Raw genomic sequence first — 115,343 nt, 5'->3', positions numbered from 1 at the left:
CCTGGTCAATCAGTTCAAAGTCAAAGCCTGTTGCGGTACCCAGTTCAATAATGGCAGGGAGGTTAAACGGAAATACAAGACCATCTTTGATCTGGCTAAACGCTTTCGTTGCGCGGCTGACAATCGCCTCAACGCCGTTTTCCTTGCCCGGGCGTTCTTCCCATGGCTTCAGGCTGACGAAAGCGATACCGGAGTTCTGCCCCTGCCCGCTAAAGCTAAATCCGTTTACGGTAAAGACCGATTCAACGTTCGCTTTCTCTTTCGTCAGATAATAGTCCTGAACCTGATCGAGTACCTGCTGGGTACGCATCTGCGTCGCCCCTGCCGGCAGCTGAACCATCGTCATAAACACCCCCTGATCCTCTTCCGGCAGGAAGGAGGAAGGCAGGCGCAGGAACAGTACTGCCATGCCGCCGACGATGATGACGTAAACCAGCAGATAGCGTCCGGTCTTACGTAAAATGCCGCTCACGCTGTTGCTGTAGTGCTCCACGCTCTTATCAAAAAGCGCGTTAAACCAGCCGAAGAATCCACCTTTCTTTTCATGATGGTCGCTGGAAACCGGTTTGAGCAGCGTTGCACATAAAGCAGGCGTTAATATCAACGCCACCAGCACCGATAAGGCCATCGCGGAGACAATGGTCAGCGAGAACTGGCGATAGATAGCCCCGGTTGAACCTCCAAAAAATGCCATCGGAATAAACACCGCTGAAAGCACCATGGCAATGCCCACCAGAGCGCCCTGGATTTGCTCCATCGACTTCTGGGTCGCCTCTTTTGGCGGCAGCTTGTCCTCAACCATGACGCGTTCTACGTTCTCAACCACCACGATGGCATCATCGACGAGCAAACCTATCGCCAATACCATCCCGAACATCGTCAGGGTGTTAATGGAGAAACCAAACGCAGCCAGTACTGCAAAGGTACCCAGTAGCACCACGGGCACGGCAATAGTCGGAATAAGGGTCGCCCGCAGGTTTTGCAGGAACAAGTACATCACCAGGAACACGAGAACGATCGCTTCAAACAGCGTCTTCACCACTTCATGGATTGAGATCTTCACGAAAGGTGTGGTGTCGTACGGATAAACGACTTTCAGGCCCTGAGGGAAGAAGGGCTGCAACTGCGCCAGTTTACTCTTAATGGCGGCAGCGGTATCCAGCGCGTTTGCGCCAGTCGCCAGCTTGATCCCGAGCCCCGTTGCTGCCTGGCCATTGATTTTGGTGACCATGTTGTAGTTTTCGCCACCCAGCTCAATGCGGGCCACATCTTTCAGGTGGACCATTGAACCGTCCTGGTTCACCTTCAGCGTCACACGGCCAAACTCCTCCGGCGATTTCAGGCGCGTTTGAGCAATAATTGAGGCGTTCAGTTGCTGCCCTGGTACGGACGGCGTACCTCCCAACTGGCCCGCAGCAATCTGGTCGTTCTGCGTTTTCAGTTGGTTAATGACATCCAACGGCGTGAGCTGATATTTATTCATCGCGTTGCTGTCCAGCCAGATGCGCATTGCATACTGCGCACCGAACAGCTGCACATCACCGACGCCGGAAGTACGGCTGATCGCATCTTTTACGTTAGAAGCGACATAGTCGGAGATATCATCCTGAGTGAGGTTTTTATTATCCGACACAAATCCCGCGACCAGCAGGAAGCTGCTGCTGGATTTTTCCACGCCGATCCCCTGTTGCTGTACTTCTTGCGGTAGCAGCGGCATAGCGAGCTGGAGTTTGTTCTGAACCTGCACCTGCGCGATATCAGGATCCGTACCCGACTCGAACGTCAGGGTGATGGTGACGTTACCGGCAGAATCACTGGTGGACGACATGTACATCAGATTGTCGATTCCGTTCATGTTCTGTTCGATAACCTGCGTCACGGTATCCTGGACCGTCTGGGCATCAGCGCCAGGGTAGGTCGCTGTCACCGCAACTGCTGGCGGCGCAATGGTTGGATATTGCGCCACCGGCAGTTTTAAAATGGCCAGCCCTCCCGCAATCATCAGAATGATGGAGAGCACCCAGGCGAAAACAGGTCGTTGAATAAAGAAATTAGCCATCTCGTTATCCCTTAACTGGCTGGAGTCGCGGCGGTATCAGGAATAGCCACGACGGTGACGCCAGGGCGAACTTTTTGCAGGCCGCTGATAATGACGCGGTCGCCATTTTTCAGACCTTCCGTGATCAACCACCGATCGCCAATCGCCTGCGGTGCAACGACAGTGCGAGATTCCACCTGGTTTTTATCGTTTACCACAAGCACGGTTGCATCACCGCGAGGTGTACGGGTTACCCCCTGCTGGGGAACAAGGATGGCATCAGGCTGTGTGCCTTCGTCAATGCGTGCACGGACAAACATACCCGGTAACAGCATATGCTGAGGGTTAGGGAAGAGAGCGCGAAGGGTGATTGAGCCGGTACTTTCATCTACCGTGACATCAGAGAACTGGAGCGTTCCTTTCAGAGGATAAGGCTGGCCATTTTCCATCAGCAACTCAACGCTGCTGGTGTCTCCCTTTTGCAGGCTCGTCTGCTGCTTCAGACGCATAAAATCGCTGCTGGATTGCGTTACATCGACATAAATGGGATCGAGCTGCTGAACTGTCGCCAGTGCGGTTGACTGACCATTAGTGACTAACGCCCCTTCAGTGACGCTGGATTTGCCAATGCGCCCGTTGATTGGCGATGTGACTTTCGTATAAGCAAGATTGATCCGCGCGCTTTCAACGCCAGCTTTCGCGGCAACGACGCTTGCATCCGCCTGCTGGGCGGTTGCCACCGCCTGATCATACTCCTGCTTGCTCACATATTGCGTACCGACCAGCGGAAGGTAACGTTTTACCGTCAGATGGGCTATGTTTGCCGCAGCCTGCGCTTTTACCAGTTCACCTTTCGCATTGTCGTAGGCTGCCTGATAGGTGGCCGGATCGATCTGATAAAGTGATTCACCCGCTTTGACGTCGCTGCCTTCGGTAAAATTACGGTGCAGAATGATACCACTTACCTGGGGACGAACCTCCGCTACACGATAAGCGTCAGTTCTGCCTGGCAATTCCGTCGTTACGGCCAGTGGCGCGCTTTTGACAATATGAACACTGACCTGAGGAGCTTGCCCATGCTGCTGTGGGTTTTCTTGCCCATCGCACCCGGCGAGCAGTGCAGCACAGACAATGAAACCGGATAAGGGTAAGCGTCTGAAGTGATTCGTCATTACTGTTCCTTAAACTACCCTTGAACCGATATATGCCATAAGTCGGTGAAAGGGTGTGAGGCAAAAAAAGAAATGTAGCTGCGTATAATAATGAGGGTATTCAAGGTTTTTTAATTTATAAGTGCTGATGGAGGCAATAAAAAGCAAAATCAGATTCTGAACCAGTGTATTCGAAATCCGGCTTCTGTCAGGATAATCAACGGAATACTTATGAGTAAATACAAACTATTTATTTAATGAATTTGATTCGCTCAATTTATTCGTATGAATTATAAATTAAATGAATTGACTTTTTTTGTGCAAAACTAAAACGGGTTATGGTGAATACTTTGACTTACACGACCCTTTAATAACGTTTGATGTCGTATCAACCGTATAAGTAATGAGTAGCAGGCTATGGCGCGTAAAAAGAAAGAAGAGGCTCAAAAGACCCGGCAGCAGCTGATTGAAGCCGCTATCGGGCTATTCGCGACACGTGGCGTGGCTAATACCACGCTTACCGACATCGCCGATGCTGCTCAACTTACTCGCGGGGCGGTTTACTGGCATTTTTCGAGTAAAGCGGAAATATTTAACGCCATCTGGGAACAGCAATTGCCGCTGCGTGAAATGATTCGTGACAGGTTAATACTTTCTGAAAAAGATGACCCTTTGTTAATGCTTCGTGAACAGTTTATTGTCGCGCTGCAATATATTGCGAGCGAGCCACGTCAGTATGCTCTTTTACAAATTCTGTATCATAAGTGTGAATTTCATGACGATGTGATTTCAGAATGTGAAATACGCAAGCGGATCGGTTTAAACGATACTTATCTTCGCAGGACGTTGAGACAATGCGTTGCGCGTAGCATTATTTCTTCCCAAACTAATATTGAACTGGCGCTGATTGTTTTCCACGCATTTTTTAGCGGAGTCATTAAAAACTGGTTAATGGATAGCAACAGTTTTAATCTGTACAAACAGGCGCCGGCGCTGGTGGATAATATTCTTGCGACACTAAATATCACTCGAGTGGCGCCAGTGTTCTACGATACAGCCTCATGATTGCATACGGGATGGTGACATCTCCCCGTGCTGGCACTGTTCCATAATAGCCTGCGCGGTAATCGGTTTGCCCAGCAGATAACCCTGTAGCGTATTGCATCCCAGTTCTGTCAGAAAGGTCTGCTGCGCTGCGGTTTCGACCCCTTCTGCCACGACCTTCAGATTCAGCGTTTTTGCCAGGGCAATAATCGCCGAGACGATCGTCGCATCTTCACTCTCTCCACTTAACTCTTTTACAAAAGCACGATCGATTTTCAACTCGCAGGCAGGGAGTCGCTTAAGATAAAGAAGGCTTGAATAACCTGTACCAAAATCGTCTATCGAGGCTTTTACGCCCGCATCCGTCAGCGCTGTCAGGACACGAACGCTTTCGTCCGGATTGCTCATCGCCGTGGTTTCGGTCACCTCCAGGATCAACATGCCGGGCGGTACGCTATGGCGCGTCAGACAATCGAGAACCGTTTTAACCAGCGACGGCTGTTCGAACTGCAACGTAGAAAGATTCACCGCCATTGACCAGTCCGTGTGGCCCTGAAGGTGCCATTCTCGCAGCTGGCGGCAGGCCTCGTCGATTACCCAGTTTCCAATTGGAATAATCAGCCCGGTTTTCTCTGCAAGCGGTAGAAACAGGTCGGGGGGCAGTAATCCCTGTTTGGGATGCTGCCAGCGTAACAGCGCTTCGAATCCGATGACCGGCCCGGCAGGGGCGTGGAATTTAGGTTGATAAAGCAGACGTAACTCATTACGGTCGATGGCCTGCCACAGATCATTCATCAGCTGAAGATGCGTCTGCGCCAGCGTATTCATTGACGGCTGAAAGAAGTGATAACCGTTACGACCCATATGTTTCGTGTGGTACATCGCAGCATCAGCGTTAAACATCAGTTCACGATCGGTTTTGCCATCGTGTGGATAGAGCGCAATGCCAATGCTCAGGGTGACCATCAGTTCGTAAGGATCGAGATGGAACGGGCTATCAATGACGCGTACCAGTGAATTTGCCAGTGAGGCAGCATCATCCGGGGTAGTGGTTTCGGCCAGCAGGACGAATTCATCCCCACCGATACGCGCCAGCGTGTACTGACCTTTCAACTGCAACAGCAAACGCTGAGTCACCGCAACCAGAAGCTTGTCACCGACATCATGACCATAGGCATCGTTGACGGTTTTAAAGCCATCAAGATCCATAAACATCAGCGCGAAAGGGCTTCCTTCGCGATCGGCCTTGCTGATGGCCTGATCGAGGCGATCCTCAAGCAGAATACGATTGGGTAAGCGCGTCAGCGTATCATGCAACGCCAACTGAGCGAGTTCACGGTTAGCTTCTGCCAGTGATGAGGCCAGCAGCGAGGTACGAGCCTGAAGGCGGGCATCGAACATCGATACCAGCAGCGTAATCCCCAGAATAGCGAGCGCGACCACGCTAACCAGTATCGCCAGCCAGCTCCCGTTAATGCCATGATGGTGGACCATCGTCGACATTGGAAATTGTGCTGCTTCCATGCCGGCGTAATGCATGCCAGCGATAGCGATGCCCATGGTGATCGCCGCCCCCAGACGCATCAACGCCATTCGTGCAGCTTCCTGACGTAAACGGAACGTCAGCCAAAGAGCGGCCAGTGAAGCGGCAAGGGCTATGCCCACAGAGATAGCCATCCACGTTTTATCCCAGACAATACCCGGTGTGACCTCCAGGGCAGCCATACCGGTGTAGTGCATGGCAACTATGCCTGTACCCATCACGACGGCGCCAGGCAGCAGTCGGCGCAAATGTAGCTGCTCGCCGCTAACGAGCCACAGGGCGAACATTGACGAGCTGATGGCGATAATCATCGAAAGCACGGTCAGGGTCGCGTTGTAACTCATGCTCATGGAAAGATCCATCGCCAGCATACCGATGAAATGCATCGCCCACACGCCAATCCCCATCGAAACACCGCCACCTGCCAGCCAGACGCGTGCAGCGACGCCCTGGCTTCCGGCAACGCGCGCAGCCATATTCAGCGCGGTATAGGCGGCAAGAATGGCGACAATAAAGGAGATGACGACGAGGATTTGGTTGTATTGGCTAACCAGCATGGTCTGTTCACTCGTTGTGAGACGTTAAGCAAGAGCGGTTGGAAAGGGCACAGACATTATCATCGTCAGGAAATGACGAAAAGTGATTTAAGTCCCTGTTTTTATTGGGTGATAACAGAGGGGTACAGGATGGAAGAGGCTAGTCCAGCTCTGAGCAGTTGACCAGTTTTAGCGGGTTCACGGAATTCATATTGCGACATTTATCGGTTTCGGTGCTCATCAGTTCAATCCACTGCATCAGCAGCGCATCGAAAATGAAAACAGAGACAGCAAAAACGACCAGCCACCAGTATTTACGAATCATGTGTCATTCCGCGAAAAGAGAGCCTGTAAGGTGGTGGAAATATACACGAAAAGCGGGCGTTGAAAAGTGGGGAAGGAGAAGGTTTACAAAGCGTTGACGGTCGCTCATCCGGGCAATAAAAAAGGCGCTTCCCCATGCCGAAGAGCGCCTTTTTAAACAAGCAGTTAGTTAATCGAAATTAGTTCATGCCGTATTTTTTCAATTTCTTACGCAGGGTACCACGGTTGATGCCCATCATCAGGGCTGCGCGGGTTTGATTACCACGGGTGTATTGCATCACCATGTCCAACAGTGGCTGTTCAACTTCAGCCAGTACCAGCTCATACAGGTCATTAACATCCTGACCGTTCAGTTGAGCAAAATAGTTCTTCAGTGCCTGTTTAACCGAGTCACGCAGGGGCTTTTGAGTCACCTGATCCTGAGAGTTAACGGTAGAAACGGTCAGTACGTCAGAATTTACGCGTTGTTCGAACATAGTTCTGTCAGCTCTTTATTTCATTACGCAAGATTTTCGAAGTATGCCTCCAACGCCTCCAGCTGTTCGCTGGCATCCTCAATGGCGTTGAATGTGCGCCGAAACTGGTCATTTGGAGCGTGCTCCTGGAGATACCAGGATACGTGTTTACGCGCAATTCGGTACCCTTTTGCCTGGCCGTAGTGGTCATGCAGTTCCCGAACATGCGAACAAAGCAAGCGCTTAACCTCTGCCAGAGGCAGCGGGGCAAGCAGCTCCCCAGTGTCCAGATAATGCTGGATTTCCCGAAAGATCCAGGGTCTTCCCTGAGCGGCACGTCCTATCATCAGAGCATCAGCTCCCGTATAGTCGAGCACAGCTCTGGCTTTAAGCGGGTCAGTTATGTCGCCATTCGCGATAATCGGAATGGAAACTTTCTGCTTAACTGCCCGAATGCTGTCGTATTCAGCTTCACCGTTGAACAAACAGGCGCGAGTGCGTCCATGAATGGTCAGGGCCTGAATGCCACAGTCTTCGGCCAGTTGGGCAATCTCTACACAGTTACGGTGTTCCGGCGACCAACCCGTGCGAATCTTCAACGTAACAGGAACGTCCACTGCGCTGACAACCGCCGTCAGGATTGACTTCACCTGGTCGGGGTATTGCAGAAGGGCTGAACCTGCAAGCTTGCGATTCACCTTTTTGGCCGGGCAACCCATATTGATATCAATAATCTGGGCGCCACTTTCCACGTTAATACGCGCGGCATCTGCCATCTCTTCAGGCACGCTTCCGGCAATTTGCACGGTGCGGATACCTGGCTCATCCACGTGCACCATCCGAAGGCGGGACTTGTCGCTTTCCCAAACCTGCGGGTTAGACGACATCATCTCGGAAACGGTTAATCCTGCTCCCATCTCGTAGCACAGCGTCCTGAACGGCCGGTCGGTAATACCTGCCATTGGGGCTGCGATCAGGCGATTTCTAAGCTGGTGGTGTCCGATGCGCATGAGTTAAGAAATGACCATACTGTGACTGCAAGGCGGCGTATATTACGCATTTTTTGCACGAGATGAAAGGCCAAACTTTGAACAATCCTCTGTTGTAGATCAAGGAATCGCCAGTCATTCTTTTCGGATAAGATTATTCGCTATTTAAATCATTGTGTTATGAAGAAATGAACATTTTGTGGGCGCTTACAATTTCCCGTAACTTCTCATCATTTCTGAATAAATGAATCAATTGGCCGGGATAATCTGCTGCGATATGCAGCAGATTATGGCGCTTCTTTGCGATCTGCGTCGCATTTCAGCACAGGATATCAGCGCAAAAAATCGGCTTATTCAACAACCAGACGTCCATGAAGCGGCTGAACCGGGCGGCTGTTTTCGTGGTGCATAGTGTGAGTGAATTTTTGCAGCTGTTCAGCAGAGACGGTCAGCGGATGCTTGAGCACCAACCATGTCACCCCTTCTGAGCACGGTGGCGTGGTCAGGGAGCCGCTAAAACGCCAGTAGGTTTTATCCGCAGGCAGTAATTTATTCATATCGAGGGTTGGCTTAATTGTAACGTTCTGGTCAACCTGTCCTGGCATCACGCCCCAGAGTTTATCCAGTGCAGCGTTTGCCGCGCCCTGATCGAACATAACGGCAACGACCGTCAGTTCGCCGTCAGCGTTTTTATGGACCAGATGCATTTCCATTGCGTATTTTTTACCGTGCACCGTGTTTTCGGAAGGCGCATGGAAATGGAACTGCTGTAATGTCCAGGTCTGTTTATCAAGCGTGATGCTGTCGCGTGTATCGGCATTTTCACTCGCCTGGATAGTATGGCCGTTGTTTGTCAGTGTGACCGGGCCGTCGATATAGTGCGTTTCCAGCGGAGAGATGTGAGCTTTGACCGTATTATCAATGTTAACCGGCGACTGATACACCCCGCTTTTACACGTCTTGTACGCCTCGTCCAGTTCGCCCCAGTGTGCCGGTGCGCCTTCTCCTTGATAGCTCCAGTGTGAGGCGTAAGTTGAAGCCGAAATCACGCTCAGCGCCAGCAGCGCTGCCTTGCCTGAAATGTGTTTCATCGTATTCTTCCTGTGAATTTTATTATCCAAATCAATGATTAACATTATGATTTGTGCGGTTATTTTATCGAAGAAAGGATGAAGGGGGGAGAAAAAACCGAAGGGAAAAGGCGTGGTCAGACGACCACGCCAAAGGCTTATTTTTTACGACCGGTGATGCGACACCACTCTTCTTTCTCGACAACCGGGTCGAGCGCAAAGAGATCGGCGTAGGCTTCACAGACGCTGTCTGCCTGGCTGGCAAGGATACCGGACAGGCCCAGCAGACCGCCTTCAACCGGCAGCACGCTGATTAACGGCGCCAGCTCGCGTAACGGGCCAGCCAGGATATTCGCGACCACCACATCGGCTTTCATGGCCTCTGGCTGTGCATCGGGCAGATACAGTTCAAGGCGATCGGAAACGCCATTACGCTCGGCGTTATCACGGCTGGCCTGAATCGCCTGCGGATCGATGTCGATCCCGATGGCTTTTGCCGCGCCCAGTTTCAGCGCCGCGATAGCGAGGATCCCGGATCCGCAACCGAAGTCGATCACGGTTTTGCCTTCCAGATCCAGGCCATCCAGCCATTGCAGGCACAGGGAGGTTGTCGGGTGGGTACCGGTGCCGAACGCCAGACCCGGATCCAGCATTACGTTGACCGCATTTTCATCGGGAACGTCGCGCCAGCTTGGGCAGATCCACAGACGCTGACCAAACTGCATCGGATGGAAGTTGTCCATCCACTCGCGTTCCCAGTCTTTGTCTTCCAGCTGTTCGATTTTATGCGCGAAACCCGCGCCCAGCAGCGGATGGTTTTCCAGAATCGCCACGACCTCTTTCATGTCGGTTTCTGCATCGAACAGGCCGATAACGTCCGTATCACCCCACAGGCGCGTTTCGCCTGGTAGCGGCTCAAAGACCGGCGTGTCATGCGTGTCCTGGAACGTGATAGAGACCGAACCGGCCTCCATCAGCGCATCACTCAGTTCTTCGGCGTTCGCGCCGGTTGTGTTCAGTTTCAATTGGATCCACGGCATGGCAAAACTCTTTATTTATCAGTAGAAATCAGGGTGGCGGGTGGAACGGGACGGCCAAAACGGTTACCCACCACAAACGCCAGTAAACTTAACAGTAACGAAGGCACGATCGGGTGAAAGCCAAGATACTGAATTTTCAACGTGGCGAGAACGGCATACAGGACGCCCCCGACAATCATGCCGCTTAATGCACCCGCGGCATTCGCGCGTTCCCAGTACAGCCCCAGCACCAGCGGCCACAGGAAAACGGCTTCCAGCCCGCCAAAGGCGAGCAGGTTCAACCAGATGATCATCTCCGGTGGACGCCACGCGGCCAGCAGCAGCAACGCCCCCAGCACCAGGGTAATCACCGCCGACATGCGCTTGAGGCGTCGCTCATTTTCGACCTGTTCAGGGCGCAAATTCAGATAGAGATCTTTAATGATCGTAGCGGAACTTTGCAGCAACTGAGCGTTGATGGTCGACATAATGGCCGCCATGGGTGCGGCGAGGAAAATTCCGGCGGCAAACGGCGGAAGTACTTTCACCATCAGGGTTGGAATGACCAGATCCGGTACGGTAAGGTCAGGGATCACCGCGCGTCCCAGCGCGCCCGCCAGGTGCATACCAAACATCAGGATTGCCACCACAATTGTCCCGATAATAATCCCGCGGTGTACCGCTTTGCTGTCTTTATATGAGATGCAGCGCACGGCGGTATGCGGCAGGCCAATCACGCCAAAGCACACCAGCACCCAGAACGAGGTCATAAAGGTTGGAGAGAGGATGTCATCCGCCCCCTGCGGCGAGACCAGTTTCGGATCGATCGCTTCCAGGGTTTCAACCGCATGGCTCAGGCCCCCTGCGGCATGCACGATACCCACCAGCAGAACGAGAGTGCCAATGAGCATCACCATTCCCTGCATCGTGTCGTTCAGAACGCTGGCACGGAACCCGCCAAACGCGGTGTACAGCGCGATACTCACACCGAAAATGACCAGACCCGTCTCGTAGGGGATCCCGGCTGCCGTTTCCAGCAGACGTGCGCCGCCGATAAACTGCACCGTCATCGCACCAATAAACGCCACCAGCAGACTCAGGCTTGCCAGCCATACCAGCAAGCGACTCTGATAGCGGGCAAACAGCATATCGTTCAGCGTCACGGCATTGTAGCGACGGGCCAGAATGGCAAACTTTTTACCCAGTATGCCCAGAGAGAGCCAGATGGCAGGCAGCTGGATCATGGCCAGCAGTACCCAGCCCAGTCCGTACTTATAAGCGGCGCCCGGGCCACCGATAAACGAGCTGGCGCTGATGTAAGTAGCGGTCAGCGTCATGGCCAGCACGACGCCACCCATTGAGCGGCTCCCGAGGAAATACTCGTTCAGAAAGGTGCCGGTCGAACGTTTACGCATCGCATAAACCGACAGGCCAAACACCAGGAACAGGTAAGCGACAAGCGGCAGAATGACTTCAAGCTGCATCATCGTCCTCCAGGGAGATATCGCGATAGATGAATTTCACCATCGCCCAGCACAGCACAATAAACACCAGCGGCAGCAGCAGGCAGGCCATTTCAAACCAGTGCGGGAGGCCGGTAATGCCAATCGCTGAACCAGGTAAGTAAGCAGTTACTAACCATGCAGCGAGATAGAGAAGGGTCAGCCACAGCGCCCAGCGCGCTTCTTTATGGGCCTGAACAAAACGTTTGTCCATTTTTTGTCCCTTGTGGATGAAGAAAGCGGGGATTGTACATGATGGGGCTTTGCGATCCCCAGAAATAAAAAAGGCCGGATAATCCGGCCTTTTAGCAACACTGGTCTCTTACTTCTCGTTCAGACCGAGTTTTTTCTCCAGGTAGTGGATGTTAGTACCACCATTCTGGAAGTGCTCGTCGCTCATGATGCGCATCTGGAGATCTACGTTGGTTTTGATCCCGTCGATGATCAGCTCCTGAAGGGCGTTCTTCATGCGGGCAATGGCCACGTCACGGTTTTCGCCGTAGCAGATCAGCTTACCGATCATTGAGTCATAATACGGCGGTACGGTGTAACCGGCGTAAATATGGGACTCCCAGCGCACACCAAAGCCACCCGGCGCGTGGAAACGCGTGATTTTACCCGGGCTTGGCAGGAAGGTGTTCGGGTCTTCGGCGTTGATACGGCACTCTACCGCATGGCCTTTAACCACAACTTCTTCCTGTTTGATGGACAGCGGCTGACCGGCTGCGATACGCAGCTGTTCTTTGATCAGGTCAACGCCGGTGATCATTTCGGTCACCGGGTGTTCAACCTGAATACGGGTGTTCATCTCAATGAAGTAGAACTCGCCGTTTTCGAACAGGAACTCAAAGGTACCCGCCCCGCGATAGCCGATATCGACACACGCTTTGGCGCAACGCTCACCGATGTAGCGACGCAGTTCCGGCGTAATGCCCGGCGCTGGCGCTTCTTCGACGACTTTCTGGTGACGACGCTGCATGGAGCAGTCACGTTCAGCCAGATAGATCGCGTTGCCCTGACCGTCAGCCAGCACCTGAATTTCGATGTGGCGTGGGTTTTCCAGGTATTTTTCCATGTACACCATGTCATTGCTGAAAGCCGCTTTCGCTTCCGCTTTGGTCATGGAGATGGACTGCGCCAGTTCAGCATCGCTGCGTACAACGCGCATACCGCGACCGCCGCCGCCGCCAGACGCCTTGATGATAACCGGGTAGCCAATGCGTTTAGCATGGGCGCGGTTAGCATCCATATCGTCGGTCAGCGGGCCGTCAGAGCCCGGTACGGTTGGCACGCCGGCTTTTTTCATCGCGGTGATGGCAGACACTTTGTCACCCATCAAGCGAATGGTGTCGGCTTTCGGGCCAATGAAGATAAAGCCAGAGCGTTCAACCTGCTCAGCAAAGTTGGCGTTCTCAGAGAGGAAACCATAACCCGGGTGAATCGCGACCGCGCCAGTGATTTCGGCGGCGCTGATGATCGCCGGGATGTTCAGATAGCTTTTTACGGACGGAGCCGGACCGATACAGACCGTCTCATCCGCCAGCAATACGTGTTTTAAATCGCGATCCGCGCTTGAGTGCACGGCCACGGTCTTGATGCCCAGTTCTTTACAGGCACGAAGAATACGCAGTGCAATCTCGCCACGGTTGGCGATAACAATTTTATCCAGCATGTTCGCCTCGTTACTCGATGACGACCAGCGGCTCGTCAAATTCTACCGGCTGACCACTTTCGACCAGAATCGCTTTCACAGTACCTGATTTGTCTGCTTCGATCTGGTTCATCATTTTCATGGCTTCAACGATGCACAGGGTATCGCCTACGTTGACTTTCTGACCCACTTCGATGAACGCTTTCGCGTCCGGGCTCGGGGTGCGGTAGAAAGTACCAACCATTGGGGAACGTACGATGTGACCACTGATTTCTGCAGCTGCTGCAGGTGCGGCTTCTGCTGCTGGTGCAACGGCTGCGGAGAGCGCAGGCTGCTGCACTGGCGCAGCATAAGCTTGCTGCATTACCGGGAAGCTAGCGGCTGGGGCTGCACGGCTGATGCGTACAGACTCTTCGCCTTCAGAAATTTCCAGTTCGGAGATGCCTGATTCTTCAACCAGCTCGATCAGTTTTTTAATCTTACGAATATCCATGAGTGGGTTCCGTACTCTTGTTTAGTGTGATTGTGACAAGCGTTTTACCGCTGTCTGTAAAGCGTATGAATAGCCGTCTGCACCCAGCCCACATATCACGCCAGCGGCGATATCTGACAAGTAGGAATGGTGGCGGAACGGCTCTCGGGCGTGCACGTTACTCAGATGGATCTCGATAAACGGGATACTCACCGCGAGCAGTGCGTCGCGTATAGCAACACTGGTGTGCGTAAACGCGGCCGGATTGATCAGGATATAGTCCACAGTGTCTTTAGCCTGATGAATACGGTCGATGATTGCGTACTCCGCGTTTGACTGAAAATGGTCCAAATCCACATTCAGCGAGGCTGCTTCCGTACCCAGACGGTTAACAATTTCGCTCAATGTCAGCGTGCCGTACTTCTCTGGCTCACGGGTGCCGAGCATGTTCAGGTTCGGTCCGTTCAATACTAAAATTTGGAATTTGTCAGCCATTGTGCCGCTATCTCCTGCGATTTTCGGGTAAAAAACAACATATACCCTCAACACGCAATTGTCACCCTTTCAGAGGCCAAAAACCCCTGTCCGGAAAACCGAAGTCGCACATTATAACGATTTCGTAGCATTTGGCAGCTAAATACTGGTCTTATCAGGGAAGATTATCAACCGCTATCCGAAAAAGATTCGCGGCTGATAAATAATCTGCGGGAAAACGCACAGTTTCGTGGACTATCGTACCCACTGGCGGAACTTCTTGTAACGCCATGCTAAAAGGGCCAATGCCAGCAGGGCGTAGATGACCGGCTGAGGAGATAATATCTTCACCGACCACAGGTAATGGATGGGCGCGAGGATCGCGACAAGATAGACGAAGTTGTGCAGCAGTTGCCAGCGCCGTCCCATTTTTCGCTGCGCGTACTGCGTGGATGTCAGCGTCAGCGCCAGCAAAACCAGCCAGCTTACGATACCCAGCGTCAGATAAGGACGCGTAACCAGTTCGCTGCCAAGGAGTGCCAGGTTGTTAATGCCCAGTTCCAGCAGGGCGTAACTGGTGAGATGCAGCGTCGCCCAGGCAAAACACCATAGCCCCAAAAGCCGACGGGTACGTATTAGCAATGGCTGTTTAGCGTAGCGCGCCAGCGGTGAGACGAGCAAGGTCGCCAGCAAAAATTTCAGAGCCATCCGACCCGTAAAATGCTGAATATCTTTAGCCGGATCGGCACTGAACTGTCCCTGGCTGGCTGCCCAAAAGAGCCAGATAAAGGGGAGCAATCCGGCTAAATGCAGGAGTACCTTCAGCCAGGTTATCTGCTTTGCCGTTAAACGCACTTAGAAGTTCTCCCGTAAATTCAGCCCACGATAGAGGGATGCCACCTCATCTGCATAGCCGTTAAACAGCAGCGTTGGCTGGCGTTTAACATCCAGCGCGCCGCCGGAACCGATAAAACGTTCCGTCGCTTGCGACCAGCGTGGATGATCAACGTGCGGGTTAACGTTGGCAAAAAAACCATACTCATCTGGCGCTGCGAGGTTCCAGGTGGTGGGTGGGCGTTCACGGGTGAGCTTAATGCTGACGATCGATTTGATGCCCTTGAAACCGTATTTCCACGGTACGGTCAGGCGAATGGGCGCCCCGTTTTGCGGCGGCAGCGCTTTGCCGTAAACCCCGACGGTGAGCAGCGTAAGCGGATGCATGGCTTCGTCGAGACGTAAACCTTCAACGTAGGGATACTCCAGCCCGCCGCCGATAAACCGATCCTTCTGGCCTGGCATCTCGTCCGGGGCATAGCGCGTCTGGAAGGAAACATACTTCGCGTTGCTGGTGGGCTCAACCAGCGCCAGCAGTTTATGCAAAGGGAAACCTACCCACGGCACCACCATCGACCAGGCTTCCACACAGCGCATACGGTAAATGCGTTCTTCAAGTGGGAAGCGGGTGGTGAGGTCATGATGATCCAGCGTCAGCGGCTTTGCCACTTCGCCATCAATCTTCAGCGTCCAGGGATCGGTTTTCATGCTCCCGGCGTTGGCGGCAGGATCGGCCTTATCGAGGCCAAACTCATAGAAGTTGTTATAGCCGGTGACTTTATCTTCCGGCGTCAACGTCAGTTTATTCTGCCACTGCGCCGGTTTCGTGAAGTTAAGCGGTGCGCCAGAGGGGGCTTTCGGGCGGTCGTTGCCCTTAAACCAGTCGAGCAGATCGGCGTGGGCCGCAGGGGTGAGCGTCAGGGCAGTGGCGCTGATGCCAAGCATTTTCAGGATCTGGCGACGCTGTAGCATAAAGACAGACTCGGACGTTACGTCGGCTTCCGTCAGTTTTCGGGTTTTCATGGCATCCTCCGTCAGGCGTTTTTCTAAGCATGACGGAGGAGGAGGGTTAGCGCGAATATGTCACGAAAATTTGAAGATTAGGCGATTTTAACCAGCGCACGACCGTGGAACTGGTTGTCCATGATTTTATTGGCGTACTCTGGCGCCTGGCTCAGGGTAATCTCAGTGGCGCTCTGCTCATAGAATGAGGCTGGCAGATCCCGCGCCAGACGTTCCCAGGCCTCAGCCCGCCGCTCGGCTGGGGTCATGACCGAATCGACACCCTGAAGACGCACGTTACGCAGAATAAATGGCATCACCGTCGTCGGCAGGGCAAAACCACCCGCCAGACCACAGGCCGCCACGCAGCCACCGTAATTCATTTGCGCCAGCACCTTCGCCAGCACTTTGTCGCCGACGGTATCTACAGCGCCAGCCCAGACCTGTTTTTCCAGCGGACGGGTCTCGGCGAATTCGTCGCGGCTCAGAATACGGCTTGCGCCCAACTGACGTAGATAATCATGCGTACTTTCGCGGCCAGAGACGGCGGCGACCTGGTACCCCAGCTTGTGCAGCAGCGTGACGGCCGTGCTGCCCACGCCACCGCTGGCGCCGGTCACGACAATTTCGCCAGAGTCAGGACGGATCCCGGCCTCTTCCAGCGCCATCACGCAGAGCATGGCGGTGAAACCTGCCGTGCCGACGATCATCGCCTTACGGCCGTCCAGGCCTTTCGGCATCGGGACCAGCCAGTCACCTTTTACGCGCGCCTGCGCTGCCAGTCCTCCCCAGTGGTTTTCACCTACGCCCCAGCCGGTGAGCAGCACCTGCTGTCCGGCGTGAAAACGCGGATCTTCACTGGTATGCACGCGGCCAGCCAAGTCGATGCCTGGCACCATTGGGAAATTTCGGATGATTTTACCTTTTCCCGTAATGGCCAGTGCATCTTTATAGTTCAGGCTTGACCAGTCGATATCTACGGTCACGTCGCCCTCCGGCAGGCGACTCTCGTCAATGGCTTGCACCGAGGCAACGGTTTTGCCGTCCTGCTGTTCTAAGATCAAAGCCTGCATACAGGGTCCTCACTAGGATTGATGATGGGAAAATATGTACTGAAGACTATACTCGCTCAATGAAACGCAGTGCCGATTTAACGCAATAAATTGCCAGATACACCAGGTTTGGTAGTATGCCGCATTTGAAATGCAAGTTAGCGCTCACTTGCGACCCCTTCAACCCACGGAGTAATCTCAAGGATGCGATTAACGACGAAGTTCTCAGCTTTTATCACCTTGCTGACGGGACTGACCATATTTGTCACGCTAATCGGCTGCTCGCTGAGCTTTTATAATGCCATCCAGGATAAGCTGGTTAACCGGGTAGAATCGGTTGCATCGGTTATCGACACTCGCCTGATTACAACCTCCTTCCCGGCACTTTCGCGTGAACTGGATGAGTTAATGGTGCCTGTGGATATCGTGCAGATCGACATTAAACAGGGGAAGCAGACCGTTTTCAGCCATACCCGTCAGGGCAGCTACCGTCCTGCCGGCACGGTAGATCAGTATCGGGACATAACGGTACGCTCACTTAAACATCCGGGTATGACAATCCATCTGATGTACCAGGATCCGATGAGCAACTATTTACGCTCGCTCATGACCACCGCGCCCTTAACCATCGCCGTTGCCTTGATCGTCCTGCTGATTTTCCTCGCCGTTCGCTGGCAGCGTCGTCAACTTTCCGGACAGGAACTGCTGGAAACACGCTCGGTGCGAATACTGAATGGCGAGCGGGGTCCGCAGGTACGGGGATCGGTTTATGAATGGCCATCACGTACCAGTAGCGCCCTGGACGTGCTGCTCTCCGAAATCCAGTTTGCCAGCGATCAGCGTAGCCGTATGGACACGTTGATTCGCTCCTACGCCGCGCAGGATAACAAAACGGGCCTTAACAACCGGCTCTTCTTTGATAATCAGCTGGCTACGCTTCTTGATGATCCCGAAAAGGTGGGGACGCATGGCGTGGTAATGATGATTCGCCTGCCCGACTTCGATCTGCTCCGTGATACCTGGGGCCAGCGCGTGGCGGAAGAGAACCTCTTCACGCTGATTAACCTGCTGTCCACCTTTATTATGCGCTACCCCGGCGCGTTACTGGCACGCTACCACCGCAGCGACTTTGCCGTCTTGCTGCCGCATCGCACCTTAAAGGAGTCCGAGAGTATCGCCAGCCAGCTGTTGAAAGCCGTCGATGCGCTACCCCAGAGCAAAATGCTCGACCGCGACGACATGGTGCATATGGGCATCTGTGCCTGGCGCGGCGGTCAGTCGACGGAGCAGGTGATGGAACATGCAGAAGCGGCCACGCGCAACGCCGTATTGCAGGGGGCGAACGGCTGGGCGGTCTATGATGATACGCTACCGGAAAAAGGGCGCGGCAACGTACGCTGGCGAACCCTGATTGAACAGATGCTGAGCCGGGGTGGACCGCGCATCTATCAAAAACCGGCGGTCATAAAAAATGGTCATGTCCATCATCGTGAGCTGATGTGCCGTATTTTTGACGGGACCGAGGAGGTTATCTCCGCAGAGTATTTGCCGATGGTGCTGCAATTCGGATTGTCCGAAGAGTATGACCGCCAGCAAATCACCCGCCTCATTCCGTTTTTATCGTACTGGCCTGAAGAAAATCTGGCTTTACAGGTGACCGTCGAATCGCTGATCCGTCCGCGTTTTCAGCGTTGGTTACGTGACACGTTAATGCAATGCGAAAAATCGCAACGCAAACGCATTATTTTTGAACTTGCAGAGGCAGATGTAGGTCAACACATCAGCCGGTTGCGCTCGGTTGTGCGTTTAATCAATGCGCTTGGGGCTCGCGTGGCGGTAACACAGGCGGGTCTTACCCTGGTCAGCACCAGCTGGATCAAAGAGCTGGATGTCGAATTATTGAAGCTGCATCCGGGTCTGGTAAGGAATATCGAAAAGCGCACGGAAAACCAGCTGCTGGTACAAAGCCTGGTGGAGGCGTGCAAAGGAACGCAAACGCAAGTATTTGCCGCAGGCGTACGTTCACGCAGTGAATGGCAGATGTTGACAGAGCGCGGCGTGACGGGCGGTCAGGGGGATTTTTTTGCCGCCTCTCAGCCGCTTGACACCAATGTGAAAAAATATTTGCAAAGATACTCTGTTTGACCTGCCGTTTACTTTGTTTTCACGTAGAATATCGCGCCTGTAGCTTTGAGTAAGACGAGCATAAAAGCCAGTGAACGACCTTTTATAGGTTACAAGTGAAAGTGAGGGACGCTGCTGTTTACTCAGCCCTGAGGGATTCAGGGGATGAATTTGTAACAAAGGAAACGTGCTGCACTAATTTTCACCGTAGCAGACGATTTTTGCGCCTTGTCGCTGCTGCGTGTGGTTGGTAAAGTAAGCGGATTTTGTTTTCCGCCCCAGCTTTCAGGATTATCCCTTAGTATGTTGAAAAAATTTCGTGGCATGTTTTCCAATGACCTGTCCATTGACCTGGGTACCGCGAATACCCTTATCTATGTAAAAGGACAAGGCATCGTATTGAATGAGCCTTCCGTTGTGGCCATTCGTCAGGATCGTGCTGGCTCGCCAAAAAGCGTGGCCGCAGTAGGCCATGATGCGAAGCAGATGCTGGGCCGTACGCCGGGCAACATTGCCGCGATCCGCCCAATGAAAGATGGCGTTATTGCTGACTTCTTCGTGACCGAAAAAATGCTTCAGCACTTCATCAAGCAGGTTCACAGCAACAGCTTCATGCGCCCAAGCCCGCGCGTACTGGTGTGTGTGCCGGTTGGCGCAACCCAGGTTGAACGCCGTGCAATCCGTGAATCCGCTCAGGGTGCCGGTGCGCGTGAAGTGTTCCTGATTGAAGAACCGATGGCTGCGGCAATTGGTGCGGGTCTGCCGGTTTCTGAAGCAACCGGTTCTATGGTGGTGGATATCGGTGGCGGTACCACTGAAGTGGCCGTTATCTCCCTGAACGGCGTGGTGTACTCCTCTTCCGTGCGTATCGGCGGCGACCGTTTCGACGAAGCCATCATTAATTACGTTCGCCGTAACTACGGCTCTCTGATCGGTGAAGCGACCGCAGAGCGCATCAAGCATGAAATCGGTTCTGCCTATCCGGGTGATGAAGTTCGCGAGATCGAAGTTCGCGGTCGTAACCTGGCAGAAGGCGTGCCACGCGGATTCACCCTGAACTCCAACGAAATCCTGGAAGCGTTGCAGGAGCCGCTGACCGGCATCGTGAGCGCGGTGATGGTAGCGCTGGAACAGTGCCCGCCAGAGCTGGCCTCCGATATCTCCGAGCGCGGTATGGTTCTGACCGGTGGTGGTGCGCTGCTGCGTAACCTCGACCGCCTGTTAATGGAAGAGACAGGTATTCCTGTCGTAGTTGCAGAAGATCCACTGACTTGCGTCGCCCGTGGTGGTGGCAAGGCGCTGGAAATGATCGACATGCACGGCGGCGACTTGTTTAGCGAAGAGTAGTCGGGTGTGAGAGGGTAGCAAATGGCTACCCTTTCTCTCTGACGCGAGAATACGCATAGCCTATGAAGCCAATTTTTAGCCGTGGCCCGTCGCTACAGTTTCGCCTGATCCTGGCGGTTCTGGTGGCGCTCGGGGTCATTATTGCCGATAGCCGCCTCGGTACGTTCAGCCAGATCCGAACGTACATGGATACCGCCGTCAGTCCTTTCTACTTTATTTCAAATGGTCCCCGTGAACTGCTCGACTCCGTGTCGCAAACGCTTTCATCGCGTGACCAGCTCGAACTCGAAAACCGTGCATTACGCCAGGAACTGCTGCTGAAAAACAGCGAGCTACTGATGCTGGGGCAATATAAGCAGGAAAACGCGCGTCTGCGGGAACTGCTTGGCTCGCCGCTGCGCCAGGATGAACAGAAAATGGTCACCCAGGTGATCTCCACCGTAAACGATCCATACAGCGATCAGGTGGTGATTGATAAAGGCAGCGTGAACGGCGTATACGAAGGTCAGCCTGTCATCAGCGATAAAGGCGTTGTGGGCCAGGTCGTGGCGGTTGCCAAACTGACCAGCCGTGTGCTGCTGATTTGCGATGCCACCCATGCACTGCCGATTCAGGTGCTGCGTAACGATATTCGCGTAATTGCCGCCGGTAATGGTTGTACGGACGATCTGCAACTGGAACACCTGCCCGCCAACACGGATATCCGCGTGGGTGACGTGCTGGTGACGTCTGGTCTGGGCGGTCGTTTCCCTGAAGGCTACCCGGTTGCGGTTGTCTCTTCCGTGAAGCTCGACACTCAACGTGCCTACACCGTGATCCAGGCGCGTCCAACGGCTGGCTTGCAGCGTTTACGCTACCTGCTGCTGCTATGGGGCGCCGATCGCAACGGCGCTAACCCGATGACGCCGGAAGATGTGCATCGCGTGGCCAATGAGCGCCTGATGCAGATGATGCCGCAGGTGCTGCCTGCGCCGGATGCAATGGGGCCACCTGCGCCCGTACCGGCTCCGGCGACGGGGTTAACGCAGCCGCTACCGGATGCGCCGCCACCGCCGCAAGTCTCGGGTGGAGGGCAGTAGTGGCCAGTTATCGTAGCCAGGGGCGCTGGGTAATCTGGCTCTCATTCCTCGTTGCATTGTTGCTGCAAATTATGCCCTGGCCGGACGACATTCTTGTTTTCCGGCCAAACTGGGTATTACTCATTTTGCTCTACTGGATCCTTGCCCTGCCGCACCGCGTAAATGTCGGCACAGGTTTTGTGATGGGTGCCATACTGGATCTTATCAGTGGCTCTACGCTTGGCGTCCGCGCCTTATCCATGAGCATTATTGCGTATCTCGTTGCACTCAAATTCCAGCTCTTTCGTAACCTTGCGCTCTGGCAACAGGCGCTGGTGGTGATGTTGTTGTCGCTCGCTGCGGATATCGTTGTTTTCTGGGCAGAGTTTTTAGTGATCAACGTCTCTTTCCGACCGGAAGTGTTCTGGAGTAGTGTAGTAAACGGTGTGCTCTGGCCGTGGCTGTTCCTGCTGATGCGTAAAATTCGCCAGCAGTTTGCCGTGCAATAAAAGGTTTCTATGACGTCTTTGTATCTTGCCTCCGGTTCTCCGCGTCGCCAGGAACTGCTCGCGCAGTTGGGTGTATCCTTCGAACGCATCGTTACCGGTATCGAAGAAAAACGTGCTGAGGGCGAAAGCGCTCAGCAGTATGTCTCCCGTCTGGCGCGTGAAAAAGCGCAGGCGGGCGTTGCATGCGTGCCGCGTGACTTACCGGTGCTGGGGGCCGATACCATCGTCATTCTCAATGGTGAGGTGCTTGAGAAACCCCGCGACGCAGACCATGCTGCGCGGATGCTGCGTAACATGTCCGGACAAACCCATCAGGTGATGACGGCGGTAGCGCTGGCAGACAGCCAGTACGTTCTGGATTGCCTTGTGGTAACGGAAGTGACGTTCAGAGTCCTCACCGACGAGGAGATCGCCGGCTATGTCGCCAGCGGTGAACCTATGGATAAAGCAGGTGCATACGGTATTCAAGGGTTGGGTGGCTGTTTTGTCAGGAAGATAAATGGCAGCTATCACGCCGTAGTCGGCTTACCGCTGGTGGAAACGTATGAGTTGCTGAGCAATTTTAACTCACTGCGTGAGGGAAGGGATAATTATGACGGCTGAATTGTTGGTAAACGTAACGCCATCGGAAACCCGTGTGGCCTACATTGATGGTGGCATTCTTCAGGAAATTCATATTGAGCGTGAAGCGCGGCGCGGAATCGTAGGCAATATCTACAAAGGTCGTGTCAGTCGTGTACTGCCGGGTATGCAGGCGGCTTTTGTAGATATTGGGCTCGATAAAGCGGCGTTTTTACACGCCTCCGACATCATGCCGCATACCGAATGCGTGGCAGGCGAAGAGCAAAAACAGTTTGCCGTGCGCGACATCTCTGAGCTGGTGCGTCAGGGCCAGGATCTGATGGTGCAGGTGGTAAAAGATCCGCTGGGCACCAAAGGCGCGCGTCTGACCACCGACATCACCCTTCCTTCACGTTATCTGGTCTTTATGCCGGGGGCGTCGCACGTCGGCGTGTCACAGCGTATTGAGAGCGAAAGCGAGCGTGAACGCCTGAAAAAGGTGGTCAGCGCCTACTGCGACGAGCAGGGCGGGTTTATTATCCGTACCGCAGCGGAAGGGATCAGCGAAGAAGACCTGGCCTCGGATGCGGCCTATCTGAAGCGCGTCTGGACCAAAGTGATGGAGCGTAAAAAACGCAACCAGACCCGCTACCGGCTGTACGGTGAGCTGGCGCTCGCTCAGCGCGTATTGCGTGATTTCGCCGATGCGCAGCTCGACCGAATCCGCGTGGACTCGCGTCTGACGTACGAAGCCTTACTGGAGTTCACCGCCGAGTACATCCCGGAAATGCCGGGGCTGCTGGAGCATTACACCGGACGCCAGCCGATATTTGATCTCTATGACGTTGAAAACGAAATCCAGCGTGCGCTGGAGCGTAAGGTTGAGCTGAAATCGGGTGGCTATCTGATTATTGATCAGACCGAAGCGATGACCACCGTCGACATCAACACCGGCGCGTTTGTCGGCCATCGCAACCTCGATGACACCATCTTTAATACCAATATTGAAGCGACGCAGGCCATCGCACGCCAGCTTCGCCTGCGTAATCTGGGCGGTATTATCATCATCGACTTTATCGATATGAATAATGAAGATCACCGCCGTCGCGTGCTGCACTCCCTGGAGCAGGCGCTGAGTAAAGATCGCGTGAAAACCAGCATCAATGGCTTCTCGCAGCTCGGTCTGGTGGAAATGACCCGGAAACGGACCCGCGAAAGCGTGGAACATGTCCTGTGTAATGAGTGTCCAACCTGCCATGGACGCGGAACGGTAAAGACGGTGGAGACGGTCTGCTACGAGATCATGCGTGAGATTGTCCGTGTCCATCATGCCTACGACTCAGACCGTTTTCTGGTCTATGCTTCCCCTGCGGTGGCAGAGGCCCTGAAAGGGGAAGAGTCGCACGCGCTGGCGGAAGTGGAAATCTTTGTCGGCAAACAGGTAAAAGTGCAAATTGAGCCGCTCTATAACCAGGAGCAGTTTGACGTCGTCATGATGTAAACGCAGTTCGCTGCGAGATTTAAGGCTGACAAGGAGAGACGCGTGAGGCGATTGCCGGGGATTTTACTGCTTACAGGGGCAACGCTGGTCGTGATTGTCGCGTTGCTCGTGAGCGGGCTGCGTCTCGCCTTGCCGCATCTGGACAGCTGGCGGCCGCAGATCCTGGCAAAAATCGAATCTGCCACCGGTCTGCCGGTGGACGTGAGCCATATCGAGGCAAGCTGGCAGAACTTTGGCCCGACGCTTGATGCGCGGGATATCAGCGCCAGCCTGAAAGATGGCGGCCATCTTAAAATCAAACGCGTCACCCTGGCGCTGGATGTCTGGCAAAGCCTGCTGCATCTGCGCTGGCAGTTTCGCGATCTCACCTTCTGGCAACTTCAGCTGATGACCAACACGCCGCTGCAAAGCGGCGACAGCGATCGTGGGCTGGAAACCAGCCGTATCAGCGATCTCTTCCTGCGTCAGTTCGATCATTTCGATCTCCGCGACAGCGAAGTGAGCTTTATAACCCTTTCCGGACAGCGCGCTGAGCTGGCGATCCCACAGCTGACCTGGCTAAACGGGAAAGATCGCCACCGCGCCGAGGGGCAGGTGAATCTCTCCAGCCTGAACGGGCAGCACGGCGTTATGCAGGTGCGGATGGATCTGCGCGACGACAATGGCCTGCTGAACAACGGCAGGGTGTGGCTACAGGCGGACGATGTGGACGTGAAGCCGTGGCTGGGTGAGTGGCTACAGCAGAACATGCAGCTGGAAACCGCGCGCTTCAGCCTGGAAGGCTGGATGACCCTGACGAACGGGGCGTTCGCCAGCGGCGATATCTGGCTTAAGCAGGGGGGCGCGAGCTGGAAGGGGGAAAACCATCAGCATCAGCTTTCCGTCGATAACCTCACCGCACACGTGACGCAGGATAAAGGCGGCTGGCAGTTCGCTATTCCGGATACGCGCATCTCCATGGATAACAAACCCTGGCCGCGCGGCGCACTGACGCTGGCGTGGATGCCGGAGCAGGACGTCGGCGGGATAAACGGTAAACGCAGCGATGAGCTGCGTATCCGCGCCAGTAACCTGGATCTGACGGCGATCGAAGGGCTGCGTTCAATGGCCGCAAAACTCTCCCCGGAGCTGGGCGAAATCTGGCTGGCGACGCAGCCGAGCGGGCAGATAAACCGGCTGGCGCTGGATATTCCGCTCCAGGCCACGGAAAAAACGCGTTTTCAGGCGGCATGGAAAAATCTCGCATGGAAACAGTGGAAGCTGCTGCCGGGTGCCGAGCACTTCAGCGGTAAACTGGAAGGAAGCGTGGAAAACGGCAGGCTGACGGCAGAAATGCAGGAAGCAAAAATGCCGTACGAAACGGTCTTCCGTGCGCCACTGGAGATCGAAAAGGGAAACGCCACCCTTAACTGGCTGAAGAATGACAAAGGTTTTCAGCTCGATGGTCGCGATATTGATGTAAAAGCCAAAGCGGTACATGCCCGCGGTAATTTCCGTTATCTACAGCCTGAAGGCGATGAGCCGTGGCTGGGCATTCTGGCAGGCATCAGCACAGATGACGGTTCGCAGGCGTGGCGCTACTTCCCGGAAAACCTGATGGGGAAAGCGCTGGTAGACTATCTCAGCGGCGCCATTCAGGGCGGTCAGGCGGACAACGCCACGCTGGTCTACGGCGGCAATCCGCACCTGTTCCCGTATAAGCATAACGAAGGCCAGTTCCAGGTTCTGGTGCCGCTACGCAACGCCACCTATGCCTTCCAGCCGGACTGGCCCGCGCTGAAGAATCTGAATATCGAACTCAACTTCCTGAATGACGGCTTGTGGATGAAGACGGACAGCGTTGCGCTGGGCGGCGTAACGGCAAACAACCTGACGGCAAACATCCCGGATTACTCCAAAGAGAAACTGCTGATTGATGCGGATATTAAGGGGCCGGGTAAAGCGGTTGGCCCGTATTTTGAAGATACGCCGCTGGATGACTCCCTGGCGGCCACTCTCCAGCAGTTGCAGTTAGATGGTGATGTGAATGCTCGCTTACATCTGGATATCCCGCTCGACGGTGAAATGACCACCGCCAAAGGCGACGTTCGTCTGAACAATAACAGCCTCTATATCAAGCCGCTGGACAGCACGCTGAAAAACCTTAGCGGTCAGTTCAGCTTTGTTAACGGCAATCTGAAAAGTAAGCCGCTGAAAGCGACCTGGTTCAATCAACCCGTCAATATCGATTTCTCCACCACCGAGGGCGATAAAGCCTACCAGGTGGCGGTCAATATGGACGCGAACTGGCAGCCGTCACGCATGGATGTTCTGCCGAAGCCGATTGAGAATGCGGTGGACGGCGCGGTGTCATGGAATGGCAAGGTCGCCATCGACCTGCCTTATCATGCTGGTGCGCGCTATAACGTCGACATTACGGGCGATCTAAAAAACCTCAGTAGCCAGCTTCCCGCACCGCTGAACAAGAAAAGCGGTGAAGCACTGCCCGTCAACGTAAAGGTTGCGGGCAACCTCAACAGCTTTGATTTAACCGGAAACGCTGGCGGAACAAACCACTTCAACAGCCGCTGGCTGCTTAACCGCAAGCTGACGCTGGACAGGGCGATCTGGACGACGGACAGCCGTACCACGCCGCCGCTGCCGGAGCAGGCGGGCATTGAACTGAATCTCCCGCCGATGGATGGCGCAGAGTGGCTGGCACTGTTTCAGAAAGGTGTCGGGCAAAACGTCGACCAAACGGCGCAGTTCCCGCAGTCCATTACCTTGCGCACGCCTGCGCTGACGCTGGGTGGGCAGCAGTGGAACAACCTGAGTATTGTCTCCCGGCCGACGGTGAACGGCTCAAAGGTCGAGGCGCAGGGGCGTGAAATTAACGGTTCGTTGACGATGCGCGATAACGCGCCATGGCAGGCGGCTATCCGTTATCTCTATTACAACCCGACCTTTACGGCGTCTAAAACACAGTCGACAAGTACGTCTCCTTTCAGCAGCAGTGGAACGTCGCGCGTGGATTTCAGCAACTGGCCCGATCTCCAGCTGCGCTGTGCGGAGTGCTGGCTGTGGGGACAGAAATATGGCCGTATCGACGGTGATTTTGCTATTCAGGGCAATACGCTGAGCCTCTCTGGTGGGCTGGTGGATACCGGCTTTGGCCGCATGACCGCCGCTGGCGAGTGGGTGAACAAACCGGGTGAACAGCGCACCTCGCTGAAGGGCGATATTAAAGGCAACAAGCTGGACTCCGCGGCTAACTTCTTTGGGATCAGCACGCCGCTTCGCGGATCGTCCTTCGATGTGAATTACGATCTGCACTGGCGCGCGGCACCGTGGCAGCCGGACGTTGCCTCGCTGAACGGTATCCTCAGAACCCGTTTTGGTAAGGGACAAATTGCCGATGTTAGCACCGGTCATGCAGGGCAAATACTGCGCCTGCTGAGCTTTGACGCGCTGCTGCGCAAGCTGCGCTTCGATTTCAGCGATACCTTCAACGACGGTTTCTATTATGACTCCATTCGCGGAACGGCCTGGATCAAGGACGGCGTGATGCATACCGATGATACGCTGCTGGACGGCCTGGAAGCGGACATCGCCATGAAAGGATCAGTGAACCTCGTGCGCCGGGAGCTGGATATGGAAGCGGTTGTTGCCCCGGAAATCTCCGCTACAGTGGGTGTCGCTACCGCTTTTGTGGTCAATCCGATAATCGGCGCGGCGGTATTTGCCGCCAGCAAAGTGCTGGGGCCGCTCTGGAGCAAAGTCTCGATTCTGCGTTACCGCATTACGGGCCCAATCGATAAACCGCAGATTAATGAAGTGCTGCGCCAGCCGCGCAAAGAAGCACAGCAATGATTTGACGTGGGCAGGTAATTGCCTCACTCTCAATAATATTGATTTTATACCGCCACTGGCGGCAACGAACGAGTAGCAATACGATGAGTCTGAACCTGGTAAGTGAACATTTGCTCGCAGCGAACGGCCTGAGCCATCAGGACCTGTTCTCCATTCTTGGTCAACTGACCGAACGCCGCCTCGACTACGGCGATCTCTATTTCCAGTCGAGCTATCACGAATCCTGGGTTTTAGAAGACAGCATCATTAAAGATGGTTCTTATAACATTGACCAGGGCGTCGGCGTGCGCGCCGTCAGCGGCGAAAAAACCGGTTTTGCTTATGCAGACCAGATAAGCCTGGCCGCGCTGGAGCAGAGCGCGCAGGCGGCGCGAACCATTGTGCGTGATACCGGCGACGGTCGCGTGAAAACCCTGGGTGAAGTGCAGCACGCTGCGCTTTATACCAGCATCGACCCACTGCAAAGCATGAGCCGCGAAGAGAAGCTGGACATCCTGCGTCGCGTGGACAAAGTGGCTCGCGCGGCGGATAAACGCGTGCAGGAAGTCTCTGCCAGTCTGAGCGGGGTCTATGAACTGATCCTGGTGGCGGCGACGGACGGTACGCTGGCCGCCGACGTGCGTCCTCTTGTGCGCCTCTCTATCAGCGTGCAGGTGGAAGACGACGGCAAGCGCGAGCGCGGCTCAAGCGGTGGCGGCGGTCGTTTTGGCTACGACTGGTTCCTCGGCGACGTTGACGGCGAAGCGCGCGCGGATGCGTGGGCAAAAGAAGCCGTGCGCATGGCGCTGGTCAACCTGTCTGCCGTGGCGGCACCTGCCGGTACGCTGCCGGTGGTTCTGGGCGCAGGCTGGCCTGGCGTGTTGCTGCACGAAGCGGTCGGTCACGGCCTGGAGGGGGATTTCAACCGTCGCGGGACGTCCGTATTCAGCGGTCAGATGGGGCAGCTAGTCTCCTCCGAACTGTGTACCGTGGTGGATGATGGCACCATGCTCGACCGTCGCGGCTCGATTTCTATCGACGATGAAGGCACGCCGGGCCAGTACAACGTGCTGATCGAAAATGGCGTACTGAAAGGTTACATGCAGGACAAGCTTAACGCGCGTCTGATGGGCGTTGCGCCAACGGGTAACGGTCGTCGCGAATCCTACGCACACCTGCCGATGCCGCGCATGACCAACACCTACATGCTGCCGGGTAAATCCACGCCGCAGGAGATTATCGAATCCGTTGATTACGGGATCTTCGCGCCGAACTTTGGCGGCGGCCAGGTGGATATCACCTCCGGTAAATTTGTCTTCTCTACCTCAGAGGCGTATCTGATTGAGAAGGGCAAAGTGACCAAAGCGGTAAAAGGGGCGACGCTGATCGGATCCGGGATTGAAGCAATGCAGCAGATCTCCATGGTCGGTAACGATCTGAAGCTGGATAACGGCGTGGGCGTTTGCGGCAAAGAGGGTCAGAGCCTGCCGGTAGGCGTGGGCCAGCCAACCCTGAAGGTCGATAACCTGACGGTGGGCGGCACGGCGTAATTTTTTCATTTTCCCCTCACCCTAACCCTCTCCCCAACGGGGAGAGGGGACTGCTCCGTGCCGTCTTTTCTCTCTCGCCCCTTTGGGGAGAGGGCCGGGGTGAGGGGGGAGGCCTACTCTTTCCTTCTTCCCCGCATCCCCTGAAACAGCTCTGCCACTTCCACAAAATAGTCCGTCAGATAGTTAATACAGACCTGCACCTTCAGCGGCAGCTTGTCCTTTTCGGTATAGAGCGCGTACACCGGGCGCGGATCCGACTGGTAGCGCGGGAAGAGGATCTCCAGTTCGCCGCTGTTGATCTCGTTGATCACCCACATCAGCGGCACGTAGGCGATCCCGGCCCCGGCCACCAGCCAGCGTGAGATGGTCATCGGATCGTTGGTCACGAAGCGGCCTTCAGGCAGCAGTTTGGTGGAAAGCCCTTCTGGCGCGATCAGTTCAAATTCGTTATCTGGGCGAACGCTGTATTCCAGCCACGAGTGGTTGCTCAGGTCGGCAGGTTTTTCCGGTACGCCATACTGTGCCAGATAGCTTTTCGAAGCGCAGACCACCATCGGCATGCTGCCCAGTCGACGCGAGAACAGGCTCGAGTCCTGCAATGCGCCAACGCGGATCACCACGTCTAACCCATCGGCAATCAGATCCGGTGCCGGAATACCCGTTACCAGATTAACGGTTAAACCGGGATACTCTTTCAGCATTTCCGCCGTCATGGCAGCGAGAACATTTTGTGCCATAGTTGAAGAACACCCGATACGCAGCGTGCCGATAGGCGTGTTGTTAAAGGCGTAGAGCTGCTCGTGAACATCCTGCACTTCATGCAGCATTCGACGGCAGCCCTGATAGTAAATTTTACCCGCTTCCGTCAGCCCAATGCTGCGGGTGCTGCGGTTGAGCAGCTTCACCTGGAGCTCATCTTCCAGTTTTGACACTGTCTGGCTAATGGATGAGACGCTCATTTGTAGCTGACGTGCTGCGGCGGTAAAAGAGCCTTGCTCAACCACTTTCGCAAAGACGGACATGCGTTTTAGACGTTCCATTATTCACTCTGGCTTAAAAGTGATTTAGATCACATATGATAGATAACAGCATAACAGTTACGTTAATATATTATTAATTACATAACGGCTGCGCCACTCTCGCCCGGCAATTCATGCTCTCCTGCGGCGGCGTGAGCTTAATAATCCAGTAACCTGCATCTCTTTAATCAAGGTCAACATGAGTCTGTTTCCCGTTATCGTGGTGTTCGGTCTGTCGTTCCCACCGATATTTTTCGAGCTTCTTTTATCACTGGCGATCTTCTGGCTGGTGCGCAAGGTGCTGGTCCCTACCGGGATTTATGATTTCGTCTGGCATCCTGCATTGTTTAATACCGCGCTGTATTGCTGCCTGTTCTATTTAATATCGCGCATGTTTGTCTGAGGTTGATGTGAAAACGCTAACAAGAAAAATCTCCCGCACTGCCATCACTATGGCGCTGGTCATCCTGGCGTTCATCGCTATTTTTCGCGCCTGGGTTTATTACACCGAATCCCCGTGGACGCGCGATGCGCGTTTCAGCGCGGAGGTGGTCGCGATAGCGCCCGATGTCGCCGGTCTCATTACGGCGGTCAATGTCCACGATAACCAGCTGGTGAAAAAAGATCAGGTACTGTTCACTATCGACCAGCCGCGCTATCAAAAAGCGCTGGAAGAAGCGGAAGCCGACGTAGCATATTACAACGCGCTGGCCGCTGAAAAACGCCGTGAAGCAGGACGTCGTAACAAGCTGGGCATCCAGGCCATGTCCCGGGAAGAGATTGATCAGTCCAATAACGTGCTGCAAACCGTGCTGCATCAGCTGGCAAAAGCGCAGGCGACGCGCGATCTGGCGAAGCTCGATCTGGAACGTACCGTTATCCGCGCCCCGTCCGATGGCTGGGTAACCAACCTCAACGTCTATGCGGGTGAGTTTATCACGCGCGGCTCTACGGCCGTGGCGCTGGTGAAACAGAACTCTTTCTACGTCCTCGCCTATATGGAAGAGACCAAGCTGGAAGGCGTGCGTCCGGGCTATCGCGCCGAAATCACGCCGCTCGGCAGCAACCGGGTCCTGAAAGGAACCGTGGACAGCGTGGCCGCGGGGGTGACCAACGCCAGCAGTACCAATGATTCAAAAGGGATGGCGACCGTCGATTCTAACCTCGAGTGGGTTCGTCTGGCGCAGCGCGTACCGGTACGCATTCGTCTGGATGAGCAGCAGAGCAACCTCTGGCCCGCAGGCACCACGGCGACGGTAGTGATCACCGGTGAAAAAGACCGTGATGCCAGCCAGGACTCTATCTTCCGTCAAATCGCCCATCGCCTGCGCGAGTTTGGTTGATCGCTATGGGCATTTTTTCCATCGCCAGCCAGCACATCCGCTTCGCCGTGAAGCTGGCATGCGCCATTGTGCTGGCGCTGTTTGTTGGCTTCCATTTCCAGCTTGAAACGCCGCGCTGGGCTGTTCTGACCGCCGCGATCGTCGCCGCCGGTCCTGCCTTCGCGGCGGGTGGCGAACCTTACTCCGGGGCAATTCGCTATCGCGGGATGCTGCGTATTATCGGTACCTTTATCGGCTGTATCGCCGCCCTGACCATTATCATCCTGATGATCCGCACGCCGCTGCTGATGCTGATTGTATGCTGTATCTGGGCGGGTTTTTGCACCTGGGTCTCTTCGCTGGTGAAGGTGGAGAACTCGTACGCCTGGGGCCTGGCGGGATATACCGCGCTGATTATTATCATCACCATTCAGAGTGAACCGCTGCTTGCTCCGCAGTTCGCCGTGGAACGTTGCAGCGAGATTGTCATTGGTATCGTCTGCGCGATTGTCGCCGATCTGCTTTTCTCTCCGCGATCCATCAAGCAGGAAGTCGATCGTGAGCTGGACGCGCTGATTGTTGCCCAGTACCAGCTTATGCAGCTGTGCATTAAACACGGCGACAGCGAAGAGGTCGACAAGGCCTGGAGCGCGCTGGTGCGCCGCACGCAGGCGCTGGAAGGGATGCGCAGTAATCTCAATATGGAGTCTTCCCGCTGGGAGCGTGCCAATCGTCGTCTAAAAGCGATCAATACCGTCTCGTTAACGCTGATCACCCAGGCGTGTGAAACCTACCTGATTCAGAACACTCGCCCCGAAGTGGTAACGGATACCTTCCGCGAACTGTTTGATGAGCCTGTGGAGACAGTGCAGGACGTGCATCGACAGCTTAAACGCATGCGTCGTGTGATTGCCTGGACGGGCGAACGGGATACGCCAGTCACCATTTATACCTGGGTTGGCGCCGCAACGCGCTACCTGCTTCTGAAACGCGGCGTGATTAGCAACACCAAAATCAGTGCGGCGGAAGAAGAGGTGTTACAGGGTGAAGTGGTGATCAAACCGGAATCCGCCGAGCGTCATCATGCGATGGTTAACTTCTGGCGTACCACCCTGGCCTGTATACTCGGCACGCTGTTCTGGCTGTGGACCGGCTGGACGTCCGGCAGCGGCGCGATGGTGATGATTGCCGTCGTTACCGCGCTGGCGATGCGTCTGCCCAACCCGCGCATGGTCGCTATTGATTTTCTGTACGGCACCATTGCGGCGTTACCCATTGGCGCGCTCTACTTCCTGGTAATCATCCCCTCGACGCAGCAAAGCATGCTTTTGCTCTGTATCAGCCTGGCGGTGATGGCGTTCTTTATCGGGATTGAGGTACAAAAACGCCGTCTGGGATCGTTAGGTGCGCTGGCGAGTACGATTAACATCCTCGTGCTGGATAACCCGATGACCTTCCATTTCAGCCAGTTCCTGGATAGCGCATTAGGCCAGCTGGTGGGCTGTTTCCTGGCGATGATGGTGATCCTGCTGGTGCGGGATAACTCTCAGGCGCGGACAGGGCGCGTGCTGCTCAATCAGTTTGTGTCGGCCGCCGTATCGTCCTTGACCACCAACACCGCGCGGCGCAAGCAGAACCACCTTCCGGCCCTTTACCAGCAACTGTTCCTGCTGTTGAATAAATTCCCGGGCGATGTCGCTCGCTTCCGTCTGGCGTTAACCATGATTATCGCGCACCAGCGTCTGCGGAACGCGCCAGTGCCGATCAACGACGATTTGTCCGCTTTCCACCGCCAGCTACGGCGAACGGCGGACCATGTGATATCGGCATCCAGTGATGACAAACGTCGCCGCTACTTTAAGCAACTGCTGGAGGAGCTGGATATCTACCAGGAGAAACTGCGAGTCTGGGAAGCCCCGCCGCAGGTTACCGAGCCGGTAGAGCGGCTGGTGTTTATGCTGCACCGCTACCAGAATGCGCTGACAGACAGCTAACGAAGAGAAAACCGACGCCAAAAGCGTCGGTTTTTTTGTGGCTATACTTATTCTTGCAGGTTCAAACATTCAGGAAGGGAGGACACATGACAACCCAGGCTCTTCAGGACAGTATTCTTTTTCAGACCGGGTATCTGGTTAACGGTATCTGGAAAACACTCGACACCACGTTTGATGTGCTAAACCCGGCCACGGGCGAGGTGGTTGCGAAAGTGGCGAAAGCAGGGAAAGCCGAAACCGAAGAGGCCATTGCGGCCGCGACGAAAGCCTTTCCCGCATGGCGCGCAAAAACGGCAAAAGAGCGTTCCACGATCCTCTATCGCTGGTATGAACTGATTATCGAGAACAAAAGCTGGCTCGGGCGGCTGATGACCACCGAGCAGGGCAAGCCGCTGAAAGAGGCTGAGGGCGAGGTGGACTACGCTGCCAGCTTTATTCAGTGGTTTGCGGAGCAGGCCAAGCGCGCTAACGGTGAAATCATTCCTCCGGTTAAACCCGGCTCCCGTATTCTGGCCACTCGTGAACCTGTTGGGGTGGTTGCTGCTATCACGCCATGGAATTTCCCGATGGCTATGCTCACCCGTAAGCTCGGCCCGGCGCTGGCAGCAGGATGTACCGGCGTCATCAAGCCTGCAAACAACACGCCGCTGAGCGCCTTTGCGCTGCTGACGCTGGCGAAGCAGGCCGGTGTGCCGGATGGTGTGCTGAATGCGGTCGCGGGGAGCACCTCAGAAATTAGCGACGCCATTATGGCCAGCCATGACGTGCGCAAAATCTCGTTTACGGGGTCAACCGCCGTCGGGAAAACGCTGGTTCGCAATTCCGCTGAGACCATGAAAAAGGTATCGATGGAGCTGGGCGGCAATGCGCCGTATATCGTTTTCGAGGACGCGGATATTGAGGCCGCCGTCAAAGGCGCCATCGCCAATAAATTCCGTAACGCCGGGCAGGTCTGCGTCAGCGTAAACCGTTTCTATATTCAGGAGACGGTCTATGACAAGTTTGTCAATCAGCTTGCCGATGCGGTGAAGGCGCTGAAGGTGGGTAACGGTCTGGACGAGGGCGTCGTTGTCGGCCCGCTGATTGAGCCTTCGGCTGTCGAGAAAGTCCGTGAGCACGTCGAAGATGCGGTAGCGAAGGGGGCCACGGTGCTGGCTGGGGGTAAACCGCACGAACTTGGCGGCAACTTCTGGATGCCATCCGTACTCGGTGACTGCCATGAAGGCATGAAGCTGGCAGAAGAAGAGACCTTTGGTCCCGTTGCCGCCTGCTTCCGCTTCACGTCGGAAGACGAAGTGGTTATGCGCGCTAACAATACGCCTTACGGGCTGGCGGCCTACTTTTATACCCAGAATCTCTCGCGCGTGTTCCGCGTCTCACAGGCCATTGAGAGCGGCATGATCGGAATTAATGAATGTGCGGTCTCGACCGAGCTGGGTCCGTTTGGGGGCGTAAAAGAGTCCGGGCTGGGACGCGAGGGGTCCGTGCTGGGGCTGGAGGAGTTTCTGGAAGTTAAAACCCTGCATATCGGGGGCTTATAATAGACAGGGCGGCATCTGCCGCCCGCCTGTACCGGGTGGCTGGCAATGAAAATTTATACCTTTGATTTTGACGAAATTGATAGTCAGGAAGACTTCTACCGCGAGTTTATCCGGGCGTTCGACCTGGAGCGGGGCAGCGTAAACAATCTTGATATGCTGTGGGATGTGGTTACCGGCGACAGGCTGCCGTTACCGCTGGAGATCGAATTTACCCATCTGCCTGAAAAACTGCGCAGACGCTTTGGCGCATTGATTTTATTGTTTGATGAAGCGGAGGAGGAGCTGGAAGGGCAACTGCGTTTCAACGTGCGCCAGTGATAAAAAAGCCCCTGACCGGGAGGTCAGGGGCAAGTCGTATGATGAGATACGACGAGGGTTTATTTGTACAGTTCTGCGGTAGCGTGCCAGTGGTCGCCACTGCGCGCTTCGATGATGCGATAAGATGACGCACCCTGTTCTTCCGCTTTTTTGTTCAGCATTTCGTGCATGTCCATCGGAGAAGTACCGATGGCACCAACAGAAACGGTCCCGATAGCCTGACGGGATTGTGCCTGTTCGGCGTTAATAGTGTCGGCTGCAAACGCACCGAATGACAGGACTGACAGTACGCTCAGGGCAGCTACAGTGGTTTTAATTTTCATGATTATTTACCTCGTCAATTATTTTACTGGGGTCTTTGTTCTGTGACCCTCATCACAAAATCAAGTATACACTAATCACGCAAAAAATTAATACCAGACTAATGGTTTCGCCTGTTATTACGTGTTAAAAACATCATTTTTTATAACGGGAATGAATAAAAAAGGGCGTTACTCTGCAGGTGTTATGATTTTTTCTTATTTAAATCAATTGGATAGGTGGCTTTGATTTTTAGTGCGATTTTAAGGCAGATCATTCACTGAATGAATGTTAACAGGCGGTAAAAAGCACTATTTGCAAAAGCAGCAGGCAGAGAAAAACAGGGTAAAACGAGGCGGCCGCAGAATGATCCCCGCAGCCAGGCGCTACGGGGCAGAAGATTACAGCTCCTGTTCGAACAGGACCAGAATCGCTTCGTAGAGGTCTTTCACCGAGAAACCATTTGCCGGGGTCGTAAAAATGGTGTCATCACCGGCGATGGTCCCGAGGATCCCCTCTGCTTTACCCAGCGAGTCCAGCAGGCGGGCAATCAGCTGGGCTGCACCCGGGCTGGTGTGGATCACGACCACGGCATCGTTATAGTCGATGTCCAGAACCAGGTTTTTCAGCGGGCTGGAGGTCGTTGGCACGCCAAGTTCAGCAGGCAGGCAATAAACCATCTCCATTTTGGCGTTGCGCGTACGCACTGCACCAAACTTGGTTAACATGCGGGAGACCTTCGACTGGTTGATGTTGTCGAAGCCTTGCTCCTGCAACGCCTGAACAATTTCTCCCTGAGAACTGAATTTCTCTTCTTTGAGTAGCGCTTTAAACGCTTTAACTAATTCTTCTTGCTTAGACGAGCTTCGCATAAGTCACCCGGAATATGACGATAGAAACAACATTATTATGCATGTGGATGAATTTTTATGCAAATTATCTACCTGGCACCAGGCTGAAATAATGTTATGAAAGGGAGAGATTTTATCAGATTTCGTTATCAGAAAACATGCCTGGGTCACGCCGCGCAAATAAGCTTAAAAGTAAATTAAATGTTATCAAAATGATGTTGTTTTGGTGGCGTGGCAGGGTGTATTGTAACCCCCTCTTAATTCGTTGTTGCCCACAGCCTGATAGCATTCGGGTGAAGGTCAAAGACGTGCGACCTCAAATTCTTTAGCGATGAAAATTGTAATTAATGACGTGCTGAATTATGGTCGCCGCAACGGAGTTACAGATACTTAAGTTAACCATAATAAGGAGTTTAGGATGAAAGTCGCAGTCCTCGGCGCTGCTGGTGGTATCGGCCAGGCGCTTGCCCTACTACTGAAAACCCAACTGCCTTCAGGCTCAGAACTCTCCCTGTACGATATTGCTCCGGTAACCCCAGGTGTGGCGGTTGACCTGAGCCACATCCCGACAGCTGTGAAAATCAAAGGCTTCTCCGGTGAAGATGCGCGTCCTGCGTTGCAGAATGCCGATGTGGTGCTGATCTCCGCGGGTGTTGCACGTAAACCGGGTATGGATCGTTCAGACCTGTTCAACGTCAACGCGGGCATCGTGAAAAACCTGGTTCAGCAGATCGCTGAAACCTGCCCGAAAGCGTGCATCGGTATCATCACCAACCCGGTGAACACCACCGTTGCCATCGCAGCAGAAGTGCTGAAGAAAGCGGGCGTTTACGACAAGAACAAACTGTTCGGCGTAACTACGCTGGATATCATCCGTTCCAATACCTTCGTGGCTGAGCTGAAAGGCAAGCAGCCAACGGAAGTGGAAGTGCCGGTTATCGGCGGACACTCTGGCGTGACCATCCTGCCTCTGCTGTCGCAGATCCCGGGCGTGAGCTTCACCGAGCAGGAAGTGGCTGACCTGACCAAACGTATTCAGAATGCAGGCACCGAAGTGGTGGAAGCGAAGGCGGGTGGCGGTTCTGCAACCCTGTCTATGGGCCAGGCGGCGGCGCGTTTCGGCCTGTCTCTGGTTCGCGCGCTGCAGGGCGAGAAAAACGTGGTTGAATGCGCTTACGTAGAAGGCGACGGTGAACACGCGCGCTTCTTCTCTCAGCCGCTGCTGCTGGGTAAAAACGGCGTTGAAGAGCGTAAGTCTATCGGCACGCTGAGCGCGTTTGAGCAAAACGCGATGGAAGGCATGCTGGATACGCTGAAGAAAGACATCACGCTGGGCGAAGAGTTCGTTAACAAGTGATCTTGTCCCGGTAAAAAAAACGGAGCGCTAAGCTCCGTTTTTTTATGCCCGTCAGTTAGTGGCCGGGTATTCCTGGATGGTGACCTGAATCGTGAGCTTCTTGTCATTACGCATGACTTCTACGGGGATGATAGAGCCCGGTCGAATTTCCGCCACCTGGTCCATCGTTTCCAGCGCAGAGACCGCCGGCGTGCCGTTGACGGAAAGAATAACGTCGTTCACCTGGATACCTGCATTGGCCGCCGGGCCGCCAGGTGCCACTTCGTTGACCACAATCCCCTGGATCTGATCGATACCACCGCCCTGTGTATGCATCGGCGCGATTTCACGCCCGCCAATACCGATGTAGCCACGGATCACGCGGCCATCGCGGATCAGCTTGTCCATGATCTTGGTCGCCAGCTGGAACGGAATGGCAAAGCCAATCCCTTCCGGTGTTTCACCATCGTTGCTCTTGTCGAAGGAGAGGGTATTAATGCCCATCAGTTCGCCCAGAGAGTTCACCAGCGCACCGCCGGAGTTACCGTGGTTGATCGAGGCATCGGTTTGCAGGAAGTTCTGCCGCCCTGACGGGTTCAGTCCAATTCGACCTGTCGCGCTGATGATCCCCTGAGTGATGGTCTGGCCCAGGTTGTACGGGTTACCGATCGCCAGCACCACATCGCCGATGTGCGGCGTTCGTTTGCGATTAATCGGGATAGTCGGCAGACCGCCCGTGGCGTTGATCTTCAGCACCGCCAGATCTGTCAGGCTGTCCGACCCCACCAGCAGGGCTTCAAACACGCGGCCATCCTGCAAGGCGACGATAATCTGGTCGGCATCGTTGATCACGTGTTTATTGGTGATGATGTAACCCCGGTCATCCATGATCACACCGGAACCGAGCGTGCGGATCTCCAGCTGGTTATGAGCGGAACTGTTAAGCCCGCGGTTATAGACGTTAACCACGGCGGGGGCGGCACGGCGTACCGCCTGATTGTACGTTGCAGGCGTTTCATCCGTGCTGTCGAACTGAGGAGCCGACAGTTTGTTGAACTGGCGTAAAGATGGCATAGCCACCAGCAGCAGACCGGCAACGATCAAACCAATGACAATTGAACGAAAGAGCTTTAAAAGCATGATGCGTGTGTCGTTAAAAAAGGAACGGTTTGCAGCATAACATGAGTTATCCGGACATCACACGCAGCGGCGATGCCCGGAGTCGCAAATGGTTAACGCAGTAAAATGTAGAGGGTGTCGTTGCCACGGATAATTTGCAGGGCAATGACCGCCGGTTTACTCTCCAGCACCTTACGCATTTCGGCAATAGACTGCACGCGAGTGCGGTTCACGCCCACGATCACGTCGTCCTGATGTAAACCTGCCTGCGCGGCTGGACTGCTTTTCTCAACGGCAGTGACAGAAATGCCTTTCGTGCCGTCTTTAAGCTGACCGTCGCTCAGCGTTGCGCCCTGTAGCGCCGGGGAGATCTGTTCTGCACTGGCGGAAGAGGAAGTGCTCTTGTCCAGTGTCACTTCCACGGTCAGCGGTTTGCCCTCGCGGATCAGGCCCAGCTTCACTTTAGCGCCAGGCTCCGTGGTGGCAATACGCGAACGTAATTCAGCGAAGCTGCTCAGCGGTTTATCGTTCAGGCTGACAATAACGTCACCGGATTTCACGCCCGCTTTCGCAGAGCCTGAGTTGGGCAGCACTTCGCTGACAAACGCCCCGCGCTGGACGTTGAGCTTAAAGGCTTTGGCGATATCGGCGCTCATCTCCATGCCTTTAATGCCCAGCAGCCCGCGCTTAACCTCGCCAAACTGTATCAGCTGTTGAGACAGGGTTTTAGCCATGTTACTCGGAATGGCAAAACCAATCCCGATGCTACCGCCGCCCGGTGCGAGGATAGCGGTATTGATGCCGATCAGTTCGCCGTTCAGGTTAAGCAGCGCACCGCCGGAGTTGCCCCGGTTGATGGAGGCATCGGTCTGGATGAAATTTTCCAGCCCTTCGAGATTCAGGCCGCTGCGCCCCAGGGCAGAGACAATCCCGGAGGTGGCGGTCTGCCCTAAACCGAACGGATTACCGACCGCGACGGCAAAATCACCCACGCGCAGCTTATCGGAATCGGCGATGGCGATCTGGGTCAGGTTGCTGGGGTTTTGCACCTGTAGCAGGGCGATATCACTCTGATCGTCACCGCCGATCAGTTTGGCGTCAAACTCCCGGCCATCGTTCAGCTGAACGCTGATTTTATCAGCCTGGCTGATCACGTGGTTATTGGTCAGGATATAGCCTTTGGCCGCGTCGATAATCACGCCCGAACCAAGGCCTTCAAACGGCTGAGCCTGCTGATCCGGCGCCTCTTCGCCAAAATATTTCTTCAGCTCTTCGGGAATACGCTGGCTTTGGCGTGCCGTCCCTTCCACCTGAACGCTGACTACCGCAGGCAGGACTTTTTCAAGCATCGGCGCAAGGCTGGGAATGGCTTCTTGTCCTGGCACCTGCGAAGGTAGTGCCGCACTGGCGGGGAAGGACGCCGAGAGAGATAACCCGACACTTAACGCTAAGGCGCTCAACAGCTGGTTTTTTTTCTTCATCGATGCTGACTCTCGTATCCTGGAATGAAAAAGAACGGCCCCAAAAACATCTTGATGTTATTGAATTTTCAACCGCTGAACAATGAGGTGTTTGACTAAATAATAGCTGGGGACGGGAAGAAAGGACGGGCGCATAAGGTGCGCCCGTAAAATTTATTCAGGTTGTGCGATTAATCGCGTTTTACGCCACCGCGCAGCAGGCCGGACGCGCCGTCTGAATAGTCGCGTGGCATCTGAACCGGTGCCTGATCGTTACCGGCTTCAGAGTCCGCCAGACGATTGCGGAAGGGGTTGCTCTCCGCGGTCATTTCCGGCAGCAGGCTGCTGGAGCTTTTCGCCATGTGCTGGTAGAGCTGGCGATAATCTGTCGCCATGTTGTCCAGCAGCTCAGCGCTACGGGCAAAGTGGCTGACCAGCTCTTCGCGGTATTCTTCCAGTTCGGCTTTGTTCTTTTCCAGTTCGTATTGCAGTGACTGCTGCTGACGCAATTTGCGGTTACCGAAACGCATGGCCACAGCACCAATGATGATGCCGACGACTAAACCGATTAGCGCATATTCCCAGGTCATGAACTTCTCCCGTTGTCTTGTTGTTCCGTAGGGTGTTGGCTCGGCTCCTGCCTGTGCCTGATTATGCCACTATAACCGCTATTTCCGCAGAAGTGGAATCCTGACGTATCATCGCGTAGTGTAGAACGGCCTTTTTTTCATCAGCCACGGCCGCTGATGAGGTTTAACTAAAGGAATAACAATAACATCATGCAAAACCTGTCCCCATCGTCGCGTTACCAACTCGCCCTGAGTGAGGGCACACACCAGCCGGATGATGTCCAGCGTGAAGCGGTAAACCGCCTGGACACGATTTACCAGGAGCTTCTGGCGAAACCCGCCGATGCGGTGCAGAGCAGTGGGCTGAAGGCGGCATTCGGCCGTTTACTGGGCAAAAAAGAGCCCACGGTAAACGCACCGGTTCGTGGCTTATATATGTGGGGCGGCGTTGGGCGGGGTAAGACCTGGCTGATGGACATGTTCTACCAGAGCCTGCCCGGCACGCGTAAGCAGCGTCTGCACTTTCACCGTTTTATGCTGCGGGTTCATGAGGAGTTGACGGCGCTCCAGGGCGAAACCGACCCGCTGGAAATCGTGGCGGACCGCTTCAAGGCGGAAACGGACGTACTCTGCTTCGACGAATTCTTTGTTTCCGATATTACGGACGCGATGCTGCTGGGGGGGCTGATGAAAGCGCTGTTTGCGCGTGGGATCACCCTGGTGGCGACCTCAAATATCCCGCCGGATGAGCTTTATCGCAACGGTCTCCAGCGGGCGCGTTTCCTGCCAGCCATAGATGCCATTAAGCAGTACTGCGACATCATGAATGTCGACGCTGGCGTCGACTATCGTTTGCGCACGCTGACGCAGGCGCACCTGTGGCTTTCACCGCTGAATGCCGACACATCCCGCGAGATGGATAAACTCTGGCTGGCGCTGGCAGGGGCGCCGCAGGATAACGCGCCAGCGCTGGAGATTAATCATCGTCCGTTGCCGACGCTTGGCGTAGAGAACCAGACGCTGGCCGTCTCGTTTGCAACGCTCTGCGTGGACGCCCGCAGTCAGCATGACTACATTGCGCTTTCGCGACTGTTCCATACCGTTATGTTATGGGATGTGCCCGTCATGACCCCTCTCATGGAGAGCGAAGCGCGCCGCTTCATCGCGCTGGTGGACGAGTTTTATGAGCGCCACGTCAAGCTGGTAGTCAGTGCCGAGGTGCCTTTATATGAGATCTATCAGGGCGAGCGCCTGAAGTTTGAGTTCCAGCGCTGCCTGTCGCGCCTGCAAGAGATGCAGAGCGAAGAGTACCTCAAGCGTGAGCATATGCCATAAATGCTACCCTCTCCCCGTGGGCTGAGGGATCCCCAGTAATTTTTTTATGCAGAAGCAATAAAGTTGCTTTCTAAATGACTGAGGGCTGTCAGCGATGCCCTGGTCCGGCTGTAAATCGCTGAGGCGTTTGCCTTCCGGCCGGGGCGAGGCGCAGGGATGCGCCGAGAGGGCGGCTTTACAGGGACGTTGCCTCCGCCCGTACCCGATAAGCCGGAAGGAATAAGCCGAGGGCACCGCGAAGCGGCGATTTACCGCCGGGAGCCCGGGTCGCCAGGGTGGTGGCGACTGAGCCACCCTGGCACGTTCACCGGTCATGTCGTTACAGAGTAGCAAGGAACATAAAGTGAACGGAATGACCACCACCGCCGTATGTTCCCCTCACCCTAACCCTCTCCCCGGAGGGGCGAGGGGATTGCTCAGTGCTCGCATTAATTTGTGGGGAACCCTCAGCCCCGTGGGAGAGGGGCTGTGGGTGAGGGCACCAGGCCTTAACAAACGCTACCCTCTCCCTGTGGGAGAGGGGCTGGGGGTGAGGGCACCAGACCGCACAATACGTAGCCCCGAAAAACCCATCCCAAATCACATTTAAGGGTCGATCTTTGACCTCAACTTCTCTATAATCTTGCGACCCCACGTTACGAGAAGGTTTTTTTCCCGAAACTTTCTATGTGTCGGCATGTGCTATTCGAAGGGGTAGGTTTGCCGGACTTTGTCGTGTGAACCTCAACTGACTAAACGTTTGGGTGTTCACCAACGTGTAACTTATTATTTGGGTAAGCTTTTAATGAAAACTTTTACAGCTAAACCAGAAACCGTACAGCGCGACTGGTATGTTGTTGACGCGACCGGTAAAACTCTGGGCCGTCTGGCTACTGAACTGGCTCGTCGCCTGCGCGGTAAGCATAAAGCGGAATATACTCCGCACGTTGATACCGGTGATTACATCATCGTTCTGAACGCTGACAAAGTTGCTGTTACCGGCAACAAGCGTACTGACAAAATGTACTACCACCACACCGGCCACATCGGTGGTATCAAAGAAGCGACCTTTGAAGAGATGATTGCCCGCCGTCCTGAGCGTGTGATTGAAATCGCGGTTAAAGGCATGCTGCCAAAAGGCCCGCTGGGTCGTGCTATGTTCCGTAAACTGAAAGTTTACGCAGGCAACGAGCACAACCACGCGGCACAGCAACCGCAAGTTCTTGACATCTAATCGGGATTATAGGCAATGGCTGAAAATCAATACTACGGCACTGGTCGCCGCAAAAGTTCCGCAGCTCGCGTTTTCATTAAACCGGGCAGTGGTAAAATCGTAATTAACCAGCGTTCTCTGGAACAATACTTCGGTCGCGAAACTGCCCGCATGGTAGTTCGCCAGCCGCTGGAACTGGTTGATATGGTAGAAAAACTGGATCTGTACATCACCGTTAAAGGTGGTGGTATCTCCGGTCAGGCAGGTGCGATCCGTCACGGTATCACCCGCGCGCTGATGGAGTACGACGAATCCCTGCGTTCTGAACTGCGTAAAGCTGGCTTCGTTACTCGTGACGCTCGTCAGGTTGAACGTAAGAAAGTGGGTCTGCGTAAAGCACGTCGTCGTCCACAGTTCTCCAAACGTTAATCTATTCTGCTTACGCAGAACGATTGGCGAAAAACCCGCTTCGGCGGGTTTTTTTATGGATAATGCGCAGGTTATCCACAGTAACATTTCATATATCTTCTCTTTTTCCACATTTCCGGCATCCCCTCACCACAAAGCCATCAAAATCTGGTAAACTATCATCCAATTTTATGCCCAAATATCGGTGAATACTCGATTTTTGTTCGATTCTTGAACAATGTGTTTTCTCTGGGATGGGCGATACATCATCTGGCTGGCCCCGTTGGGCTGGTAGCAGTAAAAATTCTGAATATACCTGGAGGTTTTCATGGCTGTCGCTGCCAACAAACGTTCGGTAATGACGCTGTTTTCTGGTCCTACTGACATTTATAGCCATCAGGTTCGTATCGTGCTGGCCGAGAAGGGTGTCAGTTTTGAGATCGAGCATGTGGAAAAGGATAACCCGCCTCAGGATCTGATCGATCTCAACCCGAGCCAAAGCGTACCGACGCTGGTGGATCGTGAGCTGACCCTGTGGGAATCCCGTATCATTATGGAATACCTGGATGAGCGTTTCCCGCATCCGCCGCTGATGCCTGTTTACCCTGTTGCGCGTGGTGAAAGCCGCCTGTACATGCAGCGTATCGAGAAAGACTGGTACTCGCTGATGAACGTTATCGTTAACGGTTCCTCTTCAGAAGCGGATGCTGCGCGTAAACAGCTGCGTGAAGAGCTGCTGGCGATTGCGCCGGTATTTGGTCAAAAACCTTTCTTCCTGAGCGATGAGTTCAGCCTGGTAGATTGCTACCTGGCACCGCTGCTGTGGCGCCTGCCAACCCTGGGCGTAGAATTCAGCGGTCCTGGCGCGAAAGAGCTGAAAGGCTACATGACTCGCGTATTCGAACGCGACTCTTTCCTGGCATCCTTAACTGAACCGGAGCGCGAAATGCGTCTCGGCCGAGGCTAATGACTGTGGAAATGTCACAACTTTCACCACGCCGTCCGTATCTGCTGCGCGCCTTCTATGAATGGCTGCTGGATAACCAGCTCACGCCGCACCTGGTTGTGGATGTGACGTTGCCGGGCGTGCAGGTTCCAATGGAATACGCACGCGACGGACAGATTGTACTGAATATTGCGCCACGTGCAGTGGGTAACCTGGAACTGGCGAACGACGAAGTGCGCTTTAATGCGCGTTTCGGCGGCGTGCCGCGTCAGGTTTCCGTTCCGCTGGCTGCGGTTCTGGCTATCTACGCCCGTGAAAACGGTGCAGGTACCATGTTCGAACCGGAAGCGGCTTATGATGAAGAGGTCGCCAGCCTGAACGATGATGGGACATCCGATGAACGTGAAAGCGACACGGTAATGTCTGTGATTGATGGCGATAAACCCGACCATCACGACGACAATGACCCTGATGACGATCCGCCTCCGCGCGGTGGTCGTCCGGCACTCCGTGTCGTCAAATAAACTTCATAAAGCACAATATTTTTCCGAACCTGCACAACTGTGCAGGTTTTTTTATTTTCTGCATAAAATTACTCTCTAAAAAACTTGTGTCTTTGCAAAAGATATCGGTCTATTAATTGGCATGGGATTAATCTTGTTGGGTTATTTTCTGTAGGACAGTTAAATTTATCTTCAATAATGTTTTATTTTAATTTGATTGTATCCGATATCACCCTGTGAAAATATATATGTGCGTTAACAAAAACGGATTTTCTTTTAAGGACAAATTATGAATATCACTTTTAAAAAATTATTTTCATCTGCTGCTATTTGTGCAGCCCTCGCCATGTCAAATGCACACGCTGCTAATGATGTGACGTTGAAAGTTATTGGTAATATCGTTCCTGGTTCCTGCGTACCCTCACTGCCAAACGGTGGAGTGGTAGATTATGGCACAATGCCAGCTTCTACCATCAATCCAACTGGCACGGCGAATACACTGGTTCAGTTGGGGGCTAAAAGTATTACTCTCACTATTACCTGTGACAGCGATACCAGCGTTGGGGTGACTTCTACGGATAACCGCCATGATACTCGTGTGGGCCTGGGGAGCGCCGCTTATATTGAAAATGGGTTTTTCGATAATGTAAATGCTAACGCTTCAGGAAACGCCTATGGCTTGGGTAAAACGAGTGCGGGTGTGAATATTGGCTCCTATGTCATTGCAGCAGATCCCGTTAATACAACAACAGATGGTGTTGTCGCTGATCTCATTGCAGCCACAGGTACCGATACATCAAATTATACCTGGGTAAAATCCAGTACGGGTGCTTTTGCACCAGTTAACAGTGGCACAGGCCAGACACGTGTCTTTACGGCTGCTGCATCGGGAACCACCACACCAAAAGCTTTTAAAGTTATGAATATGCCGTTACGCATTACGACTGCGCTTCAGGACAACACTGTATTGGGTACAGGCGATACTATCACGCTTGACGGTAATGCCACGCTGAGCCTTGTTTATCTTTGATATTCGTTATTGCTAAATGCTGTAGAAAATAAATCGGGAAATGAAAATAATGGAATTTAAAAAAGTACTCTCCGCAGCAACCGTCGCCGTAGCCTTCGGTTTATCCGCTTTTGCTGCCCAGGCCGCTAACGATGTTACGCTGAAAGTTGTCGGTACGATTAACCCGGCTGCATGTACGCCGACCCTGCCTGATGGCGGCGTTGTAGATTATGGAACGGTACTGAACCAAAATATTGCACCGACCGGTGCGACAAACAAGCTGGTACAATTGGGGCAGAAAAGCATCACGCTAAATATCAGTTGCGAAAGCAACATGAGCGTTGCTTTTACCTCCACCGATAACCGCCTGGACAGTCGCGTTAACCTGTCTTCAACCGCGTTTATCGCAGGTAGCGGTACGGATAAATCAGACTTCAGCAACACCGCTGGTGCCTTTGGTCTGGGTAAAACCACCGCTGGCGTGAGCATTGGTGCTTACACCGTTGCCATCAATACTGAAGCGGTCACAGCGGATGGCGCGAATGTTGACACCCTGGTAACAGGGAGCATCACTGAAGGTCAGCGTTCCTGGGAGAAAGTTGCGCCAGGCCTGGGTTACCTCTGCTCGCTTAATGGCTGCACGGGCTACCAAAAAGCGAATACCGTAGCAACAGCCGGTACCACGCAGCCAAAAGCCTTCAAACAGCTTAGCGTGCCGTTGCTGGTTACCTCTGCAGTGCAGGATAACTCGGTATTAGGTACGACTGACGTAATTACGCTGGATGGTAACGCAACCATTAGTCTGGTATATCTCTAATAATTTAACGCTTAATTAACGTGGCAATGGTTAGAGTATTTAAAAGCCATTGTCACGCTTTTTTTGCATTAAAATAGCTTTCTCTGCCGCAAGAATAATAAAAATAATGCCGGTATGATTTTTATTTATTTATGTGAGTGGAAAGTCATGAAGAAAATTCTATATCTTGCGTTGTTGGCTGTAGCGACAAAGTGTTGTGCCACCGGTATGGTTCCAGAAACATCGGTTTTATTAGTCGATGCACAAAAAGGCGAAGCCAGTATGAATGTTAAAAATACGGATTCGCAACCTGCATTGCTTTATACAAACATTGTAGATTTACCTGATAGCGATAAATCTATTCGTTTAATCGTTTCTCAACCTGTAGTCCGTGTCGACGCCGGGGAAACACAGCGAATGCGTTTTCTGCTGCAAACCAGCAAACCCATGAAGTATGAAGAACTTAAACGCGTCACGTTCGAAGGCATTCCTCCAAAGGAGAAAGGAGAAGATAAAGTTGCGTTGACTATCCGCCAGGATCTTCCTGTTGTAATTCATCCTGCGGGTCTACCTGAGGAGACGCAGCCATGGAAATTTTTGACATGGAACAAAAAGGGTGATGGCCTGGTTATCAACAATCCCAGCGATTACGTTGTTCGTATAACGGCATCCTTTAAAACATTACCCTCAGGAAAAGCGGGTGTGCTGGATAAGACCTACATCCTTCCTCACACCTCGATAAAAACAACATTACCAAATTTCTCTGATAATAAAGTTGAATTCTATCCGGCGAGTCGTTACGGCTATAAAGGGGATCGCTTTACTACAGATTTGAAGTAAGCCTCTATAAGGACAGCAAAGGATATGCAGCAAAAAACGTTACTCGCCTGTCTCATTGGCCTGGTCTGTTCTGGCCAGTCGATGGCTCAGCAGATGGAGACTGCTGCCATTAATTTTGATCAGGAAACGCTTCGTTCACTGGGGATAAACCCGGACGTATCAAATTATTTCTCTCGCAAGACGAAGTATTTACCGGGTAGCGTTTCAGTCGCCCTGAAGGTGAATGGTGATAATAAAGGCAACGTTATTGCTCGTTTCGACAACAACGGCGATCTCTGTTTCGACAAACCTTTTATGGAGCAGGCAGGATTAAAAGTTCCCTCTGACTATGAGTCCGGCTGCTACGATTATACCGGTCATATCCCGAGCGCTATTGTGGAGGCTTCGCCTGCGCAAGAATCTCTAAGTCTGGTTGTACCGGCGGATCGGATAGCAAACAGCGAATCGGATATCGGAGCTTATACTTCCGGTGGCACTGCTGCGCTGTTGAATTATTCTCTTCTCTCCTCGCGCAATGAGTTTGGTGACGGGCACTCTGACTATTCACAGGCCATGCTGGACGGTGGGGTCAATTTCGACGACTGGATCTTACGTACTCAGCAACTGCTGAGCCGGAGCGACGGAGAATTCGAGAGTAATAACTCGTCGACCTATTTGCAGCATACTTTTGTCCCCCTGAAAAGTACCCTGAGGGCGGGCGAGGTCAATATCAATAACTCCCTTCTTCAGGGAACGGGAATCTATGGTATCGAGCTTTCACCGGAGAGCGCCTTACAACAGGGCGGTAGCGGAGTGAGCGTGTCCGGTATCGCCAATACGCCTCAGGCCCGTATTGAAGTGCGTCAGCAAAATGTTCTGGTGTACAGCACACTGGTGCCGGTCGGGCCGTTTAATCTTACCGATGTGCCGGTACGTAACAGCGTTAGCGATCTGAACGTGACGGTAGTGGAAACCGATGGCAGCCAGCACAGCTATGTGGTGCCCGCAGCGCTGTATAACCAGAGCGCAGGGGCGCCTTCAGGATATCACTTCGCGCTGGGACGAGTGAGCGATAGCTATAGTGAAACGCCATGGGTAGCCAGCCTTTCTGGAGGCTGGAAACTAAGCGAACGGGTGAATGTCAACGCAGGCTCAATCGTAGGCGAAGATTACCAGGCTGTCGCCACCAGCCTTGATACAGTGCCGATACCAGCCTGGCTTGTTTCACTCCAGGCGAACCAGTCCAACGATTCGAAAGATTCACTGAAAGGGCAGAGGTACACGCTATCGGCAACATGGAGTTCTGACCCCGCATTTGGCATGGGGGCTAACGCCTCTGTTACGCATAAATCGCAAGACTATCGCGAACTTTTTGAAGCACTGGATGATGATTTCGACAGCGGTAATAAAAATGAGTATTCCGCCGGGCTGACCTGGAGTGTGCCCTACTTAGGCACGCTTAGCACCAGCTACTACCAAACGCAGGGTTATGATAAGTCAGATGATTCCCGCTTCATCTCTGCGGGTTGGAACAAGTCATTCAAGTACGCCACGATTTCCATGAACTGGCAACATCAGTTGAGTGCAGATGAGGAGAATGAGGATGATGGCGATCTGTTCTACGTCAACCTCAGTATTCCTTTTGGAGCCAGCAATAGCGTTAGCCTGTACAGCCGTCATGATGACCATAAAACGCGGTATGGCGCCTCTGCGCTTGGCGTTGTAAGTGATACCACATCCTGGTCGCTGGGAGCTGAACACGATCAGGCCACGAATCGCGATAATGTAAACGGTGGGATAAGCAGCAACCTTCACTATACGCAGCTTGGCCTGAGCGCCAGTTCGGATAACGAGAATAGCCGCAGCTATTCAGGATCGCTACAGGGGGGCATCGCGGTTCATGGACAAGGCGTTACGTTCTCTCCATGGGCGATCCGCGACACGTTCGCGATCGCTGTTCTGGATAAACCCGTCTCCGGTGTGAGGATTGACACGCCCCAGGGGCCGGTATGGACCGACTTCCGTGGTCAGGCAGTGGTACCGTCAGTGGGAGCCTGGCGCCCAGCGCGGGTAGAAGTGGATACGGAAACATTGCCGAAAAATATGGATATCGGGAATGGAACCCGTGTCGTCACGCTTGGCAAAGGAGCGGTAGGGCATCTTGATTTTACTGCGTTAACCCAGCGACGTGCACTGGTGAACGTTATCCTGGCAAACGGTAAAAAGCTGCCGAAAGGGATCGCCCTTGAGGATTCGCACGGAAATTATCTTACGACCTCAGTGGATGACGGCGTGGTCTTTTTTAACGATGTTGAACCTGCTCAACAGGTGGTGGCAAAACTGGATAACGGCACCTGTGCATTTGGTCTGAAGCTTCCGAAAGAGGCAAATACCGATACATTCTATGAAACTGTCAATGAGGTGTGTAAATGAAGGCGCTTATTTTAGCCGTGTGCGCAATGGCGTTTTCTCTGCATGCTATGGCTGACTGCCAGTTAGTATCAAGCCAGCAAAAACTCAGCTATGGCCGTATGAGTGCCGCAGAGCGCCAGGCGGAAGGGAACAGGTTGATTGAGATGCCGGAGAAACAGATTGTCCTGAACGTGATATGCGATGAACCGTCGCGTATTCGTCTCTTTCTGGGCAGTAACGTACCGAAAGGGCATGAATTTGGTTTTGGTGATAACGGCGTCATGCGCGTTACTGCCGCGCAGGCAACGGTGGACGATCGTACAGTCAATCTGGCGGCTATCCATGCCGGCGACCCGTGGGTTACCAATGGCGGCGTGAGAGAGATCGCGCCAGCGCTTAACGAAGGGATTGCGTTTATCAACGGTCAGGAGCTGCGGGGAAAAACGGCGTCTGTCACGCTTACCATCAAACCGCGCTTCAAAAGTAACCATATTACGGACAGAGAAGTGTGGCGCGGAAATTTACGCGTAAGGATGGATGTACAATGAAAAAGCGTATAGCGCTATTACTCTGCGGAATGTCTGCCGCTTCAGCGGTATGGGCAACTGATACGGTCAATATTGATGTGGATGTCACCGTTGACGCTGCCGCCTGTACACCGGCGTTGAGCAATGGCGGTGTGGCAGATTTCGGCACACGCTATGCGGGGTCGCTCTCCTCCAGCGCATTCACACAGCTTGGTACTCGCGATCTTACACTATCGGTGACGTGTGAATCTTCTACGGGAGTTGCGATTACCGCGCGTGATACCCGCGCCAGTTCCGTGGTCGTTGGCAAAGATAAATCCGGGCAAGAAGGGGTAAAATTCCAGATAAATAACGGTGCCTATGTGCGTGATACGACCCGCCTGTTTGGTTTAGGATTGACCAGCGAGCAGAAGCCGATTGGCAGTTATGGGGTGCAAATTAACGCGTCAGGCGTGACGGCAGCCGACGAAAGTGCCGCTGTTCAGGTGGAGATCGCCGGGGCCGCGACCAAAAATGGTCCATGGACGCGCACGACGCTATTGCCCTTGCCGACCCAGCAGGACTTTTTCTATACGTTTGTGCAAAAAGGCACGGATATTCCGCAGCCGATCTCATCGGCGGTCGTTCCGCTTCAGGTGAGTGCCGCAGTCGCCAACGGGCTTGGCAGCGGGCAAGAGATCAAGCTGGACGGCGAGGCGGTGATTACGCTGGTCTATTTATAATCTCTTTCTGCAAAAGAATATCGAAAATAGACGCGCCAGTTCACCGCTGGCGCCGCGCTTACCAGGTCTGCAAAGAGGCTGCGATTTGTAGACCTGATAAAGCGTAAACAGGCTGATACGTCTCCGGATGAGATTTCCTGAAGCGATAATTACCGTTTAAAGGTCACCGCTTCCGGCTGCGTCAGATGCAGCGTTGTCTGGCTGGGTACCGTCTCGGCGATAACCCGCCCGTGACGAACAGAATAACGCGCTGGCGTCTGACGACGAACCGCATCAAAGCCATTTTCGGCCGGTAAAACAACCAGGTTCGCAGAATTACCCACCTTCACGCCGTAGTCCTGCAGGTTGAGCGTTTTCGCGCTGTGGGTGGTGATCAGATTCAGCCCGTCGTTAATCTGCCCGTACCCCATCAGCTGGCAGACGTGTAAACCCATATGCAGCACCTGCAACATATTGGCGGTGCCCAGGGGATACCACGGATCGAAAACGTCATCATGCCCAAGGCAGACGTTGATCCCCGCCTCCAGCATCTCTTTCACGCGCGTTACGCCGCGGCGCTTAGGATAGGTGTCGAAACGGCCCTGAAGGTGGATGTTCACCAGCGGATTGGCGACGAAGTTGATGCCCGACATTTTCAGCAAACGAAACAGGCGGGACGCGTAGGCGCCATTATAGGAGTGCATCGCTGTGGTATGGCTGGCGGTAACGCGCTCGCCCATCCCATCACGGTGCGCCAGCGCGGCGACGGTTTCCACGAAGCGCGACTGTTCATCATCGATTTCGTCGCAGTGTACGTCGATCAGCCTGTCGTACTTCTGCGCCAGTGCGAAGGTTTTGTGCAACGACTCCACACCATACTCGCGGGTAAATTCAAAGTGCGGAATTGCGCCAATGACGTCCGCCCCCATACGCACCGCCTCTTCCAGCAACGCTTCACCGTTGGGATAAGAAAGAATGCCCTCCTGGGGGAACGCCACGATTTGCAGATCGACCCACGGGGCGACCTCCTGCTTCACTTCCAGCATCGCTTTCAGCGCCGTCAGCGTGAGATCGGAGACGTCAACGTGAGTACGCACATGCTGAATGCCGTTGGCCATCTGCCATTTCAGCGTCTGCATTGCGCGGGTCTTAACATCTTCGTGGGTGAGCAGCGCCTTACGTTCAGCCCAGCGCTCAATCCCCTCGAATAAGGTACCAGACTGGTTCCAGCTCGGTTCACCAGCCGTTTGAGTGGTATCCAGATGGATATGCGGCTCAACGAAAGGGGGAATGACCAGCCCGCCTTCAGCATCAAGCACCTGGCCCGGAGGTGACGATGCCGCGTCCTGCGGTTCAATACGGCTAAAGCGCCCGTTTTCAATTGCGATCTGCCATAACCCCTCTTGCCCCTGTAAACGGGCCTGACGAATGGTGAGGGTATTATTCTGCATGGGGAGCCTCCGGGGCGGTAGCAAAGGTACGTCTGACAAAGGGGGTTAACAGAAGGTAGCTGAATACGCCACCGAGGACCGCATTCACCGGCACTATACCGGGAATAATATTCCCGGCAGCCACGCCGAGCGCGACCGAAAGAATGGCTACCCAGTTGACCGGCACAAAGGTAGCGCTATGGAAGCTGGCGTAGCGGCGGCGGTTGATCAGATAGTCGGCGATAATCACCCCACCGACGGGAGGGATCGCCGCCGACAGAAAGGTGAGCCAGCCGACAAAGTTATTGTACAGCCACAGCGCGCAGAGCGTGCCGATAATACCGTTAACCACCGACAGCGTGCGGCTGGAAAGGCCGGTCACGTTGGCAAAACCCAGACCCGACGCATAGAGCGCGTTGTCGTTGGTTGTCCAGATGTTCAGGCCGAGAACGATAATGGCGGGCAGCAGTAGCCCCTGAGCGATCATCACGTCCGAGATATCCGCCTGTCCAACTGCCGCGGCGCCTGCCGCACCGAAGATAAACATCAGCGAGTTGCCAAGGAAAAACGCCACCATTGCCACCACCACGGCGCCTTTCGCGTTACGCCCAAAGCGGACGAAGTCGGCGGTCAGCGTTCCGGCGCTGATGAAGGAGCCGACGACCAGCGCCAGCGCGCCTGAAAAACTGAGCGGGGTCTGCGGCACGATCGCTTTTAAATGATCCAGCCCGCCCACGCCGTCCACCGCCAGCCAGACGGAGTAGCTGCCGAGGATAACTATCGCGGGAACGGCGATGATCGACAGAATCGTCAGCGCTGAGATACCAAAGAAGATGGTCATGGTCATCAACAGACCGGATACCGCGATCAGGATATTGACGTCGATGCCCGTGGCTTTACTCACCGGGATGGCAAACATCGCTACGCCGACGCCAAACCATCCTACCTGCGTACCGCCTAAAAGCATGGAGGGAAGCCAGGAACCTTTTATACCGAACGAGTAACGCGCAAGAAGATGGGTTGAGAGGCCGGTTTTTGCGCCAATGTAGCCAAGAAAAGCAGTGTAAATACCGAGGAGGAGATTGCCGAAGAGAACTGCAAGGAAGAAATCATTATAGGAAAGACCGGTACCGAGCGTACCTCCGGTCCACATACTGGCGGAAAAAAAGGTTAACCCTAACATCACAAAAGTGAGTGGAATCACGCCTTTCCGCGCCGCCAGAGGGACGGGGCCCTGGCTATAATTGTTATCTTGCGACACAACGCCTCCTTGAATTTTGGCCAAAAAATCCGCCGCATAATATACATTTTTTTCATGAAAGCAAACGTTTACGTCAGGATTTACGCTGCTTTTTTGCTTAAAAAGGTATCATTAACTTAAGGGCAGGTTACTGAAAACAGGCTCCCCAGCGTTCCGCTTTATGCTTCTGCCGGGGAGTCAGAGGGGCTTACACTTCCAGGAAGTTCATGATCCCGTCAGCCGCTTTACGGCCTTCGGCAATCGCCGTGACCACCAGGTCAGAGCCGCGAACGATGTCGCCACCGGCGAAGATTTTCGGGTTGCTGGTCTGGAACGCGTTGTCGCTGCCTTCCGGCGCAATTATGCGGCCCTGAGAGTCCAGCTCTACGCTGTGCTTCGCCAGCCACTCCATGCTGTGAGGACGGAAACCAAACGCCATCACCACGGCGTCAGCCGGGATCACGTGTTCAGAACCGGCCACGATCTCCGCGCGACGACGGCCTTTCGCATCCGGCGCGCCCATCTCCGTGCGCGCCATCTTCACGCCGCTCACTCTACCGTTGGCATTCACCTCAATACCCAGAGGCTGGATGTTGAACTGGAACTCCACGCCCTCTTCACGCGCGTTTTTCACTTCGCGCTTAGAGCCCGGCATGTTCTCTTCGTCACGACGGTAAGCACAGATGACGTGCGCCGCGTTCTGACGAATGGAGGTACGCACGCAGTCCATCGCGGTATCACCGCCGCCCAGCACCACCACGCGTTTGCCTTCCATGCTGACGAACGGCTCATCGGCGGTCTCACCGTAGCCCATGATCTGCCTGGTGTTGGCAATCAGGAACGGCAGCGCGTCGTACACGCCCGGCGCATCTTCGTTCTCCAGACCACCGCGCATGGACTGATAAGTACCCACGCCCAGGAACACGGCGTCGTAATCCTTCAGCAGGTCGTCGAGCTGCACGTCACGGCCCACTTCCACGTTCAGTTTGAACTCAATGCCCATGCCGGTGAAGATTTCGCGGCGGCGGGTCATCACCTCTTTCTCCAGCTTGAAGGCCGGGATACCGAAGGTCAGCAGGCCGCCAATCTCCGGGTGGCGATCAAAGACCACCGCTTTCACGCCGTTACGGGTCAGCACGTCCGCACAGGCAAGGCCTGCCGGGCCCGCGCCAATAATCGCCACGCGCTTGTCGGTTTGACGCACGCCGGTCATATCCGGACGCCAGCCCATTTCGAACGCTTTATCGTTGATATAGCGTTCGATGTTGCCGATGGTTACCGCGCCAAACTCGTCGTTCAGCGTACAGGAGCCTTCACACAGACGATCCTGAGGGCACACGCGGCCGCACACTTCCGGCAGGGTGTTGGTCTGATGAGACAGCTCGGCGGCTTCAAAAATACGCCCTTCGTTGGCCAGCTTCAGCCAGTTCGGGATGTAGTTATGGACCGGACACTTCCATTCGCAGTAAGGGTTACCGCAGGACAGGCAGCGGTCTGCCTGTGCTTTGGCCTGGCCTTCTGAAAACGGCTCGTAGATTTCAACAAATTCAATTTTACGGATCTTCAACGGTTTCTTTGGCGGATCAACACGCTGAAGGTCGATAAACTGGTAAACGTTCTGGCTCATCTGAATTCCTTACTGCGCCTGCACGCGCAGCTCTGCTGCGCTACGACTACGGTGACCCAACAGGGCTTTAACATCGCTGGACTTCGGCTTAACCAGCGCAAATTTCGCAGAGAACGCCGGCCAGTTGGCCAGGATCTCTTCGCCGCGCGAAGAACCGGTATGCTGCACGTGTTCGGTAATTAAGCCGCGCAGGTGTTCTTCGTGGATGGCCAGCGTATCAACGTCCAGCACTTCCACCAGTTCCGGGTTCACGCGTTTGCGGAACTCACCGTCTTCATCCAGGACGTAGGCAAAACCGCCCGTCATGCCCGCGCCAAAGTTCACGCCGGTTTTACCCAGGACGCACACAATTCCGCCCGTCATGTATTCACAGCCGTTATCGCCGATGCCTTCCACCACGGTGATGGCACCGGAGTTACGCACCGCAAAACGCTCGCCCGCACGGCCCGCGGCAAACAGACGACCGCCGGTTGCACCGTACAGACAGGTATTGCCGATGATGCTTGCTTCATGGCTGCGGAAGGCTGAACCAACCGGAGGACGCACCGCCAGCAGACCGCCCGCCATGCCTTTTCCGACGTAGTCGTTGGCATCACCGGTCAGGTATAACTCAACGCCGCCCGCGTTCCACACACCGAAGCTCTGACCCGCGGTACCGCTGAAGTGCGCAGTAATCGGATCCGACGCCAGGCCCTGGTCACCGTGCGTTTGCGCGATGTAACCGGAGAGGGATGCACCCACGGAACGATCGGTGTTGCGGATATCAAACCAGAACGTTTTGCTCTGCTTCTCATCCACGTACGGCTTCGCCTGTTGCAGCAGCTGCGCGTTCAGCACGCCGTTGTCGAACGGCGGGTTGTTCTCGGTGCAGTAAACCGCTTTGCCAGGATGCGGCTGAGCGGTTTCCAGCAGCTTAGACAGCTCCAGCTTCTGCTGCTTGGCCGTGAAGCCCTCAAGCTCTTTCAGCAGGTCGGTACGGCCAATCAGATCCACCAGACGCTTCACGCCCAGCTGCGCCATCAGCTCGCGGGTTTCACGGGCGATGAAGTCAAAGTAGTTAGTCACTTTGAACGGGAGGCCGTGATAGTGATTCTTACGCAGCTTTTCGTCCTGGGTAGCAACGCCCGTTGCGCAGTTGTTCAGGTGGCAAATACGCAGGTATTTACAGCCGAGCGCAACCATCGGGCCGGTACCGAAGCCGAAGCTTTCCGCACCCAGAATCGCCGCTTTGATGATGTCGAGGCCGGTTTTCAGCCCGCCGTCTACCTGCAAACGGATCTTGTGACGCAGGCCGTTGGCGACCAGCGCCTGCTGGGTTTCCACCAGACCAAGCTCCCACGGACAACCCGCGTATTTTACGGAGGAGAGCGGGCTTGCGCCGGTGCCGCCGTCGTAGCCGGCGATGGTGATCAAATCCGCATAGGCTTTCGCCACGCCGGTGGCGATGGTGCCAACGCCCGGCTCGGAAACCAGCTTCACGGAGATCATCGCTTTCGGGTTGACCTGTTTCAGGTCGAAAATCAGCTGCGCCAGATCCTCGATAGAGTAAATATCGTGGTGCGGCGGCGGGGAGATCAGCGTCACGCCCGGCACCGAGTAGCGAAGCTTAGCGATGTACGGGGTGACTTTATCACCCGGCAGCTGACCGCCTTCACCCGGTTTTGCCCCCTGCGCGACCTTAATCTGGATCACGTCGGCGTTAACCAGGTACGCAGGCGTTACGCCGAAACGGCCGGACGCCACCTGCTTGATACGGGACACTTTATTGGTGCCGTAACGGGCAGGATCTTCACCGCCTTCGCCGGAGTTGGAGTTGCCGCCGATGCTGTTCATGGCTTCCGCCAGCGCTTCGTGGGCTTCCGGGCTCAGCGCGCCGATGGACATCGCCGCGGTATCGAAACGTTTGAACAGCTCAGATGCGGGTTCAACCTCGTCAATGCTGACCGCTTCCTCACCCGGATTGAGGGCAATGAGATCGCGCAGCGTCGCCGCCGGACGGTTGTTCACCAGCTCAGCATACTGCTGATAATCGCTGTACTCGCCGCTTTGCACCGCCTGTTGCAGTGTGCGCACCACGTCCGGGTTATAAGCGTGATACTCACCCCCGTGAACGTATTTCAGCAGACCGCCCTGTTCCAGCGGCTTACGTGCCAGCCAGGCGCGTTTCGACAGGTTCACCAGATCCTGCTGGAAGTCAGCAAAGCCTGCGCCACCGATACGGCTGATCACGCCCTGGAAGCAGAGGTTGGCAACGTCGTCATGCAGACCGACCGCTTCAAACAGCTTCGAGCAGCGGTAAGAGGCGATGGTCGAGATGCCCATTTTGGACATGATCTTGTACAGACCTTTATTGATGCCGTTACGGTAGTTCAGCATCACAGCACGGTAGTCTTTATCGATCGCGCGGGTATCCACCAGGCGGGCCAGTGTTTCGTAGGCCAGGTACGGGTAGATCGCCGTGGCGCCAAAGCCTAACAGCACCGCAAAGTGGTGCGGGTCGCGCGCGCTCGCAGTTTCAACGATGATGTTGGCATCGCAGCGCAGGCTCTTGTCCACCAGACGCGTCTGGATAGCCCCCACCGCCATGGGTGCAGGCACCGGCAGACGGTTTTTCGCGATGTTGCGGTCAGACAGCACCAGCAGAACGGTGCCGTTACGCACCATCTGCTCGGCTTTGTCGCACAGCGCGTTCACCGTCTCTTCGAGGCTCGTTTCGGTCACGTCGAAGGTGATATCGAGCGTGTCGGCGCGATAGTGCTCCTCGGTCATGGTGGTGAGCTGTTTGAAATCGGAGTACAGCAGGATCGGTGATTTAAAGGTCAGACGGTGCGCCTGGCCTTCGGCTTCACAGAATACGTTCATCTCACGGCCGATGCTGGTGGCCAGCGACATGACGTGGGCTTCGCGCAGCGGATCGATTGGCGGGTTGGTGACTTGCGCAAACTGCTGACGGAAATAGTCGTAAATAATGCGTGGCTGGCTGGAGAGCACAGCAAACGGGGTATCGTCACCCATTGAGCCGACCGCTTCCTGGCCGTTTTCGCCGAGCACGCGAATAACCGAGTCCAGCTCTTCCGCGCTGTAGTTAAACTGCTTCTGGAAGCTCGCGAGGGTGTCATCGTCCAGCTCGCGGCTACCCACTTCTTCGTCTGACAGATCTTCAAACGGCACCAGACGACGCACGTTTTTCTCCATCCACTCTTTGTACGGATGGCGGCTCTTCAGATCGTTGTCGGTTTCAGCAGAGTGCAGAATACGCCCACCGCGGGTGTCGATCACCATCAGCTCACCCGGTCCGACGCGGCCTTTCTCGACCACTTCGTCTGGCTGGTAATCCCAGATACCCACTTCAGAGGCACAGGTGATGAGCTTGTCTTTGGTAATGACATAGCGCGCCGGACGCAGACCGTTACGGTCCAGGTTACAGGCGGCAAAACGTCCGTCGGACATAACGATGCCTGCCGGGCCATCCCACGGCTCCATGTGCATGGAGTTAAAGTCAAAGAACGCGCGCAGCTCAGGGTCCATATCCGGGTTGTTCTGCCAGGCCGGCGGTACAAGCAGACGCATGGCGCGCACGATATCCATCCCGCCCGCCAGCAGCAGTTCCAGCATGTTATCCATTGAGCTGGAGTCCGAGCCGGTTTCGTTCACGAACGGCGCGGCATCGTGCAGGTCCGGGATCAGCGGGGTCTGGAACTTATAGGTACGGGCGCGGGCCCACTGGCGGTTACCGGTGATGGTGTTGATCTCACCGTTGTGCGCCAGGTAGCGGAACGGCTGAGCCAGCGGCCAGCGTGGAACGGTGTTGGTGGAGAAGCGCTGGTGGAACAGGCAAATGGCCGATTCCAGACGCAGATCCGCCAGGTCCAGGTAGAAGCGCGGCAGGTCAGCCGGCATGCACAGACCTTTATAGATGTTCACCAGGTTAGAGAGGCTACAGACGTAGAACTCTTTATCGTCCTGAAGACGTTTTTCAATGCGGCGGCGGGCAATAAACAGACGGCGTTCCATATCACGCGGACGCCAGCCCGCAGGCGCGTTGACGAAAATCTGTTCAATACGAGGCAGCGAGGAGAGGGCGATTTCACCGAGCACCCCTTCGTTGGTTGGCACATCGCGCCAGCCGACAATCGACAGGGTTTCACGCTGAAGTTCTTCTTCAACGATGCGGCGTGACGCGGCAGCTTTTTCAGGATCCTGATTCAGGAACAGCATACCGACAGCGTAGTTTTTGGCTAAACGCCAGCCGCGCTCTTCCGCCACGATGCGGAAGAAACGATCCGGTTTTTGCAGCAGCAGACCGCAACCGTCGCCGGTTTTACCATCGGCAAGGATGGCGCCACGGTGCTGCATACGGGCCAGTGCGTGAATAGCAGTACGCACTACCTTGTGGCTAGGTTCGCCTTCTATGTGGGCGATCAGGCCGAAACCACAGTTATCCTTCTCAAGGGATTTATCGTACAACATATCAGTTAACCTCCCCAGGCTCGTCGGGCTTCCCACTGAACTTTACCGTGGCGCACAGGCGCAGAAAGAGCATGGCGACGGGGTTAGCGTTTCATACGCGGACCTCGCATTCGCCCTCTTTTTCATCCTTTCGCGCAGGTAAACAAGTTTGAGGACTTGCTTCAGAGGGAATCTCAATTACTGCATAAATATGATGAGCAGGCCGCTCATCCAGAAAGCTTCCAGCGGATTTCCAACTTATCGGGAATTGGTACACAGGTCAAATGGCAATCTTATTTATACAAAAATGTGCTAAAGAGTGGTCATATTGTTGTTTTTATTGATGATTTCACTATTTTTACAACCACTTAAAGCGCCGGGAAGGTGCAGGGGAGTGTGATCTGACTCACTATATGAAAGCGGTATTATCAATGCAGCGTGCTGAAATGCAGATTTATAGCAGAATAATAATCTGGGGTGGCATTCAAACCCGCATAAAATCACTGTTTTTCAGACCTGGCGCTATAAATGAAAAAAACCATCAGAACATAAGGAAAAGTAATTACGTGCAGGGTGAATGAAATCTCGGTAATCGTGATTATTTATTCAAATAGATAAAGGCCGTCCAGGGCGATTGATCCAGGTCATCGCCGACAGAGGCTAAAAATGGCAGGCTTGTCCCCTTTCTTCGGGACGGTCTATCAGATTATGCAGTTACAGAAATTAGTCAATATGTTTGGTGGGGATCTTTTGCAGCGCTACGGACAAAAGGTTCACAAACTGACGCTGCACGGCGGCTTTAGCTGTCCGAACCGCGATGGCACCATCGGGCGTGGTGGCTGCACCTTCTGTAACGTGGCCTCGTTTGCTGATGAAGCTCAACAGCATAAATCTATCGCTGAACAGCTCGCCCATCAGGCGAGTCTGGTGAACCGCGCGAAGCAATATCTGGCCTATTTCCAGGCCTACACCAGCACGTGGGCGGAGGTGCAGGTGCTGCGCGCTATGTATCAACAGGCGGTTGCTCAAGCGAACATTGTCGGGCTGTGCGTGGGGACGCGTCCGGACTGCGTGCCGGACGCCGTGCTGGATTTACTTAGCGAGTACAAAGAGAAGGGCTACGAGATCTGGCTGGAGCTGGGCTTGCAGACCGCGCACGACAAAACCCTGCACCGTATCAATCGCGGGCATGATTTTGCCTGCTACCAGCGCACCACGCGTCTCGCCCGCGAGCGTGGATTAAAAGTCTGCTCGCATCTGATTGTCGGCTTGCCGGGAGAAGGGCAGCAGCATGGCCTTGAAACGCTGGAAAAAGTCGTCGAGACCGGCGTGGACGGCATTAAGCTGCACCCGCTGCATATCGTTACGGGAAGCATTATGGCGAAAGCCTGGGAAGCGGGGCGGTTAAGTGGCATCGAACTCGACGACTATACGGTGACGGCGGGGGAGATGATTCGCCACACGCCGCCGGAGATTGTTTACCACCGCATCTCGGCAAGCGCCCGCCGCCCAACGCTTCTGGCACCGCTCTGGTGTGAGAACCGCTGGACGGGGATGCTGGAAATCGACTGCTATCTACAGGAGAACGGCGTACAGGGGTCGGCGCTTGGCCGCCCGTGGGTTCCACCGCTACCGGCGACGGCCGCCTAACAGACTTCCCAGCATGCCGCGCACTATCTGGTTGGTAATCTGACGCGTCGCGCTTTTTGCCATGGTCTGCACCACGCCATCGCGTTTGCCGCCGCGCGGCCCGGTGCTGCCGAACAGAATATCTTTCAGCCCGCCGAGAATGCCGTCGTCCACGGCTACAGATTGCCCTTTGGCGGCAGGCGCATTCTGCGATTCGGCAGTCGCCTGCACCCCTTTTTGCAGCATCTCGAACGCGGATTCGCGATCCACCTCGTCTTCATACTTCCCGTACACCGGGGAGTGGTTGATCAGGCCGTTGCGTTCATCGTCCGTTACTGGCCCCATGCGCGAGCAGGGCGCAATCACCATCGCGCGCTCGACAACTGTCGGGCTGCCTTTTGCATCGAGGAACGAAATCAGCGCTTCACCGGTGCCCAGCGCCTGAATGGCGGTTTCGGTATCAAAGGCCGGATTGGCACGCATGGTTTGCGCCGCGGCTTTCACCGCTTTCTGATCTTTCGGCGTAAAGGCGCGCAGGGCGTGCTGCACGCGGTTACCCAGTTGCCCCAGTACGTTGTCCGGAATATCCGACGGGTTTTGCGACACAAACCAGACCCCGACGCCTTTGGAGCGGATCAGGCGGATAACCTGTTCAATTTTATCCAGCAGCACCTGCGGCGCGTCGTTAAACAACAGGTGCGCTTCGTCAAAGAAGAACACCAGTTTGGGTTTTTCCAGATCGCCTGCTTCCGGCAGTTGTTCGTAGAGTTCAGAGAGCATCCACAGCAGGCTGGCGGCGTAGAGCTTCGGCATCTGGTAGAGCTTCTCTGCGCTCAGAATGTTGATGATGCCTTTGCCGCTGCTGTCGGTGCGCATCCAGTCTTTGATATCCAGCATTGGCTCGCCGAAGAAATGCTCGGCGCCCTGTTGCTCCAGCGTCAGGAGCCCGCGCTGAATGGCACCCACCGAGGCGCTGCTGATATTGCCGTACTGGTTCTGGAAGGATTTGGCGTTATCGCCAATGTACTGGGTGATGGCACGCAGATCTTTGAAGTCGAGCAGCAGTAAGCCCTGATCGTCGGCGATACGGAAGATAATGTTCAGCACCCCGGACTGCACGTCGTTAAGATTAAGCAGACGGGCCAGCAGCAAAGGGCCGAGGTCGGAGACGGTGGCGCGCACCGGATGCCCTTTTTCGCCGAAGATATCCCAGACCACCACTGGATTACCGTGCGGCGTCCAGTCCGTGATGCCGATATTTTTCAGGCGCTCGAGCAGTTTTTCTGACGCCGTGCCTTCCTGAGCCACCCCGGTTAAATCGCCCTTCACGTCAGCCATAAAAACCGGCACGCCAGCCTCGGACAACGACTCAGCCAGCTTTTGCAGGGTGACGGTTTTTCCCGTCCCGGTCGCGCCGGTGATCAGGCCATGACGGTTCGCCATAGCGGGCAGTAAAAACAGCTCTTTTTCCAGCGTCCTGGCGATTAACAATGGTGTACTCATGATGCACGTCCTCTCGTAGTCCTGGGTGGAGTATAGGCAACCTGACGGCGAAATGTCTGCGTAAATTCCTCACTTTGCGGCGCATTATCCAGTGCGGACTATGCTTTTGCATACGGTAAACAAAATTTTGGGAAACTATGTCCAGATTCTTTTTTAACGACCGCAAACAGCTTGTCAACGATGCCATTGAAGGCATACTTCTCTCCGCGCCGCACGGTAATCTCGTCAAACTGGATATCGATCCGGCCATCCGCGTGGTGGCACGCGGCGACTGGGATAAAAGCCGCGTGGCGGTGATCTCCGGTGGCGGCTCCGGCCATGAACCGGCACATGCCGGGTTCGTCGGTAAAGGCATGCTTACCGCAGCGGTGTGTGGCGATTTGTTCGCCTCCCCAAGCGTGGATGCGGTCCTCAATGCCATTGTGGCGGTGACGGGCGATCGTGGCTGCCTGCTGATTGTGAAAAACTACACCGGCGACCGGCTTAACTTTGGCCTGGCGGCGGAAAAAGCCAAACGCTACGGCCTGAAGGTGGAGATGGTTATCGTCGCGGATGATATTGCCCTGCCGGATAACAAGCAGCCGCGTGGTATCGCGGGAACGGCGCTGGTGCATAAGATTGCGGGATATGCGGCAGAGCAGGGGAAATCGCTAAACGACGTGCGGGATATAGCGCAACAGGCCTGCGATAACCTCTGGAGCCTGGGCGTGGCGATGCAAACGTGCAACCTGCCGGGCAGCGATGATGAAGAGGGGCGCATAAAACAAGGCCATGTCGAGCTGGGTTTGGGCATTCACGGCGAGCCGGGAGCTTCCGTCGTGGATACGCAAAACAGCAAAGCCATTATCGACACGCTGGTGACGCCGTTACGCGCGCAGGCGGGGGACGGGCGCTTTGCGGTGCTGATCAACAACCTCGGCGGCGTGTCAGCGCTTGAGATGGCTCTACTCACCAAAGAGCTGGCGCATTCGGCGCTGAAAGAGAACATAGCGTATCTGATTGGCCCGGCGCCGCTGGTGAGTGCGCTGGATATGAAAGGGTTTTCGCTAACGCTGTTAAAGCTCAACGATTTCTTCGAGAAGGCGATTCACGCCGAGGTCGAGACGCTGGGCTGGCAGAAGCCCGTCGCGTTCGCGCCCCTGCGTACCGTCCCCCATAGCGCCCTTCGTGACCGCGTGGAATATACCCCATCGGACAATCCGCAGGTGAGCGAGGCCGTCGCTTCGGTAACGAAGACATTGATCCAGCTGGAAAACCGCCTCAACGCGCTGGATGCCAAAGTAGGCGATGGCGATACGGGCTCCACCTTTGCGCAAGGGGCGCGGGATATTGCGCAGCGACTTGAGGAGAACAACCTGCCCCTTAACGACGTGCCGACATTACTCCTGCTGGTGGGGGAGCGGCTGGCTACGGTAATGGGCGGGTCGAGCGGGGTGCTGATGTCGATCTTCTTCACGACGGCAGGACAAAAGCTTCACGATGGACAGCCGCTACCAGAAGCATTGTTGAGCGGACTGGCGCAGATGAAGCAGTATGGCGGGGCCGATCTTGGGGATCGCACGCTGATCGACGCCCTGCAACCGGCGCTGGAGGCGTTAAGGGATGGCGATCTGCGGACGGCGGCGCAGGCTGCGCAGCAGGGCGCCGAAGCAACGGCAAAAATGGCGAAAGCCGGCGCGGGACGCTCGTCGTATGTCAATAAAGAGAACCTGGATGGGGTGATGGATCCGGGAGCGGTCGCGGTGGCAGAAGTACTTAACGTATTGGCGCGGCAGTGAAAGTAGGCCGGGTCAGGCGAAGCCGCCACCCGGCAAACTCACATCAGAAATCCGCTTTCAACACTACGCGGTAGCGGGCCTTGCCGTCGCGCACGTGCTGGATTGCTTCGTTGATTTTTGACATCGGATACAGTTCGGTGGTGGGCGCCACTTTTGTGCGTCCGGCAAACTTCATCAGCTTGCGTAACTCATATGGCGTGCCGGTAGCAGATCCGGATACGCTGCGATCGCCGCCGATCAGGGTAAACGCCGGAACCGGCAGCGGCTTCATCACCGCACCCACGGTGTGGAAGTTACCACCGTAGGCCAGGGCTTCAAAGTACGGCTGCCAGTCGAGATCGACGTTGACGGTGTTGATGATCAGGTCAAACTGGCCTGCCAGGGCGGTGAGCGCCTCGGGATCGCGACTGTTCACCACTTTATCCGCACCCATCGCCAGCACTTCCTGCTCTTTCGCCGGGTTAGAGCTGAACGCCGTCACTTCACAGCCCATCGCGTGCAGCAGTTTGATGGCAATATGCCCCAGCCCGCCAATACCGATCACGCCCACGCGGCTGGTGGCAGTTACGTGATGCATCAGCAGCGGTTTAAATACGGTGATACCGCCACACAGCAGCGGACCTGCTGATTCAATATCAATGCTGTCCGGCAGCGGGATAACCCATTGCCAGTCGGCGCGTAGTTTATCGGCGAAACCACCCTTGTTCAGGATGGTCGGCGTAGCGCCCTCAAGGCAGTTGATCTGGTTACCGCTAATACAGGCGTCGCAGTGGCCGCAGCTGCGTGCCGTCCAGCCGATACCCACGCGCTGGCCCACTTTCAGCCCTTTGTCCTGCGCGGCGCTGCCGAGCGCCACGACGCGGCCAATGACTTCGTGCCCGGCAACCAGCGGATAGCTGGAAAAGCCCCATTCATTGTCGATCATCGAGAGGTCTGAATGGCAGATCCCGCAGTAATCCACCTGTACTTCGACGTCTTCCGCTTTTAGTTCGCCCGCATCGTACTCGTACAGCTCAAGTTCTGCACCCGCCTGCGGTGCGGCGTAGCTTTTTATCTTCGACATCGCGTTTCCCCTGTTTTGGTGTGAACTGTGAGTGTAGAGCATTCAGTTTACAGACGCTTAACAGAAGACGGCAGGAACAAAACTTACAGACTTTTCAGCATTCTGACTTCGCAGTCCACGTGGCCCGTGCAGCCCAGTGGCGCATCGATATGCTTAAAGCCCAGATGCTCATACAGGCCAATGGCCTCTTTAAGGAAAGCGGTGGTTTCAAGGTAGCAACGTTTAAAGCCCTGTGAGCGTGCATGTTCCAGGGCGACCAGCGCCAGCTTTTTCGCCAGGCCTTGTCCGCGTATCGTTGGCAGGAAATACATTTTCTGGAGTTCACAGATATCCGGCTCGCTGCAGAGCAGGGGGGCAATGCCGCCGCCACCCACGACCTGGCCGTCCTGCTCGATGACCCAATAGGCATGGCCCGGCTGGTTGTACAGCTGAAAAAGTTCGTCCAGATTGGGATCGGCCACGGTGTAGCCTTTGTCGGCGGTCAGGCCATATTCGGCCGATACCGTGCGGATAACGGCGGCGATAGCCGGGTTGTCCTGCTCAGTGATCCGACGCATTGTCGTCGCGACGGGGGTAATCACGCTCATAGCATTACTCATGACAAAAATTGACACACAACTGCTGTTAATAGCACCGCAGAAAGGGGAGTGCAAGCGAGGAGTTTTCAGGAAGGATACCCCTTACGCCCTGAAGCGTAAGGGGTAAAAGCATTACAGGGCTGCGATAACCGCCTGCTGCTCGATCAGTTTGGTCTTCGCATCGGCGAAGGCAACCAGACGCTCACGCTCTTTGGCGATGACCGCTTCCGGCGCGCGGGCCACAAAGCCTTCGTTCGCCAGTTTGCTTTCGATTTTGCCGATTTCCACGTCGACTTTCGCCACTTCTTTCGCCAGACGAGCCAGCTCAGCGTCTTTGTCGATCAGGCCCGCCATCGGGATCAACAGCTCCGCGCCGTCGATAATTTTGGTCACGGAAACCGGACCTTTATCATCGGCAGGCAGCACGGTGATGCTTTCCAGACGCGCCATGGTTTTCAGGAAGGTGTTGTTCTCGGTGACGCGACGAACGACAGCTTCGCTGCAACCGCGCAGCAGCAACTCCAGTGGTTTACCCGGAGCGATGTTCATTTCCGCGCGGATGTTACGTACCGCAACGATCGCCTGTTTCAGCCACTCGGTATCCGCAGACGCGGCTTCATCCACTTTCGCGGCATCGAATGCCGGGAACGGCTGGAGCATGATGGTATCGGCGTTAATACCGGCAATCACCTTCACGCGCTGCCAGATGGTTTCGGTGATGAACGGAATGATCGGGTGCGCAAGGCGCAGCAGACCTTCCAGAACGGTAATCAGCGTATTACGCGTACCGCGCAGCTCTGCCTCAGTGCCGCCGTTCATGACCGGCTTCGCCAGCTCCAGATACCAGTCACAGAACTGGTTCCAGGTGAATTCGTACAGGATGCCTGCCGCGATGTCGAAGCGGTAGCTGTCCAGCGCGTCGCGGAACGCTTTCACCGTCTGGTTAAATTCCGCCAGGATCCAGCGGTCTGCCAGAGACAGGGTCATTTCGCCGCCGTTAAATCCGCAATCCTGATCTTCGGTGTTCATCAGCACGAAGCGGCTGGCGTTCCACAGCTTGTTACAGAAGTTACGGTAACCTTCCAGACGCTTCATATCCCAGTTGATGTCACGACCGGTGGAGGCCAGCGCCGCCAGGGTGAAGCGCAGGGCGTCGGTACCGTGAGATTCGATCCCGTTCGGGAACTGCTTCTCGGTACGCTTGCGGATTTTCTCCGCCAGCTGCGGCTGCATCATGTTGCCGGTACGTTTTTCCAGCAGCTCTTCCAGAGAGATACCATCAACCATGTCCAGCGGGTCGATAACGTTACCCTTGGATTTGGACATCTTCTGGCCTTCGTCGTCGCGGATCAGGCCGGTCATGTAGACGGTATGGAACGGAACCTGCGGCTTGCCATCTTCGTCTTTGATGAAGTGCATGGTCATCATGATCATGCGGGCGATCCAGAAGAAGATGATGTCGAAGCCGGAGACCATCACGCTGGTTGGGTGGAACTGACGCAGCGCGTCGGTGTTTTCCGGCCAGCCGAGGGTCGAGAAGGTCCACAGCGCGGAAGAGAACCAGGTATCCAGCACGTCTTCGTCCTGGCGCAGCGCAACGTCAGCGCCCAGGTTGTTTTCCTGACGCACTTCCTCTTCGGTGCGGCCAACGTAGACGTTACCTTCATTGTCGTACCACGCCGGGATACGGTGACCCCACCACAGCTGACGGGAGATACACCAGTCCTGAATATCGCGCATCCAGGAGAAGTACATGTTTTCGTACTGCTTCGGCACGAACTGAATGCTGCCGTTCTCAACCGCTTCCACAGCCGGTTTCGCCAGCACGTCGGCACGCACGTACCACTGGTCGGTCAGCATTGGCTCGATAACTACGCCGCCACGGTCGCCGTACGGCACGGTCAGATCGTGAGGTTTAATCTCTTCCAGCAGGCCGAGCGCGTCAACGGCGGCTACGACGGCTTTACGCGCGGCAAAGCGCTCCAGCTTCTGGAACTCAGCCGGGATGTCGCTGGAATAAACGTCGGATTCGTTGCCTTTGGTGTCGTACACTTCTGCGCTTTCGCGGATATCGCCGTCGAAGGTCAGAATGTTGATCATCGGAAGTTGATGACGACGACCGACTTCATAGTCGTTAAAGTCGTGCGCCGGGGTAATTTTCACGCAGCCGGTGCCTTTTTCCATGTCGGCGTGTTCGTCGCCCACAATCGGAATACGGCGGTTCACCAGCGGCAGCACCACAAATTTGCCGATCAGATCTTTATAGCGCGGATCTTCCGGGTTAACGGCCACGCCGGTATCGCCCAGCAGGGTTTCCGGACGGGTGGTCGCCACCACCAGGTAAACTTTACCGTCGGCGGTTTTCGCGCCGTCGGCCAGCGGATAGCGGATGTGCCACATGGAGCCTTTAGACTCGCGGTTTTCCACTTCCAGATCAGAGATGGCGGTACGCAGTTTCGGGTCCCAGTTGACCAGGCGTTTGCCACGGTAAATCAGGTCTTCTTTGTACAGGCGCACGAAGACTTCTTTCACGGCGTTGGACAGGCCTTCGTCCATGGTGAAGCGCTCACGCTCCCAGTCCACGGAGTTGCCGAGACGGCGCATCTGACGGGTAATAGTGCCGCCGGATTCCGCTTTCCACTGCCAGATTTTGTCGATAAACGCGTCGCGACCGTAGTCGTGGCGGGTTTTACCCTCTTCAGCGGCAATTTTACGCTCAACCACCATCTGGGTCGCGATACCCGCGTGGTCAGTCCCCGCCTGCCACAGGGTGTTTTTACCCTGCATACGCTGGTAGCGGATCATGGTATCCATGATGGTCTGCTGGAAAGCATGCCCCATATGCAAACTGCCGGTGACGTTCGGCGGCGGGATCATGATGCAGAAGGACTCTTTGCTTTCGTCGCCGTTAGGCTTGAAATAGCCCTGCTGTTCCCAGTGCTCGTAAAGCGGCTGTTCGATATCGCGTGGGTTATATGTCTTTTCCATTATTTCCAGGTTGCCGTATTCAGGTTAAAACCGGCCAGGCGGTACGCTTTGTAGCGTTCGCGCGCCAGCTGTTTCAAAGATTCTTCGTAAGGGACAAAGTCTACCACTTCTGTGAAAGCGGTGGCAAAATCTGCAAAGTCTGTCCGCAGGCTAATGAGAATGTCGCGCGCGCTGCTGTTGCGTTTTTGCGGCCAGGCAATCTCCACCGGTGCCCCGCCGCGTGGACCTTCGCCCGACAGGTTATGCGGAACAAAACTCTCCGGCGGGCGCGCCCATAGCGCTTCATCCAGACGAATCGCCTGCTGCTCATCTTCACAGGCAATCAGGACGCGTTTACCTGCGCGCCAACGTTCTGCGGCAATTTCACACACCAGTTGTTCAACGGCGCTGAGGCCATCCTGATGGGTGTCATTGTCCAGAAGGTAGAACGTTGCATTCTTCATATATGGGGTTTCTTGTCGTGGATTTAAATGCAAAGCCGGGTGGCGCTACGCTTACCCGGCCTACGGTTGAGTGACGTTGTAGGCCGGGTAAGGCGAAGCCGCTACCCGGCGTTTTTCATCACTCGTCGCCGTTAAAACCCGCGCGATTGAGCAGGAACTGCGACAGCAGCGCCACCGGACGTCCGGTCGCGCCTTTGGCTTTACCGGAGCGCCATGCGGTCCCCGCAATGTCCAGGTGCGCCCAGTTGTACTTGCGGGTGAAGCGCGCCAGGAAGCAGCCTGCGGTAATTGCGCCGCCAGGACGACCACCAATGTTCGCCATGTCCGCGAAGTTAGACTCCAGCTGTTCCTGGAACTCGTCCCCCAGCGGCAGACGCCATGCGCGGTCGCCAGCCTGCTCGGACGCGCCGATCAGCTCATGCGCCAGCGGATTGTGGTTCGACATCAGGCCGGTGATGTGATGCCCCAGCGCAATCACGCAGGCGCCGGTCAGGGTAGCTACGTCGATAACCGCTTCAGGTTCGAAACGCTCAACGTAGGTCAGCACGTCGCACAGCACCAGACGGCCTTCGGCGTCGGTGTTCAGCACTTCAACGGTCTGGCCGGACATGGTAGTCAGCACATCACCCGGGCGATAAGCGCGGCCGCCAGGCATGTTTTCGCAGCCCGCCAGCACGCCGATCACGTTGATGGGCAACTGAAGTTCCGCGACCATGCGCATGACGCCGTAAACCGCCGCCGCGCCACACATGTCGTACTTCATCTCATCCATGCCTTCTGAAGGCTTGATGGAGATACCGCCGGAGTCGAAGGTCAGCCCTTTGCCAACGAGCACGATCGGACGCGCGTCTTCAGACGGATTGCCTTTGTATTCGATGACCGACATCAGGGATTCGTTCTGGGAGCCGTTACCGACCGCCAGATAAGAGTGCATCCCCAGCTCTTTCATCTGCTGTTCGCCGATAACGCGGGTGATGACGTTCTTGCTGTAGGCGTCAGCCAGCTGGCGCGCCTGTGACGCCAGGTACGCGGCGTTACAGATGTTTGGCGGCATATTGCCAAGATCTTTTGCCGCTTTAATACCGGCAGCAATCGCCAGACCGTGCTGAATGGCGCGCTCGCCGCTGGTCAGCTCGCGACGGGTCGGCACGTTAAAGACCATTTTACGCAGCGGGCGACGCGGCTCGCTTTTGGTGGTCTTCAACTGATCAAAGCTGTAGAGGCTCTCTTTTGCGGTTTCGACGGCCTGGCGTACTTTCCAGTACGTGTTGCGGCCCTTAACGTGCAGCTCCGTGAGGAAGCAGACGGCTTCCATCGAACCAGTATCATTCAGTGTATTAATGGTTTTCTGAATAACCTGCTTGTACTGGCGCTCATCAAGCTCACGTTCTTTACCGCAGCCAATCAGCAGAATACGCTCGGACAGGACGTTTGGAACGTGGTGCAGCAACAGGGTCTGCCCTGGTTTGCCTTCCAGTTCGCCACGGCGCAGCAGGGCGCTGATATAGCCGTCGCTGATTTTATCGAGTTGCTCGGCGATCGGGGAGAGTCGGCGTGGTTCAAAGACGCCCACAACGATGCAGGCACTCCGCTGTTTCTCCGGGCTACCGCTTTTTACACTGAACTCCATGCACTACGCTCCTGAATCTTAAAGACAACGGCGGCGGCTACGGATAGAATTGAAACCTTTCGTAACTCATGTCCGCCGTTGTGGTGACTTCGTGTTAATCTTACGTTACTACGGTTTCGACACGTCAATAAATGTCATGAAGCGCGAATCCGCCGGGTTTTTTAATCTTAGCGATGATTTCGACGACTCAAGAGAATAAATGACGTTTAAGCCATGAAACAAGCTAAATTCCTGCATAAGACGAGTTTTAACGGGCGTATTTAAAGTGATAATCATAAGATATCTGGTTCGGGAGACGCTGAAGAGCCAACTGGCGATCCTCTTTATCCTCCTTCTGATCTTTTTCTGTCAGAAGCTGGTCAGGATCCTCGGCGCGGCAGTTGATGGCGAAATCCCAACGAATCTGGTGCTTTCCCTGCTCGGGCTTGGCGTGCCGGAAATGGCGCAGCTTATCCTGCCGTTAAGCCTGTTCCTTGGTCTGCTGATGACCTTGGGTAAGCTCTATACCGAAAGTGAAATCACCGTGATGCATGCCTGCGGCCTCAGTAAGGCCGTATTGGTAAAGGCAGCCATGGTGCTGGCGCTGTTTACGGGCATTGTTGCCGCGGTTAACGTCATGTGGGCGGGGCCGACCTCGTCCCGTCATCAGGATGAGGTGCTGGCGGAAGCAAAAGCTAACCCGGGGCTGGCGGCGCTGGCGCAGGGGCAGTTCCAGCAGGCGACCGACGGTAACTCCGTGCTGTTTATCGAAAGCGTCGATGGCAGCCGCTTCAATGACGTGTTTCTTGCTCAACTGCGCCCGAAAGGTAACGCTCGCCCTTCTGTGGTAGTGGCGGATTCCGGTCAGCTGGCGCAGCGTAAAGACGGCTCTCAGGTTGTCACGCTGAACAAAGGAACGCGTTTCGAAGGCACGGCTATGCTGCGTGACTTCCGTATCACCGATTTCCAGAACTACCAGGCCATTATTGGTCACCAGGCCGTCGCGCTCGATCCAACGGATACCGAGCAGATGGATATGCGCACCTTAATGAATACTGATACCGATCGTGCGCGTGCTGAACTGCACTGGCGTATCACGCTGGTATTCACCGTATTTATGATGGCGCTGATGGTGGTTCCGTTGAGCGTGGTAAACCCGCGCCAGGGCCGCGTGCTGTCGATGCTGCCAGCGATGCTGCTGTATCTGGTGTTCTTCCTGCTGCAAACCTCAATCAAGTCTAACGGCGGGAAAGGTAAAATTGACCCGATGATCTGGACCTGGGTCGTGAATGGTTTGTATCTGCTGCTGGCAGTCGGACTCAACTTGTGGGACACGGTGCCTGTGCGTCGTCTTCGTGCCCGGTTTACGCGTAAAGGAGCCATCTAATGCAGGCGTTTGGCGTACTTGACCGCTATATCGGTAAAACAATTTTTACCACCATCATGATGACCCTTTTCATGCTGGTGTCGCTCTCGGGCATTATCAAATTTGTCGACCAGCTGAAAAAAGCCGGGCAGGGGAGTTACGACGCGTTGGGCGCCGGGATGTACACCCTGCTCAGCGTACCAAAAGATGTGCAGATCTTCTTCCCGATGGCGGCCCTGCTGGGTGCGCTGCTGGGCCTGGGGATGCTGGCTCAGCGTAGCGAACTGGTGGTGATGCAGGCATCGGGCTTTACCCGTATGCAGGTTGCGCTGTCGGTGATGAAAACCGCGATCCCGCTGGTGCTGCTGACCATGGCGATCGGCGAATGGGTCGCGCCGCAGGGTGAACAGATGGCGCGTAACTACCGTGCTCAGGCGATGTACGGCGGTTCTCTGCTCTCCACGCAGCAGGGATTATGGGCGAAAGATGGCCAGAACTTCGTCTATATCGAACGCGTGAAAGGGGATGACGAGCTGGGTGGCGTGAGTATCTATGCTTTCAATAACGATCGTCGATTGCAGTCAGTGCGTTATGCCGCCTCTGCTAAATTTGATGCAAACAACAAGCTGTGGCGGTTATCCCAGGTTGATGAATCTGACCTGACTAACCCGAAACAGATCACCGGTTCGCAGACCGTTAGCGGTACCTGGAAAACCGACCTGACGCCGGACAAGCTCGGCGTCGTGGCGCTTGACCCCGATGCGCTCTCCATCAGCGGTCTGCATAACTACGTGAAGTATCTGAAATCGAGCGGGCAGGATGCGGGGCGTTACCAGCTCAACATGTGGAGCAAAATCTTCCAGCCGCTGTCCGTGGCGGTGATGATGCTGATGGCGCTGTCGTTCATCTTTGGACCGCTACGTAGCGTGCCGATGGGGGTTCGCGTGGTAACCGGTATCAGCTTTGGTTTCGTGTTCTATGTCCTCGATCAGATTTTTGGTCCGCTGACGCTGGTGTATGGCATTCCGCCAATTATCGGCGCGCTGTTGCCGAGCGCCAGTTTCTTCCTGATCAGCCTCTGGATGCTGCTAAAACGCTCCTGATAAACCTTCTTCCTCGCTCCCGCTTGCCCGGGGGCGAGGCTAATCTCCTGTTTCACCCCGCACTTTTTCTCACAACCTTCAACGCCTCGCCGTGAATTTGAGTATTATTGAGCGATAAAGTCGTGAAGGGATCCTCTATGAAGCAAATTCGAATGCTGGCCCAGTACTACGTCGACCTGATGATGAAGCTCGGGCTGGTGCGTTTTTCCATGCTGCTGGCGCTGGCGCTGGTCGTTCTGGCCATCGTCGTGCAAATGGCCGTGACCATGGTTCTGCATGGTCAGGTCGAGAGCATCGACGTGATCCGCTCTATTTTCTTTGGCCTGCTGATCACCCCATGGGCGGTCTATTTCCTCTCCGTGGTGGTTGAGCAGTTGGAAGAGTCCCGACAGCGTTTATCGAAACTGGTGGATAAGCTGGAAGAGATGCGCGAGCGCGATCTTAAACTCAACGTTCAGCTCAAGGACAACATTGCCCAGCTGAATCAGGAAATTTCAGACCGTGAGAAGGCGGAAGCCGAGCGTCAGACCACGCTGGAGCAGCTGAAAATTGAGATGAAAGAGCGTGAGGTCACGCAGATCCAGCTTGAACAGCAATCCTCTTTCCTGCGCTCGTTCCTCGATGCGTCGCCGGATCTGGTGTTCTACCGTAATGAAGATAAAGAGTTCTCCGGCTGTAACCGGGCCATGGAATTGTTGACCGGGAAAAGCGAAAAGCAGCTGATCCACCTGAAACCTCAGGATGTCTATTCCGAAGAGGCGGCGGCAAAAGTGATGGAGACGGATGAAAAGGTGTTCCGTCATAACGTCTCGTTGACCTATGAGCAGTGGCTGGATTATCCCGACGGGCGCAAAGCCTGCTTTGAAATCCGCAAAGTGCCTTATTACGACCGGGTGGGTAAACGTCATGGTCTGATGGGCTTTGGCCGTGATATCACCGAGCGTAAGCGCTATCAGGATGCGCTGGAGCGCGCCAGTCGTGACAAGACCACCTTCATCTCCACCATCAGCCATGAGCTTCGTACGCCGCTAAACGGTATCGTGGGGCTGAGCCGTATTCTGCTGGATACCGACCTGACCAGCGAGCAGGAAAAATACCTCAAAACGATCCACGTTTCGGCGGTCACGCTGGGCAATATCTTCAATGATATTATCGACATGGATAAGATGGAGCGCCGTAAGGTTCAGCTCGACAACCAGCCGGTTGATTTTACCGGCTTCCTCGCAGACCTGGAGAACCTGTCAGGTTTGCAGGCCCAGCAGAAAGGGTTGAGCTTCGTGATGGAACCGACGCTGCCGCTGCCGCATAAAGTGGTGACGGACGGCACGCGTCTGCGTCAGATCCTGTGGAATCTCATCAGCAACGCCGTGAAGTTTACCCAGAAGGGACAGGTTGCGGTGCGCATTCGCTATGATGAGGGGGACATGCTGCACTTTGAAGTTGAGGACTCGGGTATCGGCATTCCTCAGGATGAGCAGGATAAGATCTTCGCCATGTATTATCAGGTTAAAGACAGCCACGGCGGTAAACCGGCGACCGGCACGGGCATTGGACTGGCGGTGTCGAAACGTCTGGCGAAAAGTATGGGTGGGGATATCACCGTTGCCAGCCAGCCGGGTAAAGGCTCCACCTTTACGCTTACCGTCCACGCCCCTGCTGTTGCTGAAGAAGTGGAAGATACGTTTGAGAACGATGATATGCCGCTTCCAGCCCTGCACGTCCTGCTGGTTGAAGATATTGAGCTGAACGTCATTGTCGCCCGGTCGGTACTGGAAAAACTCGGTAACAGCGTGGATGTCGCGATGACCGGCAAAGCCGCGCTGGAGATGTTCACGCCGGGCGAGTACGACCTGGTGCTGCTCGATATTCAGCTACCGGACATGACCGGGCTGGATATCTCCCGCGAGCTGACGCGCAAATATGCTCCTGACGAGCTGCCGCCGCTGGTTGCGTTGACCGCAAACGTGCTGAAAGATAAAAAAGAGTACCTCGAGGCCGGTATGGACGATGTGCTCAGCAAGCCGCTGGCAGTACCTGCCCTGACGGCGATGATCAAGAAGTTCTGGGATACCTGTGATGAAGAGGAGAGCACCATGACGTCTGTTGATAGCGCTAAAACCCAAACGATACTGGATACCGCCATGCTGGAGCAGTATATCGATCTGGTGGGACCCAAACTGATCACCGATGGCCTGGCCGTGTTCGAAAAAATGATGCCGGGCTATCTGAACGTGCTCGAATCCAACCTGACGGCGCGTGACCAGAAGGGCATCGTCGAAGAGGGACATAAAATCAAAGGCGCAGCTGGTTCAGTCGGGTTACGCCATCTCCAGCAATTGGGCCAACAGATTCAGTCGCCTGATTTACCTGCCTGGGAAGATAATGTAGGTGATTGGGTTGAAGAGATGAAACAAGAGTGGCAAAACGATGTGGCAGTGCTGAAAGCCTGGGTAGAATCCCGAAAAAAATGACCCCGGCTATACCGGGGTGCGCGAATACTGCGCCAACACCAGGGAAATCGTGGCTGCGCCTGATTTTTATGGGTTGTTTTCGCATGGACGCCGCCTGAAAATTAAGGCCGCACGCAGATAAGATAGCAAATCTTAAACAGTTTGTTACATGAATCAGTGAAATGTGTGAAGCATAGCGTTTTAATCAGAATTTTTAATGTGCTTCAGCGAGTTGCATAGAAGGATCGTCAGAATGAAGAAAGTGGGTGTCGTGCTGAGCGGATGTGGCGTTTACGATGGTTCAGAGATACATGAAACCGTATTAACGCTGCTGGCATTATCGCGCCAGGGGGCCGACGTTATCTGCTTCGCTCCGGATAAAACGCAGGCAGACGTGGTTAATCATCTTACCGGCGAGCCAATGGCGGAAAGCCGTAACGTGCTGATTGAAGCGGCGCGTATTGTGCGCGGGGATATTCATCCGCTGGTACAGGCCGATGCGGCTGAGCTAGATGCGCTCATCGTGCCGGGCGGCTTTGGCGCGGCGAAAAACCTGAGCACGTTTGCAACGCAAGGCGCGGCGTGCCATGTCGATCCCGATTTGAAAGCGCTATCGCTGGCGATGCATGCGGCAGGTAAGCCGCAGGGCTTTATCTGCATTGCGCCAGCCATGCTGCCGAAAATTTTTGATTTCCCGCTGCGGCTCACGATCGGAACCGACATTGATACTGCTGAAATTGTCGAAGATATGGGCGGCGAACACGTGCCATGTCCGGTAGACGACATTGTGGTGGATGAGGACAATAAAATCGTCACCACGCCGGCGTATATGCTGGCGCAGAACATTGCCGAGGCTGCTGCAGGCATTGAAAAGCTGGTGGACAGAGTGCTGGTTCTTACCGAATGAGCCGTAAATTATCCCCTGGCGGGTGGTTAAAACGGATCCTGCTGCGTATTGTGCTGGTCCTGGCCGTTTTTTGGGGCGGAGGCATTGCGCTGTTCAGCATCCTGCCCGTCCCGTTCTCGGCCGTGATGGCAGAGCGGCAGATTAGCGCCTGGCTCTCGGGTGATTTTGGCTATGTTGCCCACTCAGACTGGGTCGGCATGGATGAAATCTCCCCGTGGATGGGGCTGGCGGTCATTGCGGCAGAAGATCAGAAATTCCCGGAGCACTGGGGTTTTGACGTGGCGGCTATCGAGAAGGCGCTGGATCATAATGAACGTCATGAAAACCGCGTCCGCGGTGCGTCGACGCTTTCTCAGCAGACGGTAAAAAATCTGTTCTTATGGGACGGTCGCAGCTGGGTGAGAAAAGGGCTGGAGGCCGGGCTGACGCTGGGCGTCGAGACGGTGTGGAGCAAAAAACGCATTTTGACCGTCTACCTGAATATCGCGGAGTTTGGTGACGGCGTGTTTGGCGTCGAATCGGCATCGCAGCGCTATTTTGGCAAGCCCGCCAGCAGGCTGACTATGTCCGAAGCGGCACTGCTTGCCGCCGTGCTGCCGAACCCGCTGCGTTTTAAGGCCAGCGCGCCGTCAGGCTACGTGCGAAGCCGCCAGGCGTGGATTATGCGCCAGATGCGTCAGCTGGGTGGGGAAGGGTTTATGGAGCGAAATAATCTTATGTAAAGCGGGTAAGCGCAGCGCTACCCGCCGACGTGGCGAACGTTAATCTTCGTCAAACCCGGCGTTAAACAGGGCAATCACTGCCGCCAGCGCTTCTTCTTCCTGCGGGCCGGTGGCTTCAACTTCAATCTGGCGGCCTTTGGCAGAATCCAGCATCAGCAGCGCAATCACGCTGTTGGCTTCTGCCTCGGTTCCCTCATCGTTGCGCAGCAGCACCTCAGCATCAAAACCCTGCATCAGTTCAAACAGCTTCATCGCCGGGCGCGCATGCATGCCCAGCTTATTGGTGATTTCGACGGTCTGTTTTACGGTCATGTTTTACGTTTTTCCAGCGTGCGATGACGGGACTGAACGTTCTTCCCGCGTGAGCGGAAGTAATCGGCCAGCTGTTCGGCAATGTAGACCGAACGATGTTTACCGCCGGTACAGCCAATCGCCACCGTCAGATAGCTACGATTGTTTGTCTCCAGCATAGGTAACCATAGCTCAAGGTAGCTTCGCGTCTGGTAGATAAAATTGTGTACTTCTGTGTGTCGGTCGAGGAACGCCGCCACCGGCTTATCCAGACCGGTCATCGGACGCAGTTTCGGATCCCAGTGTGGGTTCGGCAGGAAACGCACATCAAAAACGTAATCCGCATCGATAGGGATACCGTGCTTAAAGCCGAAGGATTCAAACACCATCGTCAGTTCGCGCTCGCGCTTGCCGAGTAAGCGAGTACGCAGCATTTCCGCCAGCTCGTGGACGGACATTTCTGAAGTGTCGACAATCAGGTCGGCCCGGGAACGCAGCGGCTCAAGCAGATCGCTCTCTTTATCAATGGCGCTTTCCAGCGAAAGATTTTTACTCGAGAGCGGATGCAAACGACGTGTATCGCTGTAACGGCGGATCAGCGTGTTGCGGTCAGCATCCAGGAACAAGAGCTGAGGCGAGAAGCACTCCGGCAGACTGTTCATTGCCTGCTCGAAGATTTCCGGCGATTCCGGCATGTTACGCACGTCAATACTGACGGCGGCAGAGATTTGCCTGTCCGCCAGCGTCCGCGCCAGATCGGGTAACAGCACTACCGGCAGGTTATCTACGCAGTAAAATCCCATGTCTTCCAGCGCGCGCAGGGCCACGGACTTCCCGGACCCCGAACGACCGCTGACGATCATCAGCACCATTTTCCGTTTCTCCTCAGGGCTGCCGTTCTGAAGGCCCTTTCCCGATTATGCCTCATCCTGATTGCCTTCTGCTTCAGTGATAATTTGATAAAGCTCTTCATCACTTTGAGCTGAGCGCAGTCGACGACAAATGGTTTTATCCGCCAGACGTTTGGCAACCAGCGACAGCGTGTGCAGGTGGGTTTTGGTCTGATCGGCAGGAACCAGCAGCGCGAAGAGCAGATCCACAGGCTGGTTATCGATGGCGTCAAAAGCGATAGGCGTTTCCAGTTGCACAAACACCCCCACGGCACGCAGCGTATCTTCTTCCAGCTTGCCATGCGGGATCGCAATGCCATTGCCGATGCCGGTACTGCCCATTTTTTCACGGGTCAGAATGGCTTCAAACACGATCTGCGGCGGCAGACCCAGCTGTTTTGCGGCCAGCTCACTGATGATTTCCAGCGCACGTTTTTTGCTCTGGCAGTGAACGCCACTGCGGGTACAATCCTGGTTAAGGACATTGCTCAGTTGAAGAGCGGAATCGTTGTTTATCATAATTTCACCTAAGCGCTAACTGTACAAATGGCCTGTTGTGTTTCACAACAGGCCGTCCTGCACCCGTTAACTGCCCGGACAATTAGTGTTGTTTCAGTTTATCTTTATGTTTATTGAGCTGTCTCGCAAGCTTATCAATCAAGCCGTCGATAGCCGCGTACATGTCTTGCCCTTCCGCACTGGCATGAAGTTCCCCTCCGTTGACGTGCAGGGTCGCATCCGAGATATGCGTCACTTTCTCCACTTTCAACACAACATAGACCTGGTTGATCCTCTCGAAATACTGCTCGAGTTTCGCGAACTTAGCGTTTACAAAATCGCGTAAAGCCTCAGTAATTTCGACGTTATGTCCGGTGATATTGAGCTGCATAGTGTCTTCCTTATCGGTTGTGTCAAACCAGTTGTTTACGCTGGTTAGACGGCGGAATGGATAAAGACTCTCGATACTTCGCGACAGTACGGCGTGCCACCATAATACCCTGATCGGACAGCATGGTGGTTAACTTACTGTCACTGAGTGGCTTCGCGGGGTTCTCCGCGGCGATCAACTTCTTCACCAGTGCGCGAATAGCTGTTGACGAGGCTTCGCCGCCGCCTTCGGTGTTCACGTGGCTGGAGAAGAAATACTTAAGCTCAAAAATACCGCGTGGGCTGTGCAGATACTTCTGCGTGGTCACGCGGGAAATGGTTGATTCATGCATCTCGACGGCCTGGGCGATGTCCGCCAGCACCATCGGTTTCATAAATTCTTCGCCCTGCTCAAAGAATGCCTGCTGCTGTTCGACAATACAGCGGCTGACGCGCAGCAGCGTGTCATTACGGCTTTCCAGACTCTTAATCAACCAGCGTGCTTCCTGAAGGTTGCTGCGAATGTATTGATTATCAGCGTCGTTACGGGCGCTGGTGCACATGGAGGCGTATTGCTGGTTGATTTGCAGGCGAGGAATGCTGTCGGCGTTCAGTTCAACGACCCAGCGGCTATTGTGTTTTCTCACCAGCACATCAGGAATAACGTATTCCGGTTCGCTGGTCTGGATCGATTGCCCCGGACGCGGATCGAGTGACTGGATCAGATTCACCGCTTCCTTCAGCACCTCTTCTTTGAGGCGCGTAACGCGCATCAGGGTGCGGAAGTCGTGATTTGCCAGCAAATCCAGATGCTCGCTGATGATGAGCCGGGCTTCGTCAATCCACGGTGTCTCTTTGGCAAACTGCGAAAGCTGGATCAGAAGGCAGTCGCGCAGATCTTTCGCGGCGACGCCAATCGGGTCGAAACGCTGAACGCGTTTCAGGACGGCTTCGATCTCTTCCAGTTCAATCTCGTCATCGCCGATGCTTTCCAGAATCTCGTCCAGCGTCACGGTCAAATAGCCCGTGTCGTCAACGGCATCGACAATCGAGGTGGCAATGGCGCGATCGGTATCGGAGAAAGGCGTCAGCTCCACCTGCCACATCAGGTAGTCCTGAAGCGACTGGGTAGTTTCGCCCTGGTAGACCGGGAGTTCATCGTCCTGGTAATCTGCACGCGTCCCGGAAGGGGTACCCGCGGTGTAGATTTCATCCCAGCTGGCATCCAGCGGCAGTTCCTCCGGCATCTCTTTCTGTTCGAGCGCATCTACGGAGTCGAGCGTTTCTGTGTCCTGCGTCTGCTGAGCGTCTACCTCGTCATGAAGATCGGTTTGCTCCAGCAGCGGATTGCTGTCCAGCGCCTGCTGGAGCTCCTGCTGGAGTTCTAACGTGGACAGCTGCAACAGACGGATTGCCTGCTGGAGCTGCGGCGTCATGGCCAGTTGCTGGCTGAGCCGTAATTGCAAACCTTGCTTCATGTTCAGAGCGTTTTTCTCCGGTTCGGCGTGACTTAACCTCTACCCTATCAGAGTCTGAAGTCTTCCCCAAGGTACACGCGCTTAACATGCTCATCTTCGAGGATTTGCTGCGGCGTACCGTGGGCAATCAGATGGCCCTGGCTCACTATGTAGGCGCGCTCACACACGGCCAGCGTTTCACGAACGTTGTGGTCCGTGATCAGCACGCCAAGCCCGCTGTCGCGCAGGTGCTCAATAATACGTTTGATATCGATAACGGAGATGGGGTCAACGCCCGCAAACGGTTCATCCAGGAGGATAAATTTCGGGTTTGCTGCCAGCGCGCGCGCAATCTCAACGCGGCGGCGTTCACCACCGGACAGCGCCTGACCGAGGCTGTCACGCAGATGTTCGATATGAAACTCTTCCATCAGCTCGTTCGCACGGTCAGTGCGCTGCTCGCTGGTCAGATCGTCACGGATCTGGAGCACGGCCATCAGGTTGTCGAACACGCTTAAGCGGCGGAAGATGGAGGCTTCCTGCGGCAGATAGCCGATGCCACGACGCGCGCGGGCATGCAGTGGCAGCAGACTGATATCTTCATCATCGATGATGATGTTGCCGGCGTCACGCGGGACGATGCCCACCACCATGTAGAAAGTCGTGGTTTTACCCGCCCCGTTAGGGCCAAGCAAACCCACGATTTCGCCGGAGTTGACGGTCAGACTGACATCTTCGACGACGCGGCGGCCCTTATACGCTTTCGCGAGGTTTTTTGCAGTTAAAGTTGCCATAACGAATTAGTTACTCTTTTTCTGTGCCGGAGCCTGGCCGTTGTTCTTGTCCTGCAATTGCGAAGGCACAAGAACGGTCGTGACGCGTTTGCCTTTTTCACTGGAGGCCTGCATTTTCTGCTCTTTCACCAGATAAGTGATCTTGTCGCCTTTGATATTGCTGTCCAGCTGTTCCAGGTAAGCATTACCGGTCAGGATGACCAGATCCTTCGCCAGTTCATAGTGCATATGCGAGGCATGGCCTTTCACCGGCTTGCCGTTGTCCTGCATCTGGTAGAAGGTGGCCGGGTTGCCATAACCATCGATAATCTCTTTGCCCTGCTCGCCGCCCGGTCGGGTAACGACCACTTTGTCGGCGTTGATTTTGATGGTGCCCTGGGTCATGACCACGTTGCCGGTAAAGGTGACGACGTTACCCTGCATATCCAGAGACTGGGTATCGGATTCAATATGAATCGGCTGTTCGGTATCGCCAGTCACAGCAAGTGCGGGAAGACTGGCCGCCAGCAGCGCGCTGGCGATAACAACTTTAAGGCTGAGTTTGTTTGTTTTGAATTTCATAGGAGGTTCTAACCTTTTCAATCAGCTCGGCGTTTTTGCTGCGTAAGTTCCCGCGCATTCTTAAACCGCTGGAATTAAATGTTGTGCCATACAGGGTGACTAAATCCTGCGACGTGACATCCTGGGTGACCAGGTTGATCTGGGCGTTATCCGTCGTAATTTTTCGCAGTTGCGCGTCAGCGGTCAGGGCGTTGACTTCAACGTGACCATACAGGTAAAGCATACGGTCATTTGTCAGTTTTGCCCGGTCAGACTTGATAGACCACGTCGGCACTTTGTCCGTATCAAAGGTGGTCATGACCGGTTGGGTAAACCACGAAGTACCGTCATCTGAAAAATATTCTACATGCTGAGCAACGAGGCGATAGTTCAGCGCGCCTTCCGGGCTATAGACCACGGTGTCGCTGTGATCGCTTTTGTAGGTCGGGTCGCTCGTGTTAACCACTTCCGCTTGCGTATCTTCGCGGTCAGCGAGGTTTACGCCAATCAGTACCAGGGCGACAAGCGCAAGCAGAATGATAACCCAACGTCTGGTTTTACTCATATCGATTGCCCTTTCGCCTCATCAAGCTTGCCCTGCGCCAGCAGAAGCAGATCGCAGACTTCGCGGACGGCGCCGCGGCCACCGTGAATATGGGTAACATAATCAGCACGCGGGATCAGCAGCGGGTGCGCGTCAGCCACGGCGATGCTCAGACCCACCTCCGCCATGACTGGCCAGTCGATCAAATCATCCCCGACGTATGCCACATTCTCTGGTGCAATGGCCAGTTTTCCCAACAGATCCCGGAAGGCTACCATCTTATCAGACTGCCCCTGATAGAGATGGGTAATGCCCAGCGTTTCACACCGATCTTCTACCAGTTTAGCTTTCCGCCCGGTGATGATTGCAACTTCAATACCGGACGTGAGCGCACAGCGGATACCGTAACCGTCGCGAACGTTAAAGGCTTTCAGCTCTTCGCCGTTATTGCCCATATAAATCAGACCGTCGGAGAGCACACCATCCACATCGAGGATCAGCAGGCGGATATTTTCCGCCTTTGCCATCATGTGGGCGCTCACCGGGCCATAACAGGTTGCAAGGGATGCACCCGCATTACTCATTGTCTTATCCTTCATTACACTACGCCAGCGCGCAGCAGATCATGCATATGTACCACACCCAGCAGTTGGTCGCCATCGGCAACCATCACTGAGGTAATATGACGGGACTGCATCAGGTTCAGTACATCTACCGCCAGCGTGCCCGGACGGACGCGGATCCCGCCTGGTGTCATTACATCAGCGATGCCCAGCGTTCGGACATCCACACCCATATCGAATACCCGGCGCAGGTCGCCGTCGGTGAAAATGCCCTGAATCTTCATCAGATCGTCGCAGATAACCGTCATGCCCAGGTTTTTACGGGTGATCTCCAGTAACGCGTCGCGCAAAGAGGCCTCTTTGCTGACGTGCGGGATCTCATCCCCGGTGTGCATAATATCGTTGACCCGCAGCAGCAGTTTGCGCCCGAGCGCGCCGCCGGGGTGAGACAGAGCGAAATCTTCAGGCGTAAAACCGCGGGCTTCCAGCAGCGCAACGGCAAGGGCATCGCCCATCACCAGCGCGGCGGTTGTGCTGGAGGTCGGCGCCAGCCCCAGCGGACAGGCTTCTTTCGGCACCTTCACGCACAGGTGAATATCTGCCGCACGCGCCATGCTGCTTTCCGGGCGGCTGGTCATGCAAATCAGCGGTACGTGCAGACGCTTCAGCACCGGGATCAACGCCAGGATTTCATTCGATTCCCCGGAGTTGGACAGCGCAATAACCACGTCCTGCGGCGTAACCATGCCGAGGTCACCGTGCGCGGCTTCACCGGGATGAACGAAGAATGACGACGTGCCGGTACTGGCAAAGGTCGCCGCCATTTTGCGCCCGATATGGCCGGATTTGCCCATCCCCATCACCACGACTTTACCGGCGCAGTAGAACATCTTCTCACAGGCCAGACTAAAATCCTGATTAATGTACTGATCTAACTGCGCCAGACCTTCACGTTCAATCTCCAGAACGTCTTTGCCTGCTTTCTGAAAGTCAAAACCCGGCTGCAATTCTATTTGCGACATAATGCGTTTCCGTTTACCCAGAGAGAAGTGGCGAGAGCCAGTACAGCATCGCCAGCCATACGATAAATCCACCCGTCAGCAGCGCGCCCGCGCCTTTGCCGATCTGCTCTTTTCGCCGCCAGCAGAGCAGGGCGAAAATTACGCTGACCAGCAGCATCACACCGTAATCGCGCGTGAAGACCATAGGGTTAAACGGCCCCGGTGAGATTAATGCCGGCAGCCCCGTCACGATCGCGATATTGAAAATATTCGAGCCAATGATATTGCCGATGGCGATATCATCTTCCCCTTTACGTGCCCCGGCGATGGCGGTAGCCAGCTCTGGCAGGCTGGTGCCGATGGCGATGACCGTCAGACCGATTGTCAGTTCGCTCATCGCAAACGCGTTCGCCAGCACCGTCGCGTTATCGACCACCATCCGCGTGGCCATTGGCATTATGATCAGCGCGACGCCCAGCCACAGCAGGGCGACGGGTAAGGTCCCTTCCCGTGGCAGCTCGGCGAGATGCTCACGCGTGAGGCTATCGTTACCCTGTTTTTCCGCCAGACGTGCGATCTTCACGCTGTAAAGCAACCAGATCACGGCCAGGGCGAGCAGGAATATACCGTCACCGACGCTCAGCACCCCGTCATAAAGCACATAGCCTGCCAGCAGACTGACGACTAACATTAGCGGCAATTCACGACGCAAAACATCGGAATGTACGCGAAATGGATGCAGTAATGCGGCTAAGCCTAAAATCAGCAAGATATTGACGATGTTAGAGCCAATCGCAGTGCCAATAGCGAGGTCGACCTGGCCATGCAACGAGGCTGAAACAGAAACGATGATTTCAGGAAGCGATGTGCCTACACTGACCACCGTCATCCCAATAATGATGGGCGGCATGCCAATGAGTCGACAGAGAATGGATGCGGCAAAGACCAAACGGTCAGCACTGTAGACCACCAACAGTAAACCAATTATTAACAGTGCTGTTGCTAAAAGCATCAAAAGTCCTTTCTTCAGGTATACTCGCTGGTCCACTGCGCACGAATTTTAGCGCCAGATGAAGTCTGAGACGTGACGAATTCCTAATTTTGACTTTATGCGCCGGAAAAGTAAAACAAATGCCAGCTTTCGCTAACCCCAATAGTGAATATTCTGTAAAAATGCGGGGTTTAGGGCTGATTTACGCTTCATGCCAGCAGTGAAGCAAGGTAAGTAAGGAACCATAAATGAGCCAAACGATGGCGAATATAGTCGATGTCCGGGGCGTCAGTTTTTCTCGCGGCAACCGGGTGATATTTGATGATATTTCGCTGACCGTGCCGCGCGGTAAAATCACCGCCATCATGGGGCCGTCAGGGATCGGTAAAACGACGTTGCTGCGTCTTATCGGCGGGCAAATCCCCCCTGATAGCGGCGAAATTCTCTTCGACGGTGAAAACGTCCCGGAGATGTCTCGCTCGCGCCTCTACACGGTTCGCAAACGGATGAGCATGCTCTTTCAGTCGGGTGCGCTGTTCACCGATATGAACGTATTTGACAACGTGGCCTATCCGCTGCGTGAGCATACCCATCTTCCTCCTGCGCTGTTGCACAGCACGGTGATGATGAAGCTCGAAGCCGTGGGGTTGCGGGGGGCTGCGAAACTTATGCCGTCCGAACTCTCGGGTGGGATGGCGCGCCGCGCCGCGCTGGCGCGTGCTATTGCCCTGGAACCCGATTTAATCATGTTCGATGAACCGTTCGTCGGGCAGGACCCTATCACCATGGGCGTGCTGGTGAAGTTAATCTCGGAGCTGAACAGCGCCCTTGGCGTCACCTGCGTGGTGGTTTCCCACGACGTGCCGGAAGTGCTGAGCATTGCTGATTATGCCTATATTGTGGCTGACAAAAAGATCGTCGCCCACGGCAGCGCTCAGGCGTTGCAGGAGAATGGCGATCCGCGCGTGCGGCAGTTCCTGGACGGTATCGCAGATGGGCCGGTGCCTTTCCGCTATCCGGCGGGCGACTATCATGACGATTTACTGGGAATAGGGAGTTAATCCACTCATGCTGTTAAATGCGTTGGCGGGTCTTGGACACCGTGGCCTAAAAACCATCAGTACGTTCGGGCGTGCCGGATTAATGTTGTTCAACGCGCTGGTTGGCAAACCGGAGTTCCGCAAGCATGCGCCGTTACTGGTGCGGCAGCTTTATAACGTCGGCGTGCTGTCGATGCTTATCATCATCGTGTCGGGTCTTTTTATTGGCATGGTGCTGGGGTTGCAGGGGTATCTGGTGCTGACAACCTACAGCGCGGAAACCAGCCTTGGCATGCTGGTGGCGCTCTCGCTGCTGCGTGAACTCGGGCCGGTTGTAGCAGCGCTGCTGTTCGCCGGGCGTGCCGGATCAGCGCTGACGGCTGAAATTGGCCTGATGCGCGCCACAGAGCAGCTCTCCAGTATGGAGATGATGGCGGTCGATCCGCTGCGCCGGGTGATCTCGCCGCGCTTCTGGGCCGGGGTTATCTCCTTACCGTTACTGACTATCCTCTTTGTGGCGGTAGGTATCTGGGGAGGCGCGCTGGTTGGCGTCAACTGGAAAGGCATTGATGCCGGGTTCTTCTGGTCTGCCATGCAGGACGCCATCGATCTGCGGATGGATCTGGTGAACTGTCTGATCAAGAGCGTGGTTTTCGCTGTGACGGTTACCTGGATTGCGTTGTTTAATGGTTACGATGCCATTCCGACGTCGGCGGGCATTAGCCGTGCAACGACGCGTACTGTCGTACATTCGTCGCTGGCCGTTTTAGGTCTGGATTTTGTGCTCACCGCACTGATGTTTGGGAATTGAGTTCATGCAAACGAGAAAAAATGAAATTTGGGTTGGCGTGTTTTTGCTTCTGGCGCTGCTGGCCGCGCTGTTTATCTGCCTGCGCGCGGCGGACATCACCTCTGTTCGCACCGAGCCGACGTATCGCGTCTACGCGACTTTCGATAATATCGGCGGCCTGAAGGCGCGCTCACCGGTCCGTATTGGTGGCGTCGTTATTGGACGTGTCGCTGACATTACGCTTGATGAGAAAACCTATCTGCCGCGCGTCGCAATGGATATCGAAGAACGCTATAACCACATTCCGGACACCAGCTCGCTCTCTATCCGCACCTCTGGCCTGCTGGGGGAGCAATATCTGGCCCTTAACGTTGGTTTTGAAGATCCTGAGCTGGGAACGTCTATCCTTAAAGACGGTAGCGTAATCCAGGATACCAAGTCAGCGATGGTGCTGGAAGATATGATTGGTCAGTTCCTTTACAACAGTAAAGGGGATGATAAAAAGTCTGACGATGCCCCTGCGCAGAGTGAAGACCACACCAACGTCGAACCGACGCCAGGCGCGACGAATTAATTTCAGGAGAAGTCATTCATGTTTAAACGACTGTTAATGGTTGCCATGCTGGTCATTGCCCCTCTAACCGCGGCGCACGCTGCGGATCAGAGTAACCCGTACAAACTGATGGATGAGGCCGCGAAGAAAACCTTCGACCGTCTTAAAAACGAACAGCCCAAAATCCGTTCTAACCCTGATTATCTGCGTGATGTGGTGGATCAGGAGCTGCTGCCGTATGTGCAGATCAAGTACGCGGGCGCACTGGTGCTGGGCCGTTACTACAAAGACGCGACCCCGGCGCAGCGCGAGGCTTACTTTGCGGCGTTCCGTGAATACCTGAAACAGGCTTACGGCCAGGCGCTGGCGATGTACCACGGGCAGACCTATCAGATTGCCCCTGAACAGCCGCTGGGCGATGCCACCATCATTCCTATCCGCGTGACGATTATCGATCCAAACGGTCGTCCACCGGTACGCCTGGACTTCCAGTGGCGTAAAAACAGCCAGACCGGAAACTGGCAGGCGTACGACATGATCGCTGAAGGCGTCAGCATGATCACCACTAAACAGAACGAGTGGAGCGATCTGCTGCGCACCAAAGGCATCGATGGCCTGACGGCTCAGCTTCAGTCCATCTCTCGTCAGAAAATTACCCTGGACGAGAAGAGGTAATGTCACAGCAGCTTAGCTGGGCGCGTGACGGCGAGACGTTGACGCTGACGGGAGAGCTGGATCAGGATCTGCTTAACCCGCTGTGGGACGCTCGCCATAACGCGATGCAGGGCGTGACGTTGATTGATCTCCATGGCGTCACGCGGGTAGATACCGCCGGTATCGCCCTGCTGGCGCACCTGGTGGCCACGGGCAAAAAGCAGGGGAGTAGCGTCACCCTGACGGGGGTAAGCGATAATGTCGTAACCCTTGCACAGCTTTACAATTTGCCTGAAGACGTATTACCTCGCTAACTTTTTCAGTACGTTACTTCCGAAAGCCCCGACAGTTTACGCGTCGGGGCTTTTTGCTTGTTTAAGACCGCGCCACTTTGCTCTAAGATGTTGAGCTTGTTTTCACTATCAGATGATGTAGACCCCATGGAAAATAATGAAATCCAGACAGTGCTGATGAATGCACTCTCCCTTCAGGAAGCCCACGTCTCTGGCGATGGCAGTCACTTCCAGGTTATTGCTGTGGGTGAGATGTTCGACGGAATGAGTCGCGTGAAGAAACAGCAGGCTGTGTACGCGCCGCTGATGGAATACATTGCGGATAACCGCATCCACGCCCTGTCGATTAAAGCGTTCACCCCACAGGAGTGGGCACGCGATCGCAAACTAAACGGTTTTTGAGCTGAGGGCGAAGCGCCCGCAGCACGGTTGAATTTATAAGAGAGCAAACGATGGATAAATTTCGTGTACAGGGACCCACGCGTCTCCAGGGCGAAGTCACAATTTCTGGCGCTAAAAACGCCGCGCTGCCCATTCTTTTCGCTGCGCTGCTCGCAGAAGAGCCGGTAGAGATCCAGAACGTACCGAAGCTGAAAGATATCGACACGACCATGAAGTTGCTCGGCCAGTTGGGCACCAAAGTGGAGCGTAACGGTTCCGTCTGGATCGATGCCAGCAACGTGAACAACTTCTCAGCGCCGTATGAGCTGGTGAAAACCATGCGTGCTTCCATCTGGGCGCTTGGCCCGCTGGTTGCGCGTTTCGGTCAGGGACAGGTTTCACTGCCGGGCGGATGCGCTATCGGCGCCCGTCCAGTCGACCTGCATATCTTCGGTCTGGAAAAGCTGGGCGCGGAGATCAAGCTGGAAGAGGGGTACGTTAAAGCGTCCGTCAATGGTCGCCTGAAAGGCGCGCACATTGTCATGGACAAAGTGAGCGTGGGCGCAACGGTAACCATCATGTCGGCTGCTACGCTGGCAGAAGGCACTACCATCATCGAAAACGCCGCCCGAGAGCCGGAAATCGTGGATACCGCGAACTTCCTGGTCGCGCTGGGGGCGAAGATCAGCGGGCAGGGCACAGACCGTATCACCATCGAAGGCGTTGAACGTCTGGGTGGTGGTGTGTACCGCGTACTGCCAGACCGTATCGAAACCGGTACTTTCCTGGTAGCGGCTGCCATTTCTGGCGGTAAGATTGTTTGTCGTAACGCACAACCGGATACCCTGGATGCGGTGCTGGCGAAACTGCGCGATGCGGGTGCGGACATTGAAATTGGTGAAGACTGGATCAGCCTCGATATGCACGGGCAGCGTCCTAAAGCCGTTAACGTGCGCACTGCGCCACATCCGGCATTCCCGACGGATATGCAGGCACAGTTCACCCTGTTGAACCTGGTGGCCGAAGGCACAGGCTTCATCACGGAAACTATCTTCGAAAACCGTTTCATGCACGTACCGGAACTGATCCGTATGGGTGCGCATGCTGAGATTGAAAGCAACACGGTCATTTGCCACGGCGTTGAAAAACTGTCCGGTGCGCAGGTGATGGCGACCGATCTGCGCGCGTCTGCGAGCCTCGTACTGGCAGGTTGTATTGCAGAAGGGACTACCGTTGTCGATCGTATCTACCACATCGATCGTGGTTACGAGCGTATTGAAGACAAACTGCGCGCGCTGGGTGCGAATATCGAGCGTGTGAAGGGCGAGTAATCGTTCCGGCACCCCCCTGCCAGAACAGGCCGGGGGATTGCTGTTCCTGTAAATCCGGGTGCATCAGTCCTGATGTGCTTTCTCCGCTTTGCTCTGGCGCATCATGCGCGTTCTGTCGATAAATTCATGGGTAATGGGATCGTGATAGCGTGACGGCCATATCACCCACGGATGCGTATCCAGCGCCGTCGCAATAATCAGTTCCCCCTTCGGCCATGGGCGGGTCAGGGCGTTTGCCAGCGTCGACGAGCTCAGCCCATGACGACGTGATTCGGCAGCCAGCGATGTCCCTTTTTTACGCAGTGCCGCAATAATGTCAGCAGAATGCCAGTCGATGAATTTTGTATCCATAATGCTGTCCTTGTGTTCGTTATCGTCCACGTCGTTTCGTGTGAAAAGACAGCATTACTATACTCACTTCGAACATCTGTTCTAAAAAGTTCATGTTACGAGAAGCAATATTCAGAATAAGGCACGGCTTTATACATACGGCCTGTAACCTGATGAGCTTACGCGTAAATGTAATTTATTGGTGCGTACTGGAACCTCCCTACGAGATCGCAGGGAGATGAGGAGGGGATTAACGGTCGCGCTGGACGGCGATGTGCGCGAGGCCGATTAGCGCATCACGCCATGGGCTGTCGGGAATGACCTGAATTGCGGCGATGGCTTTGTCTGCTTCTTCTTCAGCACGCTGACGCGTCCATTCAAGGGAACCACAGATGGCCATTGTTTCCAGTACCGGTTCCAGAAGATGGCGACCATTTCCCTGCTCGATAGCCTCCCGGATCATTTTCGCCTGCTCTGGTGTGCCATTGCGCATCGCGTGGAGCAGCGGCAGCGTTGGCTTGCCTTCGTTCAGGTCATCGCCAACGTTTTTACCGAGCGTTTCGCCATCCGCGCTGTAGTCCAGCAAATCATCAATCAGCTGGAACGCGGTGCCGAGGTAACGGCCGTAGTCCTGAAGCCCTTTTTCCTGAGCTTCGCTACAGCCTGCCAGAATGCCGGAGCACTGCGCGGCGGCTTCAAACAGACGTGCGGTCTTGCTGTAAATCACCCGCATATAGTTTTCTTCGGTGATATCCGGGTCGTTGACGTTCATCAACTGTAGGACTTCGCCTTCAGCGATAACGTTTACGGCTTCTGACATCACTTCCAGCACCTTCAGCGAGCCAAGGCTGGTCATCATCTGGAAGGCTCGGGTATAGATAAAATCCCCTACCAGAACGCTTGCCGCATTACCAAACGCGGCATTGGCGGTGGCTTTGCCACGACGCATGTCTGATTCATCCACAACATCGTCATGAAGCAGGGTGGCGGTGTGGATAAATTCGATCAGCGCCGCGATCGTGACGTGGGCATTTCCCTGATAGCCAACCGCGCGTGCGGCCAGAATGGCAATCATCGGACGAATACGTTTACCGCCGCCGCTGACGATGTAATAGCCCAACTGATTGATCAGCTGAACGTCAGAGTTGAGTTGCTCCAGGATTGCTGCATTCACACCCGCCATATCTTGCGCGGTTAACTCATTGATTTTTTCTAAATTCATCGCAAAAGCCGGGCTTTTTATCCTGTTTATCCCACACGAGATGGGTACACAAAGGGTTTCGGTTTATAAATAGTATTGCTGATTGTACTGAAAAAATGGCTCAGATAAACGTTACCGTACGTGTTGTGTTTTTTTTCTTCATGTATTGATGGTAGCACTTGTCAAAGGCTCGCGTTTTGCGTAATATTCGCGCCCTATTGTGAATATTTATAGCGCACTCTGAATCATACGAGGATGTGCGCGGAAGCGGAGTTTATATGTACGCGGTTTTCCAAAGTGGTGGTAAACAACACCGAGTAAGCGAAGGTCAGACCGTTCGCCTGGAAAAGCTGGACATCGCAACTGGCGAATCTGTTGAGTTCGCTGAAGTTCTGATGATCGCAAACGGTGAAGAAGTCAAAATCGGCGTTCCTTTCGTTGATGGCGGCGTTATCAAAGCTGAAGTTGTTGCTCACGGTCGTGGCGAGAAAGTTAAAATCGTTAAGTTTCGTCGTCGTAAACACTATCGTAAGCAGCAGGGCCACCGTCAGTGGTTCACTGATGTGAAAATTACTGGCATCAGCGCCTAAGACCTGAGGAGAGATTTAAATGGCACATAAAAAGGCTGGCGGCTCCACACGTAACGGTCGCGATTCAGAAGCTAAACGCCTGGGCGTTAAGCGTTTCGGTGGCGAATCCGTTCTGGCGGGTAGCATCATCGTTCGTCAGCGTGGCACCAAGTTCCACGCGGGTACCAACGTAGGTTGCGGTCGTGACCACACTCTGTTTGCTAAAGCAGACGGTAAAGTGAAATTTGAAGTTAAAGGCCCGAACAACCGTAAATACATCAGCATCGTTGCTGAGTAAGGTTTTCTCGGTCCGGTAACGGATTAAAGCCCCGCAACGTGTTGCGGGGCTTTTTACATTGGAAACCCGGAAAATTTTCTGTAGGGAAAACAGGCATGAAGCAGCAGGCCGGCATTGGTATTCTTTTGGCGCTCACTACCGCGATGTGCTGGGGTGCACTGCCAATTGCAATGAAGCAGGTACTGGAAGTGATGGAACCGCCCACGGTGGTGTTTTATCGCTTCCTGATGGCAAGTATAGGCCTGGGCGCCATTCTGGCCGTCAAAGGTAAGCTGCCACCGCTGCGCATCTTCCGAAAACCGCGCTGGCTGGTGTTACTGGCTATCGCGACGGGCGGTCTGTTCGGTAACTTCATTCTGTTCAGCTCTTCCCTGCAATATCTTAGCCCTACAGCGTCGCAGGTGATTGGTCAGCTATCACCGGTCGGCATGATGGTCGCCAGCGTATTCATCCTCAAGGAGAAGATGCGCGGTACGCAGATCATCGGGGCAAGCATGCTGCTTTGCGGTCTGGTGATGTTCTTTAACACCAGTCTGATCGAGATTTTTACCCGCCTGACGGATTACACCTGGGGTGTCATTTTTGGGGTGGGTGCAGCAACGGTCTGGGTGAGTTATGGCGTCGCGCAAAAGGTGTTATTGCGTCGTCTTGCCTCACAGCAGATCCTCTTTTTGCTGTACACTTTGTGTACACTGGCATTATTGCCGTTAGCTAAGCCGGGGGTGATTACCCTGCTCAGCGACTGGCAACTGGCGTGCCTCATTTTTTGTGGGCTGAACACGCTGGTCGGTTATGGCGCGCTGGCTGAAGCTATGGCGCGCTGGCAGGCAGCACAGGTTAGCGCCTTAATCACGCTTACCCCGCTGTTTACGCTGTTATTTTCAGATTTGTTATCAATGGCCTGGCCCGATGTCTTCGTCAAGCCGATGCTCAACCTGTTGGGTTATCTCGGTGCGTTTGTCGTGGTTGCGGGCGCGATGTATTCCGCCATTGGTCATCGTCTCTGGGGGCGTTGGCGCAAAAATGAAGCGGTTGTAATAGTCCCCCGCTCAGGCGAATGAGTTACGGAGAGTAAAATGAAGTTTGTTGATGAAGCGACGATTCTGGTCGTGGCAGGTGATGGCGGTAACGGTTGTGTAAGCTTCCGCCGTGAAAAATATATTCCTCGTGGCGGTCCTGACGGCGGTGACGGTGGGGACGGTGGCGACGTGTGGCTGGAGGCGGATGAAAACCTCAACACGCTGATCGACTACCGTTTCGAAAAATCTTTCCGCGCCGAACGTGGGCAGAATGGCCAGAGCCGCGACTGTACCGGTAAACGCGGTAAAGACGTGACGATCAAAGTGCCGGTAGGTACGCGTGTCATCGATCAGGGCACGGGCGAAACCATGGGTGATATGACCAAACACGGTCAGCGCCTGATGGTGGCGAAAGGCGGCTGGCACGGTCTGGGTAACAGCCGTTTCAAATCTTCCGTTAACCGTACCCCGCGTCAGAAAACCATGGGTACCCCGGGTGATAAGCGCGACCTGCAACTGGAACTGATGCTGCTGGCGGATGTGGGGATGCTGGGTATGCCAAACGCCGGTAAATCGACGTTTATCCGTGCGGTCTCTGCGGCGAAACCAAAAGTGGCAGATTATCCGTTTACGACACTGGTACCGAGCCTGGGCGTTGTCCGTATGGATAACGAGAAGAGCTTCGTGGTCGCTGACATCCCGGGTCTGATTGAAGGGGCAGCAGAAGGCGCCGGTCTGGGGATTCGCTTCCTGAAGCACCTTGAGCGTTGTCGCGTACTGTTGCACCTCATCGACATCGATCCAATCGACGGTTCCGATCCGGTTGAAAACGCCCGTATCATTATCGGTGAGCTGGAGAAATACAGTGAAAAACTGGCGCAAAAACCGCGCTGGCTGGTATTTAACAAGATCGACCTGATGGATAAAGCGGAAGCTGAAGCGAAAGCTAAAGCGATTGCCGAAGCGATGGGTTGGGAAGATAAGTACTACCTGATCTCTGCCGCCAGCCAGGTTGGCGTGAAAGATCTCTGCTGGGATGTGATGACCTTTATCATCGAGAATCCGGTTGTTCAGGCAGAAGAGGCAAAACAGCCTGAAAAAGTTGAATTCATGTGGGATGACTACCACCGCCAGCAGCTCGAAGAGCTGGAAGCGGAAGAAGATGATGAAGACTGGGACGATGACTGGGATGAAGACGACGAAGAAGGCGTCGAGTTCATCTACAAGCACTAACCTCAGTATAAAGCCCCTTAATGTACTGACCCCAAAAAGTTGGACAGTTAAACACGAGGCACATAGGTCTGGGTTCGATATTCAATTGGACTCAGACCTTTTAATTTCAGGCTAATTCTTCTGCTGTTGTAGTAGTCAATATATTCCGTAACAGCATCCTTCAGTTCGCTTATATTACTGAACTCGTCAAGATAAAAACACTCCGACTTTAAGGTTCCAAAGAAACATTCCACGACTGCATTATCCAGACAATTGCCTTTTCTGGACATGCTCTGTGTAATGCCTTGTTCTTTAAGGATGTTTTGATACCTTCTCATACGATACTGCCATCCCTGGTCAGAGTGCAGAATAGGATGCTCGTGAGGCTTAAGCTTTTTGAATGCCTGATCGAGCATATTCTCGACCATGTTCATCACAGGTCTTTCCGACAGGCTGTAAGAAATAACTTCGTTGTTGAAGAGATCTATTACTGGAGACAAATACAGCTTTCGCCCATTGACTGCAAATTCAGTAACGTCGGTAACCCACTTCTCGTTTGGCCGTGTAGCCTTGAAATCCCTTTGGAGAACATTGGGGGCGGTTTGCCCTACCTCTCCTCTGTAGGAGCTGTATCGCTTGACCTTAATCGCTGCCTTAAGCGAGAGGGTTCCCATCAGGCGCTGAACGGCTTTATGGTTAATCCGTTCCCCGTCTCGATGGAGAGACAACGTTACCCTACGGTATCCGTAACGACCTTTATTCTCGTGATAAATCTCACCAATACGCTTTTTAACATCCGCATACTTATCAGGCTTGCTGAGAGCCTTTAGATGGTAATAAAACGTACTGCGCGGTATCTCCGCTGCCTTGAGAAGCTCATCAAGAGGGTAAAACTGCCTTAGCTCGTTGAGTACTTTCACTTTTTCGCGGGATGAGCTAAGGCTTTCAGCTTTTTTAGATACGTAAGCCGCATTTCAAGGAATCGAACTTGTCTTTCAAGATCCTCAATACGTCGGTCTTTCGACAGCTCCAATGCTAACGCCGCTTTTTCTGGATCAACTGACATTGTAATGTTTCTTTTGGTGCCGATCTTGAGTGCGCGTAAACCAGCTTCTCCGTGCTCCTCATAGACTTTCAGCCACTTGGCTACAGAACCACTACCAGCAAGCATAAAGTGAGCAGCAGCCTGATTGAGGGACATCTGCTGCTCGGTCACGGCTTTCACGACCTTAATGCGCAACTCTGGATCAGCACTAACGCCTTTAGGTTTGGGAATTAAACCTTTTTCTCCATGTTTTTCATAGAGGGCAACCCACGTCCTGACCTGGGTTCGAGGCACACCAAAACGTGCAGAGATGATCCTGTAACCATCATCAGTTGTGAAGTAGTGATTCACGACTTCAAGGCGCTTTTCGAAGGGGTATTTTGGCTTTGACATATCAGGGACTATTCCATTTCATCGTCCAACAAAATGGGTGCAGTACATAACGGGGCTTTTTTTTTATCCTATTTTCGCCGGTAACCAACAGCTGGCGATGAGGCCGCCCGCAGCGCCGTTCTCCAGCGTTAAATAGCCATGATGGAGCTGTACGATACGCTGTACGATGCTCAGCCCAAGGCCGCTGCCGCCGTAGCGCTGGTCGAGACGTCGGAAAGGTTCGGTGATCGACTGGCGGTGTGCCTCATCAATACCCGGCCCCTGATCGGTAACGCTCACCCGGGTACCGCTTTCCGTCGCTGTTAATGCCACTTCAATGGTTGTGCCTGCCGGGCTGTAGCGGGCGGCATTCTCCAGAAGGTTCCTTAGCATCAGACGTAACAGGACGGCGTCCCCCTGAACCGTCAGCGCGCTGTGGGCCGGCCATATCACCGTATGCTCTTTGGCTTCATGCTCCAGGCTAAGCGGAGCAATGATCGTCTCAGTCCAGTTCACGGTATCGTAATGGCCGCTGGCCATCGCCTGTCCGGCACGCGCCAGCATCAGCAGCTGTTCCACCGTGTGCATCAACTGATCGATCCGGTTTATCAGTGGCGTGGCCTGCGGGGAGCCGGACTGAGCCATCAGTTCCAGATGGAGCCTGATCCCCGCAAGCGGCGTACGTAACTCGTGTGCCGCATCGGCGGTAAACAGGCGTTCCTGTTGAATAGTGTGGTCCAGCCGGGCGAGGAGTTGGTTGAGGGACGTGGTTACTGCGCCTATCTCTTCCATATCAGAATACATCGGCAGGGGAGTCAGATTATCCGCCGAACGGTTCGCAAGGCTGGCGCGAAGTTTGTTGAGTGGACGGGTGATCCAGGTTACTGCCCAGAATGAGAAGAGCAGGGTAAAACCGACCATCACCAGAGAAGGGACCAGCAGGGAGGCAATGGCTTCGCGGATCTCTTTTTCGACATGGTTGTTGCGCGCTTTCGCAGACAACGTTTCGTTCACCAGAAAACCGATTTGCTCGCGGCTCTCATGCCACAGCCAGACTACGCTAACCAGTTGAAAAAATAGCAGTATAACCGCCAGCAACACCATTAATCGCCGGCGCATACTGTTCATTTCTGGCTCTCCAGACGGTAACCCACGCCACGTACGGTTTTGATGCGATCTTTACCGAGCTTGCGGCGCAGATTATGAATGTGAACTTCAAGCGTGTTTGATCCTGGATCGTCCTGCCAGGAGTAGATGTCCTGTTGCAGCGTTTCACGGTGCACGGTCTGCCCGCTGCGCATGATCAGACGCGTCAGCAGAGCGAACTCTTTTGGGGTCACTTCCACAGGCTGAGACTGGCGCAGCACCTGCTGAGTTTGCAGATTGAGGGTGATATCCCCGTCCGTCAGCAGGTTGTCGCTGTGGCCCTGATAGCGGCGGATCAACGCCCGTACGCGAGCCTGTAGCTCGGCAAGGGCGAAGGGTTTTACCAGATAATCGTCAGCGCCAGAATCCAGCCCGTTAATTCTGTCTTCAATGGCATCGCGGGCGGTGAGAATCAATACGGGATTCTCCACTCCGCGACGACGCCACTGGCAGAGCAGCGTCGCGCCGTCTTTATCCGGCAGTCCCAAATCCAGGATCACAAGGCTGTATTCTCCGCTCTGGATCAAGGCATCTGCTTCAGCCGCCGTGGCGGCACAATCCAGGGCGTAGCCCTCATTCCCCAGCGCCAGCGCTAACCCTTCCTGTAATAACAGATCGTCTTCAACTATCAGTAGTTTCATCGCTAGTTATTCTGGTAGATGTCCTTATAGAGCCTGCTTTCGAAACGCACCAGTGGAATACGACGATTGCGCTGGTCAGCCGGTTCGACGGCATAGCCGGACAGATACTGCACAAAGGCCATGCGTTGCCCGCTGGCTGTCGTGATAAAACCGGCAAGGTTGTAAACGCCTTGCAGGGAACCCGTTTTGGCTGACACTTTGCCATCCACGCCTGCAGCGTGAAGGCCCGCACGGTACTGAAGTGACCCATCGTGTCCGGCGAGCGGCAGCATTGTAATAAAGTTTAGCTCAGCGTCATGCTGAGCGATGTACTGCAACACCTGCATCATGGTGGCCGGTGAGATCAGGTTATGGCGCGATAAACCGGAACCGTCGACAGCGATCGTATTGCCCAGATCGATACCCGCCTGCTGGCGCAGGATCTGACGTACGGCATCAGAACCGGCCCGCCAGGTTCCTGGCACACCAAAGCGCGCGTGCCCGATCATACGGAACACCGTGTCGGCAATCATGTTATCCGACTTTTTCAGCATAATCTTAAGCAAATCATGCAGTGGCGCGGACTGTTTGCTGGCAATCACCGTGCCTGGATCATTCACCTGCGTCTGGCGCAGCAGCGTTCCGGTGTAGGTTATGCCCGCCTGCTTCAGTTCATCTTTAAAAATGGCACCGGCATAGCCTGCGCCATCCTGAATGGCAAAGGCCAGCGGAAGGGGATCGGCCCGCTGGGTCAGGCAGCCGGTGAGCGTATAGCGATTGAGATCGCCCGGTACCACGTCGAGCTCACAATACTGTGCCTCCGGGGAGCCTTTCGCCAGCGTCCGCACCTGGCTGAACATCGTGACCGGGTAGTAAGACGCCACGCGGATAAACGCTAAGTCATTGGGTTTTGGCGCGCTGTAAAGCGATACGGAGAAGCAGTTACGGTCAACGATGGCGGCGGCTGGCGGGGCGCTAAAGCACTGCGTCATGTCGTTCCATGGCCAGCCAGGCGCTTTATCGTGGCTGGCGAAAATGGAGGTGTCGATCAGCACGTTGCCATCAATTTTTGTTACGCCGGATTTTTTCAGTACCGCCACCATGTTGCGGACATCCTGGCGCTTAAAGGTGGGATCGCCACCAAAACGGGCGATAAGATCGCCTTTCAGTTCGCCACCCTCAACGTTACCTCTGGTTTCAAGGGTGGTAGTAAAACGGAAGTCAGGCCCGAGCTGGAGCAGGGCGGCGAGGGCAGTGATCACCTTCTGGGTACTGGCAGGCAGCGCCATCTGTTGACTGTGATAGTCAATCTCGGGAGCCTGCGCGCCAACCTTCTGCACCATCAGGGCAAGGTTCGCGCCGGCGGGCAGTTGATTAATGTACTCATCAACATTCGCGGCCTGAACGGTGAACGTTATACTGGTAGTCAATCCGATGATAAAACTGGAAAATCGCATAATCTCGCGCTAACAACCCGAAAACAAACCGTCATACTACGGTGCATGGCACTGTAAAGTAAACGATGACCCATAGTGAACTTCGCGGTAAAATGCGTATCAAATTGAAAAATTGCTGCTGACCTGGGGCGTTGCTCCCGGGTCGGTTTTCTTTTTGCTTCTGGCCTGTTCAGGTGGGCTGGAGCAGGGAACACTGCTCCCAACAGGAATGTTTAAGAGGTATAACAAATGCAAGCTATTCCGATGACCTTACGTGGTGCCGAAAAACTGCGCGAAGAGCTGGATTTTCTGAAATCCGTACGTCGCCCTGAAATCATCGCCGCTATCGCGGATGCGCGTGAGCATGGCGACCTGAAAGAGAATGCTGAATACCACGCGGCGCGTGAGCAGCAGGGTTTCTGCGAGGGGCGCATCAAAGATATCGAAGCGAAACTGTCCAACGCGCAGGTTATCGATATCACTAAAATGCCAAACAACGGTCGCGTGATCTTCGGCTCTACCGTCACCGTCCTGAATCTGGACAACGACGAAGAGCAAACCTATCGCATCGTGGGTGATGATGAAGCGGACTTCAAACAGAACCTGATTTCGGTGAACTCCCCGATTGCTCGCGGCCTGATTGGCAAAGAGCAGGATGATGTTGTGACTATCCGCACCCCGGGTGGCGAAGTGGAATACGAAATTATTAAGGTTGAATACCTGTAATTCGCTTCTCTTCTAAGATGTTGATACATTGTAAAGAAAAGAAAAAGGCCGCATAGCGGCCTTTTATCAACTCAAGGAGCATGGCATTTTGCTCGCCTGCTGAAAGAAATCCCTCGTTTCACACAGAAAATGTGTTTGATTCAGGATATCCTTAACGTGGCAGCGAGATTTTGCGCTCTTTAGATGGGCGATAGAGCACCAGCGTTTTACCGATGACCTGTACATTACAGGCGCCGGTTTCGCGCACGATGGCTTCCACGATCAGGTTTTTAGTGTCTCTGTCTTCAGAGGCGATTTTCACCTTGATCAGCTCGTGGTGTTCCAGCGCTTGTTCAATCTCGGCAAGCACCCCTTCGGTCAAACCATTGTTGCCAAGCATCACTACAGGCTTGAGCGGATGTGCCAGACCTTTAAGGTGCTGTTTTTGTTTAGTACTCAGATTCATCGTATATTTTTGCTTACGTTGGGATTGAAAACGGTTCATTCTACCGCCATCTCCCTAATATCGCCAAATAGCTGCGTAGAAATTTACGTCACAGGCAAGTAACGATGAACCAGGACGGAAATGTTAAATGACAGGTAAAAAGCGTTCTGCCAGCTCCAGCCGCTGGCTTCAGGAACACTTTAGCGATAAATATGTTCAACAGGCGCAGAAAAAGGGGTTACGTTCCCGCGCCTGGTTTAAACTTGATGAAATACAGCAAAGTGACAAACTTTTTAAACCGGGAATGACGGTGGTCGACCTCGGTGCGGCACCTGGCGGATGGTCCCAGTATGCGGTTACGCAGATCGGCGGAACGGGCCGAATCATCGCATGCGATCTTTTACCAATGGATCCCATCGTCGGTGTCGACTTCCTTCAGGGCGACTTTCGTGATGAATTAGTGCTTAAAGCATTACTTGATCGTGTAGGTGACAGTAAGGTCCAGGTTGTCATGTCGGATATGGCACCAAATATGTGTGGAACACCGGCGGTGGATATCCCCCGCGCCATGTATCTGGTGGAACTAGCGTTAGAAATGTGTCGTGATGTACTAGCGCCTGGTGGTAGTTTTGTTGTGAAGGTGTTTCAGGGCGAAGGTTTCGAGGAGTATCTTAAGGAAATTCGCTCCCTGTTTGCGAAGGTCAAAGTTCGTAAGCCGGACTCTTCCCGGGCCCGTTCCCGTGAAGTGTATATTGTAGCGACCGGGCGAAAATGATAACCGGTAGATTTCAGGCGAAAGTTTGAATGAAACTGGATATAGAGTATCCTGACGCTGTTTTTAACACAGTTGTAATATGAGGTTAATCCCTTGAGTGACATGGCGAAAAACCTAATACTCTGGCTGGTCATTGCCGTTGTGCTGATGTCAGTTTTCCAGAGCTTTGGGCCCAGCGAGTCGAATGGCCGCAAGGTGGATTATTCTACCTTCCTGCAAGAGGTCAATCAGGACCAGGTTCGCGAAGCGCGTATCAACGGACGTGAGATCAACGTTACCAAGAAAGATAGTAACCGTTACACGACTTACATCCCGGTGAACGATCCTAAGCTGCTTGATAACCTTCTGACCAAAAACGTCAAAGTGGTAGGCGAGCCGCCGGAAGAACCAAGCCTGTTGGCTTCTATCTTCATTTCCTGGTTCCCGATGCTGCTTCTTATCGGCGTCTGGATCTTCTTTATGCGCCAGATGCAGGGCGGTGGTGGCAAAGGTGCCATGTCGTTCGGTAAGAGCAAGGCGCGTATGCTGACGGAAGACCAGATCAAGACCACCTTTGCTGACGTAGCAGGTTGTGACGAAGCAAAAGAAGAGGTGGGTGAACTGGTTGAATACCTGCGCGAGCCGAGCCGTTTCCAGAAACTGGGCGGTAAGATCCCGAAAGGCGTCCTGATGGTCGGCCCTCCGGGTACCGGTAAAACCCTGCTGGCAAAAGCCATCGCGGGTGAAGCGAAGGTCCCGTTCTTTACTATTTCAGGTTCTGACTTCGTTGAAATGTTCGTGGGTGTCGGTGCATCTCGTGTGCGTGACATGTTCGAGCAGGCTAAGAAGGCAGCACCGTGCATCATCTTCATCGATGAAATCGACGCCGTAGGCCGCCAGCGTGGCGCAGGCCTGGGTGGTGGTCACGATGAACGTGAGCAGACGCTGAACCAGATGCTGGTTGAGATGGACGGCTTCGAAGGTAACGAAGGTATCATCGTTATCGCGGCAACTAACCGTCCGGACGTACTTGACCCTGCGCTGCTGCGTCCAGGCCGTTTCGACCGTCAGGTTGTGGTCGGTCTGCCGGATGTTCGTGGTCGTGAACAGATCCTGAAAGTGCATATGCGTCGCGTACCGCTGGCGCCAGATATCGACGCGGCAATCATCGCGCGTGGTACTCCAGGCTTCTCCGGTGCGGATCTGGCTAACCTGGTCAACGAGGCAGCACTGTTTGCCGCTCGCGGTAACAAGCGTGTAGTGTCCATGGTGGAATTTGAGAAAGCGAAAGACAAAATCATGATGGGTGCGGAACGTCGCTCCATGGTGATGACGGAAGCGCAGAAAGAGTCCACGGCATATCACGAAGCGGGCCACGCGATTATCGGTCGTCTGGTGCCGGAACACGATCCGGTACACAAGGTGACGATCATTCCACGCGGTCGTGCGTTGGGTGTGACCTTCTTCCTGCCTGAAGGTGACGCGATCAGCGCCAGCCGTCAGAAGCTGGAAAGTCAGATTTCAACCCTGTACGGCGGTCGTCTGGCAGAAGAGATCATCTACGGTGCGGAACATGTTTCCACCGGTGCGTCGAACGATATTAAAGTGGCGACAAACCTGGCACGTAACATGGTGACCCAGTGGGGCTTCTCCGACAAACTCGGTCCGCTGCTCTATGCAGAAGAAGAGGGCGAAGTATTCCTGGGCCGCTCCGTGGCAAAAGCGAAACATATGTCCGATGAAACGGCTCGTATCATCGACCAGGAAGTGAAAGCGCTGATTGAGCGTAACTACGCTCGCGCCCGTCAGATCCTGAATGACAATATGGACATCCTGCATTCGATGAAAGATGCGCTCATGAAATATGAGACCATCGATGCTCCGCAGATTGACGACCTGATGGCTCGCCGCGAAGTGCGTCCGCCAGCAGGCTGGGAAGACCCAGGCGCGTCTAACAATTCTGACAACAATGGCACCCCGCGTGCACCGCGTCCGGTCGATGAACCGCGTACGCCAAACCCGGGCAACACCATGTCAGAGCAGTTGGGCGACAAGTAAGTCACTGCTGTTGAAGCGTTTGTCTGTACATCAAACCCTGGAGCGTGCTCCGGGGTTTTTCTTTTTTATATAACCATGAAAATAACAGGGATTTAGCCATGAAACTCTTCGCCCAGGACTCGCATCTCGACCTTTCACATCCGCATGTGATGGGGATCCTGAATGTCACGCCTGATTCCTTCTCTGACGGCGGCACGCATAACTCGCTTATCGACGCGGTTAAACACGCGAATTTAATGATCAACGCGGGTGCCACCATCATTGACGTTGGAGGGGAGTCAACGCGGCCTGGCGCGGCGGAGGTTTCGGTGGAAGAAGAGCTGGCGCGCGTGGTGCCGGTGGTGGAGGCTATCGCCCGGCGCTTTGAAGTGTGGATCTCCGTTGATACCTCCAAACCCGAAGTGATCCGTGAAGTGGCGAGAGTGGGTGCTCACATTATTAATGATATCCGCTCGCTGACCGAGCCGGGCGCAATTGAAGCCGCCGCTGAAACCGGGCTACCGGTGTGTCTGATGCATATGCAGGGCCAGCCTAAGACAATGCAGGAGGCGCCAAAATATGAAGATGTGTTTGCCGACGTCACCCGCTTCTTTATTGAGCATATCGAACGCTGTGAACGTGCGGGTATCGCAAAAGAGAAATTGCTGCTCGACCCGGGCTTCGGTTTCGGTAAAAATCTCTCACACAATTACGCGTTGCTTGCGCGCTTATCAGAGTTTCATCAGTTCGGCCTGCCACTGCTGGTGGGAATGTCGAGAAAATCGATGATTGGTCAGTTGTTGAATGTCGGGCCGAACGAACGTCTGAGCGGCAGTCTGGCCTGCGCGGTGATTGCCGCGATGCAAGGTGCACACATCATTCGCGTCCATGACGTAAAAGAAACAGTAGAAGCCATGCGTGTGGTGGAAGCCACACTGGCAGCGAAGGAAAACAAACGCTATGAGTAATCGTAAATATTTTGGTACCGATGGCATCCGTGGGCGCGTAGGCGATGCGCCAATTACCCCTGACTTTGTCCTGAAGCTGGGTTGGGCGGCGGGTAAGGTACTGGCGCGTCATGGCTCCCGTAAGATCATTATTGGTAAAGATACCCGTATTTCAGGTTATATGCTGGAGTCCGCGCTGGAAGCCGGGCTGGCGGCGGCGGGGCTTTCAGCTTCCTTTACGGGGCCAATGCCGACCCCTGCTGTTGCCTATCTGACTCGTACCTTCCGTGCGGAAGCGGGCATCGTCATTTCAGCTTCTCATAATCCGTTCTATGACAACGGTATCAAATTCTTCTCCATCGACGGCACTAAACTGCCGGATGACGTGGAAGAGGCGATTGAAGCGGAAATGGAGAAAGAGATCACCTGTGTCGACTCCGCTGAGCTGGGTAAAGCCAACCGTATTGTCGATGCCGCAGGCCGCTACATTGAATTCTGCAAAGGCACGTTCCCGAATGAACTGAGCCTGGCACACCTCAAAATTGTGGTGGACTGTGCAAACGGTGCGACCTATCACATTGCGCCGAATGTTTTCCGCGAGCTGGGTGCGAAAGTGATCACCATCGGCTGCGAGCCGGACGGTCTGAACATCAATGAAGAAGTCGGCGCGACAGACGTGCGTGCCTTGCAGGCGCGTGTACTGGCTGAAAAAGCCGATCTGGGTATTGCCCTGGATGGCGATGGCGATCGTGTGATCATGGTTGACCACGAAGGTAACAAGGTCGATGGCGATCAGATCCTCTACATCATTGCGCGTGAAGGCCTGCGTCAGGGGCAACTGCGCGGTGGCGCGGTGGGCACGCTGATGAGCAATATGGGTCTGGAGCTGGCGCTGAAACAGCTGGGCATCCCGTTTGTTCGCGCGAAAGTGGGTGACCGCTACGTGCTGGAAAAACTTCAGGAAAAAGGCTGGCGCATTGGCGCGGAAAACTCCGGCCACGTGATCCTGCTCGATAAAACCACCACCGGTGACGGCATTGTGGCGGCGCTTCAGGTTGTTGCCGCGATGGCGCGTAACCATATGAGCCTGCACGATCTGTGCAGCGGCATGAAAATGTTCCCGCAGATCCTGGTGAACGTGCGTTTCACCGCTGGTAAAGGCGACCCGCTGGAAAATGATAACGTGAAAGCGGTGATGGCAGAGGTGGAAGCGACGCTTGGCAGCCGTGGACGCGTCCTGCTGCGTAAGTCGGGTACCGAGCCGCTGATCCGCGTGATGGTGGAAGGTGAAGACGAAGCGCAGGTAACTGAATTTGCGCACCGCATTGCGGATGCAGTGAAAGCTGCATAATCTTTCAGAATAAGTGTTTAAAAAGGCGGCGTTTGCCGCCTTTGTTTTAAGCAATTAATGGCTTTTTGCTGTTTTTTTCCGCAGTTGATACAATGCCTCGAAAATGCCCTTGCGAAGGTGATTCGCTTTGGTTAGTATTCACACCCGCTTCAGTGGGAAACAAAATCCTGCTAATTGGTCGAAGCATTGGTATGCGGCAAATCCGCAAGGAACAGGTTGATTATGTACGAAGCTCTTTTAGTTATTTTCCTTATTGTAGCCATCGCTCTCGTAGCGCTGATTATGCTGCAGCAAGGTAAAGGCGCTGATATGGGAGCCTCCTTCGGAGCAGGCGCTTCCGGTACGCTGTTCGGTTCAAGTGGTTCTGCGAACTTCATGACCCGTACGACGGCGATTCTGGCTACGCTGTTCTTCATCATCAGTCTGGTGCTGGGCAATATCAACAGCAACAAGACCAGTAAAGGAAGCGAGTGGGAAAATCTGAGCGCGCCAGCAAAAACTGAGCAAACTCAGCCAGCTGCACCGGCTAAGCCAACCAGCGATATCCCGCAGTAAGTATTCAGTACCGAGGTGGTGGAATTGGTAGACACGCTACCTTGAGGTGGTAGTGCCCTAACGGGCTTGTGGGTTCGAGTCCCATCCTCGGTACCAATATTCCAGAAGAAAGACGTCGCAAGACGTCTTTTTTTTCGTCTGTACATTCTGTGTTTCCGATCTATTGTAGGGCGGGTAAGCGCAGCGCCGCCCGCCGTTTTGCCCGGTGGCGCTGCGCTTACCGGGCCTACGAAGACCACAAAAAAGGCGCCCATTGGGCGCCTTTTGCATGTCTTGCTGTCGATTACTTCTTATCGCTGTGTTCCAGGTTCTCAACCTGCGGCAGACCATTACCGGAATTCGCGGAGAGCAGGCCATTCTCAACATAGTTGAACAGCTTCTCACGGGTATCGGTGATGTCCAGGTTACGCATGGTCAGCTGGCCAATACGATCGTCCGGAGAGAATACTGACTCACCTTTCTCCATGGTCAGACGTTCTGCTTTATAGGTCAGGTTGTCAGACACGGTATTGAGGATGGAGTAATCATTGCCGCGACGCAGTTCCAGCGTCACTTCGCCGGTGATTGCGCTCGCCACCCAACGTTGCAGGGCGTCACGCAGCATCAGCGCTTGTGGATCAAACCAGCGACCCTGATACAGCAGTTTGCCCAGCTGACGGCCATGAGCGTGATACTGCTCAATGGTGTCTTCGTTGTGAATACCGGTCAGCAGACGCTCGTAAGCGATGTGCAGCAGCGCCATCCCCGGAGCTTCGTAAATGCCACGGCTTTTCGCTTCGATGATACGGTTTTCGATCTGATCGCTCATACCCAGACCGTGACGACCGCCGATGCGGTTTGCTTCCAGCATCAGTTCAACATCGTCTGAGAAGGTTTTACCGTTCAGGGCAACCGGATGACCGCGTTCGAAACGCACGGTCACTTCTTCCGCCGGGATCTTCACGTTCTCATCCCAGAATTTTACGCCCATGATCGGGTTAACAATTTTTACGCTGGAGTTCAGGAATTCCAGGTCTTTCGCTTCGTGCGTCGCACCCAGCATGTTGGAGTCGGTTGAGTAGGCTTTCTCAACGGACATCTTATAGTCAAAGCCGCAGGCAATCATAAACTCAGACATTTCATGACGGCCACCCAGTTCGTCGATGAAGTCGGTATCCAGCCACGGTTTGTAGATCTGCAACTCGGCGTTGGTCAGCAGACCGTAACGATAGAAACGTTCAATATCGTTGCCTTTATAGGTACTGCCATCACCCCAGATGTTCACGCCATCTTCTTTCATGGCGGCGACCAGCATGGTGCCGGTGACAGCACGACCCAGCGGAGTGGTATTAAAATAGGTCAGGCCGCCGGTAGTGTTATGAAAAGCACCGCACTGGATAGCGGCAATGCCTTCAGCGACCAGTTGCTTACGGCAGTCAATCAGACGTGCGTTCTCTGCGCCATACTCCATGGCACGACGAGGGATCGCGTCATAATCTTCCTCGTCCGGCTGACCCAGGTTCGCAGTATATGCATACGGAACCGCTCCCTTCTGGCGCATCCACAGCAGTGCAGCGCTGGTATCCAGGCCGCCTGAGAAAGCGATGCCAATACGTTGTCCTACCGGAAGATGCTTGAGAATCGTCGTCATAGAATAAAACCCTGCTTGATTGACTGATTAGAGACCGCTTTCGCTCTCTTGTGCATTTTTATGCAAAATAAGTGAGTATTCATTTAATCATCTTTTGTCGAAGACCGAAAGAGACTCGTGCGTTTTTTGTAAAAAATTTGGTCTGTTCTGTCTGGCAGAAGCTGGGTTGACAGGTGGGGTCAACTATCAATATACTAAACGCCGATTTTACGTCCCGTCTTCGGTACCAAATCCCAGCATTATTTGCAAATTCTGTCCAAAACGCGTAGAATTTGCCACGTTTCAGGCGCGGGGTGGAGCAGCCTGGTAGCTCGTCGGGCTCATAACCCGAAGGTCGTCGGTTCAAATCCGGCCCCCGCAACCACTTTCCTATAAAGTTCTTTTTCAAATATACTGTGAAGACTTAGAGCCTTCGTAGCTGGATTTGAAAAAATTCTTTCGGAAAGTGCTCCAGGCCACAGTTGTGGCTATAGGGTTCAGTTATCTAAAGCCCCGATTTATCGGGGTTTTTTGTTATCTGACTACAGAATAACTGGGCTTTACGCCCTTTTTTTATGTCTTGGGGGTGGGCTTGTCCACATTAGAGCAAAAATTAACAGAGATGATTACTGCACCGGTCGAAGCACTGGGCTACGAACTGGTCGGCATCGAATTCGTTCGCGGCCGCACATCGACGCTGCGCATCTATATTGATAGTGAAGATGGCATCAATGTTGATGATTGTGCTGATGTCAGCCACCAGGTGAGTGCGGTTCTTGATGTTGAAGATCCGATTACCGTTGCGTACAACCTGGAAGTTTCCTCACCTGGCCTCGATCGTCCGATGTTCACGGCCGAGCACTATGTGCGCTTTACCGGTGAAGAAGTGGCTCTCGTTCTGCGTATGGCCGTACAGAACCGCCGTAAATGGCAGGGAATTATCAAAGCCGTTGATGGTGAAATGATCACGGTGACAGTCGAAGGCAAAGATGAAGTGTTCGCGCTGAGTAATATCCAGAAGGCGAACCTGGTTCCCCACTTTTAACAGTCTGGATTGAGGTGAAAAGCCCGCGATGAACAAAGAAATTTTGGCTGTTGTTGAAGCCGTCTCCAACGAGAAATCACTGCCGCGTGAGAAGATTTTCGAAGCGCTGGAAAGTGCACTGGCTACAGCAACCAAGAAAAAATACGAACAAGAGATCGATGTTCGCGTAGAAATCGATCGTAAAAGCGGTGACTTCGATACATTCCGTCGTTGGGTAATCGTTGAAGAAGTGACCCAACCGACCAAAGAGATCACCCTGGAAGCGGCACGTTTTGAAGACGAAAGTCTGAACGTGGGTGACTACGTTGAAGATCAGATTGAATCTGTCACCTTCGACCGTATCACCACCCAGACCGCGAAGCAGGTTATCGTGCAGAAAGTTCGCGAAGCCGAGCGCGCGCTGGTTGTCGATCAGTTCCGCGATCAGGAAGGCGAAATCATCACTGGCGTGGTGAAGAAAGTGAACCGCGATAACATCTCTCTGGAGATCAAATCTGAAGGGCTGCCGGGTAACGCTGAAGCCGTTATCCTGCGTGAAGACATGCTGCCGCGTGAAAACTTCCGCCCAGGCGACCGTATTCGTGGTGTGCTGTATGCCGTACGTCCTGAAGCACGCGGTGCACAGCTGTTCGTGACGCGTTCTAAACCAGAAATGCTGGTTGAACTGTTCCGTATCGAAGTGCCGGAAATCGGCGAAGAAGTTATCGAAATCAAAGCGGCGGCCCGCGATCCGGGCTCCCGTGCGAAAATTGCGGTGAAAACCAACGACAAGCGTATCGACCCGGTCGGTGCTTGCGTCGGTATGCGTGGCGCACGTGTTCAGGCGGTTTCTACCGAACTGGGCGGCGAGCGTATTGATATCGTTCTGTGGGACGACAATCCGGCGCAGTTCGTGATCAACGCAATGGCACCGGCTGATGTGGCGTCTATCGTTGTTGACGAAGACAAACACACCATGGATATCGCTGTAGAAGCGGGCAACCTGGCGCAGGCGATTGGCCGTAACGGTCAGAACGTACGTCTGGCGTCACAGCTGAGCGGCTGGGAACTCAACGTGATGACCGTTGATGACCTTCAGGCCAAGCATCAGGCTGAAGCCCACGCGGCGATCGATACCTTCACCAAATACCTGGACATTGACGAAGACTTCGCCACTGTGCTGGTTGAAGAAGGTTTCTCTACGCTGGAAGAACTGGCCTACGTGCCAATGAAAGAGCTGCTGGAAATTGACGGTCTGGATGAACCAACCGTTGAAGCCCTGCGTGAACGCGCTAAAAACGCACTGACCACCCTGGCGCTGGCTCAGGAAGAAAGCCTTGGCGATAAGAAGCCGGCTGATGACCTGCTGAATCTGGAAGGTCTTGATCGTGCGATTGCGTTCAAGCTGGCTGCCCGTGGTGTTTGTACGCTGGAAGATCTCGCTGAGCAAGGCGTTGATGACCTGGCCGATATCGAAGGTTTAACCGACGAGAAAGCCGGCGAACTCATCATGGCCGCACGTAATATTTGCTGGTTCGGCGACGAAGCGTAATAAACTGTAGCAGGAAGGAACAGCATGACTGATGTAACTGTAAAATCGCTGGCTGCTGAGATTCAGACCTCCGTGGACCGCCTGGTACAGCAATTTGCTGATGCAGGGATCCCGAAGGCCGCTGATGACTCGGTGACCGCGCAAGAAAAACAAACCTTGTTAGCGCACCTGAACCGTGAACACGGCTCTACGCCTGACAAGTTAACGCTGCAGCGCAAAACGCGTAGCACGTTGAACATCCCTGGTACCGGTGGCAAAAGCAAATCGGTACAAATTGAAGTCCGCAAGACGCGCACCTTTGTAAAACGTGATCCGCAAGAGGCAGAACGCCTTGCTGCGGAAGAGCAGGCACAGCGTGAAGCGGAAGAACAAGCTCAGCGTGAGGCAGAAGCCACTGCCAAACGCGAAGCAGAATTAAAAGCTGAACGTGAGGCCGCAGAAAAAGCGAAACGCGACGCCGGTGAAAAAGCGAAGCGTGACGCTGCGGAAAAAGACAAAGTGAGCAATCAACAGACCGACGAAATGACCAAAACTGCCCAGGCTGAAAAAGCCCGCCGTGAAAATGAAGCTGCCGAGCTGAAGCGTAAAGCGGAAGAAGAAGCCCGCCGCAAGCTTGAAGAAGAAGCTCGCCGCGTCGCCGAAGAAGCGCGTCGCATGGCAGAAGAAAACGAGAAGAACGGTGTGAATACCGCTGAACCAACTGAAGACAACAGCGATTATCACGTAACCACTTCTCAGCATGCGCGCCAGGCAGAAGACGATAACGACCGTGAAGTTGAAGGTGGTCGTGGCCGTACTCGCAGTACAAAAGCGGCGCGTCCTGCGAAAAAAGGTAACAAGCACGCTGAATCTAAAGCTGACCGTGAAGAAGCACGTGCAGCGGTTCGCGGTGGTAAAGGCGGTAAGCGTAAAGGTTCCGCTCTGCAGCAGGGCTTCCAGAAGCCAGCTCAGGCCGTTAACCGTGACGTTGTGATCGGCGAAACCATCACCGTTGGCGAACTGGCTAACAAGATGGCGGTGAAAGGCTCTCAGGTCATCAAAGCGATGATGAAGCTGGGCGCAATGGCCACCATCAACCAGGTCATCGACCAGGAAACCGCACAGCTGGTTGCCGAGGAGATGGGCCACAAAGTTATCCTGCGTCGTGAAAACGAGCTGGAAGAAGCAGTAATGAGCGACCGTGATACGGGCGCAGCGGCTGAACCGCGTGCCCCGGTTGTGACCATCATGGGTCACGTTGACCACGGTAAAACCTCTCTGCTTGACTACATTCGTTCTACTAAGGTTGCCTCCGGCGAAGCGGGTGGTATTACCCAGCATATCGGTGCTTACCACGTAGAAACCGAAAACGGCATGATCACCTTCCTGGATACCCCAGGCCACGCAGCGTTTACCTCAATGCGTGCTCGTGGTGCTCAGGCAACGGATATCGTTGTTCTGGTTGTTGCTGCCGATGATGGCGTGATGCCACAGACCATTGAAGCTATCCAGCACGCGAAAGCGGCGCAGGTGCCTTTGGTTGTTGCAGTCAACAAAATCGATAAGCCAGAAGCCGATATGGATCGCGTTAAGAACGAACTGTCACAGTACGGCGTTATGCCGGAAGAGTGGGGCGGTGAAGCGCAGTTCATCCCTGTATCTGCAAAAGCAGGTACCGGTATCGACGACCTGCTGAACGCTATCCTGCTTCAGGCTGAAGTTCTGGAGCTGAAAGCGGTTCGTAAAGGTATGGCGAGCGGTGCGGTAATCGAATCCTTCCTGGATAAAGGTCGTGGTCCGGTTGCAACCGTTCTGGTTCGCGAAGGTACTCTGCACAAGGGCGACATCGTTCTGTGTGGTTTCGAATACGGTCGCGTTCGTGCGATGCGTAACGAACTGGGTCAGGAAGTGCTGGAAGCGGGTCCGTCCATCCCAGTGGAAATCCTCGGCCTGTCCGGTGTTCCGGCTGCCGGTGACGAAGTAACCGTGGTACGTGACGAGAAGAAAGCACGTGAAGTGGCTCTGTATCGTCAGGGTAAATTCCGTGAGGTGAAACTGGCTCGCCAGCAGAAATCTAAACTCGAGAACATGTTCGCCAACATGACTGAAGGCGAAGTTCACGAAGTGAACATCGTTCTGAAAGCGGACGTACAGGGTTCTGTGGAAGCGATCTCCGACTCCTTGCTGAAACTGTCTACCGACGAAGTGAAAGTGAAGATTATCGGTTCTGGCGTAGGTGGTATCACCGAAACCGACGCAACCCTGGCAGCTGCGTCCAACGCTATCCTGGTTGGCTTCAACGTTCGTGCTGACGCATCTGCGCGTAAAGTTATCGATGCTGAAAGCCTGGATCTGCGTTACTACTCCGTCATCTATAACCTGATTGACGAAGTGAAAGCAGCGATGAGCGGCATGCTGTCTCCTGAGCTGAAACAGCAGATCATCGGTCTGGCTGAAGTACGTGACGTGTTCAAATCACCGAAATTCGGTGCGATCGCGGGCTGTATGGTTACCGAAGGGACCATTAAGCGTCACAACCCAATCCGCGTACTGCGCGACAACGTGGTTATCTACGAAGGTGAGCTGGAATCCCTGCGCCGCTTCAAAGATGACGTTAACGAAGTTCGTAACGGCATGGAATGTGGTATCGGTGTTAAGAACTACAACGACGTTCGCGTTGGCGATATGATCGAAGTGTTCGAGATCATCGAAATTCAGCGTACCATCGCGTAATCTTCGTCAACTGAAGATTAATTAGCGTAGGCCGGGTAAGCGAAGCGCCACCCGGCAGTAATTTTAAAAAGGGGCTTAAGCCCCTTTTTTGTCTGGAGAATTTATTATGGCGAAAGAATTTGGTCGCCCACAGCGCGTCGCGCAGGAGATGCAGAAAGAGATCGCTCTCATTCTGCAACGTGAAATCAAAGATCCACGCGTGGGGATGATGACCACCGTGTCTGGCGTGGAAATGTCCCGCGACCTGGCGTACGCCAAAGTGTTTGTGACATTCCTGAATGACCAGGATGAAGACGCCGTGAAGAACGGCATTAAAGCGCTGCAGGAAGCCTCTGGTTTCATCCGCTCTCTGCTTGGCAAAGCGATGCGTCTGCGTATTGTGCCGGAGCTGACCTTCTTCTACGACAACTCGCTGGTTGAGGGTATGC

At 54.5% G+C, this 115,343-nt stretch carries 105 protein-coding genes and 2 tRNA genes (2 of these 107 only partly in view); 56 read left to right on the top strand and 51 right to left on the bottom strand.

The genetic code is table 11. The annotated features are described in order from the left end of the window. Together L350_RS04480 and L350_RS04485 are read right to left on the bottom strand one after the other, a co-directional pair. A protein-coding gene (locus tag L350_RS04480) for an efflux RND transporter permease subunit (protein WP_022649576.1) crosses the window boundary here: on the bottom strand, positions 1-2,059 show its 5' portion. The gene continues 1,055 nt to the left of window position 1, outside the view; 2,059 of the gene's 3,114 nt are visible here — the first part of the coding sequence; its start codon is at positions 2,057-2,059; its stop codon lies off the left edge, out of view. An 11-nt stretch (positions 2,060-2,070) separates the two neighbouring features. Further along, positions 2,071-3,210 (bottom strand): efflux RND transporter periplasmic adaptor subunit, encoded by a 1,140-nt coding sequence (locus L350_RS04485; RefSeq protein ID WP_023298751.1) that lies wholly within the window; start codon positions 3,208-3,210, stop codon positions 2,071-2,073. A gap of 396 nt (positions 3,211-3,606) precedes the next feature. Here L350_RS04485 and envR point away from each other — a divergent pair, with 396 nt between their 5' ends. Further along, positions 3,607-4,254: an acrEF/envCD operon transcriptional regulator gene (gene envR / locus L350_RS04490; protein ID WP_022649574.1), complete on the top strand. Its 648-nt coding sequence runs from the start codon at positions 3,607-3,609 to the stop codon at positions 4,252-4,254. On the opposite strand, the gene L350_RS04495 is transcribed toward envR, so the two are convergent. The 14 genes from L350_RS04495 to L350_RS04560 form a co-directional block, all read right to left on the bottom strand. Then, positions 4,249-6,333 (bottom strand): putative bifunctional diguanylate cyclase/phosphodiesterase, encoded by a 2,085-nt coding sequence (locus tag L350_RS04495; RefSeq protein WP_032626463.1) that lies wholly within the window; start codon positions 6,331-6,333, stop codon positions 4,249-4,251. The genes envR and L350_RS04495 overlap by 6 nt on opposite strands. Before the next feature lie 139 nt (positions 6,334-6,472). Beyond that, positions 6,473-6,637, bottom strand: coding sequence for a DUF2556 family protein (locus L350_RS04500; RefSeq protein ID WP_003860373.1), 165 nt, complete (start codon positions 6,635-6,637; stop codon positions 6,473-6,475). 178 nt (positions 6,638-6,815) lie between these two features. Next, complete coding sequence (gene fis, locus L350_RS04505; RefSeq protein ID WP_000462905.1) at positions 6,816-7,112, bottom strand: DNA-binding transcriptional regulator Fis; 297 nt, start codon at positions 7,110-7,112, stop codon at positions 6,816-6,818. A 23-nt stretch (positions 7,113-7,135) separates the two neighbouring features. Next, the gene (gene dusB / locus L350_RS04510) at positions 7,136-8,101 is read right to left on the bottom strand and encodes a tRNA dihydrouridine synthase DusB (RefSeq protein ID WP_006812176.1); all 966 of its coding nucleotides are present in this window, start codon (positions 8,099-8,101) and stop codon (positions 7,136-7,138) included. Between the two features lie 329 nt (positions 8,102-8,430). Beyond that, positions 8,431-9,171, bottom strand: a complete 741-nt coding sequence (locus L350_RS04515; RefSeq protein ID WP_032626461.1) for a carbonic anhydrase — start codon at positions 9,169-9,171, stop codon at positions 8,431-8,433. Positions 9,172-9,308: 137 nt separating this feature from the next. Continuing rightward, positions 9,309-10,190, bottom strand: coding sequence for a 50S ribosomal protein L11 methyltransferase (gene prmA / locus L350_RS04520; RefSeq protein WP_022649571.1), 882 nt, complete (start codon positions 10,188-10,190; stop codon positions 9,309-9,311). An 11-nt stretch (positions 10,191-10,201) separates the two neighbouring features. After that, complete coding sequence (gene panF, locus L350_RS04525) at positions 10,202-11,653, bottom strand: sodium/pantothenate symporter (protein WP_022649570.1); 1,452 nt, start codon at positions 11,651-11,653, stop codon at positions 10,202-10,204. After that, positions 11,643-11,885 (bottom strand): YhdT family protein, encoded by a 243-nt coding sequence (locus L350_RS04530; RefSeq protein ID WP_032626459.1) that lies wholly within the window; start codon positions 11,883-11,885, stop codon positions 11,643-11,645. Before L350_RS04530 ends, panF begins: the two co-directional genes overlap by 11 nt. 108 nt (positions 11,886-11,993) lie before the next feature. Beyond that, positions 11,994-13,343 (bottom strand): acetyl-CoA carboxylase biotin carboxylase subunit, encoded by a 1,350-nt coding sequence (gene accC / locus L350_RS04535; RefSeq protein ID WP_003860388.1) that lies wholly within the window; start codon positions 13,341-13,343, stop codon positions 11,994-11,996. Between the two features lie 10 nt (positions 13,344-13,353). After that, positions 13,354-13,815, bottom strand: coding sequence for an acetyl-CoA carboxylase biotin carboxyl carrier protein (gene accB / locus L350_RS04540; protein WP_010436174.1), 462 nt, complete (start codon positions 13,813-13,815; stop codon positions 13,354-13,356). A 21-nt stretch (positions 13,816-13,836) separates the two neighbouring features. After that, entirely contained in the window at positions 13,837-14,289 is a 453-nt protein-coding gene (gene aroQ / locus L350_RS04545) for a type II 3-dehydroquinate dehydratase (protein WP_022649568.1), read from the bottom strand. A gap of 234 nt (positions 14,290-14,523) precedes the next feature. Next, positions 14,524-15,123, bottom strand: coding sequence for a protein-methionine-sulfoxide reductase heme-binding subunit MsrQ (gene msrQ / locus L350_RS04550; protein ID WP_022649567.1), 600 nt, complete (start codon positions 15,121-15,123; stop codon positions 14,524-14,526). Then, the gene (gene msrP / locus L350_RS04555) at positions 15,124-16,125 is read right to left on the bottom strand and encodes a protein-methionine-sulfoxide reductase catalytic subunit MsrP (protein ID WP_032626457.1); all 1,002 of its coding nucleotides are present in this window, start codon (positions 16,123-16,125) and stop codon (positions 15,124-15,126) included. Positions 16,126-16,202: 77 nt separating this feature from the next. Continuing rightward, a complete protein-coding gene (locus L350_RS04560; RefSeq protein ID WP_023298743.1) occupies positions 16,203-17,177 on the bottom strand; it encodes an acrylyl-CoA reductase (NADPH) in 975 nt (324 codons plus the stop codon). 183 nt (positions 17,178-17,360) lie between these two features. Here L350_RS04560 and csrD point away from each other — a divergent pair, with 183 nt between their 5' ends. The 8 genes from csrD (at position 17,361) to tldD (ending at position 29,634) form a co-directional block, all read left to right on the top strand. Beyond that, a complete protein-coding gene (csrD, locus tag L350_RS04565; protein WP_022649564.1) occupies positions 17,361-19,301 on the top strand; it encodes an RNase E specificity factor CsrD in 1,941 nt (646 codons plus the stop codon). A 282-nt stretch (positions 19,302-19,583) separates the two neighbouring features. After that, positions 19,584-20,627, top strand: coding sequence for a rod shape-determining protein MreB (gene mreB / locus L350_RS04570; RefSeq protein WP_000913396.1), 1,044 nt, complete (start codon positions 19,584-19,586; stop codon positions 20,625-20,627). A 62-nt stretch (positions 20,628-20,689) separates the two neighbouring features. Then, positions 20,690-21,706: a rod shape-determining protein MreC gene (gene mreC / locus L350_RS04575; RefSeq protein ID WP_003860400.1), complete on the top strand. Its 1,017-nt coding sequence runs from the start codon at positions 20,690-20,692 to the stop codon at positions 21,704-21,706. Then, positions 21,706-22,194: a rod shape-determining protein MreD gene (gene mreD / locus L350_RS04580; RefSeq protein ID WP_003860402.1), complete on the top strand. Its 489-nt coding sequence runs from the start codon at positions 21,706-21,708 to the stop codon at positions 22,192-22,194. Before mreC ends, mreD begins: the two co-directional genes overlap by 1 nt. A gap of 9 nt (positions 22,195-22,203) precedes the next feature. Beyond that, positions 22,204-22,797, top strand: a complete 594-nt coding sequence (locus L350_RS04585; RefSeq protein WP_023307082.1) for a Maf family protein — start codon at positions 22,204-22,206, stop codon at positions 22,795-22,797. Then, on the top strand, positions 22,787-24,256 hold the full coding sequence (gene rng / locus L350_RS04590; protein ID WP_003860405.1) for a ribonuclease G: 1,470 nt from the start codon (positions 22,787-22,789) through the stop codon (positions 24,254-24,256). The genes L350_RS04585 and rng overlap by 11 nt, the downstream gene beginning before the upstream one ends. Positions 24,257-24,298: 42 nt before the next feature. Then, complete coding sequence (yhdP, locus tag L350_RS04595; protein ID WP_032626453.1) at positions 24,299-28,105, top strand: AsmA2 domain-containing protein YhdP; 3,807 nt, start codon at positions 24,299-24,301, stop codon at positions 28,103-28,105. A gap of 83 nt (positions 28,106-28,188) precedes the next feature. Beyond that, positions 28,189-29,634, top strand: a complete 1,446-nt coding sequence (gene tldD / locus L350_RS04600; RefSeq protein ID WP_022649562.1) for a metalloprotease TldD — start codon at positions 28,189-28,191, stop codon at positions 29,632-29,634. A 113-nt stretch (positions 29,635-29,747) separates the two neighbouring features. Here tldD and aaeR read toward each other — a convergent pair whose 3' ends face one another. Continuing rightward, positions 29,748-30,674: an HTH-type transcriptional activator AaeR gene (aaeR, locus tag L350_RS04605; RefSeq protein WP_022649561.1), complete on the bottom strand. Its 927-nt coding sequence runs from the start codon at positions 30,672-30,674 to the stop codon at positions 29,748-29,750. 178 nt (positions 30,675-30,852) lie between these two features. On the opposite strand from aaeR, the gene aaeX reads away from it, so the two are divergent. The 5 genes from aaeX to L350_RS04630 all read left to right on the top strand — a co-directional run bounded on the left by aaeX (position 30,853) and on the right by L350_RS04630 (position 35,828). Beyond that, a complete protein-coding gene (gene aaeX, locus L350_RS04610) occupies positions 30,853-31,056 on the top strand; it encodes a p-hydroxybenzoic acid efflux pump operon protein AaeX (protein WP_003860416.1) in 204 nt (67 codons plus the stop codon). A gap of 7 nt (positions 31,057-31,063) precedes the next feature. Beyond that, a complete protein-coding gene (gene aaeA, locus L350_RS04615) occupies positions 31,064-31,996 on the top strand; it encodes a p-hydroxybenzoic acid efflux pump subunit AaeA (RefSeq protein WP_023298740.1) in 933 nt (310 codons plus the stop codon). Between the two features lie 5 nt (positions 31,997-32,001). Further along, positions 32,002-33,969: a p-hydroxybenzoic acid efflux pump subunit AaeB gene (gene aaeB / locus L350_RS04620; RefSeq protein ID WP_023298739.1), complete on the top strand. Its 1,968-nt coding sequence runs from the start codon at positions 32,002-32,004 to the stop codon at positions 33,967-33,969. An 86-nt stretch (positions 33,970-34,055) separates the two neighbouring features. After that, complete coding sequence (locus tag L350_RS04625) at positions 34,056-35,510, top strand: NAD-dependent succinate-semialdehyde dehydrogenase (RefSeq protein ID WP_032626450.1); 1,455 nt, start codon at positions 34,056-34,058, stop codon at positions 35,508-35,510. 45 nt (positions 35,511-35,555) lie between these two features. Continuing rightward, positions 35,556-35,828, top strand: a complete 273-nt coding sequence (locus L350_RS04630; RefSeq protein WP_022649557.1) for a barstar family protein — start codon at positions 35,556-35,558, stop codon at positions 35,826-35,828. Between the two features lie 59 nt (positions 35,829-35,887). On the opposite strand, the gene yhcN is transcribed toward L350_RS04630, so the two are convergent. Together yhcN and argR are read right to left on the bottom strand one after the other, a co-directional pair. After that, complete coding sequence (gene yhcN / locus L350_RS04635; RefSeq protein WP_006812160.1) at positions 35,888-36,151, bottom strand: peroxide/acid stress response protein YhcN; 264 nt, start codon at positions 36,149-36,151, stop codon at positions 35,888-35,890. Between the two features lie 378 nt (positions 36,152-36,529). Continuing rightward, entirely contained in the window at positions 36,530-37,000 is a 471-nt protein-coding gene (gene argR, locus L350_RS04640) for a transcriptional regulator ArgR (RefSeq protein WP_003860428.1), read from the bottom strand. Between the two features lie 397 nt (positions 37,001-37,397). Here argR and mdh point away from each other — a divergent pair, with 397 nt between their 5' ends. Further along, positions 37,398-38,336, top strand: a complete 939-nt coding sequence (mdh, locus tag L350_RS04645) for a malate dehydrogenase (protein WP_022649556.1) — start codon at positions 37,398-37,400, stop codon at positions 38,334-38,336. 51 nt (positions 38,337-38,387) lie between these two features. Here the strand turns inward: mdh and degS are convergent, their stop codons facing one another. The 3 genes from degS to zapG form a co-directional block, all read right to left on the bottom strand. Further along, positions 38,388-39,455 (bottom strand): outer membrane-stress sensor serine endopeptidase DegS, encoded by a 1,068-nt coding sequence (gene degS / locus L350_RS04650; RefSeq protein ID WP_003860430.1) that lies wholly within the window; start codon positions 39,453-39,455, stop codon positions 38,388-38,390. A gap of 92 nt (positions 39,456-39,547) precedes the next feature. Next, complete coding sequence (gene degQ, locus L350_RS04655; RefSeq protein WP_022649555.1) at positions 39,548-40,915, bottom strand: serine endoprotease DegQ; 1,368 nt, start codon at positions 40,913-40,915, stop codon at positions 39,548-39,550. A 170-nt stretch (positions 40,916-41,085) separates the two neighbouring features. Beyond that, positions 41,086-41,484 (bottom strand): Z-ring associated protein ZapG, encoded by a 399-nt coding sequence (zapG, locus tag L350_RS04660; protein WP_022649554.1) that lies wholly within the window; start codon positions 41,482-41,484, stop codon positions 41,086-41,088. 189 nt (positions 41,485-41,673) lie between these two features. Here zapG and zapE point away from each other — a divergent pair, with 189 nt between their 5' ends. The 11 genes from zapE to L350_RS04715 all read left to right on the top strand — a co-directional run bounded on the left by zapE (position 41,674) and on the right by L350_RS04715 (position 52,132). Then, a complete protein-coding gene (gene zapE / locus L350_RS04665; protein WP_023298735.1) occupies positions 41,674-42,798 on the top strand; it encodes a cell division protein ZapE in 1,125 nt (374 codons plus the stop codon). A gap of 784 nt (positions 42,799-43,582) precedes the next feature. Continuing rightward, on the top strand, positions 43,583-44,011 hold the full coding sequence (gene rplM, locus L350_RS04670) for a 50S ribosomal protein L13 (RefSeq protein WP_003860434.1): 429 nt from the start codon (positions 43,583-43,585) through the stop codon (positions 44,009-44,011). A 15-nt stretch (positions 44,012-44,026) separates the two neighbouring features. Continuing rightward, complete coding sequence (gene rpsI / locus L350_RS04675; RefSeq protein WP_003860436.1) at positions 44,027-44,419, top strand: 30S ribosomal protein S9; 393 nt, start codon at positions 44,027-44,029, stop codon at positions 44,417-44,419. A 307-nt stretch (positions 44,420-44,726) separates the two neighbouring features. Continuing rightward, positions 44,727-45,365 carry a stringent starvation protein SspA gene (sspA, locus tag L350_RS04680; RefSeq protein WP_003860438.1) on the top strand — a complete coding sequence of 213 codons (639 nt, stop codon included), beginning with the start codon at positions 44,727-44,729 and terminating at the stop codon, positions 45,363-45,365. A 5-nt stretch (positions 45,366-45,370) separates the two neighbouring features. Further along, positions 45,371-45,868, top strand: coding sequence for a ClpXP protease specificity-enhancing factor (sspB, locus tag L350_RS04685; RefSeq protein WP_032622090.1), 498 nt, complete (start codon positions 45,371-45,373; stop codon positions 45,866-45,868). 268 nt (positions 45,869-46,136) lie between these two features. Beyond that, positions 46,137-46,877: a DUF1120 domain-containing protein gene (locus tag L350_RS04690; protein ID WP_022649551.1), complete on the top strand. Its 741-nt coding sequence runs from the start codon at positions 46,137-46,139 to the stop codon at positions 46,875-46,877. Positions 46,878-46,926: 49 nt separating this feature from the next. Continuing rightward, positions 46,927-47,673 (top strand): DUF1120 domain-containing protein, encoded by a 747-nt coding sequence (locus L350_RS04695; RefSeq protein WP_022649550.1) that lies wholly within the window; start codon positions 46,927-46,929, stop codon positions 47,671-47,673. A 147-nt stretch (positions 47,674-47,820) separates the two neighbouring features. Next, complete coding sequence (locus tag L350_RS04700) at positions 47,821-48,492, top strand: fimbria/pilus chaperone family protein (protein ID WP_022649549.1); 672 nt, start codon at positions 47,821-47,823, stop codon at positions 48,490-48,492. 24 nt (positions 48,493-48,516) lie between these two features. Beyond that, the gene (locus L350_RS04705) at positions 48,517-50,904 is read left to right on the top strand and encodes a fimbrial biogenesis usher protein (protein WP_032626447.1); all 2,388 of its coding nucleotides are present in this window, start codon (positions 48,517-48,519) and stop codon (positions 50,902-50,904) included. Beyond that, on the top strand, positions 50,901-51,431 hold the full coding sequence (locus L350_RS04710) for a DUF1120 domain-containing protein (protein WP_032626444.1): 531 nt from the start codon (positions 50,901-50,903) through the stop codon (positions 51,429-51,431). Before L350_RS04705 ends, L350_RS04710 begins: the two co-directional genes overlap by 4 nt. Then, positions 51,428-52,132 carry a DUF1120 domain-containing protein gene (locus L350_RS04715; protein ID WP_240183875.1) on the top strand — a complete coding sequence of 235 codons (705 nt, stop codon included), beginning with the start codon at positions 51,428-51,430 and terminating at the stop codon, positions 52,130-52,132. The genes L350_RS04710 and L350_RS04715 overlap by 4 nt, the downstream gene beginning before the upstream one ends. Before the next feature lie 149 nt (positions 52,133-52,281). Here L350_RS04715 and L350_RS04720 read toward each other — a convergent pair whose 3' ends face one another. The 4 genes from L350_RS04720 to gltB all read right to left on the bottom strand — a co-directional run bounded on the left by L350_RS04720 (position 52,282) and on the right by gltB (position 60,878). Beyond that, a complete protein-coding gene (locus L350_RS04720; protein WP_032626443.1) occupies positions 52,282-53,562 on the bottom strand; it encodes a cytosine deaminase in 1,281 nt (426 codons plus the stop codon). Beyond that, positions 53,552-54,802, bottom strand: a complete 1,251-nt coding sequence (gene codB, locus L350_RS04725; RefSeq protein ID WP_032626442.1) for a cytosine permease — start codon at positions 54,800-54,802, stop codon at positions 53,552-53,554. Before codB ends, L350_RS04720 begins: the two co-directional genes overlap by 11 nt. A gap of 187 nt (positions 54,803-54,989) precedes the next feature. After that, positions 54,990-56,408 carry a glutamate synthase subunit GltD gene (gene gltD / locus L350_RS04730; RefSeq protein ID WP_032626441.1) on the bottom strand — a complete coding sequence of 473 codons (1,419 nt, stop codon included), beginning with the start codon at positions 56,406-56,408 and terminating at the stop codon, positions 54,990-54,992. 9 nt (positions 56,409-56,417) lie between these two features. Next, complete coding sequence (gene gltB / locus L350_RS04735; protein ID WP_022649542.1) at positions 56,418-60,878, bottom strand: glutamate synthase large subunit; 4,461 nt, start codon at positions 60,876-60,878, stop codon at positions 56,418-56,420. Between the two features lie 687 nt (positions 60,879-61,565). Between gltB and L350_RS04740 the strand changes: the two genes are divergently transcribed. Next, positions 61,566-62,507 (top strand): tRNA modification radical SAM protein MnmL/YtqA, encoded by a 942-nt coding sequence (locus L350_RS04740; RefSeq protein WP_115504199.1) that lies wholly within the window; start codon positions 61,566-61,568, stop codon positions 62,505-62,507. On the opposite strand, the gene L350_RS04745 is transcribed toward L350_RS04740, so the two are convergent. Further along, positions 62,487-63,989, bottom strand: a complete 1,503-nt coding sequence (locus L350_RS04745; protein WP_022649540.1) for a helicase HerA-like C-terminal domain-containing protein — start codon at positions 63,987-63,989, stop codon at positions 62,487-62,489. The two genes, L350_RS04740 and L350_RS04745, sit on opposite strands and share 21 nt — an antisense overlap. A 137-nt stretch (positions 63,990-64,126) precedes the next feature. Between L350_RS04745 and L350_RS04750 the strand changes: the two genes are divergently transcribed. Beyond that, positions 64,127-65,767: a dihydroxyacetone kinase subunit DhaK gene (locus L350_RS04750; protein ID WP_032626435.1), complete on the top strand. Its 1,641-nt coding sequence runs from the start codon at positions 64,127-64,129 to the stop codon at positions 65,765-65,767. Between the two features lie 43 nt (positions 65,768-65,810). Here the strand turns inward: L350_RS04750 and L350_RS04755 are convergent, their stop codons facing one another. The 5 genes from L350_RS04755 to pepA form a co-directional block, all read right to left on the bottom strand. Next, positions 65,811-66,830 carry an NADPH-dependent aldehyde reductase Ahr gene (locus L350_RS04755; protein WP_022649538.1) on the bottom strand — a complete coding sequence of 340 codons (1,020 nt, stop codon included), beginning with the start codon at positions 66,828-66,830 and terminating at the stop codon, positions 65,811-65,813. Positions 66,831-66,913: 83 nt separating this feature from the next. After that, positions 66,914-67,417: a GNAT family N-acetyltransferase gene (locus L350_RS04760; protein ID WP_032626432.1), complete on the bottom strand. Its 504-nt coding sequence runs from the start codon at positions 67,415-67,417 to the stop codon at positions 66,914-66,916. A gap of 123 nt (positions 67,418-67,540) precedes the next feature. Continuing rightward, positions 67,541-70,396: a valine--tRNA ligase gene (locus tag L350_RS04765; protein WP_032626429.1), complete on the bottom strand. Its 2,856-nt coding sequence runs from the start codon at positions 70,394-70,396 to the stop codon at positions 67,541-67,543. Next, positions 70,396-70,839, bottom strand: coding sequence for a DNA polymerase III subunit chi (gene holC / locus L350_RS04770; protein ID WP_003861884.1), 444 nt, complete (start codon positions 70,837-70,839; stop codon positions 70,396-70,398). The genes L350_RS04765 and holC overlap by 1 nt, the downstream gene beginning before the upstream one ends. Positions 70,840-70,957: 118 nt before the next feature. Then, the gene (gene pepA / locus L350_RS04775; RefSeq protein ID WP_003861882.1) at positions 70,958-72,469 is read right to left on the bottom strand and encodes a leucyl aminopeptidase; all 1,512 of its coding nucleotides are present in this window, start codon (positions 72,467-72,469) and stop codon (positions 70,958-70,960) included. Positions 72,470-72,734: 265 nt separating this feature from the next. On the opposite strand from pepA, the gene lptF reads away from it, so the two are divergent. The 5 genes from lptF to mtgA all read left to right on the top strand — a co-directional run bounded on the left by lptF (position 72,735) and on the right by mtgA (position 78,996). Then, positions 72,735-73,835 (top strand): LPS export ABC transporter permease LptF, encoded by a 1,101-nt coding sequence (lptF, locus tag L350_RS04780; protein ID WP_023307066.1) that lies wholly within the window; start codon positions 72,735-72,737, stop codon positions 73,833-73,835. Further along, entirely contained in the window at positions 73,835-74,917 is a 1,083-nt protein-coding gene (lptG, locus tag L350_RS04785; protein WP_022649534.1) for an LPS export ABC transporter permease LptG, read from the top strand. The genes lptF and lptG overlap by 1 nt, the downstream gene beginning before the upstream one ends. Before the next feature lie 137 nt (positions 74,918-75,054). Then, positions 75,055-77,388 carry an aerobic respiration two-component sensor histidine kinase ArcB gene (gene arcB, locus L350_RS04790; protein ID WP_032626426.1) on the top strand — a complete coding sequence of 778 codons (2,334 nt, stop codon included), beginning with the start codon at positions 75,055-75,057 and terminating at the stop codon, positions 77,386-77,388. Positions 77,389-77,620: 232 nt separating this feature from the next. After that, the gene (gene elbB / locus L350_RS04795; RefSeq protein WP_022649532.1) at positions 77,621-78,274 is read left to right on the top strand and encodes an isoprenoid biosynthesis glyoxalase ElbB; all 654 of its coding nucleotides are present in this window, start codon (positions 77,621-77,623) and stop codon (positions 78,272-78,274) included. Then, positions 78,271-78,996 (top strand): monofunctional biosynthetic peptidoglycan transglycosylase, encoded by a 726-nt coding sequence (gene mtgA, locus L350_RS04800; RefSeq protein WP_022649531.1) that lies wholly within the window; start codon positions 78,271-78,273, stop codon positions 78,994-78,996. Before elbB ends, mtgA begins: the two co-directional genes overlap by 4 nt. 39 nt (positions 78,997-79,035) lie before the next feature. Here the strand turns inward: mtgA and npr are convergent, their stop codons facing one another. The 11 genes from npr to L350_RS04855 form a co-directional block, all read right to left on the bottom strand. Beyond that, on the bottom strand, positions 79,036-79,308 hold the full coding sequence (gene npr, locus L350_RS04805) for a PTS phosphocarrier protein NPr (protein ID WP_003861872.1): 273 nt from the start codon (positions 79,306-79,308) through the stop codon (positions 79,036-79,038). Then, positions 79,305-80,159, bottom strand: a complete 855-nt coding sequence (gene rapZ, locus L350_RS04810; RefSeq protein WP_003861870.1) for an RNase adapter RapZ — start codon at positions 80,157-80,159, stop codon at positions 79,305-79,307. The genes npr and rapZ overlap by 4 nt, the downstream gene beginning before the upstream one ends. A gap of 45 nt (positions 80,160-80,204) precedes the next feature. Further along, entirely contained in the window at positions 80,205-80,696 is a 492-nt protein-coding gene (gene ptsN, locus L350_RS04815; RefSeq protein ID WP_003861869.1) for a PTS IIA-like nitrogen regulatory protein PtsN, read from the bottom strand. 82 nt (positions 80,697-80,778) lie between these two features. After that, the gene (gene hpf, locus L350_RS04820; RefSeq protein ID WP_014171818.1) at positions 80,779-81,066 is read right to left on the bottom strand and encodes a ribosome hibernation promoting factor; all 288 of its coding nucleotides are present in this window, start codon (positions 81,064-81,066) and stop codon (positions 80,779-80,781) included. A gap of 22 nt (positions 81,067-81,088) precedes the next feature. Beyond that, a complete protein-coding gene (gene rpoN / locus L350_RS04825) occupies positions 81,089-82,522 on the bottom strand; it encodes an RNA polymerase factor sigma-54 (protein WP_032626423.1) in 1,434 nt (477 codons plus the stop codon). Between the two features lie 47 nt (positions 82,523-82,569). Further along, on the bottom strand, positions 82,570-83,295 hold the full coding sequence (gene lptB, locus L350_RS04830) for an LPS export ABC transporter ATP-binding protein (protein WP_003861862.1): 726 nt from the start codon (positions 83,293-83,295) through the stop codon (positions 82,570-82,572). Between the two features lie 6 nt (positions 83,296-83,301). Continuing rightward, complete coding sequence (lptA, locus tag L350_RS04835; protein ID WP_006812136.1) at positions 83,302-83,856, bottom strand: lipopolysaccharide ABC transporter substrate-binding protein LptA; 555 nt, start codon at positions 83,854-83,856, stop codon at positions 83,302-83,304. Next, a complete protein-coding gene (gene lptC, locus L350_RS04840; RefSeq protein WP_022649529.1) occupies positions 83,825-84,400 on the bottom strand; it encodes an LPS export ABC transporter periplasmic protein LptC in 576 nt (191 codons plus the stop codon). The genes lptA and lptC overlap by 32 nt, the downstream gene beginning before the upstream one ends. Continuing rightward, positions 84,397-84,963, bottom strand: coding sequence for a 3-deoxy-manno-octulosonate-8-phosphatase KdsC (gene kdsC / locus L350_RS04845; RefSeq protein WP_017382729.1), 567 nt, complete (start codon positions 84,961-84,963; stop codon positions 84,397-84,399). Before kdsC ends, lptC begins: the two co-directional genes overlap by 4 nt. Positions 84,964-84,977: 14 nt before the next feature. After that, positions 84,978-85,964, bottom strand: a complete 987-nt coding sequence (kdsD, locus tag L350_RS04850; protein WP_003861853.1) for an arabinose-5-phosphate isomerase KdsD — start codon at positions 85,962-85,964, stop codon at positions 84,978-84,980. A 13-nt stretch (positions 85,965-85,977) separates the two neighbouring features. Beyond that, a complete protein-coding gene (locus tag L350_RS04855) occupies positions 85,978-86,955 on the bottom strand; it encodes a calcium/sodium antiporter (RefSeq protein WP_003861852.1) in 978 nt (325 codons plus the stop codon). Positions 86,956-87,182: 227 nt separating this feature from the next. Between L350_RS04855 and mlaF the strand changes: the two genes are divergently transcribed. From mlaF to murA, 7 genes are all read left to right on the top strand, one after another. Further along, the gene (mlaF, locus tag L350_RS04860) at positions 87,183-87,995 is read left to right on the top strand and encodes a phospholipid ABC transporter ATP-binding protein MlaF (protein WP_022649527.1); all 813 of its coding nucleotides are present in this window, start codon (positions 87,183-87,185) and stop codon (positions 87,993-87,995) included. Between the two features lie 7 nt (positions 87,996-88,002). Further along, a complete protein-coding gene (gene mlaE, locus L350_RS04865) occupies positions 88,003-88,785 on the top strand; it encodes a lipid asymmetry maintenance ABC transporter permease subunit MlaE (protein WP_003861848.1) in 783 nt (260 codons plus the stop codon). 4 nt (positions 88,786-88,789) lie between these two features. Then, complete coding sequence (gene mlaD / locus L350_RS04870; RefSeq protein ID WP_022649526.1) at positions 88,790-89,338, top strand: outer membrane lipid asymmetry maintenance protein MlaD; 549 nt, start codon at positions 88,790-88,792, stop codon at positions 89,336-89,338. Positions 89,339-89,356: 18 nt separating this feature from the next. After that, the gene (gene mlaC, locus L350_RS04875) at positions 89,357-89,992 is read left to right on the top strand and encodes a phospholipid-binding protein MlaC (RefSeq protein ID WP_032626421.1); all 636 of its coding nucleotides are present in this window, start codon (positions 89,357-89,359) and stop codon (positions 89,990-89,992) included. Then, positions 89,992-90,285 carry a lipid asymmetry maintenance protein MlaB gene (gene mlaB, locus L350_RS04880; RefSeq protein ID WP_022649525.1) on the top strand — a complete coding sequence of 98 codons (294 nt, stop codon included), beginning with the start codon at positions 89,992-89,994 and terminating at the stop codon, positions 90,283-90,285. Before mlaC ends, mlaB begins: the two co-directional genes overlap by 1 nt. 126 nt (positions 90,286-90,411) lie before the next feature. Next, positions 90,412-90,666 (top strand): BolA family iron metabolism protein IbaG, encoded by a 255-nt coding sequence (gene ibaG / locus L350_RS04885; RefSeq protein ID WP_003861840.1) that lies wholly within the window; start codon positions 90,412-90,414, stop codon positions 90,664-90,666. A 50-nt stretch (positions 90,667-90,716) separates the two neighbouring features. Continuing rightward, positions 90,717-91,976, top strand: coding sequence for a UDP-N-acetylglucosamine 1-carboxyvinyltransferase (gene murA, locus L350_RS04890; protein WP_006812128.1), 1,260 nt, complete (start codon positions 90,717-90,719; stop codon positions 91,974-91,976). A 63-nt stretch (positions 91,977-92,039) separates the two neighbouring features. Here murA and sfsB read toward each other — a convergent pair whose 3' ends face one another. Then, positions 92,040-92,327, bottom strand: a complete 288-nt coding sequence (gene sfsB / locus L350_RS04895; RefSeq protein WP_032626471.1) for a DNA-binding transcriptional regulator SfsB — start codon at positions 92,325-92,327, stop codon at positions 92,040-92,042. A 229-nt stretch (positions 92,328-92,556) separates the two neighbouring features. Further along, positions 92,557-93,528: an octaprenyl diphosphate synthase gene (ispB, locus tag L350_RS04900; RefSeq protein ID WP_006812126.1), complete on the bottom strand. Its 972-nt coding sequence runs from the start codon at positions 93,526-93,528 to the stop codon at positions 92,557-92,559. A gap of 257 nt (positions 93,529-93,785) precedes the next feature. On the opposite strand from ispB, the gene rplU reads away from it, so the two are divergent. The 4 genes from rplU (at position 93,786) to cgtA (ending at position 96,626) form a co-directional block, all read left to right on the top strand. Then, positions 93,786-94,097 (top strand): 50S ribosomal protein L21, encoded by a 312-nt coding sequence (rplU, locus tag L350_RS04905; protein WP_003025032.1) that lies wholly within the window; start codon positions 93,786-93,788, stop codon positions 94,095-94,097. A gap of 19 nt (positions 94,098-94,116) precedes the next feature. Further along, a complete protein-coding gene (gene rpmA / locus L350_RS04910; RefSeq protein ID WP_003861831.1) occupies positions 94,117-94,374 on the top strand; it encodes a 50S ribosomal protein L27 in 258 nt (85 codons plus the stop codon). 95 nt (positions 94,375-94,469) lie between these two features. After that, the gene (locus tag L350_RS04915) at positions 94,470-95,435 is read left to right on the top strand and encodes a DMT family transporter (RefSeq protein ID WP_032626419.1); all 966 of its coding nucleotides are present in this window, start codon (positions 94,470-94,472) and stop codon (positions 95,433-95,435) included. Between the two features lie 15 nt (positions 95,436-95,450). Next, complete coding sequence (gene cgtA, locus L350_RS04920; protein WP_003861823.1) at positions 95,451-96,626, top strand: Obg family GTPase CgtA; 1,176 nt, start codon at positions 95,451-95,453, stop codon at positions 96,624-96,626. A 47-nt stretch (positions 96,627-96,673) separates the two neighbouring features. Here cgtA and L350_RS24010 read toward each other — a convergent pair. The 4 genes from L350_RS24010 to dacB all read right to left on the bottom strand — a co-directional run bounded on the left by L350_RS24010 (position 96,674) and on the right by dacB (position 101,245). Next, positions 96,674-98,043, bottom strand: a protein-coding gene (locus L350_RS24010) for an IS3-like element ISKpn8 family transposase (protein WP_085949440.1) whose coding sequence is annotated in 2 segments (ribosomal slippage) — positions 96,674-97,563 and positions 97,563-98,043 — 1,371 coding nt in all. Because the reading frame shifts where the segments join, the coding sequence is not laid out codon by codon here. Positions 98,044-98,106: 63 nt separating this feature from the next. Then, the gene (pmrB, locus tag L350_RS04935; RefSeq protein WP_032626417.1) at positions 98,107-99,150 is read right to left on the bottom strand and encodes a two-component system sensor histidine kinase PmrB; all 1,044 of its coding nucleotides are present in this window, start codon (positions 99,148-99,150) and stop codon (positions 98,107-98,109) included. After that, entirely contained in the window at positions 99,147-99,809 is a 663-nt protein-coding gene (gene pmrA, locus L350_RS04940; protein ID WP_003861819.1) for a two-component system response regulator PmrA, read from the bottom strand. The genes pmrB and pmrA overlap by 4 nt, the downstream gene beginning before the upstream one ends. A 2-nt stretch (positions 99,810-99,811) precedes the next feature. Next, the gene (gene dacB / locus L350_RS04945; protein WP_032626414.1) at positions 99,812-101,245 is read right to left on the bottom strand and encodes a serine-type D-Ala-D-Ala carboxypeptidase; all 1,434 of its coding nucleotides are present in this window, start codon (positions 101,243-101,245) and stop codon (positions 99,812-99,814) included. 228 nt (positions 101,246-101,473) lie between these two features. Between dacB and greA the strand changes: the two genes are divergently transcribed. Next, positions 101,474-101,950 (top strand): transcription elongation factor GreA, encoded by a 477-nt coding sequence (gene greA / locus L350_RS04950; protein WP_014171793.1) that lies wholly within the window; start codon positions 101,474-101,476, stop codon positions 101,948-101,950. A gap of 151 nt (positions 101,951-102,101) precedes the next feature. On the opposite strand, the gene yhbY is transcribed toward greA, so the two are convergent. After that, complete coding sequence (gene yhbY / locus L350_RS04955; RefSeq protein ID WP_003861814.1) at positions 102,102-102,395, bottom strand: ribosome assembly RNA-binding protein YhbY; 294 nt, start codon at positions 102,393-102,395, stop codon at positions 102,102-102,104. 127 nt (positions 102,396-102,522) lie between these two features. Between yhbY and rlmE the strand changes: the two genes are divergently transcribed. The 6 genes from rlmE (at position 102,523) to L350_RS04985 (ending at position 108,114) form a co-directional block, all read left to right on the top strand. Continuing rightward, a complete protein-coding gene (gene rlmE / locus L350_RS04960) occupies positions 102,523-103,149 on the top strand; it encodes a 23S rRNA (uridine(2552)-2'-O)-methyltransferase RlmE (RefSeq protein WP_003861812.1) in 627 nt (208 codons plus the stop codon). Between the two features lie 102 nt (positions 103,150-103,251). Then, positions 103,252-105,186, top strand: coding sequence for an ATP-dependent zinc metalloprotease FtsH (ftsH, locus tag L350_RS04965; RefSeq protein ID WP_003861810.1), 1,935 nt, complete (start codon positions 103,252-103,254; stop codon positions 105,184-105,186). A 98-nt stretch (positions 105,187-105,284) separates the two neighbouring features. Continuing rightward, complete coding sequence (gene folP / locus L350_RS04970; RefSeq protein WP_022649520.1) at positions 105,285-106,133, top strand: dihydropteroate synthase; 849 nt, start codon at positions 105,285-105,287, stop codon at positions 106,131-106,133. Further along, positions 106,126-107,463, top strand: a complete 1,338-nt coding sequence (gene glmM, locus L350_RS04975; protein WP_003861804.1) for a phosphoglucosamine mutase — start codon at positions 106,126-106,128, stop codon at positions 107,461-107,463. Before folP ends, glmM begins: the two co-directional genes overlap by 8 nt. Positions 107,464-107,685: 222 nt before the next feature. Continuing rightward, entirely contained in the window at positions 107,686-108,018 is a 333-nt protein-coding gene (secG, locus tag L350_RS04980; protein WP_003861803.1) for a preprotein translocase subunit SecG, read from the top strand. Between the two features lie 9 nt (positions 108,019-108,027). After that, a tRNA-Leu gene (locus L350_RS04985) sits at positions 108,028-108,114 on the top strand. Between the two features lie 187 nt (positions 108,115-108,301). Here L350_RS04985 and argG read toward each other — a convergent pair. Next, entirely contained in the window at positions 108,302-109,648 is a 1,347-nt protein-coding gene (argG, locus tag L350_RS04990; RefSeq protein WP_022649518.1) for an argininosuccinate synthase, read from the bottom strand. A 287-nt stretch (positions 109,649-109,935) separates the two neighbouring features. Here argG and L350_RS04995 point away from each other — a divergent pair. The 5 genes from L350_RS04995 to rbfA form a co-directional block, all read left to right on the top strand. Beyond that, a tRNA-Met gene (locus tag L350_RS04995) sits at positions 109,936-110,012 on the top strand. 207 nt (positions 110,013-110,219) lie between these two features. Next, a complete protein-coding gene (rimP, locus tag L350_RS05000; RefSeq protein ID WP_014833432.1) occupies positions 110,220-110,672 on the top strand; it encodes a ribosome maturation factor RimP in 453 nt (150 codons plus the stop codon). A 28-nt stretch (positions 110,673-110,700) separates the two neighbouring features. Further along, a complete protein-coding gene (gene nusA, locus L350_RS05005) occupies positions 110,701-112,203 on the top strand; it encodes a transcription termination factor NusA (RefSeq protein ID WP_003861798.1) in 1,503 nt (500 codons plus the stop codon). 24 nt (positions 112,204-112,227) lie between these two features. After that, positions 112,228-114,915, top strand: coding sequence for a translation initiation factor IF-2 (infB, locus tag L350_RS05010; RefSeq protein WP_022649517.1), 2,688 nt, complete (start codon positions 112,228-112,230; stop codon positions 114,913-114,915). Between the two features lie 106 nt (positions 114,916-115,021). Beyond that, on the top strand, positions 115,022-115,343 hold the 5' portion of the coding sequence (gene rbfA, locus L350_RS05015) for a 30S ribosome-binding factor RbfA (RefSeq protein ID WP_003861793.1). It continues 83 nt past the right edge of the window; only the first 322 of its 405 coding nucleotides appear in the window; the start codon lies at positions 115,022-115,024; its stop codon lies off the right edge, out of view.

Origin of the sequence: Enterobacter sp. MGH 4 (assembly GCF_000534735.1) — a bacterium.
GTDB classification, from domain to species: Bacteria; Pseudomonadota; Gammaproteobacteria; order Enterobacterales; family Enterobacteriaceae; genus Enterobacter; species Enterobacter intestinihominis.
This window is presented reverse-complemented; position numbering and strand designations above follow the sequence as displayed.

Bases quoted from the DNA above. Each gene is read 5' to 3' on its own strand.
- L350_RS04485 (WP_023298751.1), bottom strand. From the start codon at position 3,210: ATGACGAATCACTTCAGACGCTTACCCTTATCCGGTTTCATTGTCTGT.
- envR (WP_022649574.1), top strand. From the start codon at position 3,607: ATGGCGCGTAAAAAGAAAGAAGAGGCTCAAAAGACCCGGCAGCAGCTG.
- L350_RS04495 (WP_032626463.1), bottom strand. From the start codon at position 6,333: ATGCTGGTTAGCCAATACAACCAAATCCTCGTCGTCATCTCCTTTATT.
- L350_RS04500 (WP_003860373.1), bottom strand. From the start codon at position 6,637: ATGATTCGTAAATACTGGTGGCTGGTCGTTTTTGCTGTCTCTGTTTTC.
- fis (WP_000462905.1), bottom strand. From the start codon at position 7,112: ATGTTCGAACAACGCGTAAATTCTGACGTACTGACCGTTTCTACCGTT.
- dusB (WP_006812176.1), bottom strand. From the start codon at position 8,101: ATGCGCATCGGACACCACCAGCTTAGAAATCGCCTGATCGCAGCCCCA.
- L350_RS04515 (WP_032626461.1), bottom strand. From the start codon at position 9,171: ATGAAACACATTTCAGGCAAGGCAGCGCTGCTGGCGCTGAGCGTGATT.
- prmA (WP_022649571.1), bottom strand. From the start codon at position 10,190: ATGCCGTGGATCCAATTGAAACTGAACACAACCGGCGCGAACGCCGAA.
- panF (WP_022649570.1), bottom strand. From the start codon at position 11,653: ATGCAGCTTGAAGTCATTCTGCCGCTTGTCGCTTACCTGTTCCTGGTG.
- L350_RS04530 (WP_032626459.1), bottom strand. From the start codon at position 11,885: ATGGACAAACGTTTTGTTCAGGCCCATAAAGAAGCGCGCTGGGCGCTG.
- accC (WP_003860388.1), bottom strand. From the start codon at position 13,343: ATGCTGGATAAAATTGTTATCGCCAACCGTGGCGAGATTGCACTGCGT.
- accB (WP_010436174.1), bottom strand. From the start codon at position 13,815: ATGGATATTCGTAAGATTAAAAAACTGATCGAGCTGGTTGAAGAATCA.
- aroQ (WP_022649568.1), bottom strand. From the start codon at position 14,289: ATGGCTGACAAATTCCAAATTTTAGTATTGAACGGACCGAACCTGAAC.
- msrP (WP_032626457.1), bottom strand. From the start codon at position 16,125: ATGAAAACCCGAAAACTGACGGAAGCCGACGTAACGTCCGAGTCTGTC.
- L350_RS04560 (WP_023298743.1), bottom strand. From the start codon at position 17,177: ATGCAGGCTTTGATCTTAGAACAGCAGGACGGCAAAACCGTTGCCTCG.
- csrD (WP_022649564.1), top strand. From the start codon at position 17,361: ATGCGATTAACGACGAAGTTCTCAGCTTTTATCACCTTGCTGACGGGA.
- mreB (WP_000913396.1), top strand. From the start codon at position 19,584: ATGTTGAAAAAATTTCGTGGCATGTTTTCCAATGACCTGTCCATTGAC.
- mreC (WP_003860400.1), top strand. From the start codon at position 20,690: ATGAAGCCAATTTTTAGCCGTGGCCCGTCGCTACAGTTTCGCCTGATC.
- L350_RS04585 (WP_023307082.1), top strand. From the start codon at position 22,204: ATGACGTCTTTGTATCTTGCCTCCGGTTCTCCGCGTCGCCAGGAACTG.
- rng (WP_003860405.1), top strand. From the start codon at position 22,787: ATGACGGCTGAATTGTTGGTAAACGTAACGCCATCGGAAACCCGTGTG.
- tldD (WP_022649562.1), top strand. From the start codon at position 28,189: ATGAGTCTGAACCTGGTAAGTGAACATTTGCTCGCAGCGAACGGCCTG.
- aaeR (WP_022649561.1), bottom strand. From the start codon at position 30,674: ATGGAACGTCTAAAACGCATGTCCGTCTTTGCGAAAGTGGTTGAGCAA.
- aaeX (WP_003860416.1), top strand. From the start codon at position 30,853: ATGAGTCTGTTTCCCGTTATCGTGGTGTTCGGTCTGTCGTTCCCACCG.
- aaeB (WP_023298739.1), top strand. From the start codon at position 32,002: ATGGGCATTTTTTCCATCGCCAGCCAGCACATCCGCTTCGCCGTGAAG.
- L350_RS04625 (WP_032626450.1), top strand. From the start codon at position 34,056: ATGACAACCCAGGCTCTTCAGGACAGTATTCTTTTTCAGACCGGGTAT.
- L350_RS04630 (WP_022649557.1), top strand. From the start codon at position 35,556: ATGAAAATTTATACCTTTGATTTTGACGAAATTGATAGTCAGGAAGAC.
- yhcN (WP_006812160.1), bottom strand. From the start codon at position 36,151: ATGAAAATTAAAACCACTGTAGCTGCCCTGAGCGTACTGTCAGTCCTG.
- argR (WP_003860428.1), bottom strand. From the start codon at position 37,000: ATGCGAAGCTCGTCTAAGCAAGAAGAATTAGTTAAAGCGTTTAAAGCG.
- mdh (WP_022649556.1), top strand. From the start codon at position 37,398: ATGAAAGTCGCAGTCCTCGGCGCTGCTGGTGGTATCGGCCAGGCGCTT.
- degS (WP_003860430.1), bottom strand. From the start codon at position 39,455: ATGCTTTTAAAGCTCTTTCGTTCAATTGTCATTGGTTTGATCGTTGCC.
- degQ (WP_022649555.1), bottom strand. From the start codon at position 40,915: ATGAAGAAAAAAAACCAGCTGTTGAGCGCCTTAGCGTTAAGTGTCGGG.
- zapG (WP_022649554.1), bottom strand. From the start codon at position 41,484: ATGACCTGGGAATATGCGCTAATCGGTTTAGTCGTCGGCATCATCATT.
- zapE (WP_023298735.1), top strand. From the start codon at position 41,674: ATGCAAAACCTGTCCCCATCGTCGCGTTACCAACTCGCCCTGAGTGAG.
- rplM (WP_003860434.1), top strand. From the start codon at position 43,583: ATGAAAACTTTTACAGCTAAACCAGAAACCGTACAGCGCGACTGGTAT.
- rpsI (WP_003860436.1), top strand. From the start codon at position 44,027: ATGGCTGAAAATCAATACTACGGCACTGGTCGCCGCAAAAGTTCCGCA.
- sspA (WP_003860438.1), top strand. From the start codon at position 44,727: ATGGCTGTCGCTGCCAACAAACGTTCGGTAATGACGCTGTTTTCTGGT.
- L350_RS04690 (WP_022649551.1), top strand. From the start codon at position 46,137: ATGAATATCACTTTTAAAAAATTATTTTCATCTGCTGCTATTTGTGCA.
- L350_RS04695 (WP_022649550.1), top strand. From the start codon at position 46,927: ATGGAATTTAAAAAAGTACTCTCCGCAGCAACCGTCGCCGTAGCCTTC.
- L350_RS04700 (WP_022649549.1), top strand. From the start codon at position 47,821: ATGAAGAAAATTCTATATCTTGCGTTGTTGGCTGTAGCGACAAAGTGT.
- L350_RS04705 (WP_032626447.1), top strand. From the start codon at position 48,517: ATGCAGCAAAAAACGTTACTCGCCTGTCTCATTGGCCTGGTCTGTTCT.
- L350_RS04710 (WP_032626444.1), top strand. From the start codon at position 50,901: ATGAAGGCGCTTATTTTAGCCGTGTGCGCAATGGCGTTTTCTCTGCAT.
- L350_RS04715 (WP_240183875.1), top strand. From the start codon at position 51,428: ATGAAAAAGCGTATAGCGCTATTACTCTGCGGAATGTCTGCCGCTTCA.
- L350_RS04720 (WP_032626443.1), bottom strand. From the start codon at position 53,562: ATGCAGAATAATACCCTCACCATTCGTCAGGCCCGTTTACAGGGGCAA.
- gltD (WP_032626441.1), bottom strand. From the start codon at position 56,408: ATGAGCCAGAACGTTTACCAGTTTATCGACCTTCAGCGTGTTGATCCG.
- gltB (WP_022649542.1), bottom strand. From the start codon at position 60,878: ATGTTGTACGATAAATCCCTTGAGAAGGATAACTGTGGTTTCGGCCTG.
- L350_RS04740 (WP_115504199.1), top strand. From the start codon at position 61,566: ATGCAGTTACAGAAATTAGTCAATATGTTTGGTGGGGATCTTTTGCAG.
- L350_RS04745 (WP_022649540.1), bottom strand. From the start codon at position 63,989: ATGAGTACACCATTGTTAATCGCCAGGACGCTGGAAAAAGAGCTGTTT.
- L350_RS04750 (WP_032626435.1), top strand. From the start codon at position 64,127: ATGTCCAGATTCTTTTTTAACGACCGCAAACAGCTTGTCAACGATGCC.
- L350_RS04755 (WP_022649538.1), bottom strand. From the start codon at position 66,830: ATGTCGAAGATAAAAAGCTACGCCGCACCGCAGGCGGGTGCAGAACTT.
- L350_RS04760 (WP_032626432.1), bottom strand. From the start codon at position 67,417: ATGAGCGTGATTACCCCCGTCGCGACGACAATGCGTCGGATCACTGAG.
- L350_RS04765 (WP_032626429.1), bottom strand. From the start codon at position 70,396: ATGGAAAAGACATATAACCCACGCGATATCGAACAGCCGCTTTACGAG.
- holC (WP_003861884.1), bottom strand. From the start codon at position 70,839: ATGAAGAATGCAACGTTCTACCTTCTGGACAATGACACCCATCAGGAT.
- pepA (WP_003861882.1), bottom strand. From the start codon at position 72,469: ATGGAGTTCAGTGTAAAAAGCGGTAGCCCGGAGAAACAGCGGAGTGCC.
- lptG (WP_022649534.1), top strand. From the start codon at position 73,835: ATGCAGGCGTTTGGCGTACTTGACCGCTATATCGGTAAAACAATTTTT.
- arcB (WP_032626426.1), top strand. From the start codon at position 75,055: ATGAAGCAAATTCGAATGCTGGCCCAGTACTACGTCGACCTGATGATG.
- elbB (WP_022649532.1), top strand. From the start codon at position 77,621: ATGAAGAAAGTGGGTGTCGTGCTGAGCGGATGTGGCGTTTACGATGGT.
- mtgA (WP_022649531.1), top strand. From the start codon at position 78,271: ATGAGCCGTAAATTATCCCCTGGCGGGTGGTTAAAACGGATCCTGCTG.
- npr (WP_003861872.1), bottom strand. From the start codon at position 79,308: ATGACCGTAAAACAGACCGTCGAAATCACCAATAAGCTGGGCATGCAT.
- rapZ (WP_003861870.1), bottom strand. From the start codon at position 80,159: ATGGTGCTGATGATCGTCAGCGGTCGTTCGGGGTCCGGGAAGTCCGTG.
- ptsN (WP_003861869.1), bottom strand. From the start codon at position 80,696: ATGATAAACAACGATTCCGCTCTTCAACTGAGCAATGTCCTTAACCAG.
- hpf (WP_014171818.1), bottom strand. From the start codon at position 81,066: ATGCAGCTCAATATCACCGGACATAACGTCGAAATTACTGAGGCTTTA.
- rpoN (WP_032626423.1), bottom strand. From the start codon at position 82,522: ATGAAGCAAGGTTTGCAATTACGGCTCAGCCAGCAACTGGCCATGACG.
- lptB (WP_003861862.1), bottom strand. From the start codon at position 83,295: ATGGCAACTTTAACTGCAAAAAACCTCGCGAAAGCGTATAAGGGCCGC.
- lptA (WP_006812136.1), bottom strand. From the start codon at position 83,856: ATGAAATTCAAAACAAACAAACTCAGCCTTAAAGTTGTTATCGCCAGC.
- lptC (WP_022649529.1), bottom strand. From the start codon at position 84,400: ATGAGTAAAACCAGACGTTGGGTTATCATTCTGCTTGCGCTTGTCGCC.
- kdsC (WP_017382729.1), bottom strand. From the start codon at position 84,963: ATGAGTAATGCGGGTGCATCCCTTGCAACCTGTTATGGCCCGGTGAGC.
- kdsD (WP_003861853.1), bottom strand. From the start codon at position 85,964: ATGTCGCAAATAGAATTGCAGCCGGGTTTTGACTTTCAGAAAGCAGGC.
- L350_RS04855 (WP_003861852.1), bottom strand. From the start codon at position 86,955: ATGCTTTTAGCAACAGCACTGTTAATAATTGGTTTACTGTTGGTGGTC.
- mlaF (WP_022649527.1), top strand. From the start codon at position 87,183: ATGAGCCAAACGATGGCGAATATAGTCGATGTCCGGGGCGTCAGTTTT.
- mlaE (WP_003861848.1), top strand. From the start codon at position 88,003: ATGCTGTTAAATGCGTTGGCGGGTCTTGGACACCGTGGCCTAAAAACC.
- mlaD (WP_022649526.1), top strand. From the start codon at position 88,790: ATGCAAACGAGAAAAAATGAAATTTGGGTTGGCGTGTTTTTGCTTCTG.
- mlaC (WP_032626421.1), top strand. From the start codon at position 89,357: ATGTTTAAACGACTGTTAATGGTTGCCATGCTGGTCATTGCCCCTCTA.
- mlaB (WP_022649525.1), top strand. From the start codon at position 89,992: ATGTCACAGCAGCTTAGCTGGGCGCGTGACGGCGAGACGTTGACGCTG.
- ibaG (WP_003861840.1), top strand. From the start codon at position 90,412: ATGGAAAATAATGAAATCCAGACAGTGCTGATGAATGCACTCTCCCTT.
- murA (WP_006812128.1), top strand. From the start codon at position 90,717: ATGGATAAATTTCGTGTACAGGGACCCACGCGTCTCCAGGGCGAAGTC.
- sfsB (WP_032626471.1), bottom strand. From the start codon at position 92,327: ATGGATACAAAATTCATCGACTGGCATTCTGCTGACATTATTGCGGCA.
- ispB (WP_006812126.1), bottom strand. From the start codon at position 93,528: ATGAATTTAGAAAAAATCAATGAGTTAACCGCGCAAGATATGGCGGGT.
- rplU (WP_003025032.1), top strand. From the start codon at position 93,786: ATGTACGCGGTTTTCCAAAGTGGTGGTAAACAACACCGAGTAAGCGAA.
- rpmA (WP_003861831.1), top strand. From the start codon at position 94,117: ATGGCACATAAAAAGGCTGGCGGCTCCACACGTAACGGTCGCGATTCA.
- L350_RS04915 (WP_032626419.1), top strand. From the start codon at position 94,470: ATGAAGCAGCAGGCCGGCATTGGTATTCTTTTGGCGCTCACTACCGCG.
- cgtA (WP_003861823.1), top strand. From the start codon at position 95,451: ATGAAGTTTGTTGATGAAGCGACGATTCTGGTCGTGGCAGGTGATGGC.
- pmrB (WP_032626417.1), bottom strand. From the start codon at position 99,150: ATGAACAGTATGCGCCGGCGATTAATGGTGTTGCTGGCGGTTATACTG.
- pmrA (WP_003861819.1), bottom strand. From the start codon at position 99,809: ATGAAACTACTGATAGTTGAAGACGATCTGTTATTACAGGAAGGGTTA.
- dacB (WP_032626414.1), bottom strand. From the start codon at position 101,245: ATGCGATTTTCCAGTTTTATCATCGGATTGACTACCAGTATAACGTTC.
- greA (WP_014171793.1), top strand. From the start codon at position 101,474: ATGCAAGCTATTCCGATGACCTTACGTGGTGCCGAAAAACTGCGCGAA.
- yhbY (WP_003861814.1), bottom strand. From the start codon at position 102,395: ATGAATCTGAGTACTAAACAAAAACAGCACCTTAAAGGTCTGGCACAT.
- rlmE (WP_003861812.1), top strand. From the start codon at position 102,523: ATGACAGGTAAAAAGCGTTCTGCCAGCTCCAGCCGCTGGCTTCAGGAA.
- ftsH (WP_003861810.1), top strand. From the start codon at position 103,252: ATGGCGAAAAACCTAATACTCTGGCTGGTCATTGCCGTTGTGCTGATG.
- folP (WP_022649520.1), top strand. From the start codon at position 105,285: ATGAAACTCTTCGCCCAGGACTCGCATCTCGACCTTTCACATCCGCAT.
- glmM (WP_003861804.1), top strand. From the start codon at position 106,126: ATGAGTAATCGTAAATATTTTGGTACCGATGGCATCCGTGGGCGCGTA.
- secG (WP_003861803.1), top strand. From the start codon at position 107,686: ATGTACGAAGCTCTTTTAGTTATTTTCCTTATTGTAGCCATCGCTCTC.
- argG (WP_022649518.1), bottom strand. From the start codon at position 109,648: ATGACGACGATTCTCAAGCATCTTCCGGTAGGACAACGTATTGGCATC.
- nusA (WP_003861798.1), top strand. From the start codon at position 110,701: ATGAACAAAGAAATTTTGGCTGTTGTTGAAGCCGTCTCCAACGAGAAA.
- infB (WP_022649517.1), top strand. From the start codon at position 112,228: ATGACTGATGTAACTGTAAAATCGCTGGCTGCTGAGATTCAGACCTCC.